Raw genomic sequence first — 112,775 nt, forward strand, 5'->3', positions numbered from 1 at the left:
TCGGCCGAATCGACCAGATGCTCGAAGGCACGCAGATTCTTCAGTGATTCACCGCGGGACACCCGCCACTTCCATTCCTTGCGGATGGATTCGGCGAAACCGAGTTCGAGCAGTGTATTGAAATCCCCGTCCACCGCCTCCAGGATCTGCCCGAAGATCCGGTCCAGTTCCTCGGCGGTGATCGCATGCGTGGCCGCCCGGCCCACCAGGTAGATATCGCCCAGTTTGTCGATGGTGTACGCGACACCGTAGAGCCGCCGGTTGCGCCGCAGCAGGTACTTGTAGACGCCTTCGAAATTCTCGTCCGGTTTGCGGCATACGAACGATTCGAAACGCACCCCGTGCGCCCCGACCGTCAGCATCACATTGGTCTTCAGTTTCCGCTCACCCGGCAGTACGGCGACGAAGACATCGTCATCAGGGTGGGTGTATTCGATCTCGCGGTCCCGCAGTGTTTCCTCGATGACCCGCGCGGTGGCCGACCTCTCGCTCATCTGCGCACTCCCGTCCGGCGCCGCCACAGCGCCCGCGATCTGGCCTGACCCTCGCCGAGGATAGTGGGTCCGTGGCCCGGACCGGTCAGCGCGGCGGTATAGCTGTCCAGCAGCTTCTCGGCCGTATGCGCCCAGGAAAAAGCCGCCGCGTGCGATATGGCCTGCGCGCCCAGCGTCCGTAACCGCCGCGGGTCGTCGAGCAGATACTCCAGCGCACCGGCCCAATCGGGGGTGCGGTGCCCGGTCACCAGCAACCCGCTGTACTCGTGCCGGACCGCGGTGCCGAGCCCGCCGACCGCGGCCGCCAGCACCGGGGTCCCGCTCGCCTGCGCCTCCAGCGCGACGAGCCCGAAAGATTCGTTGTAGCTCGGCACCGCGACCAGGTCGGCGGCCCGATACACCTGCACCAGCCGGTCGGGCGGCTGCGGCGGCAGGAAGGTGACATGGTCGGCGATCCCGAGGTCGGCGGCCAGTTCGATCAGCGCGTCGGGACGCTCCAGACCGGTCCCCGAGGGGCCCCCGACGATCAGGGCGCGCAGCGGCCGCCCCGGCCGCCGTCGCAGAGCCTCGGCGACCGCCCGCACCAGCACATCGGGTGCCTTCAACGGCTGGATCCGGCCCACGAACGCGACGATCTCCTCGTGCCCCGCCAGGCCGAGCTCGGCGCGGGCCGCGGCCCGGTCGCCCGGACGGTACCGAGTCAGATCCGCCCCTGGCGGCACGATATCGATCCGGTCGGGCAGCGCCCCGTACAGCTCGACCAGGTCCCGCGCTTCCCGCCCGGTGTTGGCGGTGAGCCGGTCCGCCTCGGCGATGACCTGCTTCTCCCCGATCTCCCGGGTGGCCGGTTCCGGGCAATCGCCCTCGGCGAGAGCGGCGTTCTTCACCGCCGCCAGCGTATGCGCGGTGTGCACGAGCGGCACCCGCCACCGGTCCCGGGCGAGCCAGCCCACCTGCCCGGACAACCAGTAATGCGAATGCACCAGGTCGTAGTAACCGGGTAGATGCCGTGCCTCCTGACGCAGCACCTCGGCGGTGAACGGGCACAGCTGGGTCGGCAGATCGTGTTTGTCCAGGCCCTCGAACGGCCCGGCGACCACATTGCGTACCAGCACTCCCGGCGCGGCTTCCTGCACCGGCGGCAGATCGGAGGAGGTGGCCCGGGTGAAGATCTCGACCTCGGTCCCCCGCCGGGCCAGCTGGAGAGCGGTCTGGAGGACGTAGACGTTCATTCCGCCCGCGTCACCCGTACCGGGCTGTGCCAGTGGTGAGGTGTGCACCGTCAGTACGGCGATACGGTTCGGCCGTCGGTCCGGGCGTTGACTCACGATATCCATACTGCAGGGTGCAACGCGGCAGCCCGGCCCGCCCTTCCCCGGTCGTGAAAGTGATCACACCTGACGGATTCGGCGCACTTCGCGCGCCTCCGCGTGCCGTCGCCGAAACCGGGAACCGAGCCGGACAGACCAATAAAAGCGCTTGTCACGGACAATCAGGATTTCTCGGCGCAGTCGGCGGCGAACTTCCGGATCTCGGCCGCGAAACGCGCCGGATCCTCGAGGAACAACCCGTGCTGAGCGCCCTCCCAGATCGAGGCCCGGCCCCGCGGCGCGGTCTCGGCGATATAGCGGCCGTCGGCCACCGGCACCACCGGATCGGCCGAACCGTGCAGCACCAGGACGGGAACGTCGAGTGCGCGCAGGGTCTCCGTATTGTCCACCGAGCGGTAGAACAGGGCTTTGCGCACGAACGGCGGTGTCGCCAGGCTCGCGCCGAACAACCGCTGCGCGTCTGGACCCTTGTCCGTGCCCGGTCCGGTGCTGGCGTTCCCGAAGGCGGAGAAACCGCGCATCGCCCGGCCCGGGCTCTCCTCGAACACCGCGGGGATCGCCTGCTGCATCGACTCGCCGACCTCCGCGCCCGGCACCCCGCGGCCGATATTGGCCATCGCCCCGGTATAGACGACGCCGGCGACCGCACCGGTGCCGTACTCGGCGAGATAGTCGCTGATCACGATTCCGCCGTAGGACCACCCCAGCAGCAGCGCGTCGGATTCGATCGATTCGGCGGCCAGCACCGCGGCGATATCGGCGGCCCAGTTCTTCGAGTCGTCGTAACCGGTGGCCGGGGCCTCCGAATAACCGTGGCCCCGCAGATCGACGGCCACCACCCGGAAATCGGCGGCGAGATCGTCGAACATCCGCCCCCAGCAACGCAGATCCGCCGACCAGCCGTGCGCCAGCACCAGCGGCCGTGCGTCCGCGGGCCCGCCCGTCCGATAGACGATGCCGGTCCCGTCCGCACTGTGCGCTTCCCGTATAGCCATGAGCGCATCATAGGATCGCGTTCATGAGCACTCGCACCGCTGTTGTCACCGGGGCCAGCTCGGGTATCGGCGAAGCCACCGCCCGGGAACTCGCGAAACAGGGGTACCACGTGTATGTGGGTGCCCGCCGGGTCGACCGGCTGCGGGCGCTGGCCGACGAGATCGGCGGTACCGCGCTGGAACTCGATGTCACCTCCGACGAATCGGTTCGCGCCTTCGCCGACGCGATCGAGACCGCGAACGTACTGGTCAACAATGCCGGCGGCGCCAAGGGCCTGGCTACGGTCGCCGAGGCCGATCTCGACGACTGGCGCTGGATGTGGGAAACCAACGTCCTCGGCACCCTCCGGATGACCAAGGCGCTGCTGCCGAAACTGATCGCCTCCGGCGACGGCCTGATCGTCACCATCACCTCGGTCGCGGCCTTCCACGCCTACGACAACGGTTCCGGCTACACCTCGGCCAAACACGCCCAGGCCGTCCTGCACCGGACCCTGCGCGGCGAACTCCTCGGGCAGCCGGTCCGGCTCACCGAGATCGCCCCCGGCGCGGTGGAGACCGAATTCTCCCTGGTCCGCTTCGCCGGCGACACCGACCGCGCGGCCGCGGTCTACCAGGGCATAGATCCGCTGGTCGCCCAGGACATCGCCGAGATCGTGGCCTTCGCCGCGAGCCGCCCCCCACGCGTCAACCTGGACCAGATCATCGTCAAACCCCGCGACCAGGCCGACCCGGGCCGCTTCGCCCGCCGTACCTGACGCTCGGCAACCCGCGGCGCCGCTACAGCTCCGCCCCCACTGTGACCGGTTCCGGGACCAGCACGACCCCGAACCGCTCCGCCACCCCGTCGCGGACCGTCCGGGCGAGGGCGACGATATCGGCGGCCGTGGCGTCACCGCGGTTGGTCAAGGCAAGGGTGTGTTTGGTGGACAGGCGCGCAGGCGCGGCCGGACCCGGGAAGCCCTTGGCGAAGCCGGCGCGTTCGATCAGCCAGCCCGCGGAGAGCTTCACTCCGCCGATCCCCGGATAGGTGGGCACCGGCACATCGCCGAGCCGATCGCGGACGGCGGCCAGGACCCGGTCCACCTCGGCGTCGGGCACGACCGGGTTGGTGAAGAACGATCCGGCGCTCCAGGTGTCGTGGTCGGCGGGATCGAGGACCATTCCTTTGCCCGCCCGCAGCCCGAGCACGGTTTCGCGGACGGCGGCGGCGGGCCGGGTCTCCCCTTCCGCGGCGCCCAGTCGCCGTGCGAGTTCCTTGTAGCGCAGGGGCGCGCTCGTACCGTCGGGGCGCAGCGCGAACTCCACCGCCAGCACCACTGCCGCGTCGCTGTGTTTCAACCGGCTGGTCCGGTAGCCGAAGTCGAGCGCGTCGGGAGTCACCCAGTCGATCTCCCCGGTGGCCCGGTCCAGTAACCGCACCCGGCGCAGCAGCCGGTCGACCTCGACGCCGTAGGCGCCCACATTCTGTACGGGAGTGGCCCCGGCCGAGCCCGGAATCCCGGACAGGCACTCCAGCCCGCCGAACCCGGCCCGCACACTCGCGGCCACCACACCGTCCCAGTTCGCACCCGCCTCCACCGTGACGCTGCCGGCCCCGAATTCGACCCCTTCGGTGGCGACACGGACCACCACCGACGCCACATCCTCGTCGGAGACCAGCAGGTTCGAACCGCCGGCGACCAGTAGCACCGGTACCTCGGCGGCGTCCAGCGCGCGCACGGTCGCCACCAGCGACTCGGTGGTGGCACAGTCGGCAACCGTGGCCGGGCCACCGACGCGCAACGTGGTCAGCTCCGCCAGCGGTACCGCGGACCGCACGAGCGCGCCCGTTCCGGCCAGCATCTGCCGCAGTTCGTCCGCAGGGACAGCCCGAGAAGTTCGCACGACCAGACGGTAGCGTGTTCGGTCATGGCTACAGCGCTGGCGTATACGGCTCGCTACTCTCATCCGGTCGCGACGGTGCGCGAGGCATTCCGCACCGAGCAGTACTGGAAGGACCGGATCGCCGCCGTGGGCGGGCCCAGTGCCCAGTTCGTCTCGCTGTCGGTCGAGGGTGAGCGGGTGCGGGTCGAGGTCGTCCAGTCCATCCCCGCCGACCTGCTGCCGCCCGCCATCACCGCCGTACGCCCCGGCGACCTGATCATCCCCCGCACCGAGCTGTGGACCGGTACCACCGGGAGTTTCGAGGCGCGGGTCGAGGGCGCTCCGGCCGAGGTCCGCGGTGCCATCACCGCCACCGACGAGCCCACCGGCGCGGTCGCCGAGATCTCCGGCACGATCGAGGTGAAGGTTCCACTGTTCGGTCGCAAGATCGAGGAGGCCATCGGGGAACGGCTCACCGAGCTGCTCGCCGAAGAGGCCGAGTTCACCAACACCTGGATCGCCGGACAGCCGTAGCGGCCCGCAGTCCGCTTCCGCCGTTCCGTGCGAGCGGAAGCGACCCGGCCTCCCACGGAACCGGAGAATCCGGACGGTAACCTACCGCGCATGGCTCGCCGACTGGACTACTCCGCCCGCTACCCGCTGCACACCACCGAAGAGCTGTACGCGGCGCTGACCGACCGGGACTACTGGGAGGCCCGGATGGTCGAGATGCGGAAGTACTCACCGAACGAGGTCATCAGTCTCGAGGTGGGCGAGGACGGTGTCGAAGTGGTGCTGCACCACATCCTGCCGCGCGAGACGCTGCCGGAGATCGCGCAGTCGGTGATGCGCAAGGATATGGTCATCACCCGCAAGGAGAGCTTCGGACCGCTCGGTCCGGAGGTCGAGGGCAAGTATTCGGCGTCCATCCCGGCCGGGCCCGGCAGCTTGACCGGCACCACCCGTCTGTTCCCCACCGACACCGGGTGCACCATGCGGATGTCCTCGGAGGCGAAGGTGTTCATCCCGATGGTCGGGCCGCGGCTCGAACAGCTCATGCTGGTGAACCTGGTGGATCTGTTCCGCGCCGAGGCCGAAGTGACCCAGAAATGGCTGGACGAGCAAAAAACGGCCGGCTGAGCGTTCCGCTCGGCACCGTCACCCGGGGCACGACCGGGACCAATCGGCTCCGCCGCAGTGACCGTCAGCTGATCGGCGACCCCCGGATCTCCGAGGTATTGCGCGGTGCCGCCGATCCGCTGGTGGTGGATCTCGGTTATGGGGCCCAACCGTGGACGACGCTGGAACTGGCCGCGCGGTTGCGTACGGTGCGTCCCGATGTGCGGGTGGTCGGACTGGAGATCGATCCCGCCCGGGTCGTCCCCGCCCGCGACGGCGTCGTTTTCGCCCGGGGCGGGTTCGAATTGGCCGGACTGCGGCCGGTGCTGGTGCGTGCCTTCAATGTCCTGCGCCAGTATCCGGAGTCCGCGGTCACGCACGCGTGGGAGACCGTGCTGGCCGGTCTGGCGCCGGGTGGTCTCCTGGTCGAGGGGACCTGTGACGAACTCGGCCGCCGCTGCGCCTGGGTGGTGCTGGACCGATCGGGCCCGCGCACCCTGACTCTCGCGTGGGATCCGTTCACCGTCGAACGACCCTCCGACCTCGCCGAACGCCTCCCGAAAGCGCTGATCCACCGTAATGTGCCCGGTGAACGGGTGCACACCCTGCTCGGCGCGGCCGACCGGGCGTGGGCGCACACCGCACCGCTGGCCGTCTTCGGACCACGGGTGCGCTGGCGCGCGGCGGCGGACCGGTTGCGGGCACAGGGTTTCCCGGTGCACGATTTCCGCCGTCGGCTACGCGACAGTGTGCTGAGCGTCCCGTGGCCGGTGGTCGCACCCGCCGGACAGGCGGAACCATTAGTGTGACTCATATCACAAAAATGAGCCGCAACCCACGCTGACGTCGCAACCTTCACCAGCGGCCCATAACCGGTCCACAGAGCCGGCACAGAATCATCGTGAAGAATCTCAGGCATGTCCACCAAGCCCCTGCCTGCACCGAAGGTCGGCCGCCGGACCGTCGTGATCGCCGTACTCACCGTGATCGTGCTCGTGGTGGCGGCGCTCATCGGCGGCGAGGCCTATGCGCGACACCGAATCGCGGGCTGTATCAGTTCGCAGTTCGAAAAAGAGATGGGCTCGCAGATCGATGTCGGCTTCGGCGCGAAACCCCTACTGATCACCTGGCTGGACGGGAAGGTCTCGCGGATGGACGTCGACAGTAAGGGCGACGCATTCGGCCCGGCCGTCGATATGCAGGTCCACGCCCAATTCCACGATATCGAGATGGCCAAGGGGAGCAATAGCGGCAGCTCGGTCGGGAGTTCGGACGCCGATGTCACCTGGAGCAACTCCGGGATCTCCCAGACGCTCGAGGGCCTGGTCAGCGATGTGCAGTCCGACCCCGACACCGGGCAACTGACCATGAAGGTGCTCGGCGGTATCGGGGCCATGCAGCTCACCCCGCGGATCCAGAACGGCAAAGTCGATATCGACGTCTCCCAGGCGCAGTTCCTCGGTATCGGAGTACCCAACGACCTGGCCCAGGGTGTGGTGAACCTGATGACCGAGAGCCTGCAGACCTACCCGATGGGCCTGCAGCCGACCGATCTGCGGGTCACCGCCGACGGTATCCAGGTGGATCTGCAGGGCGGCCCGACCGAACTGCCCGCCGCCGAAGGCAATGCGAGTTGCTGAGTGCCGCGGACCGTCACGCGGGAAACCCGTCGAGTACGGCCCGGGACCGGGAGAGCCCCAGCCGGGTGGCGCCCGCGGCGATCATCGCGGCGGCCGCTTCGGCGGTGCGGATACCCCCGCTCGCCTTGATGCCCAGCCGCCCACCGACGGTCTCGGCCATCAACCGGACCGCCCGGACATCGGCGCCGCCGGCGGGATGGAACCCGGTGGAAGTCTTCACGAAATCGGCACCCGCCCGTTCGGCCGTCCGGCACACCTCGACGATCGCCTCGTCCGACAGCGCTGCGGACTCGATGATCACCTTCAGTACCGCGCGCTCCGAAATCGCCTCGCGCACCACGATGATATCGGCGAGTACCGCGTCGAAATCGCCCGCGACCGCCGCGCCGATATCGATGACCATATCGACCTCGCCCGCCCCCTGATCCACCGCGAGCCGGGCCTCCGCCCCCTTCACCAGCGAATGGTGTTTTCCGGAGGGGAACCCCGCGACGGTCGCCACCACCAGCCCCGCGGCCGGTATCGGCAGCACGGACGGCGAAACGCATACCGCGTATACGCCGAGTTCCCGGGCCTCGGCCACCGCGGCGGTAACATCCGCGCTTGTCGCCTCCGGGGCGAGCAGCGTGTGGTCGATCATTGCGGCCACCTCGGACCTGGTCAGCGACTGGGAATCGGCCATGGGACGAAAGTCTGGCACATCACGGTCGAATTCCGTTGCGCGCCTCGGGCTCCTCGCGCACACTCGTATCGCCTTCTGACGAGAGGACGATGTTGCTGATCCGCCGCGAACGAGCCGTCGACGCCGACGCTGTCGCCGCCGTGCACCGTAGCGCCTTCGCCCCGCACTATGCGGCGGGTGATCCAGCGGCCGGCACCGCCCTGGTCGAGGCGCCGCCGGAGGTCGCGCTACTCGCTCGGCTGCGCACCGATCCGGGGTGGATCCCCACCCTGTCCATGGTCGCTGTCGATCGCGAGACCGTGGTCGGGCACGTCTGCGTCACCCGGGCCACCGTGGGGCCGTTTCCCGTCCTCGCACTGGGCCCCATCGGAGTCCTTCCCGACCTGCAGAGCCGCGGTGTGGGTTCGGCGCTGATGCATGCCGTACTCGGTGCCGCGGACGCCTTGGACGAACCGCTCGTCGGCCTGCTCGGCAGCCTCGACTACTACCCGCGGTTCGGCTTCCAACCGGCCGAACGGCTGGGCCTGGCTCCGGACCGGCCGGAATGGGCGAGTCACTTCCAGATCCGGTCGTTGAGCGCCTATGACTCGCAGATAATCGGCGAATTCCATTACGCCGAACCCTTCTACGAGCTGTGAGCACGCTCGTCCGCCCCGGCCGATCGGGCCGCGCGCACACCGGCGGGCCGCAACCGCGGAGTCGCGCTGTCCGGGCGGCGGGCCTCCTGTCAGGATGACCTCATGGTTTCCGCAGCTGCCACCCCCAACGGCCGGCAATACGTACTCACCCTGGGCTGTCCCGACCGCCCCGGCATCATTGCCACCATCACCTCGTTCATCGCCGAATTCGGGGGCTCCATCGTGGAGGCCGGCTACCACTCCGACCCGGAGACGGGCTGGTTCTTCACCAGACAGTCCATCAGGGCCTCGACCGTGCCGTTCGGGGTGGACGAGCTGCGCGGCCGCTTCGAACGGGTCGCCGCCGATCTCGACCCGGAGACCGAATGGCAGGTCCACGATTCGGGGGTGCGCCGCCGCGCGGTGCTGTTGGTGAGCAAGGAGGGGCACTGCCTGCACGACCTGCTCGGCCGCGCGACCTCCGGCGAACTCCCGGCCACCATCGAGGCCGTTATCGGCAATCACCTCGATCTCGCGGCAATCACCGAGGCGCACGGCATCCCGTTCCACCATGTGCCGTTCCCCAAGGACCCGGCCGAACGCGGGCCGGCGTTCGAGCAGGTCCGTGAACTGGTGGACGCCCATTCCCCCGACGCGGTCGTGCTGGCGCGGTTCATGCAGGTCCTACCCGAGCGGCTGTGCGAACACTGGGCGGGCCGGGCCATCAATATCCATCACAGTTTCCTGCCCTCGTTCGTCGGCGCCCGCCCGTATCACCAGGCCTTCGTCCGCGGCGTGAAACTCATCGGCGCGACCTGCCACTACGTGACCCCCGAGCTGGACGCGGGCCCGATCATCGAACAGGACGTCATTCGCGTCGACCATGCCGACAGCGTGACCGATATGGTGCGCGAGGGCCGCGATATCGAACGGGTCGTGCTGGCCCGCGGCCTACGCTGGCATCTGGAGAGCCGGGTGCTGGTCCATGGACGCCGCACCGTCGTGTTCTCTTGAGACGGCTCAGCCGGCAGCTTCGGCCGGTTCGCGTACCGAGGTCAGTACCTGATCGAGGATCGCGTTGAACCGGTCGATCTCTTCCACATTGCCCAGGTGTCCGGTGGGTAGCAGGACGAACTGTCCGAGACTGCCGGTCTCCCGGAGCCAGGCGGCGATCTGTTCGGCGTGCACCGCCGGGGTCATATCGTCTGCCGTGCCTGCCACCACCGTGGTCGGCACCACCAGGTGGCGTGCCGCGTCCCCGAGGTCCATCTCCGCGAGCAGCAGCCCGAACTCCGAACGAATCCGGGACCGGCACGAGCGCACGATATTCATCCCGAACTCGATCGCTTCCGGGTCCGCGGCCGGGCTCATGATCTGCCGGGTGAAGAGCCACCGCACCACGGCCACCGGCGGGAAGACGATGCGGGCGCCGAGCCCGCGACGGCCGAGCCAGGGCGGCAGCGGCACCACCCGGCGCAGCAGCGGCAGCGGCCGGTTGAAGAACGGCACCACGGTCGTCTCGGCGACCAGCGAATGCGGTCCGGTATTGGCCAGTAGGACCGCCGCGGCCTGGTCGACCACCCGCTGCGGATACTTCCCGGCCCAGGCCTGCACGGTCATCGCGCCGAGGCTGTGCCCGACGAGCACCGCCCGCTGACCCGGCCGCAGCACCGCGTCGAGTACCGCGCAGAGATCGTCGGCGAGCAGATGACAGTCCAGCTGGTCAGGTTCGCCGAATTCACTCTCGCCGTGGCCACGCAGGTCGAAGGCGATCACCCGGTACCGCTCGGCGAACGTGTTGATCTGCGGATTCCAGTATTCGAGACAGCAGGTCCAGCCGTGGATCAGTACCACCGGCTGGGCATCGTCGGGCCCGTACGCGTGCACCCGCAGCCGGGCGCCGTCCTCGGTACGCACATCGATCACCCGGTGCTCGGCGCCGGGCGGATTCAACGCGGGGTTGCGGTATCCACCACGGGTGCGCAGCCCCGCACGGTGCACCTCGAACAGACCCTCGACCTGGTGGGCGAGAGCAGTGAGGGCCTTCGGCATCGTCGCACGCATCAAGACACTCCTTTGTGTTACCGAGTGACACAGTAACGCGTGGAGGGAGCGCGCGCCAGCATTACCAGCGCGGGCCGCGCTGGACCTCATCCACCTTCGGCCGCACATCGGCCAGGTAGATCCCCGTGGCGATGATGGCGATGAATGCCAGCAGTCCCAGGCCGGGCCAGCTCACCAGCATCAGCAGGATCGCCACACCGAGGATGCCCAGCCAGATGGGCTTGGTCAGTTTGTCGACCGCGGTGAACGCGTCGGAGCGCTGGCGCACGGCGTGCACGAGCGCGAAAACAGTCGCGCTTGTCGCCAGCAGCCACAGTGCGACCATGATCAACCCGGTCAAGCCATACACCTTGTCCACCCCACCATGATAAGAGCAGCGCCCCCGCGCACTGCATGTGCACGGGGGCGCTTCATTGGAATTACCAGGTCAGAGCTTCTTCGGCGCGGCCTTCTTGGCGGGGGCGGCCTTCTTCGCGGCCGGACCCTTCTTCGCGGCGGGCGGCGCCTTCTTCACCGGCGGGGCGGGCGTGGGCTCGGGGGCCACCTCGGACACGGACTCGGGCGCGATTTCCGGCGCGACCTCGAACACCTCGGCGTCGAGCACCTCCGGCGCGACCGAGCCAGCGGACTCGGCAGTCGGCGTGGCGGTCGGCCCCGTCTCGGTCTTGGCGCGGCCGATCAGATCGTTCACCCGGCCGAACACCTCCTCGGCCCGGCTGCTGGCGTCCTTGTACAGGGTCTCCACCCGGCCGACCTGCTCCTCGACCAAATGGTTGGCGCGCAGCCGCTCGACGGTCTCCTCACCGCGCACCGCCAGATCCGCGTAGAGGTCGACCACCTGGCGGTAGTACTGGTCGGCGAGCTTGCGCAGCTCCTCGGCGGTGAACTTCTCGCGCAGCTCGGCCAGGTCCTCCGGCAGTTCCGAGGGCAGTTCGGACAACCGGGCACGGATCTGCTCGAACTGGGTCTGCATATCGGCAGGCACCCCGGCGAAGCGCTCACGGGCCTCTTCGACCCGGACCCGGCCGCTGGCATCGGTCGCACGCTCACGCACCTGGGTCACCGCGTCCACGACCGCGGCGTAAACCGCGTCCGTGGCGCCGACGGTGGCGAACAGTGGCTTGGCAGTGGTGTACTTCTCGGTCATTTATCGTTCTCCTGGCGTGGAGCATCGGTTGTCGGTTGTGGAACAACACTGTCCCGGGGAATCGCTTCCTCCGGCCCGTTCTCCCGGCGGAACGATTCGTATATATCCAGGATCACCTGTTTCTGCCGCTCGCTGATCGCGGAATCGGCGAGCACGGCGTCCCGGACGGGACTGTGCGGCCGCTGCTCGAGGTAGCCGGCGCGCACATACAACACCTCCGAAGAAACCCGCAGAGCCTTGGCGATCTGCGTCAGCACTTCGGCGGAGGGGTTACGCAATCCGCGCTCGATCTGGCTGAGATACGGGTTGCTCACCCCCGCCAGCTGGGCGAGCTGACGCAGCGAAACCTGCGCGGCTTCCCGCTGCGCCCTGATGAATCCTCCGATGTCCTGCGCCGCGTTGACCACGCGAGTTGCCTTGTCGCCGGCGCCGGCAGCCGCTGCCGGATCGTCGGTGCGCTGGGCGGAAACCTCGAGACGGTCGGCCATCACTCACCTTCTGGCGTTGTAGTTACAACGATAGATCGGGGTGCTAGCAATTGCAAGCACCATGTTAGCAGTGTTTATTTGCGCGCCTCCGGCGCGCGGGGTCGAGGCCCCCTCGGTCCCGTCGTTCAGGCCTCGAGACTCGCGGCTGCGCCGCATGCACTTCGAGGCCTGAACGACGGGACGGGCCTCGACCCATTCAGGGCCTCGTAAGACTCGGCGCCGAGAGGGTGCGCCAGTTCGCGAAGGCGATCGGGGGCCAGGCCGACCAGTGGTCGAGTCGGCATCCGATCTCCGATCATCGACTGCCGACGCAACCCGCATGAGTCGAGTCTTACGAGACACCTCGAAGGGTTGCGGCCGTCTCGCCCCTTGGCCGAAGGTGCTCAACGGTCGCACTCTATGGACGGCCCACCGCACATCGCATGCGCGAAGCGCGAGTCCCGAGGCCGAAACGGCGAGACCAAGGGGGCCTCGACCCCGTGGCGCCGCAGGCGCCGCCAAAACACAGCACCTTCGCAAGTAAGCCCACATCCCTACCTTCACGAGTAAGCCCACGCCAGTCCTCGCCCAAGCTCGCCATCCCCGGTACGCACTCTCACCCCCCGAACATCAGCTGCGAGACCGCATAGATCGCCAACCCCGCCAAACTGCCGACGACCGTGCCGTTGATCCGGATGAACTGCAGGTCACGCCCCACCTGGACTTCGATCTTCTTGCTGGCTTCCTCCGCGTCCCAGCGGGCGACCGTATCGCTGACGATGGTGGCGATCTCGTCGGCGTAGTTGGCCGCCAGGTAGCGGGCGCCGCGCTCGATCCAGCCGTCTACCTTGGCCCGGGTCTCGGTGTCGTCACGCAGGCGTTCGCCGAGTTGCTGCACGTTTTCGGCGACCTTGCGGCGTAGCGTGCTGTTCGGGTCGTCGGCGGATTCGAGGATCAGGCGTTTGGCAGCCCGCCAGGTGGCCTCGGCGAGGCCGGTGATCTCCTCCCGGCCCATGATCTCGGTTTTGATCCGCTCGGCCTTGGCGATCATCATCTCGTCGTGCTGCAGGTCGCGGGCGAAATCCTCCAGGAAACGGTTGGCGGCCAACCGGACCTCGTGATCGGGGGTGGAGCGCACCTTCCAGGTGAATTCGACCAGCTCCCGGTACACCTTCTCCGACAGCAGGACGTTCACGAATTTCGGCGCCCACTGCGGCGCCTCACCGTTGACGATCCGGTCGATCGTCTCCTGGCTGCCGAGCGCCCACTGGTGGGCGCGTTCGGCGAGCAGATCGAGCAGCGGCAGTTGCCGGTTGTCGGCCAGCAGTTCGGCGAGGACACGACCGATCGGCGGACCCCACAGGGGTTCGGCGATCCGTTTGACGATGGTGTTGTCGATGACCTGTTCGACATCCTCATCGCGCAGCACCCCCACGACCGCGCGCAGAATCGTCGAACTCTCGTCGGCCACCCGGGCCGCGTTACCGGGCGCGGCCATCCAGCGCCCGATCCGCCACGGGATCTGCGCGGTGTTCACCTTGGTGGTGACCACCTCCGGGGACAGGAAGTTGGTGCCCACGAAATTGCCGAGGCTGGCCCCGAGCTGATCCTTCTTCCGGCGGATGATCGCGGTGTGCGGAATCGGCAATCCCAGCGGATGCCGGAACAGCGCCGTCACCGCGAACCAGTCGGCCAGCGCTCCGACCATCCCCGCCTCGGAGGCCGCCCGCACGTAACCGACCCAGTCGCCGGCGCCGCCGCGCGACTCCAGCCACCGGCACACCAGGTAGATCGCCGTGGCCACGGCCAGCAAGCCGGTGGCGACGGCTTTCATCCGCCACAGGTCACGTCGTTTGGCCGCGTCATCGGTGAGGGTCGCGAACACACCCGGCGGTTCCGCCTGCCCGCCGGGGGCGGTCGTCCCGGGAGCGGAATCGAGCACCGCACTGCTACCGGTCGGTTTCTGCATACTCCCCATTCTGCTGTGTTTATCGGCGGCGCCTTCGGCGCCGCGGGGTCGAGGCCCCCTTGGTCCCGCCGTTCAGGCCTCGAGACTCGCGGCTTCGCCGCATGCGATGTGTGGTGGGCCGTCCATAGAGGGCGACCGTTGAGCACCTCCCGCCAAGGGCGGGACGGGCCTCGACCCTTTCAGAGCCTCGTAAGACTCGGCACCGATGGGGTCGGTCGGATAGCCGAGGTCCGGCCGGCCCGGCACGGTAGCCGATACGGCCGCGCCCGAGACCTGGGCCGCGCGATATCCGGCGGGAGTGGAAGTGCGTTCGGGGGGAGCGTGGACAGATGTGGGGCCGTCGGTTCTCGCGGGGAGCCGGCCTCCGGGTGGCTGCCGCGCGCGACCGGTCGATGGGGTGGGAGGTTCTCCGGTCGGGCTGGTTGCGCCGACGGCACTGCGCACACCGCAATGATTCCGTCCGCGAGCGGCCGCCCGCACACGCCCGCTGGACGCGCACGGGGAGAGTGTGGGATCTGCCGCACAGGAGCCAAACGAACCACCCAGGTTGGGATGGGGCCTAGAGTGGAACGCACGTGAACCGTCCGGACCGAGGAGCCCACGCTGTCCACCGAAGACCTGCTCGATATCGGGACATCCGCCGATCGATCGGCGCCGGTGCGTACCCCACGGACCGACGGGCGCAAGCGGCGCTGGCGCCAGCACAAGATCGACCGTCGTGAGGAACTCGTCGACGGCACGCTCGCCGCGGTGCGCACCCGCGGCGGGAATGCCGGTATGGACGAGATCGCTGCCGAGATCGGTGTGTCCAAAACCGTCCTCTACCGCTACTTCTCCGATAAGAACGACCTGGTCAACGCCGCGATGCAGCGGTTCATCGAGATCACCCTGATGCCGCGCGTCTACGGCGCGATCAGCCTCGACGCCGACGAGTACCAGCTGGTGCGGTCGGCGCTGGCCGAATACGTGGGTGCGGTCGACGAGGATCCCGAGGTGTACCGGTTCATCATGGGCACCGGTTCGGGCGATCCGTCGTCACTGGCCGATTTCGAGAGGCTGTTCGCGGAGGTCGTCGCGGCCGCCATCACCGAACGCGGCAGCGCCCGCGGTATCGAGACCGAGGGGGTGATGCTGTGGTCCTATGTGCTGGTCGGCGGTATCCAGCTCGCGACCCACTGGTGGACCACCCATAAGACGCTGCCCCGCGAAGAGGTCATCGACTACCTCACGATGATGGTGTGGAGTGCCATCGAGGGCATGGCGCGGGCCGGTGGCTCGCGGATCAAGTTCGCCGAACAGGAGCATGTGCTGCCCCCGGTCTCCCCCGACGACCAGGCCGTCTGAGCCGGTGGGCTCGCCTGGCTCGACAACCCGGCCGGGTTGGCTAGTCTGATTGCCGTGCGGTGACGAAGAACCGGCTGTGTTCTTCTGTCCTCGTAGGCGCGGCGTCGGCACCAACGGAGGTTCCTCGATGGCGAAACAAGTGCCGACATCCCGGCTGGCCCGCGGTACCAAGCTGGGTGCGGTGGCGGCCGGCTCGATGATGCGCAAACAACGCGCCCGGCTCTCGATGCGCGGCCGGTCCGAGGCCGTACGGGCCCGGATGGCCGAGGAGTCGATCCTCCGCAGTACCGAACAGCTGGTCATGGTGCTGGGCACCATGAAGGGCGTGGCCATGAAACTGGGCCAGATGATGTCGGTACTCGATCTGGACCTGGTGCCACCGGAGCACCGGGAACGGTTCCAGAAACGACTCGCGGTACTGCGCAATGCCGCGCCCTCGGTGTCCTTCGAGGCCATGCGCGCGGTGATCGAAGAGGACTACGGGCAGCAGCTGGACGCGGTGTTCGCCGAATTCGAGCCCGAGGCCATCGCGGCGGCCTCCATCGGGCAGGTTTACCTCGCCCGGTTGCACGACGGCCGCCAGGTCGCGGTGAAGGTGCAGTATCCGGGCATCGATACGGCGGTCCGGGCGGATCTGAAGAACCTGAACATGTTCCGGCGGGTCCTGCAGTCGGCGATGCCGTGGGTCACTCCGGCAGTCCTCGACGAACTGCGACTGAACATGGAGGCCGAGCTCGACTATCACATCGAGGCCGAAACCCAGCGTGATATCGCGGCGCTCTACGCCGACCACCCGTTCGTCGTGATCCCGCGGCCGGTCCTCGAACACAGCACCAGACGGGTCCTGGTCACCGAATATCTGGCAGGTACCGCGTTCGAGGACATCCGCCGGATGCCGCAACCCGAACGCGACCGGGTCGGCGAGATCATCTACCGCTTCTATGTGGGGTCGCTGTTCGATTTCAACGAGTTCTGCGGCGACCCGCACCCGGGTAATGTGCTGCTCGCCGCGGACGGCCGGGTCGGATTCCTCGATTTCGGGCTGTTCAACCGGATGGATCCCGAACATGTCCGCTTCGAGGCCATCTGTCTGTGCGCGGCCGCCGAGGACCGCGGCGCGGATCTGCGTGAACTGATGATCCAGCGCGGGGTCATCGATTCGGCAGACGAGATCGGGGTCGAGGAATGCCTGGAGTATGTGCTCTCGGCGTCGGAATGGTGCCTGGTGGACCAGGAACTCACCATTACCCCGGAACTGGCCAGTGGCGCGTTCCTGCTGGCGGTGGACCCGCGGTCCAGTGAGTTCTCCGGGATGAAACAACAGAATCTGCCGCCGGAGCATCTGTTCTCGCGGCGGGCCGATTTCCTGACCTTCGGCATGCTGGGTCAGCTCGAGGCGACCGCCAATTGGCATCGCATCGCCCGGGAATGGTTGTACGGCGAGGAGCCGGTCACCGAACTCGGGCGCCTCCATCGACAGTGGCTGGCGGGACGCCGGCCGGCCAAACGCGGTAAGCGGCGCACGGGTTAGCCGCGGTACCGGACATATCCAAGGGGTTCTATCCATGACCGACACTCGCGAATTCGACCTGATCGTCTTCGGCGCCACCGGATTCGTCGGCAAGCTCACCGCCGGGTACCTGCTGGGCGCGGCGCCGGCCGGGGCGCGGATCGCGCTGGCCGGACGTTCGGCGGACAAACTCGCCGCGGTCCGCGACGAGATCGGGGCCGCGGACTGGGGTCTGGTGGTGGCCGATACCACCGATCAGGAGTCGATGGATGCCCTCGCCGCCCGCACCACCGCGGTCATCACTACGGTCGGCCCGTATCTGCGCTACGGGATGCCGATGGTCGCGGCCTGCGCGAAGGCCGGAACCCACTACGCGGATCTCACCGGTGAACCGCTGTTCATCCGCGACGCCATCGACACCTACCACGACGAGGCCGCGCGCACGGGCGCCAAGATAGTGAACTCGTGCGGCTACGACTCCGTCCCTTCGGATCTGAGCGTCTACCAGCTCTATCGGCGAACGATCGCGGACAACACCGGTGAGCTCGGTGACACCACCCTGGTCGCGACCCTGCGCGGCGGGGTCAGCGGCGGCACCATCGACTCCGGCCGGGCGATGATGGAGGCCGTCGCGGCGGACAGATCCAAGGGCGCGGTGCTCAGCCACCCCTATTCGCTGAGTCCCGACAGCTCTATGGACCCCGAGGTGGGCCGCCAGTCCGACCTCACCCTGCAGCGGGGACGCGAGATCGATCCGAGTCTGGACGGCTGGGTCGGCACCTTTGTCATGGCCTCGCACAACACCAAGATCGTGCGCCGGAGCAACGGCCTGCTCGGCTGGGTGTACGGCAAGAATTTCCGCTACCGCGAGACCATGGGCGCCGGGAATTCGGCGCTGGCTCCGGTGATCGCGGCCGGTATCTCCGGCGGTGTGGTCGCCGGGATGGCCGTCGGCGGGCTGCTGTCCCGGTTCGGCGCCGGTCGCGCGGTGCTCGACCGGGTGCTGCCCGCACCGGGCACCGGTCCCAGCGAGGCCACCCGGGAAAGCGGCTGGTTCCGCATGCGCACCTACACCCGCACTTCCTCCGGCGCCCGGTATCGCGCCGATTTCGCCGGTCTCGGCGACCCCGGGTACAAGGCGACCGCGGTCATGCTCGGCGAGAGCGGTCTCGCACTGGCCTTCGACGACAAGCCCGAACTCGCCGGTGTACTGACGCCCGCCGCGGCCATGGGCGACGCGCTGACCGCACGGCTGCGCGCGGCCGGGATGACGATCGATGTCGAGCCGCTGGGATGAACCTCGCCCGGCGCACCATGAACGCCCCGGCGCTGGCGGCGGTCTACGAAAAGATCTGGCGGCCCACGGTGTTCTATCTGGCCACCGGCCGCACCACCGCCGCCGATCGCCGGTTCGCGGTGGAGTCGCTGCACCTCGACAGGTCACGGCGGGTCCTGGACATCGCCTGCGGACCGGGTAATTTCACCCGTTTCCTGAGCGAGCACGTACCTGCGGACGGGTACGTCACGGGGATCGACTATTCGCCGCCCATGCTGGCGCGCGCCCGCGCCGACAATGCCGGGCCGCGCGCCGGATACGTACGCGGCGATGCGCGCTATCTGCCGTTCGCCGACGAGACCTTCGACGCGGTCTGCTGTTTCGGCGCGCTGTACCTCATTCCCGATCCGCTGGTCGCGGCCAGGGAGATGGTCCGGGTACTAGCACCCGGCGGCCGGATCGCCGTCACCACCAGCCATCGTCGCGATAACGCGGTCGGCGAATTGACCCGGCTCACGGCGGGAGTGAGCGGACTGCGCATGTTCGGCGGCCGGACCTTCCCGGAGCTGTTCGCGACGGCCGGACTGGTCGATATCGAGCAGTCCGTACACCGCTTCTTCCAGTACGTGACCGCCACCCGGCCGGCCGCGGGTGCGGCGGGGCGCGCGGCCGACCGGTCGGCGACGTCGGTCTGACGGATTCCACGCGAGAAGTGCCCGACCCGTTGCCACCCCGCGATACACTGCTGCCCGCGACCCGCCGCGCGTGCGCCAATTCACAGTCGAATCCCTATGACCGGCGGGTTTTCCACCGCGTACACGGCTACTCGTCGGTAGAGTCGGCTGGCGTACCCACGGGCCGGAAGGGGGATTCCAGATGTCGGTACCGGAGGTGGGGCAGCACACTGCTCGGCAGCTCTACGTCGCGGCCACGGCCGGCGGCGAAGACTCCTTCACCCTCGCCGAAGACGTGGCGCTGCGCCTTGCCCAGGCCTGCGACGCTCTCGTCGCGGATCTCGAAGCGGCGCGGGCCGGCGGCCACCGCATCGCCGAAGCCGGCGGCACCGCCGGTTTCCCCGATCTGCCCACCGGGCACGCCCTCGCCACGGGTTTCCGCGGTAAGGCAGTGCAGTACCTGGACACTCTCACCGCGCTCCAGGAGACGGCGCTCTACTTCAAAGCCGCATACCTTGCCGCCGGCGGCCGGCTCGCCGAGGCCGATCTCGCCAATCGCGCCGCTCTCGCTGTGGTGGCGGCGTATCCCGGCCTCGACCACGACGGGACCGGCCATGGCTGACCCCGCCGGCACCGATCCGCCCTATGCGCCCGAACGCGAATGTTTCGGCAGTTTCACCCATCAGGAGATCTGGGACCGGGTGCACGAGATACTCGATCCCGGTGCGCTCGCCGCCGCCGCCGCGGCGTGGCAGTCGAACGCGGACGCCGTCGCGGATGCCTTCGCCGCATTCACCGACGCCACCCGTCGCGAATTCGAGCGCTGGTCGGGACATTCGGCGCATGCGGCCCGGCGGGCGACACAGGAATTCGTCGCAAGCGGTGACGAAACCCACGAGGTGTGCCGCGTCCTGCAACACCTCATGGAAGGCAATACCGAAGCGGCACAGACATTGCGGTCGGCGCTGGCCCCGCCGCAACCGTATCGGCCGCTCGCCGATCCGGCCGCCGAGGCCGTACACGGCGGCCGCCGCCGGATGGACCACGATATCGCCGCCGCCGCGGCCACCGCCGATGCGCAGGACGCGATGACCACCATCTACAACCCCACCCTCCCGGCTTCCGGTGACCGGATACCTCGGTTCCCCGATACGTCCACCGGTACCGGCGGCGGGAGCCCGGGCCGGTGAAGTGGATCCTGACCCCGGACGAGTTCAGCTACGTCTGGGCCAATGAGACAAGCCTGGACCGCCGGCCCTATCCGGTGAATCTGGCCCCGGCCAGCGTGGTGCGCACCGAATCCGAACTGGACGCGCTGCGATTACCACAGCGGTTCGCCAGACAGGCCGACCCGGATCTGGCAGCCGCGCTCATGCTCTGCGCCCGCCCGGACGCCACCGCAGTCACGATTTCCGGGGAGCGCCCGGCGCTCACCCGCAACGGCGACCAGCCGCATACCGAACAGATCCTCGGCTTCGCCGCCGTTATCGATCATCACGCCGCCGTCCTACACGCCACACCCACCAAGGTCACCGTTCACATGTGCCATGCCCGGGACCTCGGGGGCCGGCTTGTGCAGCTCATCGGTTCGGCCCGTCCCGGTACCCACGGCCCGTTCCACCAGCCCCAGGACGCGGTACTCACCGACGCCCCCCTGTCCACCCGCGACGGAGACGGAGACGCCGCCCGCTTCCGCGCGGCGCTACGCGAACCCGTCGACGCCCGCGGATTCATCACCGTCACGGTGGCCCCGGACGAGCCCATGTCACCGCCCACCCTGCACCGCAGCTGGCTCGATATCCGTGACGACGGCCGCTATCTGCTCACCACCGCCGACGTGCTGACCCTCGCACCGGTCAGCGATGCCGAGTTCGCCGACAACCTACAGAGCCTGGCCCGCATCCGCGGCAGCACTCCCGGACTGTGATACGTCTGTCCGATGTCCGAGCAATGGAAAACCCCCGCGAGCCGTGCGCTACGCGCAGACGGGCTGAGCATCACCGATATCGATACCTCCGCCCGGCCCGGGTTCGACGGTCGCAAGAAGGACGGCGAATCACTGCTGGTCGAACGCGGCAAGGTACTGGCCGGCCTGCAGGAGAAGCTCTACGCCAATGGCCGCTCCGGGGACAACCGCAGTGTGCTGCTGGTCCTACAGGGCATGGACACCGCCGGCAAGGGCGGGATCGTGCGGCACGTCATCGGCTCGGTGGACCCACAGGGCGTCGATCACACCGCCTTCGGCGTCCCGACCGAGGAGGAGAAACGGCACCACTTCCTGTGGCGGATCCGCAAAGCTCTGCCGCGCGGTGGGCAGCTGGGCGTGTTCGATCGCTCACACTACGAGGACGTGCTGGTCGCCCGAGTCCACGAACTCGTGCCGGAAGCGGTCTGGCAGCAGCGCTACACCGAGATCAACGATTTCGAACAGGAACTGGCCGAGGCGGGAACGACACTGGTCAAGGTCGCGATGTTCATTTCGCTCGACGAACAGAAGAAAAGGCTGCGGCAGCGGCTGGAACGGCCGGACAAGTACTGGAAGTTCAGCCCCGGCGATATCGACGAGCGCGCCTATTGGCCCGCCTACCAGCAGGCCTATCAGGACGTTCTGGACCGCACCTCCACCGGCTACGCGCCCTGGTATGTGCTGCCCTCCGACGCGAAATGGTATTCGCGCCTGGCCGTCACCGAACTGCTGATCGAAGCATTGGAGAAACTGGACCTGAGCTGGCCCCCGGCGAGTTTCGATCCCGCCGCCGAACTGCGCCGGCTCGACACAGCCTGACCGGCGCGGATCGGCCGGTTATGGAAACTCTCAGCAAGCCGGACAATGATGGGCGGTGCGCGCCGGGCAGCCCGGCGCCCCCCGGCGAACCTCTGCGTGGCCGGGGCAGGTGAGGCGAGGGAAAGGCGTGGTGAACCCACGGTGAGCAAAAATCCCGGGCGGCCGAATCCGCTGGCGGCGGGCGCACGCGCGGACCGCAACCGCAAGATCGCGATTCAGGTCGGTGTGGCCGCCGTACTGGTCGCGCTGGTCGCGGCGATCGGTATCGGCCTGGCCGTGCGCAACTCCGGTTCCGACGATGTGGGCGCCGTCCCGGCGGTGGCCACCGAGAACGGCGCCATCCGAGTGGGACAACCCGACGCGAAGGCGACGGTGCGGATCGTCGCGGATATGCAGTGCCCGGTCTGCAAGCAGTTCGAGGCCGACCACGCCGAACTGCTGAACAAATCGGTGGCCGACGGCACCGCCGCGATCGAGTACAACATCGTGGGTTACCTGGACAAGATGTCCAGCACCGAATACTCCACCCGGGCCGCGAACGCCTCCTACTGTGTGGCCGATACCGGTACCGACAAATACCAGGATTGGCTGAAGCTGATGTTCCGGCAGCAGCCGCCCGAAGGCGGTGCCGGCCTGACCGACGAGCAACTCGTCGCCATCGCGCAGCAGGCCGGCTATTCCGACCCAGGCGTAGCCGACTGCATCACCGACCGGAAATACGACGGCTTCGTCGGCGCGAAATCTCAGGAATCGCTGGCCGAGGGCATCGACGGCACCCCGACCGTGTTCGTCGACGGTGAAAAGGTCGATCTCGCGCTGAACCAGGATCGGACGGGCTTCGACACCGCGCCGCTGACCGCCGCGATCCAGGCGGCTGCGGGCCGGTGATCCGGACTTCACCGCCTGCCGCCTGGACGATGCTGCTGTGCGGCCTGGCCGGCTGGATCGCCGCGTTCGTGCTGCTGGTCGAGGACTTCAAACTGCTCAGCGAGCCCGGCTACATCCCCTCGTGCAGCCTGAACCCGGTGCTGTCCTGCGGGTCGGTGATGGCCACCGATCAGGCGGCGGTACTGGGCTTCCCGAATCCGATCATCGGACTGGCCGGGTTCTCGGTGGTGGTGACGCTCGGTGTGCTCTCGGTCGCGGGGGTGGTGCTGCCCCGCTGGATCTGGACCGGGCTGTGGCTGGGGACGGTCGCGGGCACACTGTTCATCTGCTGGCTGATCTTCCAGAGCCTCTACCGCATCAATGCGCTGTGCCCCTATTGCATGGTGGTGTGGGCCATCATCACACCGCTGCTCGCCGTCCTCACCGAACAGCTGTGGGGTAGCGACCGGGGCGCGCTGCGGGTGGTCGCGGAATGGCGCTGGACCTTCGTCGCGGTGTTCTACGCCGTGGTGCTGGTACTGGTGTTCCTCCGCTTCCAGGACTACTGGCTGTCGCTGTTCTGAAGGCGTCGCCGGCCCGTCCTAACCCGGCGTGCCGGCGACCAGCCGCACCGCCACCAACCGTTCCTTGCCGTCGGGGGCCCGCACACCGAGGCGCACCGTTTCGGCCGGTTTGCGGGTGTCGATCGCCGCGCGCAGCGCACCCGCACTCGTAATGGCGCGACCATCCACCGAGGTGACGATCTCTCCGGCTGTCAGGCCCGCCACCTGCGCGGGTAGCCCGCTGATCGCCATATCGATGCGGGCGCCGCGCGGTCGCGCGTCGGAGATCAGAACGCCCAGGGTGGCGGTGGGGCCGATGTGCACGGAATCGGTGGGTGTACCGGAGCGGATCTGCCGCACGATCCGCATGGCGGCGTCGATGGGCACCGCGTAACCGTTGGGTGGGTCCTCGGCCGCGCCCGGCGGTGGATCCCGGTTGCCGGAGGCCGCAGCGATCACCCCGATGACCGCACCGGTGGAATCGGTCACCGCCCCACCGGACTGGCCCGCGCTGACCGCCGCCTCGATCTCCAGCATCCCGGTCAGGGGCTGCCGGGACAGATCCTGCTGGTTCAGGGCCATGATCGTGCTGTCCAGATCGCTGATCTCCCCGGTGACCGCGGTGGCCGTGCCGCTGCCCCCGGCGTTGCCGATGGCCAGGACCTCGTCCCGTACGCGCAGCCCGGCCGAACTACCGATCCGCGCGGTGGCCAGCCCGCGCGCGCCCGCCAGGGACAGCAGGGCGATATCGGCATGGGCGTCGTAGCCGAGCACCTCAGCGGTGTACACGGCACCGTCGGAGACGCGGCTGACCCGGACCGTTTTCGCGCCCTTCACGACATGGTGGCTGGTGAGTACCTGTCCTTCTCCGGTGAGGACTATGCCGGAGCCGGCCGCCGCGGCGCCGAACGGACGGGCGGCGGCGGTGATGTTCACCAGTACCGGGGAGATACCCCTGGTCACCTCGCTCGCGTTCAGCGGCGGCCGCGGTGCGGGCCGGACGGGTGCGGCGACGGCACTGCGGCTCGGCTGCGCCAGGCCGGGTAGTTCGCCCCGGTAGCCGAACAGGGCGCCGAGTGCCAGCACCGCGGCGAAGACGGTTACGAGCACGCGGCCCCCGCCGGTGGGCCTACGGGAGCCGGTGCCCTGCCACTGGTTGTCCAAGGAGCCTCCCGCTGCCGCAGCCGATCACGACCATTGTCGCCCGGATCAACGCGCGGCAGTCGAGTTTCTTCCCCATGCCGCAAGTTATCCACAGGTATCCCTAGTTATCCACAGGGCGGCGCGTGCCTGGGGAAACTCCGACCGGATACCTGTGGATTCGTTACCACCGGGCCGCCACGGTCACATCCGTGTCACGTCCCCCCGGAGGTCCTTTACACCGTCCGGTCGAAAACCGGCCCCGATGTCGGCGTCTGTCCGCACCGACCGGCCGCCCGGTGCGATCCGAACAACGGCCCGCTCGTTATCCGGCGGAAACCGAATCAATAGAATTCCGTATCCTGGGCCCGGCCACCCGGAAATCCATCCACAGCCGTTCGGTCTTCATCCACACCGCGTAGCCGGTTTTCCACAGCCTTCTCCACAGTGTGGATAATCGACGCCGCCGAGTCGGAATCCTTTTGTTCGACGGCCACCGATTGTTCGACGCCGACCGATCGAATCGACTTTCAGGGTCCGGAATCCCCCGGGCACACCGGCGGAAAACTCAGATGGTCGCGGTATCGATGACGAACCGGTACCGCACATCACTGGCCACCACCCGCTCGTACGCGCCGTCGATCTCATCCGCGGAAATCAACTCGATTTCCGCCCCGACTCCGTGCTCGGCACAGAAATTCAACATTTCCTGTGTTTGCTCGATACCGCCGATCATCGAACCCGACAGCGAACGCCGGCGGCCGGCCAGTACCCGGGCCTGGACCTGGAGCGGGGCCTCCGGCAACCCCAGCACGACCAGCGTCCCGTCCAGCCGCAGCAGCTTCATGTAGTCGTTGATCGGCAGATCCGCGGATACGGTGTTGATGACGAGATCGAAGCTACTGCGCAACTCCCGGAAAACCTGGGCATCGCTTGTGGCGTAGTAGTGGTGCGCGCCGAATCGCTTTCCGTCGTCCTGTTTGCTCAGCGAATGGCTGAGCACCGTCACCTCGGCACCCAGCGCGGCGGCGATTTTCACACCGATATGGCCGAGGCCGCCCATTCCTATGATCGCGACCTTTTTCCCGGGCCCCGTACCCCATTGCCGTAAAGGCGAATACAGGGTGATTCCGGCGCACAACAGGGGCGCGGCCACCGATAGATCGATTCCCTCCGGGATGGCGACCACGAAGTTTTCGGTCACCACGATCCGGGTGGCATATCCCCCCATGGTGTGCCCGCCCGGCTGCACTTCCTCGGGTACTCGGGAGTTGTAGGTCATCACCGCGCCACGAGTACAGAACTGTTCCTCACCCGCCAGACACGGCTCACACACTCCGCAGGAGTCCACCATGCAGCCGACACCCACCCGGTCACCAACCCGGTGGCGGGTCACCGCCGAACCCACGGCGGCGACGGTCCCCGCGATCTCGTGTCCCGGCACACACGGATACGCCGCGCCGCCCCACTCGTCACGGGCGGTGTGGATATCGGAGTGGCAGATCCCGGCATACGCGATATCGATCAGGACATCGTGGGGTCCGAGTTCCCGGCGCTCGATGGTGACCTTCTCGAATGCGGCGTCGGGCCCGGCCATCGCGTACGCGGCTACAGCAGTCATGCGTCCATGCCTACCGGTGCATACCGGATTTGCCAAGGCAGTGTGCTGTATTTTCGGCGCGCTGGCGCGCGCGGGGTCGAGGCCCCCTTGGTCTCGCCGTTTCGGCCTCGAGCCTTGGCCGAAGGTGCTCAATGGTCGCACTCTATGGGCGGCTCACCGCACATCGCATACACTTCGAGGCCGAAACGGCGAGACGGGCCTCAACCCTTTGAGGTGTCTCGTAACACTCGACGCAGGGGGTTGCGTCAGGATTCTATGGTCGGCCCACATGCGGAGTTCGGTCCGCAGGTGGGCGCGCACGGAGGTCGGCGAGTTCGCCCGTTATCCGCTGCCGGTCGTTTCGAAGACCTGCGCGGATCACCTTCGGTGGCGTCATCACCAGGCCGTGATGGCCCACGCCGCCTGGATCGTCGACCTCGGCCTCGGCGCCGGACACAACGGCTGCCGCATCGTCTTCCAGGGCACCCCCGCCGACCTGGTCGCCGCCCACTCGCCCCTTTGCGCAACACCGTTTCCAGGAGTCGCGCAGAGCTTCACTCTCGGGCGGGATCGAGGTCCTGCTCGGCTTCCAGGCGGCGGCGGACGCGGCGGGCGGCGGCGACCATATTGCGGAGAGCGGGGTCGAGCTGCCAGTGGTGGCGGGTTTTGAGGCCGCCGTCCGGGTTGGCCCAGAGCCGGTCCGGGCCGACCGCCGCGGCGGCCGCGGTGAGCAGTTCGTCCAGTTCGTCGATATCCGGGATCCGGGCCGACCGGCTCTCGTACACGCCCGGTCCGACGCCGTGGCTGAGCCCGTGACCGGAGGCGTAGTCCTCCTCCAGCGCTTTCAGCACCCACTCGATGGACCGGGTGGCGACGATCGCGGTGACGTCGGCGTCGAGCTGTTCGATGGCCTGGACGATCTCGGTGCGGCCCGAGTACGGGATATGGGTGTGGATCTGGGTACTGGGCGCCACACCGGAGGTCGCGAGCCGGAATGCCCCGATCGCCCAGCGCAGGTATTCGGCGCGGCCTTCGGGCCGGGCCGGCCACAGCTCGCGCAGCGCGGGCTCGTCGACCTGGATGATGCCGATACCGGCGCGTTCCAGATCCACGACTTCGTCGCGGATCGCCAGCGCCACCTGGTCGGCCGTCTCGTAGAGCGGCTGGTCCTGCCGGACGAACGACCGCGCCACCATGGTGACGGGCCCGGTGACCATTCCCTTGACCGGTTTGTCGGTCAGCGATTGGGCGTAGGTGATCCACTCCACCGACATCGGGGCCGGGCGCGACACGTCGCCGTAGATGATCGGTGGACGCACACAGCGCGACCCGTACACCTGCACCCAGCCGAAATGCGTGGTGGCGAAACCATCCAATAGTTCGGCGAAATACTGGATCATGTCATTGCGCTCGTGCTCGCCGTGCACCAGCACATCGAGGCCGATATCTTCCTGCAACGCGATGGTGGCGGCGATCTCCGCCTCGATCTTCTTGCGGTATTCGTCGTAGGACAACCGCCCCTCGCCCAGCTGGTGTCGGGCCTGCCGGGCTTCCACGCTCTGCGGATACGACCCCAGTGTGGTGGCGGGCACCGGCGGCAACTGCAATTTCTCGTGTTGCGCGGCCCGGCGCTCGGCATAGGGTGCGCGTTCCCGCATCTGCGGAGTGATCGCGTAGACGCGCTGGCGCACCGCGTGTTTCTGTTTGAAATGCACTTCGCCGGGGCGTTTACGCCATTTGTCCGAGGGCCCCTCGGTGAGCGCTTTGGCCAGTGAGACGACCTCGCCGACTTTCTGCTTCGCGAAAGCGAGCCGATCGGCCACATTTCCGTCGATATCGTATTCGGCGAGCACGTCGTAGGGCACGTGCAGCAGCGTGGTCCCGGTGGAGACCACCAGGTCCGGGCACACCTTGGCGAGTTCGTTCAGGTATTCCAAAGTCACGTAGCGATCGGCCCGCCACACATTCGTACCGCTGATGACCCCCGCGTAGAGCCGTTTGCGGCGGATCCCCGGGATCTGCGCCAGATCTTCGGGCCGGACCCGGTAGGACGCCAGATCGAGGCCGATGGCCTCCACCCCGGTACCGGCGAGAATACGCAGCGCCTCCCCGAAATCGCCGTACTGTCCGGTGACCAGGATGCGCGGCCGCAGCGGTGCCTTGGACAGCCGGTCGTAGACACGTGCGAAGGCGGCCAGTTCGGCGGCCGAGCGTTCGGCGGTGAAACAGGGTTCGTCCAGCTGCACACAGGTGGCGCCGCGGCGTGCCAGGATCTCGAACAACTGCTCGTAGACCGGGAGCAGCCGGTCCAGGAGATCGATGGTGTCGAACCCGGCCGATTCACCGGGCACACTGCCCGCCTTGGACAGCAGCAACAGCGATACCGGCCCCAGCACCACCGGGCGCTGTTCGATGCCCACCGCCATCGCCCGGTCCCATTCGTCCAGCAGCGCCTCGGGATGCAGCGAGAATTCCGTGTCGGCATCGAGTTCCGGCTGCCGATAGTGGTAGTTCGTACCGAAGAAACGCACCAGTTCCAGCGGCGGTAGATCGGGCCGGCCGCGTGCCATCAGGAAATAGAAATCCAGCGGGTCCAGCTCGTCGCGGTATTCGGCGAAACGGGACGGGGACGCGCCGAAGAGTAGCGCGTTGTCCAGCACATGGTCGTAGAAGGAGAAAGTGTTCCCGGGGACCTGGGTGAGCCCGGTCGCGGCGAGCTCGTTGAACTGCTGCTCCTGGATATCGCGTCCGACCGCGCGCAGCTCTTCCCGGGTGATCGCCTGCCGCCAGTACGCCTCGAGCGCGCGCTTGAGTTCCCGGTGCGGACCGATCCGCGGATACCCGAGCACACTCGAGCCGAACCCTTCACCGACGTTGACCATTGCCGACCTCCGTGTTTATTTGCGGCGCCTCCGGCGCCGCGGGTCGGGGCCCTGTGACCCCGGTTCTTCACTCCGCCACTCAGTCGCTGCGCTCCTTCGCTCTGTCGCTCCAGAACCGGGGGCGGGCCCCGACCACTGAGGTCGACCATCCGGACTAGACGGTACGTGTATGACCGGATGAGCGGAGTTACCGTTCGCGGGTTGTTCGGCGCCATTCGAATCGGTTTCGGCGCCGCACATCTCACCCGCGGATGCGAAACGCTGTCCTGGTCGCGCCGCGAGCGACCCCGCACGCGACCATATCCACGATTTACGCTTTGTTGTACTGGTAGAAGCCCGCTCCGGACTTCTTGCCCAGCAGCCCCGCCTCGACCATGCGCATGAGCAGCGGAGGTGCCGAGTACAGCGGCTCCTTGAATTCGCCGTACATCGAGTCGGCGATGGATTTCACCGTGTCGAGGCCGACCAGGTCGGTGAGTGCGAGTGGGCCCATGGGGTGGGCACAACCGAGCACCATCGCCTTGTCGACATCCTCCTTGGTGGCGAAACCGGATTCGACCATGCGGATGGCGGAGAGCAGGTACGGCACCAGCAGTGCGTTGACCACGAAGCCGGAGCGGTCCGAGGAACGCACGATCTCCTTGCCGAGGACCTCGGCCGCGAACTTCTCGGCCCGCTCGGTCACGGCGCCACTGGTTTTGAGCGTCGTCACCAGTTCGACCAGCGGCAGTACCGGCACCGGGTTGAAGAAGTGCATCCCCACGACCCGCTCGGGGTTGTTGGTGGCCACCGCGATCTTCATGATCGGAATGGAGGAGGTATTGGAGGCCAATACCGCACCGGGGTCGGTGACCACTTTGTCGAGTTCGGCGAAGATGGAGGTCTTGACCTTCTCGTCCTCCAGGACGGCCTCCACCACGAGCTGGCGGTCGGCGAAATCGCCGAGATCGGAGGTGAACCGCAGCCGCCAGGCCGCCTGTTCCCGCTCACGCTCGGTGATCTTGCCGCTGCTCACGCCCCGGTCCAGGGACCGCAGGATCCGCGACCGGCCGGCTGCGGCGAGATCCCGGGTCTGCTCGTACACGAGTACATCGACATGCGCACGCGCGCACACCTCCGCGATACCCGCGCCCATCTGGCCGGCACCGATGACACCGACACGCTGAATCTTCTCGTTCACGTCCCACTCCTGTGTTCGTGGCGCCGCCTCGGCGGCGCGGGGCTGTGTTCATCGGCGCCGCCTCCGGCAGCGCGGGCTCGGAACCCTCGTGACCCTGTCCACAATGCTGACCGCTCGGCAAGAGGGTGAGCGCGTGCGGCGGTCGGATTCGGCGCTTCCGTCTCGCCGGAGAGACCGAAGCCCCCTCGCCGGGCTGTTGCGAGGGGGCGGTACACCCCTACCGAGGTAGTGGGTCCGGGATACCCGCCGGAAGACGGGGTACCACGATCGGTCCCGGTGGGCTCGGCCCCGCGGGCCCGAGCCCGGCTCGGCGCAGACACCCCGAGCCGGGGCCGTACTTCCGGCACCATGTCGCGGACGGCAGACAGATCCTTTTCCCACGCCGGTTCCGATACCAACCGGAATCCGGACCGCAGAACACCGATCCTCACCGCAACCACCACCTGGCGCCGAGTCTTACGAGGCCTACAAAGGGTTGAGGCCCGTCCCGCCCCTTGGCCGAAGGTGCTCAAAGGTCGCCCTTCTATGGATGGCCCACCGCACATCGCATGAGCCGAAGGCTCGAGTCTCGAGGCCGAAACGGCGAGACCTAGGGGGCCTCAACCCCGCGGCGCCGAAGGCGCCGCAGACAACTCAGTGGAACTGCCCCTCTTCGGTGGAGCCCTTCAGCGCCGCCGTCGAGGTGTTGGGGTCGACGGTGGTGGCGATGGTGTCGAAGTAGCCGGCACCGACCTCGCGCTGGTGCTTGATGGCAGTGAAGCCTCGCTCGGCGGCGGCCTTGAACTCGCGCTCCTGCAGGTCGACGAAGGCGGTCATACCTTCGCGGGCGTAGCCGTAGGCCAGGTCGAACATGCCGTAGTTGAGCGAGTGGAAGCCGGCCAGGGTGATGAACTGGAACTTGAAGCCCATGGCGCCGAGTTCACGCTGGAACTTGGCGATGGTGGCGTCGTCCAGGTGGGCCTTCCAGTTGAAGGACGGCGAGCAGTTGTAGGCCAGCAGCTGGTCCGGGAATTCGCTGCGGACGGCCTCGGCGAACTTGCGCGCGACCTCGAGGTCCGGCACGCCGGTCTCCATCCAGATGAGGTCGGCGTAGGGAGCGTAGGCCTTGGCCCGCGCGATGCAGGGCTCGATACCGTTCTTCACTCCGAAGAAGCCTTCGGCGGTGCGGGTGCCGTCGAGGAATTCACGGTCGCGCTCGTCCACATCGGAGGTGATGAGGGTGGCGGCTTCGGCGTCGGTGCGGGCGATGATCACCGAGGGCACCTCGGCGACGTCGGCGGCCAGGCGCGCGGAGGTCAGGGTGCGGATGTGCTGCTGGGTGGGGATGAGCACCTTGCCCCCGAGGTGGCCGCACTTCTTCTCCGAGGCCAGCTGGTCTTCCCAGTGCACACCGGCGGCACCGGCGGCGATCATGGCCTTCTGCAGTTCGTAGGCGTTGAGCGCGCCACCGAAGCCGGCTTCGGCGTCGGCGACGATCGGGGCCAGCCAGTTCTCGACGGAGGTATCGCCTTCGACCTTGGCGATCTCGTCGGCGCGCAGCAGCGCGTTGTTGATGCGGCGGACCACGGCGGGCACCGAGTTGGCCGGGTAGAGGCTCTGGTCGGGGTAGGTGTGACCGGACAGGTTCGCGTCACCGGCGACCTGCCAGCCCGACAGGTAGATGGCCTTGAGCCCGGCGCGGACCTGCTGGACCGCCATATTGCCGGTGAGGGCGCCCAGCGAGTTGATGTAGTCCTCGTTGTTCACCAGATCCCAGAGGATCTCCGAGCCACGCCGTGCGAGGGTGTGCTCCTCGACAACGGTGCCCTGCAGCTTGGAGACCTGCTCGGCGGTGTAGTTGCGGGTGACGCCCTTCCAGCGCGGGTTGGTGTCCCAATCCTTCTGGATTTCCTCGGCGGTCTTCGGGGTGCCGGTGGTCGACATCGTGCGACTCCACTTCCTTGTTCGGTCGGTCCGCCGGTCCGCGTCGACGAAGCGTTTCCGCGTCGCACTGCTGGATCGGCGATTTGCAGGCTTGCAATGCCCGGTGGGTGTACTTCCACACCATGGCACACCATCAAAATGCCGTCTACCTGTTGCTTCTGTGAATCCGAGCTAGGATCGGCCACGACTTTGCTAACCCTGTGAAAGTTGCCAGCACGTAACCACCGTCAAGTCTACTCACCAGTAGCTCTGACGTGGGGTTTCAGCGTAACGCTCGTACTGTTAGCGGAGGCAGGTATCGGAGTCGAGCCCGGCGGCGCGGCTCGGCCCTGTGAGGACGTTCATAACTGATGGCATGTGCCTTCAAATATGGCGTGCGCCCGATGGTGGGTTGTTCGCGAAAGCGGACACTGTTCTCTTCCCGCCGCCGGGGAGTACTTCGCCGGGGTGAACCCGCAAGATTTCACAACATGCCCAGAAAGGGACAGTGTTGGCACACAACACTTGGCCAACCATTCATGTTCTCGCCCGACGAGATTTTCGCAGGCGTGCCAAATTCACAGCGAACAACGCTAGGGTGTCCGTCACGTGCGCGGTCATCGGTGACGGGTGCCGATGGTGAGCGCCTGCCCTCCGTCGCACGGTGGGATCGGAGCTGTTGATGCGCGACATCGTCGACAACCTGCTGCAGGTGTGGCGTTCGGGCCGGACGGGCGGGCTGGCCACCATCGTGCGCACGGGTGGTCAGGTGGACATTCCGGTGGGTACGGCGATTCTGGTGGACCCCGACGGCATGATCTACGGATCCATGGCGGCGACCGGGATCGAGGACACCGTCTACGAATCCACCCTGCAGTCGGCTCGGACCGGGCAGCGCGCCCTGCACCGGCTCCCGGTACCCGGCGGCGAGGGTGCGGTGATAGATGTTTTCACCGAACCGTTCTCCCGCGGACATTTTCCGGAATTCCCGACCATCGCCGCCGAAATCGCCGAGCATCGGCGGGTCACGCTTTTCACCGTGGTGTGGAATCCGGAGCCGGGAATGATCGGGCAGCACCTGATCACCGATAAAAGACACGCCACGGAACTGGTCTCGCTACCGCAGTCCGATATTTTCGTTGCCTCGTTCGCCCCGCCACCACTGCTGGTGGTGTTCGGGGCGAATGCCGTCGCCGCGGCGCTTTCGGCGCAGGCCCGGCTGCTCGGCTACCGGGTCGCCATCTGCGATCCGCGGCCCACATTCGCAGTGCCGGAGTCCTTCCCCGGGGCCGAGGTGGTCTGCGATTGGCCGCACCGCTATCTGAACGTGTTGGTTTCCGAAGGCGAGATCGATTCCTCCACCGGTATCGTGCTGGCCTCCCACGATCCGCAGTTCGAGATCCCGCTGCTGACGGTCGCGCTCCGGCTACCCGAGATCGGTTATATCGGCGCGGTCGGCTCGCTGGTCGCCAGCGCGCGCCGCCTCGACGACCTGCGCGCGAGCGGATTCGATGAAACACAACTGGCCCGGCTGCACTCCCCCGCCGGAATGGATATCGGCGCGGCCACCGCCACCGAGACAGCTTTGGCGGTGACCGCGGAGATGGTGGCGGCACGGAACGGACGGCAGGGGCGGATCACCGTGCCGTTCCCGGCGGAGGCGGCCATCTGAGTTCGGCGCGCCCTCGCCCCCGGCCGCGCCGAGGGCGACCGAAATCACCCGCGCAATCCCGCCCCTCGATCTTGTGCTGTGCCGACTCTCGTGGACAGTGGTTCTCGTGATCCTCACCGTGACAATGAATCCCGCCTACGATGTGACCTACCGCGTCGAGAATTTCACCCGCGGACAGGCCCATCGGGTTCGCTCGGTGGAGCAGCGCCTCGGCGGTAAGGGCATCAACGTCACCAGAGTGCTCAACCAATTGGGCCGCTATGCCCGCGCCACCGGGTTCGCCGACCACGCCTTCGCCGCGGCCGCCGAGGCCGAGATGCCGGTGGATTTCGTGCACGCGCTGCCGTGGGTCCGGCGCACGGTGGTGATCAGCGAATCCGATACCGGCACCGCGACCGCGTTGCGCGAGCCGGGGGCGCGGATTTCGAATCCACACGCCTCCGAACAACTCGAGGTCCGCGTAGCCGGCATGCTGACGCATATCTCGGGCCTGGTGATCGCCGGGTCCCTACCCGACGGCATCGATCCCGGCCTACCCGCCCGCATCGCCCGGACCGCCCTGGACGCCGGGGTACCCACGGTCTGCGACCTGCACGGACCGGCATTGCGGATGGTCGCACGGGTGCCCGGGGTGGTCCTGCTGCCGAGCCTCGACGAGTTCGAATCGCTCACCCACTGCCGCCCCGAAACCCCGAAAGCGCTGGTCACCGCGACCCGGCCGCTGGTGGATCGCGGCGTGGGCGCGATGATCATCACCCGGGGGCCGCAGGGCATGGTCGCGGTGACCCCGGACGGGTCCTGGGAGGCCCGGCTGCCGGAGCCGCTGACCGGTAATCCGACCGGCGCGGGCGATACGGTGACCGCCGCCGTGATCGCGGCCCTGGCCACCACGCCGACTCCGGATTGGCCGGCGATTCTGGTCGACGCGGTCGCCACCTCGGCGGCCTCGGTGGTCATCCCGGTGGCCGGTGAGATCGACCGGCGCCTGCGCGGGCATCTGGCCCCGACCGTGCTGCTCTCCGAACTGGAGACGCCGGACCGCGAATCGGCCTGACCGCGAGTTCCCGCGGCATCGCCTATTTCAGGACATACGGGGAAACCGAACTCCGGTGTTCGCTGATATCGAGAGTTTTACCGAGCGGCGGGAAGGCGCGCTGGGGGCAGTTGGCGCGATCGCAGACCCGGCAGCCCGCGCCGATGGGGGTGGCGTTGGCCTCCCGCAGATCGATACCATCGGCGTATACCACCCGCGCCGCGTGCCGGATCTCGCAACCCAGCCCGATCGCGAAGGTTTTACTCGGCTGTCCGTACCGGGTCGCGCGACGTTCCACGGTGCGCGCCACCCACAGGTACTTCCGGCCGTCGGGCATCTGCGCGATCTGCGTCATTATCTTGCCCGGATAGGCGAAGGTCTCGTACACGTTCCACAGCGGACAGGTACCGCCGCTGGAGGAGAAGTGGAAACCGGTGGCGGACTGTCGTTTCGACATGTTCCCGGCCCGATCCACCCGGACGAACGAGAAGGGGACTCCGCGCAGTTCCGGCCGCTGCAGGGTGGACAGGCGGTGGCAGATGGTCTCGTAGCTCTGCGCGAAGAACGCCGATAATCGTTCGATGTCGTAGCGGAAACCTTCGGCGACCTCGTGGAAGTAGGTGTAAGGCAGCACGGTTGCGGCGGCGAAATAGTTCGCCAGACCGAGCATGGCGAGTCTGCGGGCGTCCGGGCCGGAGAAGTTCCCCTCGGCCACCAGCTTCTCCAGCAGTTGCCCGCATTCGAAATAGGCCAGTTCGGCGGCCAGTTTGAAAAGGCGCTGGCCACCGGACAGATGCGGCGCGATCTCGAGCAGCTGGTTGTCCGGGTCGTACCGGTGCAGTACGCCCTCACCGAGGTCGATACGTTCCATGATCCGCACGCCGTAGCTGCGCAGCACCTTGGGGATCTCGCTGTGCGCGTCGCCGTTGTGGAAGCGGATTCGGTTGGCCAGCTCCTCGGCGGCTGTATCGAGCTCGTGTATGTAGTTCTGCCGCTGATAGAAGTAGTCGCGTACTTCCTCGTGCGGTTTGCTTATGGTGGCGCTGCCCGAGCCGTCGGCGAATCTGTCCTCGGTGGCCGCGGCCAGCTGAGCACTGGTGTTGCGGTAGCGGTTGTGCATACTGACCAGGGCCCGGGCCATGCTCGGGTGGGCCGACACCATTTCCGCGATCTCCCGGGCGTCGGCTTCGATACCGAGCTCCTGGTCCATCACCACTTCCTGCAGTTCGGCGATGAGCCGGGTGTCGTCCTGCGGTGAGAAGAAGGTGGCCTCGACGCCGAAGACCTCACTGATGCGCAGCAGCACCGGCACGGTGAGCGGCCGGACATCGTGCTCGATCTGATTGAGATAGCTGGCCGATATCTCCAGCTGCTGGGCCAGCGCCACCTGGCTGAGCCCGCGTTCGGTTCGTAGTTGCCGCAACCGGGCGCCGACATAAGTCTTGGCCATATGTCCAGCTTAGGGGTCGTTCGCACGATGCGATAAGTGGGTTAGCAGGAATTTCGCTTCCGGTACCCGACTCCGGCACAACCCGGACAACCGCGCCACGGCCCGGGCACCGAAGAACCCGGCATGTCCGGGATCCTCACCCGTCCCCGTCCGGCTGCGCGATCTCGGCCAGCGGCGAGGCCAGCGGCCAGCCGCCGGCGGCCAGATGTGAGGCCACCCGCGCGATATCCTCCGGACCCGCCTGCTCCCGGGCGTGCCGGCTGACCGCGTCCTCGATCTCGGCGTGGGTGATCTCCCGGTCTCCCCGGTCGCGCACCAACTCCTCGGCGACCAGCGCCACCTCGTACTCGGTCAGGTCCCGGTGCAGTACCGCGAACAGCGCCACATAATCCGATCGGGGCACCCCCTGCGGGTACCCGGCGCGCAGCCACGCGAGCACCCGCGCCAGCAGTCCCGACCGTTCCGGTGGCAAGTCGTTCCCGGTGGTCATCACGCCTGCCCGAACACATGGATACCGAGCCGGTCGGCCAGGAACGCCTTCGCGACGAACAGCACCGCGGCGACCACCACCGCCAGGACGGTGATCAGGCAGAGGTAGGCACCGGCCAGGGCGACCGGGTTACGCCGCACCGTTGCGCCCGGCCCCGCCGCCGACCACAGCCGCACCCCGAGCGCGAACACCATGGGCAGGCCGGCGCCCAGCACGAGCGCCGCCAGGGTCACCTCCCCCAGCGAACGCAGGTTCGTCAACACGGTTTCCATTACGCCTCCTCGGATGTCGACCCGGCGACCCGCGGCTGCTGCGCGGGCGAGGTGTGCTCCGACCCGAGGTCGGCGTCGGGGGGAGCATTGACATTGCCGCTGGACACCTTGTCCCGCAGCGAGCGCCGATAGATCACGGTAGCCAGCGCGATGAGGAGCGCGAACACCGCGAGTACACCGGCCAGGCCGCCGATATAGTAGGCGAGCGCCCAGCAGATCGCGCCGACGATACCCGCGGCGGGCAGGGTCAGCAGCCAGGCCACGACCATGCGCCCCATCACGCCCCAGCGCACCTCCGCCCCCTTGCCGAGGCCGGTGCCGAGGATCGCGCCGGTGACGGTCTGGGTCGTCGAGAGCGGCAGCCCGAAATGCGCGGAGGTCAGGATGATCGCCGCCGACGACGATTCGGCCGCCAGCCCCTGCGGTGAATCGATATCCACGAGTTTCTTGCCGAGGGTGCGAATGATCCGCCAGCCGCCGAGGTAGGTGCCGGCCGCGATCGCGAACGCGCAGGCGGCCATCACCCACAGCGGCATGGCCGAGTCCGGGGAGAGCTCACCGTAGGCGATCAGGGCCAGGAAGATGACGCCCATCGTCTTCTGCGCGTCGTTGGTGCCGTGTGCCAACGACACCAGCGACGCCGAGCCGACCTGACCCCACCGGAATCCGGTGGTCACCTTGTCCGGGTCGGCGCCGCGGGTGATCCGGTACACCGACCAGGTCCCGATGGTGGAGACCAGACCGGCGACGACGGGCGCGAGCAGCGCCGGGATCACGATCTTGTTGATCACCCCGCCCTCCGCGGAGATCCACACCACTCCGCTCCAGCCCAGTGCCGCCATGGTCGCGCCGATCAATCCGCCGAACAGGGCGTGCGAAGAACTCGACGGCAGCCCGAACAACCAGGTGAGCAGGTTCCAGAGAATGCCGCCGACCAATCCGGCATAGACGATGAGCAGCAGGTCGTGCCCGGATACCTCGCCGAGCCGCACGATCCCCTCGGCCACCGTCGCCGCCACCGCCACCGACAGGAACGCGCCCACCAGGTTCAGAACCGCGGACAAGGTGACCGCGACCCGCGGGCGGAGCGCCCCGGTAGCTATCGAGGTCGCCATGGCGTTGGCGGTGTCGTGGAAACCGTTGGTGAAGTCGAAAGCCAGCGCCGTGACAATGACGACCAAGAGAATGAGCAGCTCAACTGTCACGCCCTGCATTGTGCGTCATGCCCCGGCCGCCATCTTCCGGCGGGATCCGCCGGTCGCCGAAAGATAGCGGCCACCTGCGGGTATCCCACGGCACACCGGATCACGCGTGGGCGGGCTCCGGTTCCGGCCGCACAGGCGCACCCGCCGTATCCCCCACCCGCCGCGCGACGATGCCCAGGCCGGCGCAGACCACGATCGCCACGCCCATCGGCACGCCGGTGGCGGGCCCGCCGAGACCGACCAGCGGGGAGACCACCGCGCCCAGCGCGAACTGCAGCGCGCCCATGAGCGCGGCGGCGGAACCGGCGGCATGCCGCGCCCGGCCGATCGCCAATGCGCTGGCGGTACCCATGACCGTCGGGGTGGCGGCCACCATCACGAAGAGGACAGGCAGCACCAGTGCCGCGGACGCACCGGTGGCCAGCAGTACGAGCAATACCATCGCCGCGGTCAGGATCACCAGCTGCCCGAGCCGCAGGATCGGTGCCGGGCCGAACCGGCCGACGAGCCGGGAGATCGCCACTCCGGCCGCCACCATGCCGGCGGCATTGGTGGCGAACACGATCGTGTAGGCCCGGTTGGACAGACCGAGCACGTTCTCGATCACGAAAGGCGATGCCGATATGTAGGACATCATCCCGGCGAACCCGAGCGCGAAGGCGAAGATGTAGCCGAGATAGCCGCGATCGGATCCGATACCGCGCAGCGTACGGAGGGTTCCGCCGACACCGGCGCGGTGGCGCCGCTCCGGGGGTAGCGATTCCGGCACCACGATCAGCGCACCCAGGAACATCAGCACGAAGATGCCGCTCAGCACCCAGAATTCCGCCCGCCAACCGGCGGACACCAGCGCGCCGCCGAGTAGCGGCGCCACCACCGGTGCGATACCGCCGATGGCGGAGAAGAGGGTGAAGATCCGGGCGGTGGCCGCTCCTTCGGTTCGGTCGGCACCGACCGCGCGGCCGATCACCAGGCCGGCAGAGGCGGTCAGCCCCTGCACGAAACGCATGGCGACGAGCAGCCAGATGGTGGGCGCCAGCGCACAGATCACGGTGACGGCGACGGTGACCGCGGTGGCCACGACCAGTGGCCGGCGCCGGCCGTATCGATCGGAGAGCGGACCGATGAGCAACTGACCCGCGGCGAGCCCGACGAGAAACGCCGTCAGCGTGAGCTGCACACTCGCCGCGCTGGTGTCCAGGTCGGCGGCGAGGTCGGTGAACGCCGGCAGATACATATCCACCGCGAACGGCGCCGCCGCCGAGAGCATTGCCAGCACCACCAGCAGCAGCCCGGATACCCCGGGGCGCGTTCGGATCGGTAGCACGGTACCTCCTGCCAAATGCTTATTTATACATACATAAGCTAACATGGTCGAGTGAGCAACAACCCCTCCGATCTTCGTGCGCTGGACCACGCGCTGCGCGAGGTCGCGCGGGCGGTTCGTAAGGCCACCCCGCGTCTCACCGGCGCCGAACCGCTCACCGACACCCAGTTCGAGGCGCTGCGCATAATCGTGCACAATCCCGGCGCCGCGGCGGGCGAACTGGCCGCGCTGACCGGTACCCGGCCGAGCAATATGAGTGTGACCCTGCGCCAACTGGGCGAGTACGGCCTCATCGACCGCGAGCCCGACCCGGCGGACCGCCGCTGCAGCCGGATCATGCCCACCGAAAAGGCCATCGCGCACGCCCGCGAGATGGAAGCGGTGCGTACCCGGCTCGTCCTCGACGCCCTCGGCGACCTCGCTCCGGAGGATCTGCAGAGTCTGACCGCGGCCATCGGCGGCCTCCGCGCCCTCGCCGACGCGCTCACCGGCGCAGCCCCGGCGCCGACGACCCGCTTGCGTACCGGGGGCTGACGCCGTTACCGCCCGCCCCGGTACGACCCACCTGGAACCGGATGGGTCGTACCGGCCGGATCAGAACGCTTCTTCGGGCAGGCTCATGATGTCGGTGTCGATCGCCGCGATGATCTCCTTGGTCGCGGCGAGGGTGGGCAATACGTTCTTCGCGAAGAAACTCGCCACCCCGACCTTGCCCGTGTAGAACGGCCGATCGCGCTCGTCCGCCGCGGCCAGTGCCGCGGTGGCGACCTCCGCCTGCACCAGTAGCCGCCAGCCGATCAGCAGATCGCCCACCGCCAGCAGGAACCGCACCGAGCCGAGCCCCACCTTGTACAGCTCCGTGGGATCGGACTGGGCGGCCACGGCATAGCCGGTCAACGACCCTGCCATAGCCTGGACATCCGCCAGCGCGGTGCGCAACAGTGCCCGCTCGGTGTCCAGTCGGCCGGTGGGCGCATCGAGGAAAGCGGTGATCTGACCGAAGATCTGCCCCGCCGCGGCGCCCTTGTCCCGAATGATCTTGCGGAAGAAGAAGTCCTGCGCCTGGATGGCGGTGGTGCCCTCGTACAGCGAGTCGATCTTCGCGTCCCGGATGTACTGCTCGATCGGATAGTCCTGGAGGTAGCCGGAACCGCCCAGGGTCTGCAGGGATTCGGTCAGGTACTGATAGGCCCGCTCGGAACCGACGCCCTTGACGATGGGCAGCAGGAAATCGTCGATCCGATGTGCCGTTTCGGCATCCACCCCGGAAACCAGTTGCGCCACATCGGCATCCTGGTGGATCGCGGTGTAGAGGTAGACCGCGCGCATCCCCTCGGCATACGCCTTCTGCATGGCCAGACTGCGCCGCACATCGGGATGCCGGGTGATCGGGACCCGGGGCGCGGTCTTGTCGGTCATCCGGGTGAGGTCGGCGCCCTGTACCCGCTCCTTCGCGTAGGCGAGCGCGTTCAGGTACCCGGTGGACAGGGTCCCACTGGATTTGACGCCGACCGTCATACGCGCGTTCTCGATGACCTTGAACATCTGGGCGATTCCGTCGTGACTGTCGCCGACCAGCCAGCCCACGGCGGGTTTCTCGCCGCCGAAGGTGAGTTCACAGGTGGGCGAGGATTTCAGGCCCATCTTGTGTTCGACATTGGTCACGTACACGCCGTTGCGCTCGCCCAGTTCCAGGGTCTGCGGATCGAACAGGAATTTCGGTACGTAGAACAGGGACAGACCCTTGGTGCCCGGTCCCGCGCCCTCGGGCCGCGCCAGCACGAGGTGGAAGACGTTCTCCGCGGTCTCGCCGACGTCGGCGCCGGAGATAAAACGTTTGACGCCCTCGATATGCCAGGTGCCGTCGGGCTGTTCGATCGCTTTGGCCCGGCCCGCACCCACATCCGAACCCGCGTCGGGTTCGGTGAGCACCATGGTGCCCTGCCAGTGCCGCTCGAAACCGGCTGCCGCCCAGTGCTTCTGCTGCTCGGTACCGATACCGAACAGGACCTGCGCCATCACCGAGCCCATATCGAAGAACACCGCGGCCGGGTTGGCGCAGGTGATCATCTCGCTCACCGCCCAGCACAGCGCGGCAGGCGCGGGCATCCCGCCCATCGCCTCGGGTTTGCCGAGACGGTTCCACCCGGCTTTCCGGACGGCGTACACGGTCTCGGCCAACGGTTCCGGGACGGTGATCGAATGGGTGTCCGGGACGAACTCCACCGGATCTCGGTCGGCGGCCGCGAAGGATTCCGCCACCGGCCCTTCGGCCAGGCGCTTCACCTCCGCCAGGATCTCCCGCGCGGTATCGGTGTCGAGATCCCCGTACGCACCGGTGTCGAGGATTTTGCCCAGTTCGAACACCTCGAAGAGGTTGAACTCGATATCACGCAGATTCGCCCGGTAGTGACCCACGGCTGTCCTCCTGGTCGGTACGGTCGGCGGCCGGCCGACCGCATGGTTACAGGCTTTTTGACATCGTACGAACTGAAGGGTGCCGGACCCGGCGGCGGGTACGCAACCGTAGCCTCGCGCACCTGGGCCCGCGTCCGCCGGCAGTGTCCGGGACGGGTGCGTTACCGCCTCAGCAACCCGGCTGCAACGGCCAGCACTCCACCGGTCCCCCGGGCGCGGGTACGGCCGGCGCGACGGTGGTGCTGGGTGCCGCCGGTTCGGCGGTGGGGCCGTCGGCGAGCAGGGAACCGGCGATCGCGCCCAGCACTATCAACACGCCCAGCACCGCGACCCCCAGCACCGCCCAGCCGATGAGGTCCTGGGTGCGACCGGAATCCGGCCGGCGCCAGCCGGGACGCTCCCGTGGTTTCCGCGGCGGCTCCGGCAGTTTGTCCTCGAAGCCGGCGGCGATCAGTTCGGCGCGATCCGGCGCCCAGCCGGTGAGCGCCCGGGTGGCCGCGCAGACCCGGCCCAGTGTCCAGCGGGGCGGTCCGGGGGCGAAATTCTCCAGGAAGATCCGCAGTTCGGTGTATTCGACCGCGTTCCCGACCACCACATCCAATCCCGGGCGCAGGGTTTCCCGGCCCGGCCGCAGTGTCACGCCCCGCATGGGCACCAGTGCCACCGCACCGCACAGCTGTCCGGGATCGTAGGTGGCGCGTTCGAAGGTCAGCTCGACCTCCCGCACCGCACTCTCCAGGTGCCGTATCGGATTGACCCCGAATGCCAATTCCAGATCCGCGGCGACCGCGCCGACCTGCCACGGCCGGTCCCGCGAAACCGTCAGCACCCCGCTCTGCCGGCTCCGGAACCCGACCACCTCGATCACGAGAACTCCCTGGGGCGTCCAGATCACCGCCCCGACCTGCCGGGTTCCGCGCTGGGTGCCGATCCGCAGGTCGACGATGGCCAAGCCGGTCGTCGGCAACTGCCGCAGGCATTGCACGAATTCCATTTCGGCCGCGGATAGTTCCGCCCGATCGTCGACCTTCACCAGCATCGTGCTCTACCTCTGCCGCGTGTCGTTGCCCCTCATGCCACCACCGACCCCCATGTCGATCATGGCCCGCCAGCCACTTTCGTACCACTCATATGACCTGCGGTTCAGGCGAATCGGGAATCAGCGCCCCGGACCTCGGGGCACTGATTCCCGGTACGGCACCCGTGCGGGCGTCAGACCCATTGCACGAGCTGATAGATGATCCCGTTCCGATCGGTCGTCTGGAAGTAGCGCTCCCCCCATTCCTCGGTCTCGACGGGGGTGACGATCGGGGCCCCGTTCTTCTGCAACCGCGCGTATTCGGTGTCGATATCGGCCACCACGAACACCACGAGCAGCCCGTCCCCGGCGGGGCCGGCGGCACGTTCGGGTTTGAAGGTGGACAGTCCGGTGCGCAGATAGATGAGGTTCGGTCCGGCTTCGGGATGGGCGAGCGAGACGAAACCGTCGGCCGTCATCTGCTCGGTGAACCCGAAGTGGGTGGTGACGAACTCCGCCGACGCGGCCGGGTCGGCGACGTTCAGCGAGATGGCGGATCCGGTGATGCGCATATGACCTCCATATTCCAAAACACCGTATGGCGTACGTAGTATTTGTACCGGACGGAATAGTGCGCCGCATCGTGATCCGCCGCACGCCGGAGACCTGCCGGAACCGACCGCTCGCCTTCTCGGCACCGACCGCCCGCGCCGGGCCGAACCCGGCCCGGGCAGCTAATCTCGTGTCATGCCTGACGCTCGGCCCACCGAAACGCCCACGATCGCGCTGGTACTGGGAGGCGGTGGCCCGGTCGGCATCGCCTGGCTGAGCGGGCTGGCGACAGGTCTGCGCGACGCCGGAATCGACCTGGCCCGGGCCGACCGCATCATCGGCACCTCCGCCGGAGCGGTCGTCGGCTCGGCCCTCGCCGCCGGGATCGATATCGCCACGATCCTGACCCCGCGACCGCAGCCCGCCGAGCCGGTCCGGCACGATTACGCCCCGCTGCTGGAGATAGCCGCACTGCTGCGCGCCGTCGATCAGGATCGCGAACTGGTCCTCCAGCGGGTCGGCGAACTCGCCCTGGGCGCCGACACCGGCGACCCGGCGGTCCACATCGACCGCATCGGCTCACTCGTCGGTTTCGCCGACTGGCCCGAACACGATCTGCGGATCGCCGCCATCGATATCGGGTCGGGGACACTCACCGCCTGGACCCGGGGCGGCGCCGCGACTCTTGTCGAAGCGCTCGCCTCGAGTACCGCGGTGCCCGGCGTCTTCCCCCCGATCGAGATCGCCGGCCGGCACTACATCGACGGCGGGGTCCGCTCCACCGTCAACGCCGACCTCGCCGTGGGTCACGATGTGATCGTGATCCTGGAACCGCTGGCGCATGTGTATCCGCGCACCCGCGCCGACCGGGAACTCGGATCGGTCCGGGAGATCTCGATACGCCCGGACGATATCGCCGTCGCCGCATTCGGCACCGATCTCTTCGCCGATACCGCCCTCTACCCGGCCTACGAATCCGGCGTCCGGCAGGCGGCGGCAGCGGCGGCCGAGCTGAAGGAATTCTGGCCCGCCGGCCGGGCCGCGTCAGATCACGCGCGGACCGCGGGCGGCGCGTAGTCCGCTGCGCGCCGGCCCGGCCCGGCCCGTCACCGGCTGGATGAGTGCCGCGTCCACTCCGATCCGCTGCGCGAAGGCGCCGAGACCGGGGGTGCCCCGATCCATACTGAGCAGGTCCGTGGTCGTCGAACGCACCGACCTGTGCCGGTAGAGCTGTTCCGGGGCGAGTAGTTCGGCCTCCAGCAGAAGGGCCAGTGCGCGTTCGGGACTGCGCCGCTGGGCCCACGCGCGGGCGGTATCGACGAGCAATCGACCCTGATGCCCGGGCGAGAGCCGCCCCCGGTCGATCTTCCCCGCGAGCCTGATCGCGGTGCCGGCGTCGCCCAGTTCCACCGCGACCGCGACCTCGTGCAGGTCCACGGCGGTGGGACCGAAATCCGTATGGTGATCGTCGCGGTCCCCGCCGAGGCCGGCCGCCGCGGCCCGGGCGGCGGCGATCATCTCGTAGGCCTGCTCGGCCTCCTCGGTGCGCGCCGCGATCAGGGCGAGCTGCAGGGTCAACGCGCCGTACACACTCGCGGCACGAGGCCCGCCCCGGCCCATGAGCTCCCCGAGGGCCGCGCGCGCGGTTTCCGCGGTTCGCTTCGCCTGGTCGAGTCGGTGCGCACACTGGAAGACGAGCGCGAGACGAAAAGCGCCCGCCGCCATCAGGATCGGGTCCTCCGCATACCGAGCCGCGGTGATCGCGCGCTCGGCGGCGACCCAGGCGGCATCGAACTGCTGTAGATCGGCGAGCGCGACAGCGTAGGCCTGACAGGTGTGGGCGAGCAGGCCCTCGGCCCGGCGGGAGTCGGCGTGCGCGACCGCGACGGCCAGGTCGGGAAGCAATGATTCGAGCAGCTCCCGCAACTCCGTGTAGTGGCCCAGCCGGGTGAACGTCCACGCGGCGTCGGCCCTCTCGGCGAGGCGGTCGATATCCGGGGCCACGGCCGCGCCGGTCGTCATCGCTCGCAGCGCGTGATTATCGGTGAGCAGTAGCCGCAGCCCCGCCGCGTCGGCCGGGATCTGTTCGGCCTGCGCGGTGGGGGCCGACGGCGCCAGCTCGGCGACGGGCATATCGAGGACATCGGCGATACGTTCGAGTACATCCAGCGCCTTGACCGGCCGCACGCCGCGTTCCACCTGGGAGACCCATGCCTCCGACCGTTTGATCAATGGCGCGAAATCGCGCTGCGACAGACCTTTCCGCGCCCGGTAGTAGGCGATCTTGCGGCCGATCCCGGAATCGTGATCGGTCATCGGCCGAGCGCACCTTCGGCCGCGGCCGGGCCCGGCCGGGTGATGCCCCGGTGGAACGCGCGTCGCCGGTTTCCCGTCACCGGGTCGAATACTGCCGCGCCCGTCGGGTCGTGCATATCGAAGCGGGGCACCAGTTCTTGCATATCTGGCTCCTTCGTTGCGACTCCGGCCTGTGACCGATCGTAGGACGACAAGCTCTCCACAAAATGCTAACCAGTATTTCGATACCACTGGAGTAGCGAATTGATCTATTACTGCCCGAGCCGGGCGCAGTCGCCTCGGGTAGGACCGCGCGGGCCCGGCCGATACCGAATTCCGCTGCGGAATCCCACCCCGCGGTCCGCCCGTCACCTCAACCCGCCGAGCGTCCGGATAAACACGGTCGATCTCTCACCCCGGGTCCGTGTGTTCGTCCCGAACCCACTGCCGCGACAAGCTTTCCGGACCCATCCCCAGCGCCGCGCCATCGGCCTGGTGTAACCGACAGCACTGCGCTATTATAAGTTAAAACTTATAAAGGGAGGAAGACATGGGTTTGCTCACCGATCCCACCGCCATCGCCGGACTGGTCACCCGAGAGGTCCGCACCGCCGAACGACAGGGCGCGGTCACTCGGATCGCCGTAGCGCGGCGCACCTACGCCACCGATCCGGACGATCTGTGGGAGGCACTCACCGATATCCAGCGGATTCCGCGCTGGTTCCTGCCGGTCACCGGCGAGCTGACCGTCGGCGGCAGGTATCAGCTCGAAGGAAATGCCGGGGGCGTGGTCGAAGAATGCGAACGACCGAAACGATTCGCGGTAACCTGGGAGATGGGGCCCATGGTTTCGTGGCTCGAAATCCGGCTCGAACCCGACGCCGGTGGGACCACACTCGAATTGATGCACGAAGCACCGGTCGATCCGGATATGTGGAAACAATTCGGCCCCGGCGCGGTGGGTGTCGGCTGGGATCTGGCGCTCATGGGACTCGGCCTGCATCTGGAAACTCGCGCCGACGTCGACCCGGCGGTGGCGCTGGAGTTCCCGGCCACCACCGAGGGCCTGGAATTCGTCCGGGCCGCGGCGTCCGGTTGGGCGGCGGCGGCGATCACCGACGGTGACGATCCGGCACAGGCCCATGCGGGCGCCGAGGCGACCACCGGCTTCTACACCGTCGGTCCCGAGGAGGAGGAGCGATCCTGATGGACCGGTCCGCCCCGGCGAACGTGTTCGAGGCACTCGGCGATCCGGTGCGCCGCACGATACTGCAAGTGGTGGCCGGCGGTGAACGATCCGCGGGCGCCCTGGTCGAGGAGATCCGCGAGCACAGTGCAATCTCGCAACCCGCGGTATCCCAGCACCTCAAGGTATTACGGGAAGCCGGGCTGGTTCGCGTGCGGTCGGAGGCCAACCGCAGGTACTACACCCTGGAACCGGAGGGTTTCGCCGACGCCCGGGAATGGCTCGCCGCGCTGGTCGATCCGCTGGCCCGGTTCGCCCAACCCCTCGACGCCCTCGCGACCGAGGTCGCCCGCGGCAAACGCGAACGGCATGGGAAGACTCCCGGGACAGAAGCGGACCGTACAGACAAGTCCGCCTGACGTTTTCGTTGCGGTCGCCGCCCGGCCCAGCGCCTGCTATACACCTGGGATGCGTAGGTGGATGGCAGGGGCGGCGATCGCTCTGGCGGCGGTACTGGTCGTCGGGGCCGGCGGCTATTTCCTGATGAACTCACGGACCTACCAACTGGCCGGGCGGCTGGTGGACCGCGTGGAGACCAGCGAGAAGGTGGTGGCCCTGACGCTGGACGACGGGCCGTCCGAGCGCGCTCCCGAGGTGCTCGATCTGCTCGCCACCGCCGGTATCCCCGCCACCTTCTATCTCAACGGCCGCGATCTCGCCGCCCGCCCGGAGCTGGGCCGGGCGATCGTGGCGGCCGGTCACGAACTGGGCAACCACACCTACAACCACCGGCGGATGGTGCTGGTCTCGTCCGGTACGGTCGCCGACGAGGTGGAAGGTACAGATACCGAGATCCGCGCCGCCGGTTACCGGGGCGACATCACCTTCCGCCCGCCCTACGGCAAGAAATTGTGGAATCTGCCGAACTATCTCGCCGACCACGACCGCACCACGATCACCTGGGATGTCGAACCCGAAAAAGGCAACACCGCCACCGAGGACATCGTCGACGCCACCGTCGACCAGGTGCGCCCGGGGTCGATCATCCTGCTGCACACTATGTACGCCACCGGCGCGGCCTCCCGGGCCGCCGTCGTCCCGATCGCCGCGAAACTGCACGCGCAGGGCTACCGGTTCGTCACGGTTTCCGAACTGCTCGACCTCGGTGACTCCGCGCGCTCGTGATATACCGAAGCCGCCTGTTCGAGCGGCACGGCGGCGGGTAGGTTCGGGAGCGGTGCATGCCACAGGCGACCGGCGGGCGCCGTGGGTCGTACGACAATTCCACCGGAGAGGACGATGCCATGGTGTCGCAGGAGCGACCACGGATCACCCCCGGCCGCCTCCGCGAGCTGGGTCCCGTCAACTGGGCGGCCTGGCAGGTGCTCTCGCGGGCCTCGGGTACGGCCGACGCGCAGCTGTTCAGCACGCTGGGCCGGGCCGGTCGGCTGTTCCGCGGCTGGCTGCACTTCTCCGGCACGCTGATGCCGGGTGGGCGGCTGCGCCGGCACGACACCGAACTGGTCATCCTGCGGGTGGCCCATCTGCGTGACTGCGCCTACGAGACCGACCACCACATCCGCCTGGGCCGGCGGGCCGGGGTGACACCGGAGATCCTGGAGCGGATCCGGGCCGGAGCGGACGCGGCGGGCTGGGCCGACAAACACCGGGCGCTGCTCACCGCGGTCGATCAGCTGGTCCGCACCCGCGATATCGACGATGCCGCCTGGACACACCTGTCCACCTACTACGACGATCGCCGCCTCATCGAAATCGTGCTGCTGGTCAACCAATATGAGGGCCTCGCTGCCACCATCGCCACCCTCCGCATCCGCCGCGACGAATTCTGACCGCCCGCGTGGCTAGCGGCCCCCGGTGAAAGCCGCTGCGGGAACGAATATCTCGTGCCCGGAGTCGAGGCGGACCACGACTCCCGCCGGGCTCCACCGCGCCGACTCGAGGACGGGGTCGCGGTTGCCCAGGATCTCGAAGTACACCGGGTGGCCGTACCCCATATCCGGATAGCGGCCGACCGTGATCACATCCGGCAGCCGCCGGTGCAGCAGCCGGCTCTCCTGCCGTAGGAGACCGACATGGTAGGTCGCACCGTCGTATTCGACGGTCGGCGGCTGGGTTTCGGTGCGCAACACCTCCGTACGCACCGTCCGGGTATCGACAACGACCGCCCCCGCCACGAGCACGAATACGAGAAACGCCACTGCCACGCCGAGGATCGGTCGCAACCCGGATATCCCGGAGCGAGCGGAGGGCGACGGTTCCACGGTCACCCCGGGAATGTATCCCGGATGCCCGGACCGGGGAACCCGCCGGGCGCCGGACCGGCCGGTCCCTCAGACTGCGGCCCCGGGCGGCAGGATCCGGATCGAGCCCTGCCATCGATCCCCTGCTCTCCCCCATTCCGTGACCTCGAAATCCAGGTCCCGTCCAAGGAGCAACTCGACCTCCCGCGGAAAAGCCGATTTGTCGCCGATGAAGATGCCGGGTGTCCCGGGCGGGACCTCCACGCGGAGATCCGTATCCCGGTTACGAGTTTTCTTGAGCGTGTCGAGGCCCTCCGGGGCCAGCGCGGTACTGAAAAAATCGGAGACGTGCCCGCGATCGCCGGGACGGATATCGGCCGGATTCCGGCCGGGAAACAGACGGCCCGCCGATATGGATTTCCATGCCTGGATCCAGTCCGGCACCGGCTTGCGCCGCAGAATATCGTCCAGCCGTTCGACCCGTTCCATATCCGGCGGGTACCTGGCGTCGCCCCGCAGGGGCGCGTTGATGCCTTCGGAGCCCATAGTGAAATCGCGCAGCGCTTGTATACGGTTCTTGCCCAGCCGACTGTACGTCGCACCCCACACAGATCGACCGTACCGCCGCGCACTGTCTGCGGAGTCGAAGATCCGTAGCGCCCCCGGGGCCGGCGTCCGATCGGGTATCCGAGCGGGTGACGGGCTTTCCACAAGCCGATCACCTGCCACGACGGCAGCCCCCCGGCCGTCGGCACCCGGAACCTTCCGTAGCACCTCGCCGATCGGCACCGTGGTGATATCGCGATATTGCCGGCTCCCACCGGCGCCGATCAATGCGATGTTCTGCTCGACCTTCTTCGCCAGCTCCCGCATCGCCGCCACGGCCTGGTTGTACACCGGCACCTCTTCGCTTATCCGGCACCGGCAACTCGGCCGTCGGCCCCGATCGAGCAGGCGACGTTACGCAAGGACAGCCGAGAGTTGTCCGATACGTCGGGCTGCGGAAACAGGAAGCCGCCCCGGGGCCCGCGCACGGGCTCCGGGGCGGTCGAGTCCGCGAACGGGTCAGAAGTTGATCATGTGTCCGGCCAGGCCGTGGATGGCCTCCTGCAGCGCCTCGCTCAGCGTCGGGTGCGTGTGCACATTACGGGCCAGTTCGTTGACCGTGAGATCCCACTTCTGGGCCAGAGTCAGTTCGGGCAGCAGTTCGGAGACATCGGGGCCGATCAGGTGGCCGCCGATCAGTTCACCGTACTTGTTGTCCGAGATCAGCTTGACGAAACCGGTGGCATCGCCGAGTCCGTGCGCCTTGCCGTTGGCGGTGAACGGGAAGGTCGCGACCTTCACGTCGTAGCCCTCGTCGCGCGCCTGCTGCTCGGTGAGACCGAAGCTGGCGACCTGCGGCTGACAGAAGGTGGCGCGCGGCATCATCCGGTAATCACCCAACGTCAGCGTCTCCGCGCCGCCGATGGTCTCGGCCGCGACCACGCCCTGAGCCTCCGCGACATGCGCGAGCTGCAGTTTCGCGGTGACATCGCCGATGGCGTAGATATGCGGCACATTGGTGCGCATATTGTCGTCGATGGCGATCGCGCCGCGCTCGGTGAGCGCCACGCCGGTGTTCTCCAGGCCGTAGCCCTCGACCCGGGGCGCGAAGCCGACGGCCTGCAGCACCTTGTCGACGGTGACGGTCTCGACCGAACCCGACTTGTTGTCCTTGATCGCGACGGTGACCTTGGACCCGTCGTCGTCGATGGACTGCACGGCCGCACCGGTGGTGATGGTGATACCGAGCTTCTTGTACGCCTTGGTGATCTCCTTGGAGACATCGGCGTCCTCGTTGGGCAGTGCGCGGTCCAGGAATTCCACGATGCGTACGTCCACGCCGTAGTTGCGCAGGACGTAGCCGAACTCCATACCGATGGCGCCGGCGCCGACGATCAGGATCGAACCCGGCAGGTCGCGGGTGAGGATCTGCTCCTCGTAGGTGACGACGTTCTTGCTCAGGGAGGTGCCCGGCAGCAGTTTGGTGTTGGTGCCGGTGGCGATGATGACGTTGTCGAAGGTGATCGACTCCGTGCCGCCCTTGCCGAGCTCGACCGAGAGAGCGTTGGGGCCGGTGAACGAGCCCTTGCCGTCGTACTCGGTGATCTTGTTCTTCTTCATCAGGAAGTGGACGCCCTTGACCCGGCCGTCCGCGACCTTACGGCTGCGATCGAAGGCCGCCCCGAAATCGAAGGTCGCCTCCCCGCTGATACCGAAGGTTTTCGCTTCTTTGGTGAAGATATGAGCCAGCTCCGCATTGCGCAGCAGCGCCTTGGACGGGATGCAGCCCACGTTCAGGCACACGCCACCCCAGTATTTCTGCTCGACGATCGCTGTTCGCAGGCCGAGTTGAGCGGCGCGGATCGCGGCGACGTAACCGCCGGGACCAGCACCGAGAACGACGACATCGTAGTGGGAAGTCACAGTGTCGAGCCTAACTCTCCCGGCTACGGCCGGGGCCACCCGCCCGCCTCCCGCCACTGAGCACACCGGTGCCGCCCCGGCGGGGCCACCGGGCCCTGACGGGCCGCGACGGCGCTACGACGCCTCGATCGGGTCGACCGCGGGCCCCCCGGCCGGGCGGGTGCGGGTGTGCGCATGGTCACCCGGACGGCGACGGCACAGCCGAGCAGCACCACCGCGACCTCTATCGCCACATATTCGACGCCGGTGAGCGCCCACCCGCCCTCGATCATCCCCGCCGGGATACCCGCGGCACCCGGGCAGCCTTCCGTCATCCCAGCAGGAAGGCGACCAGGAAACCGATCGATGTCGCCATGCCGACCCACCAGCCGCCCTGCCGGTATGCCTCCGCCATGAGCGAGTCGGCGAGGACCGCGATGGTCGCGCCGCCCGCGAAGGCCTGGATCGCGCTGATATGCGTCGGCTCGAGGTGGGCGGAGAGCAGGTTTCCGGCGAGGGTGACCACGACGAGTACCTGCTCGCAGGAAGGCGGGTTCGAACAGTTCGTTGGTCACGAGGGCGATCATGGTGCCCGCGCCGAACGCCATCAGCGAGGCGAGCAATGACTCGGGCAATGTGGTTCGCAAACCGACGGCCGCGCCTATCAGCAATGGAATTGCCGTACCCAGCCCATACAGCAGCGCGATTCCCATAAGGTGAACACTATGTGTTGCCGGGTAATTGCAATGGTCATGCCGAGCCCAAGGAAATAATTCTAGAATTTCCCTCTAAAATCCGCTGTACCAGCGAGATCCGGGCATTGTCCGGTTTGGCAGTTTTACCGGCGACCCGAGTTGCGGGCAGCCAACTTTCGGCAAACCCTTACTGTGCTGGCGGCATGCTACGAAAGACCCGATCGATGACGAGAGGATCGGGCTTTTCGGTATTGTTCTGCGCGATGTCACAGGAAGCGAATTCGGGACGACGGTATGCCGGGCAGCCCGTAGAAGATCGGCAACGCGAGCGACGCGCTCGTTTTCTCGAATCCGGCCTGACGGTTTTTGCGAGAGACGGGTATGCCAATAGCTCGGTAGGGGCCATTTGCAAAGACGCGGGGTTGTCCTCGCGCCAGTTCTACGAAGAGTTCACCGGCCGCGAATCGCTCCTTGTGGAACTCTTCGCTCTCATCGACCGGGAATCGCGGACCGCGGTGCTCGCCTCCCTCGACCAGAGCACCGACCAGAGCGCGCTGGAGCGGATAGACGGCGCCATCCGCGCCTATGTGCAGTCCATCGGCACCGATACGCGACGAGCTCGGGTCGTGCTCGTCGAAGTGGTCGGCGCCGGGGCCAAAGTCGAGAAGATGCGCGGGGAATCACGCCGGGCCTGGAGTTCGGTGCTCGCCAAGGCCGCCGAGGACGCCGCGCTGCACGGTGAGATCCCGACCGGCGACTACGACCTGCGCATGCTCGCCATCATCGGTGCGGTCAACTACGTGGTGGACGAATGGAGCGGGGCCGAACCGCGGCAGCCGCTCGACGAGGTGATCCGAGTGCTGAGCCGGATCATCGTAGGCGCGATCCGGGCCTGACCACACCGCCGGGCGAGCGCCTCCGGCGGCTAGCCTTGACCCGGTGGAGACCGTTGCGATCCAGATGCCCGACGGCAGCACCGTCCCGGTGCGGCTGGTCCCGGCCGCGGGATCGGACGGCCGTCCGGTCACTCCGGATACACCCCGGCCGGTGGTGGTACTGATACCCGGGCTCGGCGTTCCCGGCGAGTACTACCTCTATTTCGCTCGTGCGCTCGCCCGGCGCGGCATCGATGTCGCGGTGGGCGAACTGCGCGGCAACGGCGCCGGCTCACCGAAACCGAGCGCGGCCAGCACCTACGGGTACCACGAGCTCGCCGCGGTGGATTTTCCGGCGATCTTCGAGGTGGTACGCACCCGCTTCCCCGACCGCACCCCGTACGTGCTGGGTCACAGCATGGGTGGGCAACTGTCGGCGCTGTACGCGGCGCGGGTCCGCGGGCGCCTCGCGGGACTGATCCTCGTCGCCTCTGGTACCCCCTACTACCGAAGTTTTCGCGGCCTGCTCGGGCCGGGCATGCTGGTCGGCACCGCCGCGGTCTCGCTGACCGCCACGCTGGCCGGAGTGTGGCCGGGCGACAAACTGGGCCCCAACGGTTTCGGCCGCCAGTCGAAAGTACTCGTCTCCGACTGGGCCCGGCTGGCCCGCACCGGCCGGTTCGACCCGGCCGGTGCCGATATCGACTACGAGGAACGTCTCTCCCGGCTGAGACTGCCCGTCCTCTCGATCACCCTGACCGGCGACGAACTGACCCCGCGGGCATCGGCCGGGCATCTACTGGACAAACTGCCGAACGCCGACAAGACGACCTGGCACGCACCTCGGCCGCTGGGCCACAACGGCTGGATCTCCGAACCCGCCGAGGTGGTCGACCGTATCGAGAAGTGGTTACACGATCGGTGACCGGCGCCGGATCACTTCGCGGTCCGGCCCTCGATGAGCATCTGGGTGAAGAACTCGTAGATCAGGGCCGCCTGGAACGCCGACTGTTTGTTGTCGGCGGCGCCGCCGTGCCCGCCCTCGATGTTCTCGTGGTACCAGACCCGGTGTCCCTGCTCCTCCAGCAACGCCGCCATCTTGCGGGCATGCCCCGGATGCACGCGATCGTCACGGGTGGAAGTGGTCAGCAGGATCGGTGGATACGTAGCGCCCGCACCGGTTTCCGCGGCCCGCTGGTAGGGGGAGTACCGGCTGATGTAGGCCCATTCCTCCGGCACATCCGGATCACCGTATTCCGCCATCCAGGACGCACCCGCCAGCAACCGGTGGTACCGGCGCATATCCAGTAGCGGCACCTGGCAGACGATCGCTCCGAACAATTCCGGATAGCGGGTGAGCATCACACCCATCAGCAGACCACCGTTGCTGCCGCCGACGGCGCCGAGCCGCTCGGCGGTGGTTATCCCCCGAGCCACCAGATCACGGGCGATCGAGGAGAAATCCTCGTACACCTTGTACCGGTTCTCCTTCTGCACCGAGGTATGCCACTGCGGCCCGTATTCCCCACCGCCGCGAATATTGGTCATCACATAGGTGCCGCCCTGTTCCAGCCATCCGATACCGGACGAACCGCCGTAGCCGGGGGTACGGGACACCTCGAACCCGCCGTAGCCCGACATCACCGTGGGCGCCGGCGCGTCCCGGGTATCGCGGTGCCGGATCACGAAGTACGGGATCGGCGTTCCGTCATCCGAGCGCGCGAAGAACTGTTCGGTCTCGATACCGGTCGCGTCGAAGAACGCGGGCTCCTGTTTCCATTCGGTCACCGGCGCGCCGACCGATCCCGCGAGCAGTGTGGTGGGTGTGGTGAACCCACTGGTCATGAGCATGTAGTCGTCCCCGCCCTCGAGCGGGTCGAGATTCATGATGCCGGTGGTGGCCATCGTGGGGGTATCGGCGAGCGGTTCCGTGCGCCAACCCTCGGCGCCCGGGGTGAGGACGTACAGCTTGGTCTGCACGTCCTGCAGGGTCACCAGTAGCAGATGGTTCTCGGTCCAGCCGTAACCGTGCAGCGAGGTGTGCGCGTCCGGTTCGAACAGCACCTCGAAATCTCGCCCGCCGGAGCGGAACTCGGCGAAATTCGTCGCGATCAGGGCTCCGGCGGAATAGGTGCGGCCCCCGATCTCCCACGGCGATTTCAACCGGACCAACAGCCATTCCTTGTACCACGACTCGTCGGCGTCCGAAGGTGTCTCCAGCGGGGTCCGGGAGCCGTCGTCCTCGAGCAGAAAGACATCTTCGTGGAAGAAATCGGTGGCTTGTGCGATGTAGTGCCGCTCGTAGCCGGGAGTCCGGTCGTAACCCGCCGAGACGGAGACGTCGGTTACCGCGCCCTCGAAAACCGTTTCGGCGGTATCGAGCGCGGTGCCCCGGCGCCAGCGTTTCGCGATCCGCGGATATCCGGATCCGGTGAGCGAGCCGGGACCGAAATCCGTTCCCACGTATACGGAATCGATATCGATCCAACTGATCCGCGACTTCGCTTCCGGCAGGAAGTAGCCGCCGTCCTCCGGGGCGATGAATTCGCGTGTTTCCATATCGAATTCACGAACGACCTTGGCGTCCGCGCCACCGCGCGACAGGCTGATCAGCGCCCGGCTCTGGGCCGGGCGCAACACTCCGGCACCGCCCCAGACCCAGTTCTCGTCCTCTGCGGCGGCGACCGCGTCGAGATCGATCAGGACATCCCATTCGGGGTCCGCTTTCACGTATTCGGCGAAAGTGGTGCGCCGCCACAGGCCGCGCGGATGCGCCGCGTCGCGCCAGAAGTTGTACAGCCACTGTCCGCGCCGCCCGGGGAAGGCGATCTTGGCGTCGGTATCCAGCATGTCCAGGATCCGGCCCTGCAACACATCGAACCGGTCCCCGACGGCGAACCGCTCCATGACGACCTCGTTGCGCGCCCGGGCGAAATCGAGTGCCCGCTCGCCGGTGACCTCTTCGAGCCAGAGGTAGGGATCGGTTCCACTGTCCTGTACGCCACTCATCCGACCATTGTCACCCAAACCGGACGCGCGGGAATCGGCCGCCAGCGACATTAGGTAAGGCATTGCTAACCTGATACACATGGCGACGCGCACCAAATACGTCAAACCGGTACAGCGGCGGATCTGCACCGCCGAAACCCTGGCCGCCGAACGGATCGGCCACAGCTTCATCCGGGTCACGGTGGGCGGACCCGACCTCGCCGATTTCGCGCCGATGGGTTACGACCAGTGGCTGCGCCTCTTCCTGCCGCGGGCCCGGCAAACCGGCCTGCGCCTGCCCACCGCGACGGAGAACACCCTCTGGTATGCGCAATGTCTGGCGATGAGCAGCGATACCCGGCCCCTGATCCGCAACTACACCGTGCGCGGGTTCCGCCCCGCCGGCGCCGGATTCTTCGGTGAGCACGCCGAGATCGATGTGGACTTCGTCGCCCACGGGGATACCGGCCCGGCGTCCGCGTGGGCCGGCCGGGTGCGCCCGGGTATGCCCGTCGGGCTGCTCGACGAAGGCATCATGTATCAGGCACCGCCGCATACCAACTGGTCATTGCTGGTCGGTGACGAAAGCGCGCTGCCCGCGATCGCGGGTGTACTGCGGTCGGCGCCCCGGGATCTGTGCGGCGCGGCATACCTCGAAATCCCCGACCGCACCGATATCCAGGATCTGGGCGAGCCGGCGGGGGTGCGGGTGCACTGGCTGCCCCGCGCCGACCCCCGCGTCCGGATCGGCGCGCAGGCCACCGAAGCCGTGCGCGGGGCAGGCCTCCCGCCCGGACCCGGCTACGCATTCGTCGCGGGCGAGCAGCAACTCGTGTCCGGAGTGCGCCGCCATCTGGTACGCGACCGGGGAATGGCCAAATCCGACATCATGTTCAGCGGCTTCTGGCGCCTCGGCAAGGCCGCCGCGAGTTGATCCACCGGTGAGCTCGAATCCGCCGGTGGGAGCGGATCGCCTACCGCGGTCCTTCGCCGATCCGAGCCCCGGCCCGCCGGCGGAGTCGTAGAGCCGGGGCTACCTACGACTCCCCGCGGCCGAAGATCGGCGCTCGATCGGTCAAGGGATCAGATCTGTGCGCGGATCGACGCCGAAATGTTCGGCGAGCGTGGTGATCGAGGCGTGCGCACCCTGCACGCTCACCGAGAGGACGAACGGCTCATCGTCGACCCGGACGATATCGCCGGTGAGTCGCCGCCAGAGCGGATTGGCTTCGAAGGCGGCCTGTTGATCCCGGCTGGAGTCCCCTTCGGCTCCCGGTGGGGTGTAGGCCGAAACCATGACGATTCCCGCGTCGGCCGCGAGGATCTGTTCCACCGACAGCGGGGTGAAGATGCTGTCCTCGGAATCGGGTGCGCCGGCGGGACGGGGGATGCCCATATCCGTCATGATCTCCCCGATGAACGAACTGCCGGAGTAGAGCCGGGCGGTGTTCTCACCGGCGAACCGGACCAGCGAATAGGTGACGCCGGGACGCGCGGCCCGGATCTCTTCTCCCACCGCGGCGGCACGCTCCGCGTAGCCGGTCACCAACTCTTCGGCTCGGTCCTTTCTGCCCAGCGCCTCGCCGAGAAGGACGATGTTCTGCTTCCATGTGGGGCCGGTGGTCTCGGAGAACACCGTCGGCGCGATCTTGGACAGCTGATCGTAGAGCGGCTCGTGGCGCACTTTCGCCGAGATGATCAGATCGGGTTCGAGCTCCAGGATCTTCTCCAGGTCCGGCTCGGCGATCGTCCCGACGTTCACCGAATCGGCCACCACATCGTCGATATCGCCCAGGTAGTCCGGGAAGGGGTTGTCCCGGTCCTCGCGATACTGGACGTACCCGACGAGCGGGGCGTCGAGCAGCAGCGCGGCGTCGGAGAAGCTGGGATCCAGGGCGACAACACGTTCCGGTGGCGCGTCGATGGTCGTAGTACCCATGGCGTGCTCGACCGAGATCGGGGCCCCCGCGCCCGCCGGAGCGCCCGAACTCGAATCGCTCGAACCACCACACGCTCCGACGAACAGCAGTCCGCCCACCAACAGGGGAGCCAGTGATCGCTGGGCTATCGACCGGGGGGACATCACTCGCATGAGGTCACCTTTCCTTCGGGTGGGCTACCACGCGGCATCCGAATAAGGATAGGCTGCCCAATGCATTGCTGAACCTTAGCAAGGAGAACCGAGATGGCGACAGTGCCGGTGCGAGTGAACCGGTGACCGGCGAACCCACCTCGGATGTATCGGAATCGTCGGTCGGGTCCGCGGTCCCGCCGCGCGGCGGTGCCATGCCTCGTCCCGGCCGCTCACCGCTGGTCATGGTGGGCGTGCCGGCCGCCGCGGTGGTGGCGGCCGTGCTGGTGAGCGTCTGCGTCGGGAGCAGCCCGTCGACCTTGCCGGAGGTATGGCATGCGATCTTCACTCCCACCGGTACCGATATGGATGTGACGATCCGCGAACTCCGCTGGCCACGAACCCTCGTCGGCATCGCCGCGGGCGCATGTCTGGGTGTCGCCGGAATCCTGACCCAGGGGCATACCCGCAACGCCGTCGCAGAGCCGGGCCTGCTCGGTATCAACCAGGGCGCGGCGCTCGCGATCGTCTCCGCCACATTCCTGTTCGGCTCCCTGCCGGTGCCCGCCCAGGCCGGTCTGGCCTTCGTGGGTGCCCTGCTCGCCGGCGTGGTGGTGTTCGCGGTGGGTACCGCCGCCCGTAACGGGGCGACGCCGATCACGCTGGTGTTGTCCGGCGCGGCGGTCACCGCGCTGTGCGGCGGCCTGGTCACCGGACTGGTACTGCTCGACAGCGCGTCCTTGGACACGCTGCGGTTCTGGCAGGTGGGCTCCTTGGCGGCGCGTCCGGACTCGCTCGAAGCGATCTGGCCCTTCGCGATCGCGGGGCTGCTGCTCGCCGTGCTGAATATCGGCGCGCTCAACACACTGGCTCTCGGCGAGGACGCGGCACGGTCGCTCGGAACCTCCGTCCCCGTCGCGCGGTCCGCCGGCATCGTGGCGATCACACTGCTGGCCGGGTCCGCGGTAACCATGGCCGGGCCGATCGCCTTCGCGGGGTTGCTGGTGCCGCATATCGCGCGGGCACTCGTCGGTGCCGACTACCGTCGTTCGGTGCCCGCGGCGGCCGCGTTCGGCATATTCCTGGTCCTCGTCGCCGATACCGCCGGCCGGGTGATCGCCCGGCCGGGTGAGTTGTCGGTCGGGGTCGTGCTCGCAGTCCTCGGGGCACCGTTCTTCGTATTTCTCGCTCGTCGCCGCCGGCTGGTGACCGTATGAGCGGCCCGGCCCCGAACCTGCTCGCGCCCACCCGCGTCGTGCGGTGGGGTCCGGTCTCGGTGCGCCTCACACCCCGAGCGCTGTGGGTCGGGGTGGTGTTGTCCCTGCTGGCCTTGGCGGCCACCGCGTTCCATATCGCCAACGGCGGTTCCGCGCTACCACTCGACGCCGTCGTCCGGGCAATCCTGGGCGACGATTCGAACTCCCGGCTCCACCTCGCCGTGACGGAATTCCGGGCGCCGCGTGCCGTAGGGGCCGTCATCGCGGGCGCCTGTCTGGCCATGGCGGGGGCGATCACCCAGACCGTGGCACGCAACCCGCTCGCCAGCCCCGACGTCCTGGGCGTGACGGCCGGCGCTTCGCTCGGCGCGGTCTCCGTGCTGGTGCTGGCCGGCGGTGGTGCCGCCGGGCTCAGCGGATTCGCCGCCGGGGTCGGTCTGCCGGCCGCCGCGTTCGGCGGCGGAATTCTGGCCGGAGTCCTGCTCTTCCTGCTGGCCTTCTCCGCGACCCTGGACAGCTATCGCCTGGTGCTCGTCGGGCTCGGTATCAACGGGCTCGCGGTGAGCCTGACGACCTGGATGCTGACCCTCGGTGATGTCGGCAATGCCGCCCAGGCGCTGACCTGGATGTCCGGTTCACTCAATGGCAGGGACTGGCCGCTGATCCGGCCGATGGGACTACTGGCCCTTGCCCTGCTGGTGGCGGCGCTGCTGCTGGGACGGCGGCTGATGCTGCTCACCATGGACGACGATATCGCGCTCGGGCTGGGCATCCGGATCGGCCGCCTTCGCCTGTACGCGCTGGTCCTCGCGACACTGCTGGCCTCCACCGGTGTCGTGGTCGCGGGTCCGCTGGTCTTCGTCGCGCTGGCGAGCCCCCAGATCGCGCGGCTGCTCACCCGGTCGACCGTGCCCCCGATTCTGACTTCCGGATTGGTGGGCATCGTTTTCGTCTCGGTCGCCGACACCCTCGCCGCGCACACGCTGTCGGTATCGCTGCCTGTCGGTGTGGCCACCGCGGTGCTGGGCGGGCCCTATCTCCTCTTTCTGGTCCTGCGGAACCAAAGGAAGCTCACGTGAGTCACCCGGAAACGACTTCCGTACTACGCGCCGAGAATCTCGCCCTCGGCTACGACGGCGCCGCTGTCGTCACCGATCTGACCTTCGATGTTCCGACCGGATCGGTCACGTCGATCATCGGCCCCAACGGCTGCGGCAAGTCGACCTTGTTGCGCGGTCTCGGCCGGCTGATAGCTCCCCGAGCCGGTCGAGTCCTGCTCGACGGCAAGCCGATCGACACCCTGCCCACCCGGCAGGTCGCCCGCCGCGTCGGTATCCTGCCCCAGTCCCCCGCCGCGCCACCCGGTCTCACGGTCGCCGATCTCGTCTCGCGCGGGCGCCACCCCAGGCAGCGCTGGTACGAACAGTTCTCGATTCTCGACGAGAAAACGCTGCGGGAGGTCTTGAACAGCACCGGCATGCTCGACCTCGCCGGCGCCCGACTCGAAGAACTCTCCGGCGGCCAACGGCAACGGGCATGGATCTCCATGACACTCGCGCAGGAAACCGGCATCATGCTGCTGGACGAGCCGACAACGTATCTCGACCTGGCACATCAGGTGGAACTACTGGAATTGATCGTGCGGATGAACCGCGAGCACAACCGGACCGTTCTCATGGTCCTGCACGACATCTCGCTGGCCGCTCGCTACAGCGACCATCTCGTCGCGATGAAGAACGGCGCCATCGTCACGCAGGGCACTCCCGAGCAGGTCGTCCGCCCGGACGTGCTGCGGGATGTCTTCGGTCTCGCCGCGCAGGTGGTCACCGAGCCGACCGCGGGCCGTCCGCACGTGATCCCCCTCTGATCAATGCGGCGCCGCCGCCACCTCGTATCACCGCTCGACCACCAACGCCGTGCGATTGAGAATCACCCAGGCAGGCGTGCCATTGATCCAGTACCCGTCGTAACCGCGAGCGGCCGCGAATCGTCCCACATCCGACAGGACATATGCGCGCGCTTCCAGTTCCGTTCGTCTTGCCGACTCTGCGGGTTCCTTGCGCAGCGCTGCGTCGATCGACGACAGTTCGTCGCGTTGTTTCACCGTCAGAGAAGACAAATCGGTCGTCAGCGCATCGGGATGCATCGCCATATGGATTACACTGCCCGGGGTGGAGCCACCGGTTGTGTAGTCCTCGGCCCACTCCCGGAGTTCCCCCGGACTCTCCTGGAACTCGGATGATCCGTACTCGCTCGAGCTGGGTGCGCGCCCCCAGGCCCAGATACCGTTGCCTCTTCCTGTCTCATCCTTTCCTGGGTAAAGTCCGCCGGTCTTGAACTCCTGTGCGTATCGCGTTTCTTTCACACCCCGGAACATTTCCGTCCAGCCCGCGTCGATGGCCCTACGCATACCCTCTGAACTCACCAGAAGGGGCGCGCCGTCGAATCCTTGGCGAGCGAGTATCTGCCGCAGCGCCGGGTCGCCCTCGGTGACCGATCCACCGCGCTCGACTTCCTCCGCCGCCGTGGGATCACTGCGGTCGTGGCGCCGAGTCTCCGGAGAGAGTGCACGGTAGTCGAAGTCGTCGATCCGGTTACGCTCTATTTCCCGGACATCGATGCCCCGCAGCCACTGTGCGATCTCTCCATCGGTTTGCCCTACGCCGGAGGCGCGGCGAAGTCCATGACCGAATTGCCGCAGCGGCTCACCGACCTTGGCTATGCCCTCGGTCGCACCGAGAAGTCTTTCGACGAGCTCGGGAATCACTCTTTCCCGCAGTGCGATCCTCCGCTTCCGACAGACCGGCCACCACCGCAGCGCAGGTGCGGCAAAGATTCCACGAGCATAGCGCGCGACCCGCAGCCGATCGGCAGGGAACGGAAAAGACCGAGGGCCGGTCCACCGTGATGGTGGACCGGCCCTCGGTTCGAAAAAGGTTGCCGGGTAGCAGGACTCAGAAGTCCATGCCGCCCATGCCACCGGTCGGATCGGCCGGCGCGGCGGCCGCCTTCTCCGGCTTGTCGGCGACAACGGCCTCGGTGGTCAGGAACAGGGCCGCGATGGAGGCCGCGTTCTGCAGGGCCGAGCGGGTGACCTTGACCGGGTCGGCGACACCGGCGGCGAGCAGGTCCTCGTACTCGTTGGTCGCGGCGTTGAGGCCCTGGCCGGCGGGCAGGTTGGAAACCTTCTCCGCGACCACGCCGGGCTCGAGGCCGGCGTTGAAGGCGATCTGCTTCAGCGGCGCCGACAGCGCCACCTTCACGATGTTCGCACCGGTGGCCTCGTCACCTTCGAGCTTCAGGTCCTCGAGAGCCGGAGCCGACTGCAGCAGGGCCACGCCACCACCGGCGACGATGCCCTCTTCGACGGCGGCCTTGGCGTTGCGCACGGCATCTTCGATGCGGTGCTTGCGCTCCTTGAGCTCGACCTCGGTGGCGGCACCGGCCTTGATGACCGCAACACCACCGGCCAGCTTGGCCAGGCGCTCCTGCAGCTTCTCGCGGTCGTAGTCCGAATCCGAGTTCTCGATCTCGGTGCGGATCTGCGCCACGCGGCCCTGGATGGCCTCCGCGTCGCCCGCGCCCTCGACGATGGTGGTCTCGTCCTTGGTGACGACGACCTTGCGCGCCTGGCCGAGCAGCTCGATGCCGGCGGTCTCCAGGGAGAGGCCGACCTCTTCGCTGATGACCTCGCCACCGGTGAGGATGGCGATATCGGCGAGCTGGGCCTTGCGGCGGTCACCGAAGCCCGGGGCCTTGACGGCGACGGACTTGAAGGTGCCGCGGATCTTGTTCACGACCAGGGTCGACAGGGCCTCGCCCTCGACGTCCTCGGCGATGATCAGCAGCGGCTTGCCGGCCTGGATGACCTTCTCCAGCAGCGGCAGCAGGTCCTTGACGGTGGAGACCTTCGAGCCGACCAGCAGCAGGTAGGGGTCCTCGAGGACCGCTTCCTGACGCTCGGGATCGGTGACGAAGTAGCCCGAGATGTAGCCCTTGTCGAAGCGCATACCCTCGGTGAGCTCCAGCGACAGACCGAAGGTCTGCGCCTCTTCGACGGTGATGACGCCTTCTTTGCCGACCTTGTCCATGGCCTCGGCGATCAGCTCACCGATGGACGGGTCGCCCGCGGAGATACCGGCGGTGGCGGCGATCTGCTCCTTGGTCTCGACCTCCTTGGCGGAGTCGAGCAGCTTGGCGGTGACGGCCTCGACGGCCTTCTCGATGCCACGCTTCAGGCCCAGCGGGTTCGCGCCGGCCGCGACATTGCGCAGACCCTCGCGCACCAGCGCCTGGGCGAGCACGGTGGCGGTGGTGGTGCCGTCGCCCGCGACATCGTCGGTCTTCTTGGCGACTTCCTTGACCAGCTCGGCGCCGATCTTCTCGTACGGGTCCTCCAGCTCGATCTCCTTGGCGATGGACACACCATCGTTGGTGATCGTGGGGGCGCCCCACTTCTTCTCGAGCACGACGTTGCGGCCCTTCGGCCCCAGCGTCACCTTGACCGCGTCGGCGAGGCTGTTGAGGCCCCGCTCGAGGCCGCGACGGGCCTCTTCGTCGTACGCAATTGTCTTGGCCATTGCGGTGAGATCCTCCAAGTAATGAGGCTGACACACAGGATGACCGCATTGTCGGGTCACCCTTTAGCTACGCTTGTGGCCAGGTTCGGTGCCCGCGACGGACGACCAGGGGTGTCGTGGTACCCGATCTCACCGTCCCGACCTTGGCACTCTCCGATGGGGAGTGCCAAAGCCATTTTTAGCACTCGCGGGTGCCGAGTGCAAGGTCGCGCTCATTCGCCCTGCCCGCGGCGGGGCGGGTCGAGGCCCTCGCGACCCCGGTTCTTCCCTCCGCCGCTCAGTCGCTGCGCTCCTTCGCTCCGCAGCTCCAGAACCGGGGCGGACCTCGACCATTGCGAGAGAACGATCCAGCGAGGTGGGTGTGAGAATCACGCGACTTCTCCGCCACGTCGAAATGTAACCCCGCCTACAGTCAAAGACTGTCGGTGACCCGCAGGGCAAGGGCGAGAAATGCGTCCGCGCGCCGTTCCTCCGGGGTGCGCGGTTCACCCTCATCGATGGTGACGAATTCGGCATCGTGCAGTAGCAGTTCGGCCTCGACCCGCATTATGGCGCGAATGAACGGCGGCGCGACCTCCGGCGGTAGATCGCCGTTGACCACATAGCTCCCATCCGACAACGATTCGGTGGAGACATAGGTCAAAGCGCGCAGCAGCTCGTCCCGGTGCTCACCTGCCACCAGGTCGGAGTCCGTTTCATCCGCCATTGCTATAGATTACCGGGACACCGCCCCGGATCGGGCGCATCAGAGCCCCCGCCTGCGGTAACACCGGCACGGGGGCGGCCGTCCCCCACACACCACTCACTACGGACCGGTCCGAATCGCGATGATCGCCGGGCGCGCGGAGCCCCGGGCGCCGGTGCGGCCGGGCGTTCGCTATTGCTTCTCGGTCACGATCTGGCGGAGCAGTTCGAGCAACCGGGTCTCGATCGGCTCCTTGCGCAATCCGGTATCGCTCAGGATTCCCGAGCCGTTCTCCAGTTCGAGGACGGCGAGCAGGATGTGCTCGGTGCCGATGTAGTTGTGCCCGAGCCGCAGGGCCTCGCGGAAGGTCAGCTCCAGCGCTTTCTTCGCGTCCGCGCCGAAGGGGATGAGGCCGCTCATCTTGCCGGCGGTGGTCGCGGCCTTGAGCGCCTCCGGCCCGGCGGTCGCATCGCCGCCCACCGCGGCCAGTGCCGCGGTCGTGACATCCGCGAGGGCGACCCCCTGCTCCACGATCAACTGGCCGGCCAGGCCGTCCGCCTCACTGAGCAGGCCCAGTACCAGGTGGCCGAGGGAGATCTCGGCACTGCCGGTGATACTCGCGGCCTCCTGGGCCGCGACCACGACCGTGCGGGCGCGCGGGGTGAATTTCCCGAATCCGGCATTGGGATCCATCTCGGCGGATGGATCTCCCGGCGGTTTGGGCACGAAGCGCTTCTGGGCAGCCTGTTTGCTCACACCCATACTCGCGCCGATCTCGGTCCACGAGGCGCCCGACCGACGGGCCTGATCGACGAAATGACCGATCAGGTGATCGGCCAACTCACCGAGATGGCCGGCGGTGACCACCGCGTCGGCGAGTTGTTCCAGGGCGTTGTCGGGCCGGGCCTTTTTGATGACCTCGATGAGATCGTCCAGACGTACTGTTGTCATGCGTCAACTATAGGTTGACGCATGACAATCGTCAACCATGGGTTGACGGCGAATATCCCTCAGTTCCGCCCGCCGGGACGGCGCAACCGCAACCGCGAATCGCCGCGCAGTGCCGGCCGCCGGATATCGGGACGGCGCAGCACCGGCCGCCGGATCTCCGGGCGGCGCAGGACGGTCAACCGGCGGTCCGCCCGGCGCTGCGCGCGGCGTTCGGCCGGTTTGTACTGCCAGGTCTCGGGCCGGGCCGCCACCCAGCGCCGCGAGTACCAGGCAAACGGGATATGACCGAGGTACAGCACGATCAGGACCAGCAACAGCACGATGGGATAGGTGATCAGCGCCGCACCGGCCAGCGCGACGAGCACCAGTAGACCGGCGGCGGCCTGCGGGGCGACCGATACCGATTTGAGGGCCAGCGTGGGGATGGTGCTCACGCATAGCGCCGCGGTGAAGACCGTCCAGGCCGCGACCAACGGGAAACTCGTCCACCAGCCGTCACCGAACTGCACGTACACCGCGATCGGAGCCATCGCGATGAGCGCACCGGCCGGAGCCGGGACCCCGACGAAGTACTCCCGCGCCCAATCGGGCCGGGTGTCGTCGTCGAGCAGGGTGTTGAACCGGGCCAGCCGCAGCACGATACTCACCGCGAACAGCAGCGCGATGATCCAGCCCGAACCGCTGCTCGCACCGTCGAACAGCACCACATAGAGCACCAGCGCCGGCGCCACCCCGAAGGAGATGGCATCGGAGAGCGAGTCCAGTTCGGCGCCGATCTTGGTGGTCGCCGACAGCAACCGCGCCAGCCGGCCGTCGAGGGTGTCCAGGACCGCTGCCGCGCCGATCATGGCCAGCGCGATCTTCAGTTCCCCCTCCAGACCGAACCGCACCGCGGACAGTCCCGAGCACAGCGCCAGGATGGTGACGATACTGGGCAGCAGCCGGACCGATCGGCGCCGCCTGCCTTCGATGACCTGCTCCATCACGCGCCCGCCGACGGCAGGACCGCCAGCACCGTCTCCCCTCCGATCGTCCGCTGGCGGACGTTCACCAGCAGTTCCGTCCCGGCCGGGAAGTAGGTGTCCACGCGGGAACCGAACCGGATCAGGCCGTAGGTGTCGCCGATGGTGATCCGGTCACCGGCGGCGGCGTCGCAGACGATGCGCCGGGCCAGCAGCCCGGCGATCTGGACCACCACCACCTGCTGCCCGTCGGCGGTATCGATCAGCATGCTGCTGCGTTCATTGACCTCGCTGGCATCGGCGAGGTCGGCGGATTTGAACTGCCCGCGCCGGTAGCGCACATCGCGCACCACACCCGAGACCGGCGTGCGCTGGACGTGCACATCCAGGACCGACAGGAAGATACTCACCCGGGGCAGCGGCTGGTCGCCGAGACCCAGCTCGGGCGGCGGCGCGGCCATATCGACCAGGGCGACCTCACCGTCGGCGGGGGCGACCACCACTCCCGGCCGATTCGGCGGGACGCGGTGCGGATGCCGGAAGAAGGCGGCGCTCGCCGCGGCCGCCGCGAGCGCGGTCCGGCGGAGCCAGCGTCGCCTACGGCCCAGGACCGCGACCCCCAGCGGAACGGCCACGAAGGGCAATCCGGCCGGATGCATCGGCGGGATCGCACTGCGCACCAGATCGGCCAGATGGGCCGGACCGGTGGTTTCCGGGGTGCCGGGCGGCGTGGGACGGCGTGCCACTGATTCCTCTTTCATACTCGGTTCGATCGGCGCGGACTCTCAGGTGGCGACCGGTCACCGCGCACGGGCCGGCCGACCCTGTCGGCGCAAGCGTTCACACCTTACGCCGAACAGGCCGGTGGCACCGGGTGTCGAACCGAGGTCTACCTCCGTACGACCAACTTCACCAGGAACAAGAGAATGACGGCGCCGGCCAGGCAGGTGAAGAAACTGAACCACCAGCCGCCACTGTTCACATCGACACCGAATGCCGCGAGCAGGAAGCCACCGATCAGGCCGCCCACGACACCCACCACGATATTGAGAAGAATGCCCTGCTGGGCGTCGGTTTTCATGATCTTACTGGCGATCCAGCCAGCGATACCGCCGATGATGATCCAGCCGATGATGCCGAGTCCGAGCATGAGTTGTTCCTCGCTTGTTCTCCGGGTACACGGCCGCGGCCGCGGGCGTGTACCGCCGCAATACCCGGAGTCGATCTCGCTAACCCCGGCGAATATCGAATTAGCGATGCCATCACCCGAACTTGGAGATAATATGAGGGTGCCTCATGTCTCCGGATTGCCCGGTGACCGCGACCACGCGGCCGGCGGGTGAGGAATCCACATCGAAATCGGGTCCACCCTCGCGGCGACCCAGCCGCAGGTACATAGGAGAAGCACCATGGCTACTCAGATCGCCCAGACGACCGGGGCCCAGCACACCGCGATCCTGGGGCTGGGCGTGTACCGCCCGGCGCGAGTCGTGACCAACGACGAGGTAGCCGGACCGATCGATTCCAGCGACGAGTGGATCCGGACCCGTTCGGGAATCCGCACCCGCCGCTTCGCCGACGACACCGAGACAATTCACTCGATGAGCGTGGCCGCCTGTCGCGGCGCCCTGGACTCGGCCGGTATCGCCGGCGACCAGGTCGACTGCGTTATCGTCGCCACCTCGACCCATCTGCTGCTGACGCCCGCCGCCGCGCCCCGGATCGCCACCGAACTCGGCACCGGCGGCGCCGCCGCCTTCGATATCTCGGCCGGCTGCGCCGGGTTCTGCCACGGCCTGGCCATGGCCTCGGATCTGGTCCGCGCGGGTACCGCCTCGCACGTACTCGTCATCGGGGTGGAGAAGCTCAGCGACACCGTCAACCCGGCCGACCGCGGTACCGCGTTCCTGTTCGCCGACGGCGCGGGCGCGGTGGTGGTGGGCCCGGCCGAGGAACAGGGCATCGGGCCGACCGTCTGGGGTTCCGACGGCACCCAGCACCGGGTCATCCGCCAGGACAAGGACTGGGTCGAGTTCTTCGCCGAGATCGAGGAGAAGGGCACCGACGCCGTCCGTCCCTACCTGGCCATGGAGGGCACCGCGGTGTTCCGGTGGGCGGCGCACTCCCTGGAAAAGGTCTGCCGCGACGCCATCGACCGCGCCGGCCTGTCCACCGACGACCTGGACGCCATGATCCCGCACCAGGCCAACGGCCGGATCATCGAGATCATGGCGCGGGTGCTGAAACTTCCGGAGGACTGCGCGCTGGCCAACGATATCGAGGAGACCGGCAACACTTCGGCAGCCTCGATTCCGCTGGCGATGGAGACCCTGCTGCGCACCGGGCAGTCCCGGCCCGGCGATACCGCGCTGCTCATCGCCTTCGGCGCCGGACTCTCCTACGCGGCCCAGGTCGTGAACCTGCCGAAGTTCAGTTCGCCTCGACCGCTGACCTGATCTTCGCCAGCGATTCGTTCATCCCGGCCACCAGGCTCTCCTCGAACGCCGCCTCTCCACCGAGCACCGCGTCGATCAGGGTCCGCGATACCCAGGTGGTGCCGTTGGGGACGTCCCGGCGTTCGACGAGGCGGGTGCCGTCCTCGGTGGGCTCGAGCGTGTAGGTCCACACGGTCCGGTTCTGGCTCACCCGAAAGGCCAGTGCGCTGTTCTTTTCGTAGCGCAGGATGCGCGAGGTGGTCGGCCAGAACTTCCAACCGTCCCGGTTGAGATTGATCGTCAGCGTGCCGGCCCTCGGCTTGCCGATCGGGACCATCCGGACACATTGGGGGCTGAATTCCGGCATCCGGCTCGGGTCGGCGAGCACCGCCCAGACCCGCTCCGGTGGTGCGGCGATATCGATGCTGGCTTCCAGGTTTTTCGGCAACATTGCCTCCGGGTAGATGAAACTCCAAGTATCAGAAAGGGTAGCGATCGGCGACGGCTCGGTCACGTTTTCCGCTGCCGAGTATCGATATCGCCGATCCGGAAGCAGAATCGATTGCGGGACTCCATGCCATAGCGCCACCGCCAGCAAGCACGTCAGCAAACACACAGCTACCGTGAGGTGATGGGCCGTGAACCTTCGCTCGCTACTGCGCCGCCAGACCACCGAGGGACTGCCGCAACTCCCGGCACCAGATCCCGATGACCCCTCCGGAAACGCCAGGATCGACGAACGGCTGGAACGCCTGCTCACCCCCACCGAACTGGATATGGTCCGGCACCACCGGGTCTGAACCCCGGCAGCCGGGGCCCCGGCTGCGGCCGGGGCCACCGCACAACCACCCGGTACGCTGCTGGTCGCGCCGGAGGCTCCGGCGTGGCCGACCACCGGGGAATGCGTTATGAAGCGAATCTCAACTGTTGTGCTCGCCGCGGCCGCCGCCGCGGCGCTGGCGCTTTCGGGTTGCTCCTCCGAAGAAGAGCCGGCCGAAGCATCGGGCCTGCGTAAGAACACCGCGACCACGCAGACGGCACCACAGCCGGAAGCCGGCGACGGCACCACCGCCGGAACCACCACCCCCGACGCGGAACCGATCCCCGCCGAGCCGCCGGAAGCCACCGCGACCGAGGACGATCCCGCCGGGGACGCCCCGGCCTCGGTGCGTCCCTCCGATACCACCTGCGGCCGGTTCGCCGAGCTCGACGAACCGGAGCAGCAGCAACTCATCGGCCAGATCCTCGCCGAGAACCCCGACAGCGCGTTCGTGGGCAACCCCAATGCCGCGCTCGGTACCGCCAAACTGGTCTGCAACTCCCAGAAACTGGCCGATCAGAAGGTCGCCGTGGTCGCGGGGATCGTCGCCAACGGGTGACAGCGGGTGCGGCCGGCGACGGGCCGCACACTTTCAGCTACCCGTCACCGGGAACTCGGCGCTGCCGTGGGCGAGAGCCGTATCTCCGCCGGTAACGATCGTGATGTCTCCCGGGATGTCGGCGGAACCGAGGTCGACGGCGGCGACCTCGCGTCGACGCAGATAAACGATCGGGAAGACCGAACCGCCGGGCCGGTGCGGGCGCCCGGATCCCGCAGGCGGCAGGCGACTTCGGCACGCACACCGCGCCCTACCCGACACCGGCCACCATGCCCGCGTCACCTGATCCGCCGAAGCAGCGCAGAATGGCACGGTGGCTGAGTTGGCGTTGACCGTCCGTCTGAATCCCTCCGCTGCCGACGCCCGCCGCGGGGTGGTCCGGCTGCATCCCGAGGCACTCACCGCCCTCGGGTTACGCGAATGGGACGGTGTCTCGCTCATCGGCGCACGCCGTACCGCGGCCGTGGTGGGCCGGGCGCCCGCGGGGACTCCGGCCGGTACCGCGCTCCTCGACGATGTGACCCTGTCCAATGCCGGCCTGCGGGAGAACTCGGGCGTGGTGGTGTCGCCGGTCGTGGTGTACGGCGCCCGCCGCATCACGGTGAGCGGGTCGCGGCAGGCCACACAGTCGATTCCGGCGGCCACACTGCGCCAGGCGCTGCTCGGCAAGGTGGTGACCGTGGGCGATACGGTGTCCCTGCTGCCCAGGGAGCTGGGACCCGATATTCCGTCGTCGGTGGCGAGTCAGGCGTTGTCGCGGGCGTTCGGAATCGCCTGGACCTCCGAATTGCTCACCGTGGTCACCACCGATCCACCTGGTGCGCCGGTGAGCGTGCAACCGAATACCGCGGTCGAGTGGACGGCGGGAGTAGCCATCGGTGACGAGCCGGCACCCCTGCGGGTGAACGAGCATCCCGGTCCGTACCAGCCGCTGGCGCCGAGTCACCTCGATACGGTGACAGGCCGCGAACTGCCCGGATCCGTTCCGGTCGCGACAGCGCCGCCTCCCGAACTGCAGGTGGAGGATCTGGCCGGGGTGCAACCGCAGGCGGCGAAGCTGACGGAATGGCTGAGCCTGGCCCTGGACGAACCCGCATTGCTGAAGGCGCTGGGCGCGACCCCGCGGTTGGGGGTGCTCGTCACCGGCCCGGCCGGGGTGGGTAAGACCACACTGGCCAGAGCAGTCGTCGCGCCACGCCGGATCGTGGAACTGGACGGGCCGACGGTGGGCGCGGCGGAGAGCGGGGCCCGGTTGCGCGCGGTCGCCGCCGCCGCCGCGGCGGTGGGTTCGGGCCGGGGCGGCATTCTGCTGATCACCGATATCGACGCGCTGCTACCGGAACCACCCGAACCGGTCGCGACGCTGATCCTGGATCAATTACGGGCGGCGCTGGCCGAACCGTCCGTGGCGCTCCTGGCCACCACCGCGCATCCGGCGGCGATCGACCGGCGGTTACGGGCGCCCGATCTGTGCGACCGGGAACTCGCGCTGACGCTGCCCACTGCCGGGATGCGCCGGGCGCTGCTGGAACAGTTGCTGCGCAAGGTGCCCACCGGTGAGCTGCGACTGGACGAGATCGCCTCGTCGGCGCCCGGGTTCGTGGTCGCCGATCTCGCCGCGCTGTGCCGGGAGGCGGCTCTGCGGGCGGCCGCACGGTCGAGCCGGGACGGCACCGAGCCACTGCTCCGGCAGGAGGACCTCAGCGGGGCCCTGGAGGTCATCCGGCCACTGTCGCTGTCGGGTACCGAGGAATTGGCGATCGGCAGTCTCGGTCTGGACGATGTGGGCGATATGGCCGAGACCAAACAGGCGTTGACCGAGTCGGTCCTCTGGCCGCTGCGGCATCCCGATTCGTTCGCGCGGCTCGGTATCGAGCCGCCCCGCGGGGTACTGCTGTACGGCCCGCCGGGATGCGGGAAGACCTTTCTGGTGCGGGCATTGGCGGGTAGCGGCCAGCTGAGCGTCCACGCCGTCAAGGGCGCGGAGCTGATGGACAAATGGGTGGGCTCCTCCGAACGCGCGGTACGCGAGCTGTTCCAGCGGGCTCGGGACTCGGCGCCCTCGCTGATCTTTCTCGACGAGGTGGACGCGCTGGCGCCCCGCCGCGGCCAGAGCTCCGATTCCGGAGTCGCCGACCGGGTGGTGGCGGCGCTGCTCACCGAGTTGGACGGTGTGGAACCGCTGCGCGATGTCGTGGTTCTGGGCGCCACCAACCGGCCGGAACTGATAGATCCGGCCCTGCTGCGTCCCGGCCGGCTCGAACGGCTGGTGTTCGTGCCGCCACCGGACGCCGAGGCCCGAGCCGCCATTCTGCGGACGACCGGCCGCGCGGTGCCACTGGCGGCGTCGGTGGACCTGGACCGGCTCGCGGCCGAGTTGGACGGTTTCTCCGCCGCGGACTGCGCGGCACTGCTGCGCGAGGCGGCATTGGCGGCCATGCGCCGCGATGTGGACACCGCGGATGTGACCGCCGCGGATATCGATGCCGCCCGCCGGGCGGTGCGGCCCTCACTGAACGCCGATCAGGTGGAGTCGCTGCGCCGGTACGCGGAATCGCGCCGCTGACCCGTTCCCGTTCTGTCCGGTATGCCTGACCTGGCGAAACCGTTGCCCGAGGGTAGCCGGATGCAGGTGCGCATCTCTTAATCTGTACGATTGTCCCAGTTCGTGCTCGCATATGATGAGCGCGCAATACCCCGCCGCCCCTATCTCGACGGAGGTAACGCTTGCTCGCCATTCTGCTCGCACACACCTTGGCCGCGCTGATCGCGCCCTCCGCCGTGCGAGTACTGGGCCGCAACGCGTTCTATCCGCTGGCACTGGTACCGCTCGGTTGCCTCGGCTGGGTGATCGCCCACTGGAACGACGAGATCGAAGTCCGGATGCAGTGGGCTCCGACCGTCGATCTAAGCCTGGACCTGCGCTTCGACTCCCTGGCCACCGTGATGAGCGCGCTCGTCCTGGGGATCGGCGCCCTGGTCCTGGCCTACTGCGCCCGCTACTTCACCGACGACGAACCGAAGCTCGGCTCCTTCGCCGCCTGGCTGGTCGCCTTCTCCGGCGCCATGTTCGGCCTGGTCACCAGCGACAACATGCTGTTGCTGTTCACCTTCTGGGAGATCACCACCGTCCTGTCGTTCCTGCTGGTCGGCCACAACTCCGACAGCGTGCCGGGCCGGCGCGCCGCCCTGCAGGCCCTGCTGGTCACCGGTGCGGGCGGCCTGGCAATGCTCGCCGGCATCATCATCCTCGGTGAGGCATACGGCAGCTACCTGCTGTCGGATCTACTCGCCGCTACCGACCGTCCCGGCGGGGTAGCCGTACAGATCGCGGTGGTGCTCGTCCTGGTGGGCGCACTGAGCAAATCCGCCATCGTACCGCTGCACTTCTGGTTGCCCGGCGCCATGGCCGCACCCACCCCGGTCAGCGCCTACCTGCACGCCGCCGCCATGGTGAAAGCCGGTGTCTACCTGATCGCGCGTCTGGCACCCGCGTTCGCCGACGCCCCGGTCTGGCGCCCGCTCGTCCTCACCCTCGGCCTGGCATCCATGCTGCTGGCCGGCCTACGCGCCATGCAGGTCACCGACCTGAAACTGGTGTTGGCCTTCGGGACGGTGAGTCAGCTGGGCTTCCTGGTGACGATGGTGGGTCTGGGCACGCCGGATGCGGCGCTCGCCGGGATCGGCCTGGTGGTGGCGCACGCGCTGTTCAAGGCCGCGCTCTTCCTGGTAGTCGGCATCATCGACCACGGGACAGGCACCCGTGACCTGCGCGAACTCTCCGGGTTGGGCCGGCGCTCACCGGTACTCTTCGGCGCCGCGTCGCTGGCCGCGCTGAGTATGGCGGGTATCCCGCCGCTCTGGGGATTCGTGGCGAAGGAATCGGCGCTGGCCGCCGCACTCGACGCCGCGCCGCTCTCGGACAACGTGCGACTGCTGCTGGCCGCCGGCTTGGTGCTGGGGTCCATGCTCACCGTCGCCTACAGCGCGCGCTTCATCTGGGGCGCCTTCGCCGACAAACCCGGGGTGCCGGTCCCCCGGTGGCACGCGCCGGGCATCGCGCTGAGCGCGGCGCCGGTGCTGCTCGCGGTGGGCTCGCTGGGCGCCGGACTCGCCGCCCCCTGGATGGACGGTCTGCTGGCGCCCTACGCCGAAACCCTGCCGGGCACGCTGACCGGTCATCTCCAGCTCTGGCACGGCCTCACCCTGCCGTTGCTGCTCACCGTCGTGATCATCGCCGGGGGCTTCGCGCTGTTCGCGGCGCGGGACCGGTTCGGTGAGTCGGCGACGCTGCTGGGTAACGCCGACCGCGGCTACGATGCCGCGCTGCGGGCGGCCGACCGGCTCTCACTGCGCATGACCGGTGCCGTCCAGCGCGGTTCGCTGCCGCTCACCCAGGCGGTCATCCTCGGCACCCTGGTGATCGTGCCCTCGGTGGTATTGGCGGTCGGCACCCGGGCCGGGGTCGAACTGCGTCTGTGGGACTCCCCGCTGCAAATGGTGATCGGCGCCATCATGATCGCCATGGCGCTGAGTGCGACCGTGCTACGCAACCGGCTGGCCAGCGTGCTGGTGGTCGGGCTCACCGGCTACGGCTGCGGTGTCGTCTTCGCCCTGCACGGCGCGCCCGACCTGGCATTGACACAGTTCCTGGTGGAAACGCTGACGCTGGTGGTATTCGTCCTGGTCCTGCGGGCCTTCCCGGCCGAGATCGGACCGGAACAGCAGGCCGGTTTCCAGGTCGGCCGGGCGGCGATCGCCATCGCGGCCGGTATCGCGGTGCCCGTGCTGGCGGCGTTCGCCGCGACCGCACGCAATGCCCGGCCCATCTGGGAGCGCATCCCGGACGCGGCCTACGAATTCGGCGGCGGCAAGAACGCGGTCAATGTGCTACTGGTCGATATCCGTGCCTGGGATACCCTCGGCGAGATATCGGTGCTGGTGGTGGCCGCCACGGGCGTAGCCTCGCTGGTGTTCCGCAGTCGGCGGTTCGGTCTGCCGCCCCGTGCCGCCGACGCACCCAACTACCGGCCCGGCGGCAAGGTGGGCTGGCTACCCGCGGGCAGGCTGGTCGACCGCCGTAACCGCTCGATGGTTCTGCAGATCACGACCCGCCTGGTGTTCCCCACCATCATGGTGCTGTCGGTCTACTTCTTCTTCTCCGGCCACAATGCGCCCGGTGGCGGATTCGCCGGTGGTCTCATCGCGGGGCTGGCACTGGTACTGCGCTATCTCGCGGGCGGCCAGTACGAACTGGGTGAGGCACTACCGGTGGAGGCCGGCCATCTACTCGGCGCCGGACTGATCCTCGCTGCCGGTACCGCCAGCGCCTCGCTGCTGCTGGGAGCGCCGCCACTGAGTTCGGCCATCCTGGAGATGACGGTTCCACTGCTCGGCCATGTCAAACTGGTGACCTCGCTGTTCTTCGACCTCGGTGTCTACCTGATCGTGGTGGGTCTCGTACTGGACGTATTGCGCAGCCTCGGCGCGCGCCTCGACGACGAGTTGGTGCAGTCATGAGCGCGAATCTGACCCTGCTGATCGTGGTCGGTGTCCTGGTGGCCTGCGGGGTGTACCTGCTGCTCGAACGCACCGTGACGAAGATGCTGCTCGGCATCCTGCTGTTCAGCAATGCGGTCAACCTGCTCATTCTCACCATGGGCGGACCCGACGGGGCAGCGCCGATCCGGGGCACGGACGATATCGAACACAGCATCATGGCCGATCCGCTGGCCCAGGCGCTGGTGCTGACCGCCATTGTCATCACCATGGGTGTTTCGGCGTTCGTGCTGGCGCTGGCCTATCGCTCCTACATCCTGACCACGAGCGAAAAAGTCGAGAACGATCCGGAGGATGTCGGGATCGCCGCGCGCCAGCCGGAGGAACCCGAAGAATGAGCTTATCGCCCGATCTGGTCCCCGCCTTCGCTCCGCTGCCGGTGCTCATCCCGCTGCTGGCCGCCGCCGCGACACTGGTGGCCGGGCGTCGCGCCCGGGTCCAGCGAGTCCTGGCCACGGTCGCGCTGAGCGCCGCGGTCGCCGTCTGCGCGGTGCTGCTGTATCTCGCCGACCGCGACGGGACGGTGGCCGTGCAGGTCGGCGGCTGGGAGACCCCGATAGGTATCACCATCGTCGTGGACCGGCTCTCCGCGTCCATGCTGCTGGTCTCGGCGATCGTGCTGCTCGCGGTCGCCCTGTACGGCGCCGGCCAGAACATCAACGACGCCCAGGTCCGTCAGCCGACCTCCATCTTCTGGCCCACCTACCTGGTGCTCAGCGCCGGTGTGGCGATGGCGTTCCTGGCCGGCGACCTGTTCAACCTGTTCGTCGGCTTCGAGATCCTGCTGGTCGCCTCGTTCGTCCTGCTCACCCTGGGCGCGACGGCGGAACGTATCCGCGCCGGGGTGTCGTATGTGATGGTCTCCATGGTGTCGTCGCTGATCTTCTTGATCGGCACCGCCGTCACCTACGGCGCCACCGGGACCCTCAACTTCGCGCACCTGGCCCAGCGGATGGACGCCATCCCGGACGGTATCCGGCAGGCGGTGTACGCCGTACTGCTGGTCGCCTTCGGCATCAAAGCCGCGGTGTTCCCCCTGTCGAACTGGCTGCCCGACTCCTACCCCACCGCGCCGGCGCCGGTCACCGCGGTGTTCGCCGGTCTGCTCACCAAAGTCGGTGTGTACGCGATCGTGCGCACCCAGACCCTGCTGTTCCCGGACGGCGGCTTCGACAACCTGCTGATGATCAGCGGCCTGCTCACCATGCTGATCGGCATATTCGGTGCCATCGCGCAGAGCGATATCCGGCGACTGCTCTCGTTCACGCTGGTCAGCCATATCGGCTACATGATGTTCGGGGTGGGTATCGCCAGCTCCATCGGGCTGGCGGGCACGGTGTACTACATCGCGCACCACATTCTGGTGCAGACGGCGCTGTTCCTGGTGGCCGGACTGATCGAACGCCAGGCGGGCTCGACCTCGCTGCGGCGGGTGGGTGGGCTGGCCGCGGCCAGCCCACTGCTCGCGGGACTGTTCCTGATACCGGCGCTGAACCTCGGCGGGATACCGCCCTTCTCCGGTTTCATCGGCAAAGTGGCGCTGCTCCAGGCCGGCGCGCAGGACGGCAGCGTGCTCGCCTGGGTGCTGGTCGCCGGATCGATCGTGACCAGCCTGCTGACCCTGTACGTCATGGCTCGGACCTGGAGCAAGGCGTTCTGGCGGCCTCGCGAACAGGCCCCCGAGGGCCATCTGGTGGCCGCCACCCTGCCGTCGCTGGTGGAGGACAACACCGACATGCTCTACGACGAACGCACCGACCCGGGCCGGCTGCCGGCAATGATGGTGCTGCCGACCGCGGCGCTGGTCGCGGTCGGATTGGCGCTGACGGTGTGGGCGGGCCCGGTCCTGGGCATCGCCGACCGGGCCGCGACCGAACTGCAGGACCGCGGCGTCTATATCGGCGCGGTCCTGGGCGGGGGGCCGCGATGAGCAGACTGCTGAACCGCGACAATGTGCTCCGCATCGGTGTTCTGCTCTGGCTGACCGCGGTATGGGTGGCACTCTGGGGCCAGGTCAGCGTCGCCAATGTGCTGGCGGGACTCGCGGTCGGCGTGGTGATCATGGTGGCCCTCCCGCTGCCCCGGATTCCGCTGCGCGGGCAGTTGCGACTGCTACCGCTGATGAAATTGGCCGCGGTCAGCGTGTACTACGGGCTGGAGTCCAGTTTCCAGCTGGCCTGGTTCGCCGTGCGGCCCGGGCCGCCGCCGCCCTCCGGTGTGCTCGAGGTGCAATTCGCGTTCCGCTCGGATCTGGTCATGGTGCTGTGCGTCAACCTGATCAATCTGATCCCGGGCACCATGGTGCTGGAGATCGACCGCGAACAATGTAAGGCCTATGTACATGTCATCGATGTGAGCAGTGCGGAGGCGGTGGATAAGTTCTATCGCACCATCCGGGTGCTGGAACGGTTGCTGATCGATGGGCTGGAACGTCGCGCCACCCCGCTCCCGCCACCGACCGGTCAGGAGGTGACCAAGTGATCGTCGTGGCCGTGGTGGCCGCGGTCCTGCTCAGTGCGGCCGCGTTGATCACCGCATACCGCATACTCGCGGGCCCGGATACCCTCGACCGGGTGATCGGGATCGACTCGATCATCGCGATGGCGATCTGCGGCCTCGCGGTGTGGGCGGCCTACAGCCGCGACACCAGCGTGGTGCCCGCCATCGTCGCGCTGTCGTTGGTGGGTTTCCTCGGTTCGGCCGCCGTCACCCGCTTCCGGGTCCGGGACGACCGATGAACACCGTATTCGACTGGATCTCCGGCATCCTGATCATTTTCGGCGCGGTACTGGCGCTGACCGCCGCCATCGGTATCGTCCGGTTCCCGGACACCCTGCTGCGTATGCACGCGGCGACGAAACCTCAGGTGATCGGTCTTATCTCGGTCCTGGCGGGCACCTGCATCCGGGTGTACGACGACCCCAATGTCTGGATGCTGGTGCTGGTCGGGTTGTTCACATTGCTCACCGCACCGGTGATCGCCCACCTGATCGGCCGCACCGCCTACCGGGAGCAACTGCACCGCAAGGATCTGCTGGTGGTCAACGAACTCGAGGACAAACTGGATCGGCCGCAGCCGTGATCCCGGCGGCCTCGTCGGCCACGGCCGCTGCCGTTTCGAGTGGATCGGCCGTGGCGACGACCGCTTCCGCGGCGCGGTCCGGCAGTGTCGCGACCTCGGCCGTCACCGGCCGCTCGCGGCGGCGCCGGGCGAACCAGGTGGCGTGGAAGCCCGCCGCCATCGCCGCGAGCAGTGCCGAGACGATCGAACCAGCGACCACCGGGTAGTCGGCCATCTGCACCGCCAGATACCGGTAGCCGACGAGCAGCGTCACCAGTATCACCGCACCACCGGCGACCAGCCGGATCCGGAACCAGCCCCAGCCGCGTTCGGGTTCCCGCAGCGCCGATTCCACGGTGAGGCACAGCACCGCCCCGGCGACCAGGTCCACGCCGTAGTGGTAGCCGAACCCGAGTGTCGCGGCCAGCGTGCACAGCAGCCAGAACATACCGCCCCAGCGCAGCCAGGTCGGCGCGAGTGACCCGTCGGGGTTGCGCCGGGTGTGCAGGAAGAGCGCCAGCGCCCACGCGGTGTGCATCGAGGGCATGCAGTTGCGCGGGGAGAACGAGTCGAAGGCCATCGCATCCGGCGCGCGATCGAGCGGCGGCAGCACATCGGGCCAGAAATTGCCGAGCTGGAAGCCGTTCCCGTCGACCCCGTAGGCGAACATCGGCCCGACCACCGGGAACAGTATGTACACGAGGGGCCCCACCAGGCCCAGCACCAGGAATGTGCGTACCAGATAGTGATTCGGCCACTGGCCGCCCGCCGCCACCGCCCGCAACTGCCATACCGCCACCACGATGGCCGCCGCCGGCAGTTCGATGTACACCCAGTGCAGGACCGCGTCGGGTACCGGTCCCAGAGTTTCCAGTACCCGGCCCACCACCCAGGCCGGGTCTCCGAGCGCGTGATCGGCCAGCATCACGTACTGGTCCAGCACTCGCGGCCGCAGTTCCACGGTGATGTGCAGCCAGACGTCACCGACCTTGGTCGCCAGGATCAGCAGCGCACCCAGCGCGGCGGCGTGCAACGCGTTGCGTCGTTCGACGCCCGTCCAGTGCAACCAGGCCACCAGCGCCACCGCGGTGAGCACGAGGACAGGACCGTTGCCGACGGTGAACGGCCCCCCCAGCAGCAGCCGCACCCCCGCGTATCCCAGATCGATCAGCACCGCCGCCCCCGCGGCGATCCACCGGCGCCGGCCCGGGATACCGACCAGTGCGAGAACCAGACCCGCCCAGGGCACCGTCATGGATTTGGGCGTACCGATGTAGTCCCGGGCCAGGCTCGTCAGCGGGCCCTCGAAATCCCGCCACAACGCCACGCCCTGCAGCACCAGCAGCAGTACCGGAACGGCGGCGACGGCGGCGACCCGAACCTCCCGGCGCGGCACGGTACTGCGCGCCGCTGCTCCAGTTCCCATATTCGGGTTTTCGACTAGCACCCGACCATCGTAAACGGCACGTGAACGGCAGGTCATCGGGCTGCTGAACAGCAGCGTACCGGCCGGGTCAGCTATCGAGTTCGCGGACCAGCGCGTCCACCACCGCGACCAGATCCCCCTGCGCGGCCGCCGCCACCTGCCGCTGCCGCTGATAGTTGGCCCCGCGCCGCGGAATATCGGCCACCGCCGCGAGTTCGGCCACGCAGTCCAGGCGCCGCGCGGTGGGCTCCAACCGGGTCAGCAGCTCATCGAGATCCTCGGTGACCAGACGTTCGCGGTTGTCGTCGCCCACGATCACGATGGCGTCCAACCCGTAACGCGCGGCCCGCCATTTGTTCTCCTGCACATGCCAGGGTGGCAGGGTGGGCAGCGATTCACCGCGTTCCACCCGCTCGTCCAGATGCACGATCAAACAGTGGATGAACGCCGCCAGCGCGGCCAGTTCCGCCCGGTTGGAGATACCGTCGCAGATACGTACCTCGATGGTTCCCCATTTCGGTGCGGGCCGGATATCCCAGTGCATACCGCCGAGCTGTTCGAACACACCGGTTTTCATCTGGTCGTGCACATAGCGTTCGAACTCACTCCAGTTCTCGAACTGGAACGGCAGCCCCGCCGTCGGCAACTGCTGGAACATCAGCGCGCGATTGCTCGCGTAACCGGTATCCGAACCCGACCACATCGGCGAGGAGGCCGACAGCGCCAGCAGATGCGGGTAGGACAGCAACAGCGAGTTCAGGATGGGAAAGACCTTGTCCCGGTGCGACACCCCGACGTGGACGTGCACCCCCCAGATCAGCATCTGCCGACCCCACCACTGGGTGCGTTCGATCAGTTCGTCGTAGTGCTCGGACCGGGTGAGCTGCTGGGTGGACCACTGCGCGAACGGATGTGTCCCCGCGCAGAACAGGTCCACCCCGAGCTCGTCGGCGGCGCGGCGCACCGTGTGCATGGTGCCGGACAGATCCGCTACGGCGGCCCCGACGGTTTCGTGCACACCGGTGACCAGTTCCACGGTGTTGCGGAGCAACTCCTTGGTCACCTGCGGGGTGCCGTCGTGCGCCCGCAGCTCACCCACCGCGTCGAAAACGGCTGCGGCCGTATTGGACAGATCGCGGCTCGTCTTGTCGACGAGCGCGATCTCCCATTCGATCCCCACGGTCGGCCGAGGCGATCCGCGGAACGGTACCGGCTCGATCCGCGCCCCACCCATATCGGCCCCTCTGTCTTGCGTCTAACCGATGACGCCGCAGGCGACCCGGCCGCCCGCGTCACCGGTGCTCATCGTCTGCTGATCCGGGCCGGCGCCACCCTCGCGGTTGTAACGGTCCGGGATATTGGCGAAGTTGTCCGAATTGGCGTGCACGATGATCGCCTTACCCCGGATATCGCTCAAACTGACGGTATCCGTGGTGGTCACCAGATAGCCGTGGCCGTCCTTGCGGACCTGCAGCGAGGTCAGGTCGCCGCTGGCGGGATGTCCGGTGGCACCGCCGACCTGCAGATGCCCACCCGCGGACAGGAAGTCACCGGGCGCCCCGCCGGCCGGCGGGGCCGAATTCGCCTCGCATTTGCCTTCCTGGTGGATGTGCAGGCCGTGGAAACCGGGGGTCAAACCGGTTGTGTCCACGGTGATCCGCAGATGGTTCCCCTCGTCGGCGATATTCGCCGTCCCGATCTTCGCGCCGCTCGGCGACTTCAGTTCGACTTCGGTCCCCGATCCGGCCGGTGAGCCCGGCTGTTCTCCGTGCTCACCGGACTCGCCCGCGCCCGCCGGGGCCGGGGACGAGGTCCACACCGGCGGAGTCGTCCCCGTCACGTCGCTGGATTCCTGACTGTTCGTGCAGGCAACGAGGCCGAAAGCCGCGACAGCCAGCACCGGGGTCACGCTCCGCCAAGACCGGCGACGAGAAGTGGACTGTGCCATCAGGGAACTCCTTTACGAGTACCGAGTTTAGGGGTAGAGCGTTTCGACAACGATCTTTCGACGCACACGATGATGCCACGCCGTCCCGGCCCGGCCGGGACAGCCCCGACCTCCGGAGACACGTGTCACCGCCCGGTCACCACCACGACGACTCCCGAACCGTCGCCCAGACCCGGGATCATCGGCGCGGTGGTGGCATTGATATCCGCGGCGACCGCGGCGGCGGTGGCCTCGTCGGCCGGCGCCGGACCGTAGTACACGGTCGTGTTCTCGAGTGTGGTGGCGGCGTAGTTGCCCGTGGAGGTGTTGGTCCAGCCACGCGCCGTGAGTTCGTTCGCGGTCGTGGACGCCAGACCCGCGACCATGCTGTTGTTGAGCACCCGGACCGGAGCCGATCGATCGACCCCACCGGCTGCCGCCGTGGTGGTCGGTGTGGCGGCCGCGGTGGTGGTACCGGTTTCGGTGGCCGTGGTGGTGGGTGCGGCCGCGGTGGTGGTACCGGCGCGCGGCGCGGCCAGTGCGGTCGTCGACGAGGCCACCGTGCTCTCGGCGTTGTCCGAACTCGCCGAGTCCGCACTCGACAGCGACATCGCGCCCAGACCGGCGAAAACGATCGACAGGGCGATCAGAACCATTGCCGTCGCACGCAGCGGCGGTCCACCGGAGCCAGGGTTCGAATTGCTCACCCGCCCGAGCCTAGCGCCTGCTGTGTTGATTTGCCCCGCCTCCGGCGGGGCGGGTCGGGGCTGTGGCTATCGGCGCGCCTTCGGCGCGCGGGTCGGGGCCCTGTGACCCCGATTCTTCCCTCCTCCGCTCAGTCGCTGCGCTCCCTCGCTCCGTCAGTCCAGAATCGGGGGCGGGCCCCGACCACTGAGGTAGACCATCCGGAGGAGACAGAAGGTGCATGCTGTCGTGCGCCTCGACCGGCCTGGGGAGGCTCACATCACTGTAAGTGCTCGATGGCCACCGGTCTCTGGATGGCCAACCGCACACGCTCGGTCGCTGCGCTCCTTCGCTCCAGAATCGGGGCGGCCCCTACCACTCGACCGTCCGAGGAGCCGTGAAAATGCGAACGGGAGCGATGTGGAACCGGCTCCACCGCGGCAACAGTCCGGAGCTCGGCGTCAGACCTGGAAACCGAGCTTTCGCGCCGCTCGCGACTTCTGCCGGCTCGCGCGTAGCCTGCGCAGGCGCTTCACCAGCATCGGATCGGCGGCCAACGCTTCGGGCCGGTCGACGAGGGTGTTGAGCACCTGGTAGTAACGGGTCGGTGACAGCGCGAACAGTTCGCGGATCGCCTCTTCTTTGGCGCCCGCGTACTTCCACCACTGTCGTTCGAAGGCCAGGATCTCGTGTTCGCGGCGACTCAGGCCGCTCTCGGGATCGTGGGGCCCTTCGGGATTCGTATTCGCTGTGTTGTTCGGAGGACCGCCCTGGATTGCGGAAAGATCCCGCGCTGCTGCGCCGTCCATCTTGCTCCTCGCCGAGTTACCACCGGACGCGATCGCCGTATCAGGGCACGATCGGGTCACCGTGTTACTGCCCTGCGATATTCAACCACGCCGCCGGGGCGCGCGCTGCCGTCGACGTCCGGCGTGTCCGGTACGGCGGTACCATATATTTCGCGAGAACCCGTTCCACCTGCCCGGACCGGCCACGGCGGCCACGCAGAGCAGGCCCTTTTCACCGGCCGCCGGCGCCCACAATAAGCTCGTGTCATGTCAATCCTGCCCATCGTGATCGTCGGCGATCCTGTGCTGCACGGCCCTACCGCGCCGGTGACCGAATCGCCGGCGGAACTGGCCGGGCTGATCACGGATATGTACGAGACCCTGGACGCCGCCAACGGCGTCGGCCTGGCTGCCAACCAGGTCGGAGTATCCAAGCGCCTCTTCGTCTACGACTGCCCCGACCCGGCGGAGGACGGCACGGTGGTGCGGCGCCGGGGAGCCGTGATCAACCCCGTACTGGAGACCTCGGCGATCCCGGAGACAATGCCGGATCCCGATGACGACGAAGAGGGCTGTCTGTCGGTGCCCGGCGAGCAGTACCCCACCGGCCGAGCCGACTGGGCCAGGGTCACCGGAACCGACGAGCACGGTGAGCCCGTGACCGTCGAGGGCACCGGCTTCTTCGCCCGCATGCTGCAGCACGAGGTCGGCCATCTCGACGGCTATCTCTACATCGATGTCCTGATCGGACGCCACGCGCGAGCGGCGAAGAAGGCCGTCAAACGCAACGGCTGGGGCGTCCCCGGCCGCACCTGGCTACCCGGCAGCGACCCGGACCCCTTCGGACATGACGACTGATCCGCACGACCACGACGGCGATATCCCGATCTCGCAGATTCCGCTCGGCGAACGGGTCGTGGTGCGCTACCGGCGCCCCGAGGGCAGCAGCCCGCCGCTCACCGATGTGATCGGCGAGGTGGTGGAGACGAATCCGCTGACCGTCCTGGCCGCCGACGGCCATCCGGTGATGATCCCGGCGGCCAGCGTGGTGGCGTTGAAATCACTGGCGGCCCGGCCGATTCGCACCTCGGAGATCCGCGCGCTGGAGACCGCGGCGGCGTTCGGCTGGCCCGGCACCGAATCCGCCTGGATGGACGGCTGGCTGCTGCGCGCCGGACACGGTTACACCCGGCGCGCCAATTCCGCGGTGCCCATCGGTGATTCGAACGGTCCCGCCCGGGTCACGCCGGACAGCCTGCACCGGATCGGCGCCTGGTACGCCGCCCAGGGACTGCCGCTGCAACTGGCACTTCCCGACCGGCTGGCGACCGTGCCGCCGGGCTGGAACAGCTGGGGTGAAACCCGCGTCCTCGGTATCGATCTGGAGAACTTCGTCCTTCCGCAGGGCCCGTCCATGGTGCGTATCGCGCCCGAACCCGATATCGCGTGGCTGGAGATCCACCGCTACCGCGGTGACGAACCGACCGGGCACTCCGCGACGGTCCCGCTGCCCGAAGTACTCTCCGCCGTGCACGACGGGCAACTGGGTTTCGCCTCGCTGGGCCTGCCCAATCCCATCGCCATCGCCCGCGGCGCACTCACCTCCGCCTTCGACGGCCGCCGCTGGGTCGGCCTGACCTGTGTGGCGGTGGTGGCCGCCCATCGCCGGCACGGCCTGGCCGCACTCGTCTGCGGCGAACTGCTGCGCTGGGGTCGCGATCGGGGCGCGACACACGCGTACGTCCAGGTCGAGGCCGGTAATGTGGACGCCCTGGAGTTGTTCGGCGAACTCGGGTTCGTCGATCATCACAGCTACCGCTACGCCGTCCCCGGCAGTTCCGGGGTGATCGGACAGTGACGCCGGTACACCCCGAACTACGGTTCGCCCGATTCGCGAAAAGGTAATTCGTTGCGCCTGGCCACCTGGAATGTCAATTCGATCCGCTCCCGGCAGGACCGGGTGCTGGCCTGGCTGGATCGCCAGGATATCGATGTGCTGGCGATCCAGGAGACCAAATGCCGCGACGATCAGTTCCCCTTCGAGCGTTTCGCCGAGGCCGGGTACGAGGTCGCGCATGTGGGGTTGAACCAGTGGAACGGCGTGGCGATCGCATCGCGGGTGGGACTCGACGACGTGGAGATCGGGTTCCCGGGCCAGCCCGGATTCGATCGCGACGCCGCCGATACGCTCATCCCCTCACCGACCGTCGAGGCGCGGGCGCTGGGCGCCACCTGCGACGGAGTCCGGGTGTGGAGTCTCTACGTACCCAACGGGCGCGCACTGGCCGACCCGCACTACGAGTACAAACTGGCCTGGTTGGCCGCGCTCCGCGACAACGCCGCCCGCTGGCTGGCCACCGACCCGCAGGCGAAGACGGCCCTGGTCGGGGACTGGAATATCGCGCCCACCGACGACGATGTCTGGTCACCGGAACTGTTCGCCGGCAGAACCCATGTCTCCCAACCGGAACGGGACGCCTTCACCGCGATCACCGAGACAGGTTTCACCGATGTGATGCGGCCCTTCGCTCCCGGTCCCGGTGTGTACACCTACTGGGACTACACCCAGCTGCGCTTTCCGCGCAAGGAAGGAATGCGTATCGACTTCGTGCTGGCCTCGCCGGCCCTGGCCGCGACGGTGGTCGATGCCGGGGTGGACCGGGAGGAACGCAAGGGCAAGGGTGCCAGCGACCACGCTCCGGTGATCGCCGAATTCACCGCCTGACGCCGCTACAACCAGTCCGGGAGCGGATCGGTGGCGAGGAAGACACCGAGCGGTTCGGGAAATTCGATATCGGTACCGAACGGCACGGTCACCTTGGTGCTGTAGCGGCCGTCCTCGGGCTCGCTGTACACGCTCACCTCCGCGGCACCGCGGTCGATCAGGAAGTAGAGCGGGATACCCGTGGCCGCGTACAGGAACGGCTTGTCGAGCCGATCCCGCAGTTCGGTGTGCTGGGCCCGAGAACTGATCTCGATGGTCATGATCACCGGTTGCGGGTCCGACCATTCACCTTCACCGGCGAAGGCGGACGCGGGCGCAAGGATGGCGTCGGGACGCACACGACTGCCGCCGGTGCGCCCGGCCCGCAGGCCACGATCGGCGAAAAGCCACAGTTCGGACCGGCGCGGCACCAGGAAGCGCGCCAGCCACTGCACGACCCGGGTGTGGTTGGAATCCGGTCGCGCCTTCGCGGCCAGCAGGCCGTTCAGATATTCGAGCCGCAGCCCTTCGGAAATCCGCTGAGCCGCCGCGTCGAGTTCCTCGAACTCGTCGACGGTCATCAGCGATCCATGCGAGAGGGTCACAGATAGACCCTATCTCTCGCAGTCCACGACAGTCGCACCGAACACTCTGCGCCTCTCCGTCCCGCCGCCGGCGGGACGCGGTCGGGCCCGGCTCGGTGAGCAGGCGGAGTTCGCCGTCCGAGGCCTGGACGGCCCGTGAGCGAGTATGGTCGGCGGCGGAAAACTTCACACATGCCAACGGGGGCTCGCACCAGCGGGCTGAGAGGACGGCTAGCTCTCCGGAGCGCTCAGGGCTGTCGACCGTATGAACCTGACCGGGTAATGCCGGCGTAGGGAGGAAATATGACGAGTACACCTGTCGATTCGGTAACCACCGGTCCGATCGAGGGCAGCGTCAAGCACTATCGGCAAATCGACGGTCTACGCATTCCGGTACGCCGGATCGAGCTGACCAACGGCGACCGTTTCGACGTCTACGACACGTCCGGCCCGTACACCGACACCACCGCGACCATCGATCTGGAGGCGGGCCTGCCCGCGCTCCGGAACGAGTGGGAAAAGCCGGATGTGCCCGGCCCGCGCACCCAGCTCGCCTGGGCCCGGGCCGGGATCGTGACCCCGGAGATGCGCTTCGTCGCCGCCCGGGAGAGCGTGCCGGCGGAGCTGGTGCGCGCGGAGGTCGCCGCCGGCCGCGCGGTGATCCCGGCCAACCATCGGCACCCGGAGCTGGAGCCGACCGTCATCGGCAAGAAGTTCCTGGTGAAGATCAACGCCAATATCGGCAATTCGGCCGTCTCGTCCTCGATCGCCGAGGAGGTCGAGAAGATGGTGTGGGCCACCCGCTGGGGCGCGGACACCATCATGGATCTGTCCACCGGTAAGAACATCCACGAGACGCGCGAGTGGATCCTGCGCAACTCGCCGGTCCCGGTGGGCACGGTGCCGATCTATCAGGCCCTGGAGAAGGTCGGCGGTGATCCGACCGCGCTCACCTGGGAGATCTACCGCGACACGGTGGTCGAGCAGTGCGAGCAGGGTGTGGACTATATGACCGTGCACGCCGGTGTGCTGCTGCGCTACGTACCGCTGACCGCGAAGCGGGTCACCGGAATCGTCTCGCGCGGCGGTTCGATCATGGCCGCGTGGTGTCTGGCCCACCATCGGGAATCATTCCTGTACACCCATTTCGAGGAGTTGTGCGAGATCCTGGCGCACTACGATGTCACCTTCTCTCTGGGTGACGGGCTGCGGCCCGGTTCGATCGCAGACGCGAACGACGAGGCCCAGTTCGCCGAACTCCGTACGCTCGGCGAATTGACCAAGATCGCGAAATCGCACGGTGTCCAGGTGATGATCGAGGGCCCCGGCCACGTGCCGATGCACAAGATCGTGGAGAACGTACGGCTCGAAGAAGAACTGTGCGAAGAAGCCCCCTTCTACACGCTCGGTCCGCTGGCCACCGATATCGCGCCCGCCTACGACCACATCACCTCGGCCATCGGCGCCGCGATCATCGCACAGGCCGGGACCGCGATGCTGTGCTACGTCACGCCGAAGGAACATCTCGGCCTGCCCGACCGTGACGATGTGAAGACCGGGGTGATCACCTACAAGATCGCCGCGCACGCTGCCGATCTGGCCAAGGGCCATCCACACGCCCGGCTCCGGGACGACGAGTTGTCCAAGGCCCGGTTCGAATTCCGCTGGCGCGACCAGTTCGCGCTGTCACTGGACCCCGATACCGCGCGCGAATATCACGACGAGACGATGCCGGCGGAACCGGCGAAGACGGCGCATTTCTGTTCGATGTGTGGTCCGAAATTCTGCTCCATGCGCATCTCCGCGGATGTACGCGAATACGCGGAGCAGCACAATCTGACCGATATCGCCGCGATCGAGGCCGGGATGGCGGAGAAGTCGGCGGAGTTCACCGAGGCCGGTAAACGGGTGTACCTGCCGGTGGTGCCCTGACCGAAGCGGGCGCACCCCCGGTGTCGGTGCGCCCGCACTCGGTATATAAGCAGGTCGACAACCACTTTCAGCGAGACGGCGACCGCTGCGCATAATGCGCGGAAGGCGGCTCGAGTACTGGGCCGCATAGGCCCGAGGCGCCCTGCGCTGTCTCGCTCGTCGCGAGATTCCCCGCCAGGCACCAGAGGCATCCCCGCCGGCCCCGCGGACACTCCCGCAGCTGTTCAGTTGGAGATCCCGGCCGCCCGGTGCAGATAGGTGCGGTCGGTGATCTGGTCGAGCAGGAACTCCGCGATATCGGCGCGGGCGATCTTCAGGCTCAGACCTTTCTCTCCGGTACCGAAACCACGCCGGTAGGTGCCGGTGCGGGGGCCGTCGGTGAAAGCGCTGGGCCGCACGATGGTCCACTCCAGGTCGCCGGCCCGGACATAGGACTCCTGCTGCTGGTGGTCGGCGTAGGCCGGGCGCAGCAGCAGGCCGAACATAATGTATTTCCAGAGAAAGTTCAGATTGGCGCGACTGTCACCGGCTCCCAGCGTGGACTGGCAGATGAGCCGTTTCACGCCGGTGCGGTTCATCGCCTCGATGATCGTGCGGGTGCCCTCCGCCCGCACCACGCCCTTGCGGCCGTTGCCCAGTGCCACCAGTACCGCGTCCTGGCCGTAGACGGTCCGTTCGACCACACCCGGGTCGAGTACATCACCTTCCACGATGCGCAGGTTCTCGTGGGTGCGGGTGATCCGGCCGGCGTCGCGGGTGAGCGCGGTGACCTCGTACCCGCGCGCCAGCGCCTGCTCGACGATGTGCTGTCCGACCGTACCGGTCGCTCCGAAAACCGCGATTCGCATGATTGCTCCTGACTCGAAACCATTGCCTGGATCCAGTACAGCAATCAGGGGCGAGACGAACCATGGCTCTGAAGCTCGTTCGCATAAGCGAGCGTCTACAGCTCCGGGTGACGGCTTATCCGCGGAACAGTCGGGCCGTCGCTTCGTCGGCCGGGTAGAAGGCTTCGATATGGAGTTCGTCGATGGTGACGTCGGTGGCCGAGAGGGCCGAGGCGGTGATGCTGAAGAAGGAGAGCTCCGCGTCGCCCACCCGCAACTGCAGCGGCACCACCACATCGGTGCGGGCCCGGGTGCCGCCGTCGGGGCACGGGTAGGCGGATACCTCGTCGAGCAGTGCTTTCAGCCGGCTGTCGCCGGTGGCTTCCAATCGCCCGCGCACCTGGCCGAGCAGATGGTTGCGCCACTGTCCGAGATTGCGGATCCGGGGCGCCAGGCCGCCGGGGTGCAGGGAGATACGGATGGCATTGACGGGCGGTTCCAGTAGTTCGGGAGCACAACCGTCGAGTAGCGCGTCGGTGGCGGTATTGCGGTCGACCACATCCCAGCACCGGTCCAGTACCAGAGCCGGATGCGGGAGATGCGCGTCGAGCAGGACCCGGAAGGCGTCCATCACCGACCGCAGTTCCGGTGCGTCCACCTCCCGCTGGCCGTAGCTCGGCGCGTACCCGGCCGCGAGGAGCAGTTCGTTGCGCTCGCGCAGTGGGACGTCCAGGTGCCCGGCCAGCCGTTCGACCATTTCGCGCGTGGGCCGGGAACGGCCGGTCTCGACAAAACTGAGGTGCCGGGTGGACACCTCCGCCTGCGACGCGAGCTGCAACTGACTCAACCGGCGCCGCTCCCGCCAGGACCGCAGCAGGCCGCCGACCGAGGGGTCGGTATCCATGATCACCACATCCGGAATCGTAGCCGGATCAGTAAGCGATCCCATTACCTCCGACGTAATCGCCGGGGCGGCCGGTCCCCGCGATGCTGATGGCACCTAATTCACACAACCCCGGAAGGAACTCCGATGAAAGACACCGTCACCGCCTACCTGCAGACCTGGAACACCACCGACGCGGCCGCCCGGAAAGAACTGCTGAACACGCACTGGGCCCCGGAAGCCTCCTACATCGATCCGCTGGCCGAGGCGGCCGGCCTCGACGCGATCGGCGCGACCATCGGCGCGGTGCACGAGCAGTTCCCCGGGTTCGTCTTCACCCCGGTCGGGGAACCGGATGCCCACCACCGTCAGGTCCGGTTCCAGTGGGGCCTGGGCCCCGCGGGCGCCGAGCCCGTGATCATCGGTTTCGACGTCCTGGTCACCGATGAGCAGGGCCGGATCCACACGGTGCTGGGCTTCCTGGACAAGGTTCCGGGCTGATCCCAGGACGGCCGTCCCCGCATCCGGTGGCGGCCGGTGCCGGTTCGGCCGTCACCCGCCTCCGGGCCGGCCTGCCGCGGTGACGAGTCCGGGCCGGACGCAGCGGAACGCGTCCGGCCCCGGACGCTGTGGCGCTCGGACTGTTCCGCGCTTCCGCGGTCGTCACTCAGGCGCGTCCCAGTGCCAGCGTCACATTGTGGCCGCCGAAGCCGAACGAATTCGTCAGCGCGTACTCGATCCGCTGCGGCCGGGCGCGGCCGTGCACGATATCCAGGTCCGCATCCGGATTCTCCAGGTTGAGGGTGGGTGGTACGACCTGTTCCCGCAGGGTGAGCGTGGTGAGGACGGTTTCCAGGGCGCCGACCGCGCCGATGGAATGCCCGAGCGCGGATTTGGGCGCATACACCGAGGCGTCGGGGGTGACCGCTTCGATCGCGGCCGCCTCCGAGGCGTCACCGATGGAGGTCGAAGTGGCGTGGGCGTTGACATGCCCGATATCGGCGGGCGCCAGTCCCGCGGCGGCGATCGCCTTGCGCATGGCACGGGCCGCGCCCTCACCCGCCGGATCCGAAGCGACGATGTGATAGGCGTCGGAGGTTATTCCGGCGCCGAGCACCCGGGCGTGGATGCGGGCACCGCGGGCGCGGGCGTGCCGCTCCGATTCCAGGACCAGTAGCGCACCCGCTTCGCCGAAGACGAACCCGTCCCGATCCCGGTCGAACGGCCGTGAGGCGGCGGCGGGATCGTCGTTGCGGGTGCTCATCGCCCGCATCATGGCGAAACTCGCGATCGGCACAGCGTGGATATGCCCCTCCACGCCACCGGCCACCACCACATCCGCTTCGCCGGTGGCGATCAGCCGCCAGGCCTGCGCGACGGCCTCGGTGCCGGACGAGCACGCCGAAACCGGCGCGAAAACCCCTGCTTTCGCGCCGATTTCCAGGCTGACGGCCGCCGCCGGACCATTGGGCATGACCATGGGCACCGACATGGGTGAGACCTTGCGGTAGCCGCCGGCGCGCATCGCGTCGACCGCGTCGATGAGCGCGTCGCCGCCGCCCAGGCCGGTGCCGATACTCACCGCGAGCCGCTCTCCCTCCACCTCCGGACGGCCCGCCGCGCCCCAGACCTGCCGTCCGAGGACCAGGGCGAGCTGTTCGACGTAGGAGTGCCTGCGCTGTTCGACCCGGGTGAGCTGCGCACCCGGATGCGTGGCGAGCTTGCCGCCGATGCGTACGGGCAGGTCGTATTCGGCGACGAAGTCGTCGTCGAGGGTGGTGATACCGGTCCGGCCGCCCAGCAGCCCCGACCAGGTCTCGTCCATATCGCCGGCGATAGAGGTGGCGCCCGCGTACCCGGTGACGACCACCTGCGCCGCCGCCGAAGTTTCTGAAGCGATCGGTACAGTCACGGGGTCATGAATACCTGTAGCGTTCGCTACAGTCAACCCATGGCCCGCCCACTCGACCATGCCAAACGCGCCGAGATGCTCGACTCCGTGGTGCACTACATCGCCGAACGCGGCCTCGCGGACCTCTCGCTGCGCCCCCTGGCCGCCGCCCTGGGCACCAGTTCCCGGATGCTGATCTACTACTTCGGCACCAAAGAAGAACTGCTGGTCCAGGCCCTGGCGACCCATCGCCCGGATCTCACCGCGGTCTTCGCCGAAGTACACGACGCCGCCGCGCTGCGAGAACGGCTGTGGGATTTCTGGCGTTCGAACACCACCGGCTCGGGATCGATCAGCGTGCGGGTGATGCTCCAGGTCCTCGGCGCGGCCTGCGCACCCCACGGCCCCTACGCGGGCTACGCGGACCAGGCCACCGCGGCGTTCGTCACCGCCCTCACCGCGAGCCTGCGCGCACTGAACCCGGACGACGAACCCGAAGTAGTGGCCACCGTACTGGTCTCCGGGTTGCGCGGCATCCTGCAGGACCGGCTCATCACCGGCGATATCGAACGCACCGACCGGGCGGCCCGCCGGCTCATCGACCACACCATCCGCTGACCTGCCGGGTCCACACCGGCGCATGGACGACAGCGTCATCGGAATGTTCGATACCGGTATCCCGAGGCAGGTATCGTTTTCTCATGACCGCCGTTCATGAGGAGATCATGACGACCGAGGAGTTCGAGGAACTCGCCCGGCTGGCCGGTCGGGTGTCCGAAGGTATACGGCTGGAGTTCATCGAGGGGCGGTTGGGGGCGAAGGGTGTGGCCGACGGGGACCACGGGCGGATTCTGCAGTGGCTGATCCGCATGTTCATCCTGGCCCGACCGGAACTGTTCCTGAGCGTCGAACAGGGGCTGAAGGTCGACGCCTATCGCAAGGGGCGGGCACGTCCCGACGGCACGCTGGCGGATGCCGACGCATTCGTCGGGCAGGGGGAATGGGCCGACCCGGACCCCGTCCTCATGGTGGTGGAAGTGACTTCCCGCGACAGCGACACCGAACAGCGGGACCGCCGTGAGAAGCCGATCGCCTACGCGGCCACCGGGATTCCGGTCTACCTTCTGATCGACCGCGAATTCGGCGAGATCACGGTATTCAGCCAGCCCTCGGGCGCGCGCTACCAGCGCCGGGTGACCGTCTCGATCGGTGACAGCGTCGAACTGCCCGACCCCGTCGGCCTGTCCCTGGACACCGAACCGATCAAAGCCTGGGTCTGACGCTCGCCGACTCGAGACACCCACTCGGCCGCGAACCCCGCCCACGTAGGGTGACCGGGTGAGATTGTTGCCGTTGACGCCCCCGGGACAGACCCCGGTCCGGGTGCTCACCATCGCCGGTACCGATTCGGGCGGCGGGGCCGGAATCCAGGCCGATACCAGGACCATGGCCCTGTGCGGGGTGCACGCACTGGTGGCGGTGGCCGCGGTGACCGTGCAGAACACGGTGGGCGTGAGCGGATTCCACGAGATTCCCCCGCAGGTGGTCGCGGACCAGGTGCGCTCGGTAGCCGGAGATATCGGTATCGGCGCCGCGAAGACCGGCATGCTCGCCTCCGGCGACATCATCGAGGCCGTGGCCGCCGTCTGCCGGGAGGTCGGCATCGGGCACGATGCCGCGGTGCCGCTGGTGGTCGACCCCGTCGCGGCCTCTATGCACGGCGACCCGCTGCTGCACACCGAAGCACTCGACGCCGTGCGGTACACGCTGTTCCCGCTGGCCACCATTGTCACCCCGAACCTGGACGAGGTGCGGTTGCTGACCGGGGTCGAGGTCACCGACGCGGCGTCCGCGCGCATCGCGGCCGAGGCACTGCACGGACTCGGACCACGCTGGGTCGTGGTGAAGGGCGGCCACCTGCGGACCTCGGCGCTGAGCACCGATCTGCTGTTCGACGGCAACCGGTTCCTGGAGTTCTCCGCCCCGCGTATCGAGACCGGCAACGATCACGGCGGCGGCGACACCCTGGCTGCGGCCCTGGCCTGCGCGCTGGCCCACGGCTATTCAGTTCCCGATGCCTTCGAATTCGCCAAGGAATGGACTAGGCGCAGTCTGGAAGCCGCCTACGACCTGGGCAAAGGCCACGGCCCGGTCTCCCCGCTGTGGCGGCTGAGCTGACTTCGGCCGGGTCGGCGACCTGTCGGTGGGCGGGTCCATACTCGAAGCGTCACGAACATTTCCACAACGGAGTGGAGACCGGAACAACGACGTTCCAGCAGTGACACCGGACTGGTGGGCCCGGCGGGGCAAGGTACACAGCTACCTCCCAGGTCGGCTGGAGCCACGCCCCGGCCCACCGACGCATATGGATGTCGACCTCTCCACCGCCCTGAACGCGCTGCTGCCGCTGGTCGCACCGCCGGTCTCCGGTCATTCGGATCTGGCGATCGGCACCCGGCCGGGCTCCGGGGCCCAGGTGGTGCGCGGGCACAAGCGCGAATCCATCTCCCGCTGCTACAACCTGCTGCTGAAAGCAATGCTCTTGCTCTACCTGCTGCACCCGATGCCGGTGCGCAGGTCGCCGATTTCGCGGGCCTGTTCCGGGCCATCGGCATTCCGACCCGCCGTGCCACTGGGGCCGGGACGGACCACTCGGCGCACGCGCGGTAACGCCCCGGCACGGTTGTCCGAGTCGGCCCCCGCTCGCCCGGCCGGGCAGGGCACATTCGGTACCTCCGGCCGGAACCGGACTGCGACGCAGCGGCCTTCCCGACCCAACGCCTAGTCGGGCGAATATCCAGCGACCCGATCGAAGTAATTCTTTTCCGCTATTATGCGAGGTTCACCGTCCGCCATCGGAGCGTCAACCCAACGCGCGGCGCCGACCGGCCTCGCACCGGCGGCGCACGAGACCATGCCGCCGGGACCGAAAAGAAGGACCGCATTTCGAAAACCGACCGGAATGCACTATCCGGCAGGCCGTCCGAGACAGCGAAGAATTCCGGGTGCGGCACGCGCCCGCGCATCGACACCAATTCACCGAGTTCTGAAATTTCGACGTTCCTGACAACCCGATTCCCCTGGATGCCGCGCGCCGGAACGTTAGGATCGACCGAGCGCCTGGCACGACCAGGCAATTCTTCATATCGGTACCGCTCGGCAGGGAACATGGTGATGTACGGGAACAGTGAAGTTCTCGCCACGAGAAAGGCCAAAGGCATTGTGGCGAAAGAGCAGTTGGCGGCCCGCGACGCGGTGTTCGTCTACGACGAAAGCGAGCGGCATCCGTCCAATATCGTCGCGGTCTATATTTTCGACGCCACCGGAACCGAACCGATAGATGCCGCCGCGCTGCGGGATTGGGCACGGGCGCGGCTGGGTTTCGCACCCCTGTTCCAACGGCGATTGCAGCGTGTCCCGATGGACCTGGACCTGCCGTACTGGGTGCCCGAGCCGGCGCTCGATATCGACGAACACGTGGGGGTCGGACCGTCAGGCGCCGACTGGGACACCGTGCGGGCCCGGCTCGCGGAAATGACCACGGCGCGTTTGGATCTCACGCGGCCGCCGTGGCAGATCCAGGTGTTCGACCGAGTCCGCGCCGTACCGGAGATCCCGGGGGAGGCCACGGTCGTCGTACTGAGATTTCACCACAGCGCCTGCGACGGTGTGGCGACCAGGGAACTCGAACTGGAACTCTTCGGCGGTCGGGAGGCACCGGCCGCACCTACGACGAACCGGTGGTCGAAACCGGCGGCGACCTTACGTGCCGCCGCGCTGTTTCCCTACCGTATGGGCCGTTTCGCGATGGGACTGTCGCGTACCCGGGCGGCGAATACCGCGGCGCGGGCCCGGATCGAGGCCGGGTTGCTGCACGAACCGGCGCCCGTACGCCCCGCGACCCGCTTCAACCGCGCGATCGGCCCGACCGTACTCATCGAGCAGGTGTTCCTGCCGTTGACCGAGGTGACGGCATTGCGCGACCGGTCCGCCGAACGCGTCACGGTCAACGATGTCATGCTGACCGTGGTGTCCGGTGCGCTCGCCGCCTACCTCGACGAGAAGGGTGAGACGCCGCCGGAGGGACTCGCCGCGATGGTTCCGATGTCTATGCGCGGTATCGCGCACTGGGATTCGGCAAACCAGCTGTGCCAGATGACGGTCGATCTACACACCGGCCGACGCGAGCCACGTGCACGTTTGGCGGCGATCCGGGAGTCGGTACGCCGGGAACGGCGCCGGCACAGCGATCCGGCGGTACTCCGGCACGCGGCGCGGGTCGAGACCGCCCCGGCGTGGTTGTTGCGGGCGGCGGGCCGGGCCCGGGCACATCGCTCGTTCGCCGATCTGTCCTCGGTTCCGCTGCACAACACCACGATCAGCAATGTTCCGCCGCCGGGTGCCGGGCTGACCTTCCGCGGCGCGCCGATGCTGCGGGCGTTCGGTGTCCTGCCACCGATGGACGGTGACGGTCTGCGGCACCTGATCTCGGCCCAGGGCGAGGAGATCGTGCTCACCATCAGCGTCGACAAGGCGATGATGCCGGACCCCGGCCGCTACCGGGAGCTGCTGCGGGAATCGTTCCGCGAGCTGGTGGAAGCCCTCGACTGACGCGCCGCGGGCCCCCGCCGGATACGGCGGGGGCCCGGTGCGACCGCAGGTGGGTTCAGGAGGTCAGCGCACCGGCCAGTAGTGGCCAGGAGCGGTGCAGATCGTCCTGCCAGTACCCCCACGAATGGGTGCCGGAAGGACGGAGGTCGTAGACGATATCGGTTCGGCCGAGCTCCTGGGTGCGACGCTGGAGCGCCCGGGTGCAGTAGTCGGCCGCGGCCTCGATGCCGCCGCCGACGAGCAGCTGGTTCCACAGCATCCGCTGATTACCGTCGAGCCGTGGATCATCGGCGCTGTCGTATCGTCCGGCCAGCCCGGTACCGCTGGTGATGTACATCGGGATATCGGGAAGCCGGTGGGCCTGCAGGTAGGGGTCGTGTTCCCGCCACCCCGGACCGTCGGTCGGGCCCCACATGTTCTCGGCATCGCCGCCGCCCAGGCTCACCACGAGTGTGACGAACGCCTGCCCCAGAAGATCGCTGGTCATCGCACATCCGCTGTACGCCGCCGCCGCACTGTAGAGGTGGGGCGCGCGGATGGTGAGGTCGAGTACCGAGGTCGCGGCCATCGAGATCCCCGCGATCGCGTTGCGGCCCGTGGTGCCGAAGGCGGAATCGAGTACGGGCGGTAGTTCTTCGGTGAGGAAGGTCGCCCACATGTTCCGGCCGTTGTTGCCCAGTTTCGCGGCCAGGCCGGAGTCCGCCTGCTGCCAGTCGGTGTAGTAACTGAAGGCCCCCTCCTTGGGGATCACCACATTGACGTGTTCGCCGGCGAAGAATTCGGACACGTCGGTCTGCGCGGACCAGGTCGCGGCGTCTTCGCCGCCGCCCGCACCGTTGAGCAGGTAAAGGGTCGGCGCGGGGGTTCCGGTATCGGCCGGGCGCAGGACCTGCAGCGGGATATCGCGCTGCATGGCCGGTGAGTACACCGTGACCTCGACCCATCGTCCGGCGCCGGGCGCGAGCGAGACGATATCCGCTCCCGGGGCGGCGGCGGCGCGCGGTGCCACGCCGAGGGCGAGAACGAACAGTATCGCCAGCAGATATACCGGCGACGTCCTGCTTCGTGGAATCATCAATTCGTATACATGGCTTTCGAGCACGGGGTCCACCCGTGGTGACCGGGTGGACCCCCTATTCCGACCGGCGATCTATTTGCCGGGGGCGGGCGTGCCCCCGCTCAGGGTGATCAGCGCGTTGACGATACTCGTGCCGATACCTCCGGCGCTGGCAGTGCCCATGCCCAGAATTTCGAAGAGAGACCCCATGTCGTGCTCCTTGCAGTGCTGAATTAACGGAATTCCGATCGGAATTTCGGTGAAATTGGGTGTATCGTTCGCCGAATCAGGCGGCGACACTTCCCTGTAGGGAACCGATGAAAACATCGAGGAGGCCGTCACCTGCGACAGCCGAACCGAGTGCCGGAATCAACGCCATGAGCAGATCGCTCAACGAACCCATAGTGAACTCCTCGAGAAGGTGAGACGTCCTCGCGGATACGGGCTTGCAGCCCGGAAGGACGATCACGGCCGCGGTGTCTGGCAGTGACCCAGGCAACATAGCAAGCGACCAGTTTTCCCGCAACGAATTCCTCTAAATTTGATTTACAGAAAGTCTGCAATTCTTCGGCAACCGATAGAGACACGCTGCGACCGCCACCGGGGCCCCGACGAGTGATCCGCGACGGGCCCTGCCGCCCGGTGTCGAAACCGCCGAACGCACGGGGCCGACGCGAGAAGCCGGCATCGCCGGGCTCAGGAAGCCGCGGGTGTCTGGGTCGGATATCACGCCGGAACCCGCACCGGGAGATATCGGTGCCACCCCACCCCACCGCGACTACCCGACCCGGTTGACCCAGCGGCTGCGCACTCCTCTTGCGGCACGCGGCCCGGGCCGATCACGAGCCCCGGCCGCGGTCTCGACGGCAACCACCCGGGTCGGGCGGACGCCCCGGCGCACCGGCGGGCAATGGGCTGCCCGGCGCGAGGGGGCCCATCCACTACGTGGCAGCCCACCGAGCCGGAAAGACGGAGTCCGGAAACGAATCTGCGCTGATATGGCGATGGCTCGGACCGGCCGGGTCCGAGCCATCGACGTATCAGCGCACCGTATGCGGCGGGCTCAGACGAACACCTGGGTGAGGTCGCCGTAGAGCCGCTGCTCGGTGCACTGGGTGTCCGCGTCGAAACTCGCGTACACCGCACCGGGGATATCGAGCTCCGTACCGTTCTTCAGCCAGTAGTGGATCCGGATCTCGAAGGTGACCTCGGCCGTACCGTCCGCCGCGGTCTGCGGCTCCATCCAGTGGAAAATGGTATGCCTGATCTTGGTGGTCTGGTCGAGTACGTATTGGACGGAGGCGGCTGCCGCCTCCCGGCCGGTCACGGGTTCGGCATTGGCGAAGGTCAGTTTCACATCGTCGGTCATCAACGCCACGGCGTCGGCCAACCGACCGGCATCGATGTGCTCGTAGTAGTCCTCCATAGCCTTCCGGACGGACGTCATCAACCCACTCCTTGCTGAGTTTCCCGAAAAGGGAACGGTTTTCGATTGCTGCGAGCACACAGTAGTGGAAGTTCACATCACCCGCCGAGGATCGCGAGGCACGGTAGTTCACGGTCCGGCAACGGTTTTCGGGCCGGCGGCACGAAGTCCGCCGGCCCCCGATCACCGGGCCTCGGCCGGGGGTCGGAACGAGCCGGGTACGGCCGCCCGGATCGCCGCGGCCTCGTGCTCCAGCAGCACGTCTCCACCCTGGGTGGAGACGATCGGGCTGTACGGGTCCGGCTCGTAGGGGTCGCCGAGCAGTTCGCGCAGCACCGCCAGCCCGCAGAACGGCACATAGTGTGGGCTGTAACCACCCTCCTGGATGAATGCGATCCGGCCCTCGCAGAGTTCGGCCGCCACATCGAGCACACGCCGGGTGAGCCGGGCGAATCCGGCACTGGTGACCATCTGGCGGGCCAGCGGATCCATGATGCTCGCGTCGAAACCGGAGGCCACCAGGATCAGCTCGGGACGGAACTCGCGGAGCGCCGGCAGCACGACCTCGTCCATGGCGTGCACATAGGCGGCATCACCACTGGCCGGCGGCAGCGGGATATTGATCGAGAAGCCCTCGCCCGCACCCGCGCCCCGCTCCTCCAGATAGCCGGAGTTCGGCGGGAAACACAGATGCTGGTGCAGCGAAACGGTGAGTACCGACGGGTCGCTGTACCAGATCTCCTGGGTGCCGTTGCCGTGGTGGACATCCCAGTCCACCACCGCCACCCGCGCCAACCCGAGGACATCCTTGGCGTAAGCGGCGGCTACGGAAACATTGTTGAAAATGCAGAACCCCATCCCACCGGCCCGGTACGCGTGATGCCCCGGCGGATTGACCAGCGCGTAACCGGTATCGATGGTCCGGGAGACCACCTGATCCACGAGCTGGATCGCACCGCCGGCGGACAGCGCCGCGATCTCGTAACCCCCGCGCCCGAACGGCGAGCAACCGTCACCGGCGTCACCGCCCTTCGGCTGGAGACTCTCCGCTTTGATCCGGGCCAGATGCTCGGCGGTATGGACGCGGAGGATATCCGCCTCGGTGGCCGGGACCGCCCGCACCGGTTGCAGCCGGTCGAGCACCCCGGAAACCGCGACCAGTTCGTGGAACCGGCGTTTGGTATCGGGGTGGGCGACATGGTGACCTATCGGCTGGAGCCCGGTGGTCGCATCGGCGGGAAACAGACTCCCCGAACCGGTGTCGGCCCATCCGTAGACCGTGTTCCAGACATATCCGATTGTCATGGTCGAACTCCTTGGTGTCCGGCTACCCGCTCGAACGGGCGCCGGACGGCAAACCGCGCGCAATCGATCGACAGCGCCAGCTCATCGAGCCACAACCGCTCCGGCCGCGCAACCGGAACGCGGCTGCGGAGGAGTGCGTGCCGGTCCTCACATCGAGAACCGTCCTCGAACCCGCACCGGCTACGCAGCCGTATCGAACGAGGACAGGATCCGAGTGAGCCATTCGGTCCGTGCCTGCCGGGCGGCAGCCGACAAGCATGCCTGCGGGAAAAGCGCATCGAAGCCGTGGAACCCGCCTGCCCACAGGTGGAGTTCGGCGTGGCCTCCGGCTGCCCAGATACGGGTGGCGTAATCGACGTCCTCGTCTCGGAAGACTTCCGCGGAGCCGGCGTCGATGTAGGCGGGTGGGAGGCCGGACAGGTCGTCGGCACGGCTCGGCGAGATATAGGCAGGAATGCGGTCGTCGGGCAGGCCCGCCAGTACGGCGTTCCAGGCGAATTCGTTGGTTTCACCGGTCCAGACAGTGGGCTGGTTCGAGTATTGACGGCTGGAGATGCTGGTGTTGCGGTGGTCGAGCATCGGACAGCTCAATATTTGCGCGGCGATCGCGGGACCACCGAGGTCACGGGCCATCAGGGCGACTCCGGCGGCGAGACCGCCTCCCGCGCTGGTGCCCGCGACCACGATCCGGTCGCTATCGATGCCGAGTTCGTCGGCGTGATCGGCGATCCAGCAGAGGCCGCGGTAGCAGTCCTGGACCGGGGTGGTGCCGCCGTTTTCGGGGGCGAGGCGGTAGTCGACGGTGACCACGACCGCGCCTGTCGCGTCGAGCCATTCCAGCGGAATATCCAACTGGGAGAATCGGTCGCCCATGATCATGCCGCCCCCGTGCATCCAATAGACACAGGGTGCCGCGGCGGCAGTTCCGGTCCGCCGCAAGATTGTCATCGGGATGCCGGTGTCGTCGGCGGGCACGGTGACTTCCCGCTGCTCGACCGAGAGTCCCACGAGCACTTCCGCCAACGGTGGCGCCGAGACCCGGCGGAGCTGCGGGAGTAGCTCCGGCGTGATCCGCGAGACGAGCGGAAAATCGGCGAGCAGCGCGCCGAGTTCGGGATCGAGGGCGGGACGGGCGAGGGGCGACATGGCTGTTTCTCCTGTGTGTAGCGGGATTCAGATATCAGAAGGCGGCTTTGCCACCGACCGGGACATAGTCGGTGTAAGGGCTTACAGCGACCACGAGCTGTTCGATTTCCGCGATGATCGCTTGCGCGGCAGCACCGGCGAACAGCTGGTGATGATCTGTCTCGGTTGTCCACCCTTCGGTGACGTGGACGACCTCGGGATCCGACGCGGATCGGCAGACCAGATAGACCAGGCAATGCTCACTCGACGCGGGGTTGCCGTCGTCCATGCCGCTCAGCAGCAAATCGACCAGTTGGTCGGCCTTGCCCGGTTCGGCGGTCAGGACGGTGTTGAATCCGTAGCCCACAGTCATGTTCGACTCCTCGACAACTATCGTGATACTCCCGATCGATTACTCGATCAGCTCTTTTGATGTATTCATCATTGCTGTTCTAGCTGCACAAATAGTAGAAAAAAGCTCTCTGGTACTTGCCTGATACTCCTAATCCGAGCACTTTCGGTTGCACAGCGTGTTGTACTCGGCATATGAGCCTCGACGAACTCCGCACCTTGCTCACCAGGCATGCGGGCCCGGAGCAGCGGACCGCTATCGACGGCCTCCACATAGCGAGGGTCGAAGCGTCGGGGCCACCCGATATGGAGATGTCGGGCACCGTGCTGGCGGTTCTGGCACAAGGCGCCAAACGTCTCGCCGCAGGCGACCGGGTGCACGAATACCGGCCGGGCGACTACCTGCTAACCTCGATCGATCTGCCGGTCACCGGCTCTTTTCTCGGCGCGAGCGCGGCGGCGCCCGCGCTCGGGTTCGCGCTAGTGCTCGATCCGTCGGCCATCGCCGAGCTGCTCATCGACGCCGCCGGCGACCTCCCCCGACCGCAACACAAACCCGCGCCCGCCATCACGGTCGCAGCTCTGACAGACGAACTGCTCGATGCCGCCGTCCGCCTGCTCCGACTACTCGACCACCCCCGCGACCAGGCGATCCTGGCACCGATGATCAAACGTGAGATCCTGTGGCGACTGCTCACCGGCCCCCAGGGCGAGCCAGTCCGCCAACTCGGGCTCGCCGACAGCGGTCTGCACCACATCGCCCGCGCGGTCCGCTGGATTCGCGAGCACTACACCGATCCCTTCCGCGTCACCGACCTCGCCCGCATGTCCGGCATGAGCCCCTCGGCCTTCTACCGCAACTTCCAGATCGTGACCGGGCAGAGCCCGATCCGGTTCCAGAAGAACCTACGCCTGCAACAAGCCCGGCTATTGCTGCTCTCGAACCCGCACGACATCACCGCCGTCGCACACCGCGTGGGCTATGAAAGCCCTTCCCAATTCAGCCGCGAATACCGCCGCATGTACGGCTCCGCACCGCGCGCCACCGCCGCCCGAGGTCAGCACTCAGGCAGCAGCCGGCTGCGGTCCGGTATCTCGGTGTACGGACCGCCGCCCGTGTGACTACCGACGGGGCCTCGAATGCTCATCGGTGTCGCGAAAGTTCTCCCGAAAGGACAGGCGGGAGCGGAGTCACCGCTTCGTCGCCCGATACTCGCCCGGGGGGGTGCCAGGCTCGGGGTGGTATGAGTGTTTTGCGCCAGGAAACCGTCTTCGCCACTGCCGAGCCGAGTCTCATCCTGCTCGCCGCGTGCGCCGGGCCCGGGGAGCCCCGCACCCGTCACCGCCGGGCGTGCCGCTGGTCTCCACCGATGACCTGCCCACCGCCGCACCCGGCGAGGTGCACCTGTTCGGGTTAAACGCTCTGCACGGCCATCCCGCTACGGCGGTCGGGACCATCGATCTCGAAGTCTTGGGAAACCTACCTATGCGAGGAGGGGTCGGTGGGCGACCAAGCAAACGTATCGAGCGCCGTTGAGAAATGGCATACGCGCCGTTCGCGAACGGGCAATCCACTACTGCTCGGGCGACCTCCGGTACGTATGCAGGATATGCCGGGACAACTCGGTGACCAGGGCGATCACGGCCGCGACCGCGAGCAGTATCACGAATGTGTTCTTCGTGCTCCGCGATACCTCGACGATGCCGATGGTCAGAGCGATGATGCCCACCAAGGGAGGTAGCGCTCGCCAATGCTCGGTCATACCACTTCCAAGTTGCTGTCCACTGCGCCCGGGTCACAGTCTATCCGGTACTCGTACCGGTCTGCGGCGATCTCGTGCGGGCCGGGCCCGGCATGTGGTGGTCGTCCGGCACCGCAGCGGACGTATCGGAGGGTTACGCAGTACCGGCCGATCAGCTGCCTGCCGAACGCACTCGCCGACCCGACCGGCCTGCTTGGACCCCTTCGCGGCTGCCCGTAGGGTCCGGAGTGCTCGATCCGCACGCGTACCACTTCCCACCCGTTCACCGAGAGAGAAGGGGTTACACATGTCGATCCGCACCACCACCGCCGCCACGCTGGCCGCATTGGCTGTTCCCGCCGCGGTCGCACTCGCGGCTCCGGCGGCCATCGCTCAACCGGCCGAGGGCGCCGTGGACCAGCAGGACACCAGAGGCGACATACTGGGCATTCCGGGTCTCGTCGACCTCCTGGCCGGCCTCGGCCTGCAACTCCCGGAAGGCGAGGAGGGCGAGCAGCAACCCGGCGACGATCAACAGCAGCCGGGCACCACCGACCAGCAGGCACCCGGCGAGACCGACCAGCAGTTCCCGGGCGAGACGGACCAAGAGGCACCCGGCGGCGTCGATCAACAGGCACCCAGTGGCGTCGATCAACAGGCACCCAGTGGCGTCGACCAGCAGGCACCCAGTGGCGTCGACCAGCAGGCACCCAGTGGCGTCGACCAGCAGGCACCCAGTGGCGTCGACCAGCAGGCACCCAGTGGCGTCGACCAGCAGGCACCCAGTGGCGTCGACCAGCAGGCACCCAGTGGCGTCGACCAGCAGGCACCCAGCGGTATCGACCAGCAGGGCGCCGCGCAGTCCTACGGCCACACGGCGTAGAGCCGAAATCTCGATCGGTCCAGCCACTGCCGCCGGGTAGGGTCGCGGCCGCCCGGCGGCAGTACCCGCCGTAGCACTGGGTGACGAAACAGAACCCCCGGCCGAGCCCGGACGATCGACGGGAAAGGCTCCGGCGGCGTGCGTCCCTCCCCCCCTGCGTACCGAATCGGCCGGGCTGTCCGTGCGGCCGCCGCATCGGCTACTCGACTGTGACCACCGACGGGCCGCGCCGGATCAGCTCACCAGCGCCGCCCTGCCGCGATCACGTCGGTGAACCCGCCGCCGCGCCGGTTGCCAGGTCCGCGCCCCAGCGTTCGACCGCGCCGTCGAGATCCAGCGGGTGGGGCCGCAGATCCTCGGTATCGGGCCAGTCGGCGCGGGGTACCCGCCACATCACCTCGAACTCGTTTCCGTCCGGGTCCTTCGCGTAGAAGGATTTGGACATCAGATGGTCGGTCGCGCCGACCAGCGCATCCCGGGATCGCAGCCGGCGCCCGACTTCGGCGAGTTCACCGAGCGTGCCGACCTCCCAGGCGAGGTGGTAGAGGCCGACACTGCCGCGATGCGGGCCCGGGGCGCGGTCACCGAGCGCGAACAGCCCCAGATCGTGGTCGTTCTCGGTATCCGGCGCCCCCTGTCTCTTGCCACGGCCGCCGAGGCACTTCATCGGCTGCTTCACCCCGATGAGATGCGCTTCGAACCTGACGAGATAGAATCCGCCAAGACAGCGGTCTCCGCGACCGAGATGCCATCCCGCATCAGAGACTCGCTCATCTCTGCCCTTGACACCTACTGGGCGGAAAAATCCTACCCCCAGAGGATCCAGCAACTCGCCGAGCCGGTGGCAGAGGCGGTGCCTGCGTGCATAGGCAAGCTGAACAGATGGAAATCGGCGATAGTCGACCAGCGAGTCTCTCTTGCCCACGGAATTTCAGGGGACGAGCCACGCACGCCTGACGATCTTGTGAAGATGTCCAGCTTGACGACGTCTCTGCGCTGGATGCTGACCCTGCGACTTTTCCTGGCTGCGGGCGTAGGCGCCGATCAGTTACATTCCGCTGTTCAGGGCTCTGAGCGGTTCGCAAGCGACGCGAGGCGGTGGAAGCGTGACTGGCCGAGAATCTACTCAGCCGAGCAGACTGGCTAGGCCCGACCGAGCTTCCTTCAGGTGCGGAGTGACTCGAGCGGGATGTGGGTGCGGTCCTTACCGGCCGGGGTCCTTGCGCATGTGGTCGGGGATGCCGGGGGCGTCGGGGTCGTATTCGGTGCCGGCGAGGTCGTCGGAGAACTTGCCGCCGAAGCCGGGGACCGGTCCGGGGGCGTGGGGGTCGCGGGTGCGTTCCCACGCATCGAACTGGGCGTTTGCCGCTCATCCGGCCGGGTAAGCAGCGCGCGGGCCTGCCGGATCTGCTCCTCGCTCATGGCCGGTGGCCTGCCGAGGCGTTGTCCACGGATACTACGGCGATCCCTGTGCCAGAGTTCCACAATGTGGGAGGCATGGCCGATATTTCGGGAAACCGGTTCAGACGGCTGTCAGGTCGTGGTGAACCGGTGCCGGTAGGCGGCGGGAGAGGTGCTGAAATGCTGTTTGAACACGCGGTGCAGGGTCGATACCGAGCCGAGACCGACACTGCGGGCGATAGATCCGAGGCCGTCGTTCGTGTGTACCAGCAGCCGTGCCGCGGCATCGGCCCGCGCTGATTCCACATATCGTGCGGGCGGTATCCCTACCTGTCGGCGGAAGACTCGGGAGAAGTGGCGCGGGCTCAATCCTGCCCGGGCCGCAAGCGCCTCGTTGGCGAGGTTCTCCGATAGATTGGCTGCGATCCATTCCTGGAGGCGTGCGATATGCGCGTCGGTACTCGTCGGTCGCGCCAGCAGTTCGCTGAACTGGTGCTGGCCCCCCGGTCTACGCAGATACATGACCAGCCATCGGGCCGTGCGACGCGCCAGTTCCGCAGTGTGATCCGCGGCGATCAGAGCCAATGCGAGATCTATTCCGGCCGAAACCCCCGCCGACGTCCAGATATGTGCGTCCTGGATGAAGATCGCCTCGGGCTCGACCCGCAGATCGGGAAATGCACCCGCCAACTGCGCGGCGGTCGCCCAGTGTGTCGTCGCGCGCCGGCCGGTGAGCAATCCGGCCGCGGCGAGGGAATGGGCGCCGGTACAGACCGACGCGATCCGCGAGGGCCGATCGGCGAGAGTGGAAATCCAGTCGACCAGCGCGGGGTCGACCAAGGCCGCGGGGCCGGTGTCGCCCATAAGGAGCCCACCGGGCACGACAACCGTATCGATCTGCCCATCCAACTCGTCCCAGGACACCTCGGCGACCAGAGACGTGCCGCCAGCGCAGCGGATCGGGCCCCGGCGCGCGCCCGCTATCACGGTCCGATAGCCGCGAGACGATGGGCCGAGGAGGCGATCGGCCGTCGCGAAGACTTCGACGGGGCCGGCGATGTCAAGTAACTCGACACCGTCGAAAGCGGTGATCACAACACGATGCCGGGACATATCGGTAATCGTGCCCGCCCAGGGTGTGTGTCCGCAATGACGTGACCATCGCAGATCAGGACATGGCCGAAATCCGGACAACCCTGTCCTTGTTGCCGCTCGCCTATCGCACCGAGGATCGAGATCGACAGCCGACCACCTACCGCCGAAGGACCTCTCGATGCTCACCGCACTTCCTGATTCGCCCACCGCCCGAGCCGCGGCCGACCTCGCCGCCGAAGCCGCGCCGGCCGATCTGCTCAACCACAGTTATCGCACCTACCTGTTCGGCCGCTGCCTGGTCACCTCGAACGATATCGACCACGAGGCCGCCTTCGTCGCGGCGATGATCCACGACCTCGGTCTGACCGAGCGCCACCGTGGACCGGCCCAGTTCGCCGATGTGGGCGCCGAACTGGCCTGTCGCTTCCTGGTGGGCAGAGGGTGGGATCTGAACCGGATACATCTCGTGGAACAGGCGATTCTCCGGCACACGAACCTGCCCGCCGAACACGAACCCGTCTACCGGCTGATCCAGGCCGGTGCCGCTGTCGATGTCGCGGGCCTGGGCCACGGCGAAATCGAAGCCGAGGATCTATCCGAGATCCTCACCGCGTTCCCGCGCCTCGATTTCGCCGCTCGCATGCGCCACCGATTCCTGCACGAAGTCGACTCCCACCCCGGGGGTGCTTTCGCCGATCTCGAACGCACCGTCGCCCTCTCCGAACGCTTCGCCACCAACCCGATCGATCGCCTCACCGGAGCGGCATGATCGCGGTTGGCTCCGCGCACTTCACCCTACGCAGGGCAGACCCGATAACCTGGCACGTCAACGAACCCTTTGCCCCTCTCTTGTCTGTGGGAGTGGCAATGGGTTCGGGGACGTCGCCTGTGACGCCTTTGAGTTGTCTTGGGGTTCCCAAGGGAGCCTTGGCTGGAGGGTTCGACCATGGTGTGCGCCGCCGTGGCTGCGGGGGCTCCGGCGGTTGTTGCGGAGGTACGGTCGCTGCCACGTGTTTGCCGCGGTGGTGACGCTGCCGCGATTCGATCTTTGCCATTTGGGATCGGAGGATCTGGTTTTGGATCGCTTTCGATTCGGCGTGCGCCAGTTCCTCGACCGTTTCTTCCAGGATTTCGGCCAGCCATACGGTCCTGGGTGAGAGCTTCGCGTTGGGGTTTATCCGGCGGCGGTAGCTCTTCTGTCGACATGCAGACCCGCAGTGTTCGGGAGGCCGGCCCCGCTTGGCCGGTTTGAGTTCTCTGCCGCATGCGCGGCAGTGTCCGGAGAGCGATGAGGGGTTTTCTGCGAGAAGAGAGAGCAGCTCACTGTCGTGCAGTTCGTAGAGGAATCGCCTGAGGACGGTGCGGACGGTTCTGTCGATGGACTCTCCGTCGGGGTCGTCGTCGATCCGTTCCAGTAACCAGAGCAGGTTTTTCCTCACCGCTTCCCTGCGGGTTGTCGTGGTGAGCCGCTCGTCGACGCGACGGCGCGAATCGCGATTGACGACGTCTCGGGCAACGCGGTCGTCGTTGATCAGTGGACGGCGGGTCACGCGGACTCCTTGGTGTGGCTGGAAGGGCTGGCGGGAACAGTGTTGGAGCGTCGGTGTCGTGGCAGGAGCCGACGAGGCTTCGACGTTGGTCGCTTTCCGAACGCGGTGGCAAATGCTTGGAAGACGGCGGGCACATCCTCGGGCCGGGCCCTCAGTATCGCTGCCAGCCCTACGACTACCGCCGCGATCACCACGATGGTTGCGGGCAGCTGGAGCCAGAAAGCTGCCCAGCCACCAGCGGTAGCGGCGGACCCGAAATCGAATGGCACTCTAGAACCTCCTGAAACGACAAAGGCCTCCGGCGGGGAACGCCGGAGGCCGTGGATACGAAAAAAGCCCCAACCTGCTGGTTTGGGGCTGAGCTGAGGGCACACGTGTGCGGCTCGTGCCTGAAGGCTAACTGAACGGGGAGGCTCGCGTCAACCGATCATATCCCCAGGGAGACAACGGTTTCGGTTAACCCGGAGGTAGAGCGCCTCACCTGGAATTTCGTAACGTTGGACCACTTTCCCACAGTTCCACGGTCGTACGACGAGAAATGGATACAAGTCGTAAAGTGCGATCTGTCGACTTACCGAGTTATTGAGAAGTCTCGATTTCGTCAGATCCGCCGCGATGATGAGTCCTGGAGTACCGGCGGATCTGACGTCTGGCCTGCCTGTGCTCGCGACCTGTCATGGCCGAAGATCACTCCTTGGCCGTAAGTTCCGGCATGTACTTGTACAGCGTGGTCCGCGAGACCCCCAGCAGCCGCGCGATCGAGGACACCGACTCATCCGGCCGGGTCAGCAGCGCGCGGGCCTGCCGGATCTGCTCCTCGCTCATGGCCGGTGGCCTGCCGAGGCGTTGTCCACGGGCCCGGGCCGCGGCCAGGCCCTCGTGGGTGCCGTCGACAATGAGCTCGCGGATGAATTCGGCCAGCGCGGCAAAGACGTGGAACACCAGGCGCCCGCCGGGGGTGGTGGTGTCGAGGGCTTCATGCAGCGATCGGAACCCGATACCGCGGCGCCGTAGATCGGCCACGATCGAGATCAGGTCCTGCAAGGAGCGGCCGAGCCGGTCGAGGGAGGCGACGACGAGGGTGTCGCCGGCGCGCATGTAGTCCAGGCACGCCGCCAGCTGTTCACGTTCGGCATCCTTGCCGGACTTCTTGTCGGCGAACACCTTCTTGCACCCGGCCGCCTCGAGGGCCCGGGGCTGGCGATCCAGATTCTGGTCCCGGGTCGATACCCGGGCGTACCCGATCAGCGCCCCTCCCCCGCCGATCGGATCCAGGGCATTGCCGTCGAGGGAAAGCGGTTCAAGCGCATCGGTATCCGTCACCCCGAATCGTACGCAAAAGGGTGACCGGCCGTTCTTGAACAGCCGGACTTTACGACGCGTTTTTTGAACAGTCACCGTTTTCGGCCGACCTGGGCGTTCGTCCGCCGGGGCCTGTTTCGGCCCGACTGTTCAAGAAACGATCGATTAATGGACAGTCGGGCACTATCTGCCGGAGGATGTCAGCGCTCGCCTCAACCTGCATTCATGAACACGCATGTGTCCGTTGTTCGCTCCTCGGACCCGACCCAACGGCTAGGCCATCAGCTCGGTGTGGGCGTGCTCCGGCGCCGTCTGACAGACGTAGAGATGCTGGTCGTAGCCGCTACCTATTTCGACTGCAGTGGGCCTGAAGCCGATGGATGGTTCATGCGCCGATTCCTCGCGTGGGAGCCAGCTGCTGTCTCTGCTGCCGGCTTCGGACGTGGCGATGGTCAGCAGGGCACGCATATCGCTGTTGCAGGTACGGCAGAGTAGGGGGCTGGGGTCGGCGGCTCCCCAGCCAGGCCAGCCGCCGACTCTCCAGCCGGGTGCGACGGACAACTCGTTGGCGTAGAACTCCGGCGGGTACGACGCGTAGGCGCTGTCCACGCCCATCTCGGCTGCCTGCCACACGCTCCAGTCTCCGATCTGCTCCCGGAGTTCCTTGCTCAGCTCCCTGTGGTCGGGGTATTCGGTGACCTGCTCCGGGTTGAGCAGGCACGGCTCGGGCAGGTAGCCGTCGAACTGCACTGCGGGCGGTTCGGGGGGCGTAGTGAGGATGTCGGTGACGGTGGCGGCCGACCGCCAGAACAGCGCGGTCTTGGGCATGCCCGTCGAGTGGTCGAAGGGGCACCACAAGACCTGGAGCAGGTCTGCGCCTTCAGGCGTGTGCAGATCGGGCACGTCGCGCGCGTAGAGCTGCGCGACCGGCAGCATCGCTATGGAACCCTCATAGGGGGCGACCGCCAACGTGACCGGATACTCCTGCGGCGGGCGGATTCGCTCGAGGGTCTCTCGTTCCCGCGGGGTCAGGCTCCTGCCGCGCGAGGCGGCACGGATCCGTCGTTCCAGCCTCACCTCCGCTGGGGTCAGGGTCGGGTTGATTCCGTCCACTACATGAGGTTCGTCGCAGTGCGGCCATGGCTCGTCGGCGGGCCAGAGCAACGGTCCGCCGATGGAACTGTCCTGCGGTGACGGCGCCCCGGGGCGCGGGTGCAACCGGGTCGCCGTGCGTGCCAGCGGAGCCAGCAGAGGAAAGACGGTGGTGACGTCGAACGGCCGCGGCGGAGTGGTCGGAGTGCTGGTCATGGCCGCGATAGTGCCAAATGACTCTGACAACGGCGGGTAGCCGTGGGATCAGCCGAATTTCGGGCGCGGACGCTCTGCACGCACTGGACAATCGGCCTAACGCTCGGTGTCCACTGAAAGGTGCTTGTTGGACAAATTTCCTGCGTAAATCATCGCTGACCAGCGATGATTTCCCAATCATCTGTCCAGAAGTGCATCAATTATTGAACACTCTGCGTAACTGTCAGGGTGGCGAGGCTACGGGGCCGTCTTGTGAGAAGGTGAGCTTTCACTCGCGCATACGGTACTGCCGGTGTCGGTTCCGAGTGTCGAAGGAATTTGGATGAAGGAGGGGCTTTGGTGGAAGCGTCGTTGGATGTGGCTGGGCTGGTAGGGCATCGCTATCGCGCGGATGACTACTACGAGGTGGGGCGGGAGAAGATCCGCGAGTACGCGCGAGCGGTGCAGGACTTCCATCCGGCGCACTGGAGCGAAGACGCTGCCGGTGAGTTCGGATACGCCGGTCTGATCGCGCCGACCACGTTCATCTCCACTGCCGCGATGTTGGCCAACCGCAGGCTGTTGGAAACCGTCCTCACCGGCTATGACGTAGTCGTACAGACCGATCAGGTCTTCGAGATGTACAAGCCGGTGCTCACCGGCGACCGGCTTGTCAGCGACGTCGAACTGTCCGCGGTGCGCCGTATCGCGGGCAGGGACCTGCTCACCATCACCAACACGTTCACCGACCGGACCGGCGACATCGTGCAGATCATGCACACCACCGTCGTCGGC

Annotated in this window: 113 protein-coding genes and 2 pseudogenes (2 of these 115 cut by a window edge); 56 read left to right on the forward strand and 59 right to left on the reverse strand. The window is 67.6% G+C overall.

Features of this window, described 5'->3' with window-relative positions; genetic code table 11:
* From NGR01S_RS17810 to NGR01S_RS17820, 3 genes are all read right to left on the reverse strand, one after another.
* A protein-coding gene (locus tag NGR01S_RS17810) for a type III secretion system chaperone family protein (RefSeq protein ID WP_063038532.1) crosses the window boundary here: on the reverse strand, positions 1-494 show its 5' portion. It extends 10 nt beyond the left edge of the window; 494 of the gene's 504 nt are visible here — the first part of the coding sequence; it begins with the start codon at positions 492-494; the stop codon falls past the left edge of the window.
* Positions 491-1,831: a D-inositol-3-phosphate glycosyltransferase gene (mshA, locus tag NGR01S_RS17815; RefSeq protein ID WP_063038212.1), complete on the reverse strand. Its 1,341-nt coding sequence runs from the start codon at positions 1,829-1,831 to the stop codon at positions 491-493. The genes NGR01S_RS17810 and mshA overlap by 4 nt, the downstream gene beginning before the upstream one ends.
* 155 nt (positions 1,832-1,986) lie before the next feature.
* Complete coding sequence (locus NGR01S_RS17820) at positions 1,987-2,820, reverse strand: alpha/beta fold hydrolase (protein WP_063038214.1); 834 nt, start codon at positions 2,818-2,820, stop codon at positions 1,987-1,989.
* Between the two features lie 23 nt (positions 2,821-2,843).
* Here NGR01S_RS17820 and NGR01S_RS17825 point away from each other — a divergent pair, with 23 nt between their 5' ends.
* Positions 2,844-3,578, forward strand: a complete 735-nt coding sequence (locus NGR01S_RS17825; protein WP_063038216.1) for an SDR family NAD(P)-dependent oxidoreductase — start codon at positions 2,844-2,846, stop codon at positions 3,576-3,578.
* Positions 3,579-3,600: 22 nt separating this feature from the next.
* On the opposite strand, the gene NGR01S_RS17830 is transcribed toward NGR01S_RS17825, so the two are convergent.
* Positions 3,601-4,665: a UDP-N-acetylmuramate dehydrogenase gene (locus NGR01S_RS17830; protein WP_063038218.1), complete on the reverse strand. Its 1,065-nt coding sequence runs from the start codon at positions 4,663-4,665 to the stop codon at positions 3,601-3,603.
* A gap of 66 nt (positions 4,666-4,731) precedes the next feature.
* On the opposite strand from NGR01S_RS17830, the gene NGR01S_RS17835 reads away from it, so the two are divergent.
* From NGR01S_RS17835 to NGR01S_RS17850, 4 genes are all read left to right on the forward strand, one after another.
* Positions 4,732-5,220 carry a DUF2505 domain-containing protein gene (locus NGR01S_RS17835; RefSeq protein WP_063038220.1) on the forward strand — a complete coding sequence of 163 codons (489 nt, stop codon included), beginning with the start codon at positions 4,732-4,734 and terminating at the stop codon, positions 5,218-5,220.
* Positions 5,221-5,310: 90 nt separating this feature from the next.
* Entirely contained in the window at positions 5,311-5,826 is a 516-nt protein-coding gene (locus NGR01S_RS17840; protein WP_063038222.1) for a DUF2505 domain-containing protein, read from the forward strand.
* On the forward strand, positions 5,796-6,614 hold the full coding sequence (locus tag NGR01S_RS17845) for a hypothetical protein (protein WP_063038224.1): 819 nt from the start codon (positions 5,796-5,798) through the stop codon (positions 6,612-6,614). The genes NGR01S_RS17840 and NGR01S_RS17845 overlap by 31 nt, the downstream gene beginning before the upstream one ends.
* Positions 6,615-6,722: 108 nt before the next feature.
* Positions 6,723-7,445, forward strand: coding sequence for an LmeA family phospholipid-binding protein (locus tag NGR01S_RS17850; RefSeq protein WP_063038226.1), 723 nt, complete (start codon positions 6,723-6,725; stop codon positions 7,443-7,445).
* Between the two features lie 13 nt (positions 7,446-7,458).
* On the opposite strand, the gene deoC is transcribed toward NGR01S_RS17850, so the two are convergent.
* Positions 7,459-8,127 carry a deoxyribose-phosphate aldolase gene (gene deoC / locus NGR01S_RS17855; protein WP_063038228.1) on the reverse strand — a complete coding sequence of 223 codons (669 nt, stop codon included), beginning with the start codon at positions 8,125-8,127 and terminating at the stop codon, positions 7,459-7,461.
* Positions 8,128-8,219: 92 nt separating this feature from the next.
* On the opposite strand from deoC, the gene NGR01S_RS17860 reads away from it, so the two are divergent.
* Positions 8,220-8,765 (forward strand): GNAT family N-acetyltransferase, encoded by a 546-nt coding sequence (locus NGR01S_RS17860; protein WP_063038535.1) that lies wholly within the window; start codon positions 8,220-8,222, stop codon positions 8,763-8,765.
* Between the two features lie 102 nt (positions 8,766-8,867).
* The gene (purU, locus tag NGR01S_RS17865; RefSeq protein ID WP_063038231.1) at positions 8,868-9,758 is read left to right on the forward strand and encodes a formyltetrahydrofolate deformylase; all 891 of its coding nucleotides are present in this window, start codon (positions 8,868-8,870) and stop codon (positions 9,756-9,758) included.
* A gap of 6 nt (positions 9,759-9,764) precedes the next feature.
* On the opposite strand, the gene NGR01S_RS17870 is transcribed toward purU, so the two are convergent.
* The 5 genes from NGR01S_RS17870 to NGR01S_RS17890 form a co-directional block, all read right to left on the reverse strand.
* Positions 9,765-10,808, reverse strand: a complete 1,044-nt coding sequence (locus NGR01S_RS17870) for an alpha/beta fold hydrolase (RefSeq protein WP_063038233.1) — start codon at positions 10,806-10,808, stop codon at positions 9,765-9,767.
* 61 nt (positions 10,809-10,869) lie between these two features.
* Complete coding sequence (locus NGR01S_RS17875) at positions 10,870-11,166, reverse strand: DUF2516 family protein (protein ID WP_039826991.1); 297 nt, start codon at positions 11,164-11,166, stop codon at positions 10,870-10,872.
* A 69-nt stretch (positions 11,167-11,235) separates the two neighbouring features.
* The gene (locus NGR01S_RS17880; protein ID WP_063038237.1) at positions 11,236-11,955 is read right to left on the reverse strand and encodes a hypothetical protein; all 720 of its coding nucleotides are present in this window, start codon (positions 11,953-11,955) and stop codon (positions 11,236-11,238) included.
* Complete coding sequence (locus NGR01S_RS17885; protein ID WP_063038239.1) at positions 11,952-12,443, reverse strand: helix-turn-helix domain-containing protein; 492 nt, start codon at positions 12,441-12,443, stop codon at positions 11,952-11,954. Before NGR01S_RS17885 ends, NGR01S_RS17880 begins: the two co-directional genes overlap by 4 nt.
* Before the next feature lie 595 nt (positions 12,444-13,038).
* Positions 13,039-14,256, reverse strand: coding sequence for a DUF445 domain-containing protein (locus NGR01S_RS17890; RefSeq protein ID WP_245664664.1), 1,218 nt, complete (start codon positions 14,254-14,256; stop codon positions 13,039-13,041).
* Positions 14,257-15,048: 792 nt separating this feature from the next.
* Here NGR01S_RS17890 and NGR01S_RS17895 point away from each other — a divergent pair.
* From NGR01S_RS17895 to NGR01S_RS17940, 10 genes are all read left to right on the forward strand, one after another.
* Positions 15,049-15,735, forward strand: coding sequence for a TetR/AcrR family transcriptional regulator (locus tag NGR01S_RS17895; protein WP_084481297.1), 687 nt, complete (start codon positions 15,049-15,051; stop codon positions 15,733-15,735).
* Between the two features lie 127 nt (positions 15,736-15,862).
* Positions 15,863-17,266: an ABC1 kinase family protein gene (locus NGR01S_RS17900; protein ID WP_063038243.1), complete on the forward strand. Its 1,404-nt coding sequence runs from the start codon at positions 15,863-15,865 to the stop codon at positions 17,264-17,266.
* Positions 17,267-17,300: 34 nt separating this feature from the next.
* Positions 17,301-18,542, forward strand: coding sequence for a saccharopine dehydrogenase family protein (locus tag NGR01S_RS17905; protein ID WP_063038244.1), 1,242 nt, complete (start codon positions 17,301-17,303; stop codon positions 18,540-18,542).
* Complete coding sequence (locus NGR01S_RS17910) at positions 18,539-19,216, forward strand: class I SAM-dependent methyltransferase (protein ID WP_063038246.1); 678 nt, start codon at positions 18,539-18,541, stop codon at positions 19,214-19,216. Before NGR01S_RS17905 ends, NGR01S_RS17910 begins: the two co-directional genes overlap by 4 nt.
* Positions 19,217-19,397: 181 nt before the next feature.
* Positions 19,398-19,817 (forward strand): hypothetical protein, encoded by a 420-nt coding sequence (locus tag NGR01S_RS17915; RefSeq protein ID WP_063038247.1) that lies wholly within the window; start codon positions 19,398-19,400, stop codon positions 19,815-19,817.
* On the forward strand, positions 19,810-20,385 hold the full coding sequence (locus tag NGR01S_RS17920) for a hypothetical protein (protein ID WP_063038249.1): 576 nt from the start codon (positions 19,810-19,812) through the stop codon (positions 20,383-20,385). The genes NGR01S_RS17915 and NGR01S_RS17920 overlap by 8 nt, the downstream gene beginning before the upstream one ends.
* Positions 20,382-21,122 carry an ESX secretion-associated protein EspG gene (locus tag NGR01S_RS17925; RefSeq protein ID WP_063038251.1) on the forward strand — a complete coding sequence of 247 codons (741 nt, stop codon included), beginning with the start codon at positions 20,382-20,384 and terminating at the stop codon, positions 21,120-21,122. The genes NGR01S_RS17920 and NGR01S_RS17925 overlap by 4 nt, the downstream gene beginning before the upstream one ends.
* A 12-nt stretch (positions 21,123-21,134) precedes the next feature.
* Positions 21,135-21,980 carry a polyphosphate kinase 2 family protein gene (locus tag NGR01S_RS17930; protein ID WP_063038253.1) on the forward strand — a complete coding sequence of 282 codons (846 nt, stop codon included), beginning with the start codon at positions 21,135-21,137 and terminating at the stop codon, positions 21,978-21,980.
* Positions 21,981-22,121: 141 nt separating this feature from the next.
* The gene (locus tag NGR01S_RS17935; RefSeq protein ID WP_063038255.1) at positions 22,122-22,868 is read left to right on the forward strand and encodes a DsbA family protein; all 747 of its coding nucleotides are present in this window, start codon (positions 22,122-22,124) and stop codon (positions 22,866-22,868) included.
* 29 nt (positions 22,869-22,897) lie between these two features.
* The gene (locus tag NGR01S_RS17940) at positions 22,898-23,431 is read left to right on the forward strand and encodes a vitamin K epoxide reductase family protein (RefSeq protein WP_157107327.1); all 534 of its coding nucleotides are present in this window, start codon (positions 22,898-22,900) and stop codon (positions 23,429-23,431) included.
* Between the two features lie 18 nt (positions 23,432-23,449).
* Here the strand turns inward: NGR01S_RS17940 and NGR01S_RS17945 are convergent, their stop codons facing one another.
* The 5 genes from NGR01S_RS17945 to aceA form a co-directional block, all read right to left on the reverse strand.
* Positions 23,450-24,574 (reverse strand): S1C family serine protease, encoded by a 1,125-nt coding sequence (locus NGR01S_RS17945; protein ID WP_063038257.1) that lies wholly within the window; start codon positions 24,572-24,574, stop codon positions 23,450-23,452.
* A gap of 544 nt (positions 24,575-25,118) precedes the next feature.
* A complete protein-coding gene (locus NGR01S_RS17950) occupies positions 25,119-26,171 on the reverse strand; it encodes an NAD(P)-dependent alcohol dehydrogenase (protein WP_063038259.1) in 1,053 nt (350 codons plus the stop codon).
* 533 nt (positions 26,172-26,704) lie between these two features.
* A complete protein-coding gene (gene metE / locus NGR01S_RS17955) occupies positions 26,705-29,032 on the reverse strand; it encodes a 5-methyltetrahydropteroyltriglutamate--homocysteine S-methyltransferase (RefSeq protein ID WP_063038261.1) in 2,328 nt (775 codons plus the stop codon).
* Positions 29,033-29,342: 310 nt separating this feature from the next.
* A complete protein-coding gene (locus tag NGR01S_RS17960; protein WP_084481302.1) occupies positions 29,343-30,212 on the reverse strand; it encodes a 3-hydroxybutyryl-CoA dehydrogenase in 870 nt (289 codons plus the stop codon).
* Positions 30,213-30,845: 633 nt separating this feature from the next.
* Positions 30,846-32,135: an isocitrate lyase gene (gene aceA / locus NGR01S_RS17965; RefSeq protein ID WP_063038263.1), complete on the reverse strand. Its 1,290-nt coding sequence runs from the start codon at positions 32,133-32,135 to the stop codon at positions 30,846-30,848.
* A 661-nt stretch (positions 32,136-32,796) separates the two neighbouring features.
* Between aceA and NGR01S_RS17970 the strand changes: the two genes are divergently transcribed.
* Together NGR01S_RS17970 and NGR01S_RS17975 are read left to right on the forward strand one after the other, a co-directional pair.
* A complete protein-coding gene (locus tag NGR01S_RS17970) occupies positions 32,797-33,786 on the forward strand; it encodes an XdhC family protein (protein WP_063038543.1) in 990 nt (329 codons plus the stop codon).
* 97 nt (positions 33,787-33,883) lie between these two features.
* Positions 33,884-34,840, forward strand: coding sequence for a hexose kinase (locus NGR01S_RS17975; protein WP_245664649.1), 957 nt, complete (start codon positions 33,884-33,886; stop codon positions 34,838-34,840).
* A gap of 22 nt (positions 34,841-34,862) precedes the next feature.
* Here NGR01S_RS17975 and ramB read toward each other — a convergent pair whose 3' ends face one another.
* The 5 genes from ramB to NGR01S_RS18000 form a co-directional block, all read right to left on the reverse strand.
* Positions 34,863-36,269, reverse strand: a complete 1,407-nt coding sequence (gene ramB / locus NGR01S_RS17980; RefSeq protein WP_063038265.1) for an acetate metabolism transcriptional regulator RamB — start codon at positions 36,267-36,269, stop codon at positions 34,863-34,865.
* A gap of 136 nt (positions 36,270-36,405) precedes the next feature.
* Positions 36,406-36,759, reverse strand: a complete 354-nt coding sequence (locus tag NGR01S_RS17985; RefSeq protein WP_063038267.1) for a DUF3349 domain-containing protein — start codon at positions 36,757-36,759, stop codon at positions 36,406-36,408.
* On the reverse strand, positions 36,759-37,031 hold the full coding sequence (locus NGR01S_RS17990) for a hypothetical protein (RefSeq protein WP_063038269.1): 273 nt from the start codon (positions 37,029-37,031) through the stop codon (positions 36,759-36,761). The genes NGR01S_RS17985 and NGR01S_RS17990 overlap by 1 nt, the downstream gene beginning before the upstream one ends.
* Positions 37,031-38,236 (reverse strand): inorganic phosphate transporter, encoded by a 1,206-nt coding sequence (locus tag NGR01S_RS17995; RefSeq protein ID WP_063038547.1) that lies wholly within the window; start codon positions 38,234-38,236, stop codon positions 37,031-37,033. The genes NGR01S_RS17990 and NGR01S_RS17995 overlap by 1 nt, the downstream gene beginning before the upstream one ends.
* Positions 38,237-38,336: 100 nt before the next feature.
* Entirely contained in the window at positions 38,337-39,563 is a 1,227-nt protein-coding gene (locus tag NGR01S_RS18000) for a multidrug effflux MFS transporter (RefSeq protein ID WP_245664650.1), read from the reverse strand.
* Between the two features lie 51 nt (positions 39,564-39,614).
* Between NGR01S_RS18000 and NGR01S_RS18005 the strand changes: the two genes are divergently transcribed.
* On the forward strand, positions 39,615-40,097 hold the full coding sequence (locus tag NGR01S_RS18005) for a MarR family winged helix-turn-helix transcriptional regulator (protein ID WP_063038271.1): 483 nt from the start codon (positions 39,615-39,617) through the stop codon (positions 40,095-40,097).
* 60 nt (positions 40,098-40,157) lie between these two features.
* Here NGR01S_RS18005 and NGR01S_RS18010 read toward each other — a convergent pair whose 3' ends face one another.
* The 3 genes from NGR01S_RS18010 to NGR01S_RS18020 form a co-directional block, all read right to left on the reverse strand.
* Positions 40,158-41,981, reverse strand: a complete 1,824-nt coding sequence (locus tag NGR01S_RS18010; RefSeq protein ID WP_063038273.1) for an acyl-CoA dehydrogenase — start codon at positions 41,979-41,981, stop codon at positions 40,158-40,160.
* A gap of 169 nt (positions 41,982-42,150) precedes the next feature.
* On the reverse strand, positions 42,151-43,020 hold the full coding sequence (locus NGR01S_RS18015) for a nuclease-related domain-containing protein (RefSeq protein ID WP_063038275.1): 870 nt from the start codon (positions 43,018-43,020) through the stop codon (positions 42,151-42,153).
* A gap of 173 nt (positions 43,021-43,193) precedes the next feature.
* On the reverse strand, positions 43,194-43,571 hold the full coding sequence (locus tag NGR01S_RS18020) for a VOC family protein (RefSeq protein ID WP_063038277.1): 378 nt from the start codon (positions 43,569-43,571) through the stop codon (positions 43,194-43,196).
* 175 nt (positions 43,572-43,746) lie between these two features.
* Here NGR01S_RS18020 and NGR01S_RS18025 point away from each other — a divergent pair, with 175 nt between their 5' ends.
* Complete coding sequence (locus tag NGR01S_RS18025) at positions 43,747-44,628, forward strand: patatin-like phospholipase family protein (protein WP_063038279.1); 882 nt, start codon at positions 43,747-43,749, stop codon at positions 44,626-44,628.
* On the opposite strand, the gene NGR01S_RS18030 is transcribed toward NGR01S_RS18025, so the two are convergent.
* Entirely contained in the window at positions 44,596-45,867 is a 1,272-nt protein-coding gene (locus NGR01S_RS18030; protein ID WP_084481305.1) for a helix-turn-helix domain-containing protein, read from the reverse strand. The two genes, NGR01S_RS18025 and NGR01S_RS18030, sit on opposite strands and share 33 nt — an antisense overlap.
* Positions 45,864-46,010 (reverse strand): hypothetical protein, encoded by a 147-nt coding sequence (locus NGR01S_RS31005; RefSeq protein WP_157107307.1) that lies wholly within the window; start codon positions 46,008-46,010, stop codon positions 45,864-45,866. The genes NGR01S_RS18030 and NGR01S_RS31005 overlap by 4 nt, the downstream gene beginning before the upstream one ends.
* A 386-nt stretch (positions 46,011-46,396) precedes the next feature.
* Between NGR01S_RS31005 and NGR01S_RS31570 the strand changes: the two genes are divergently transcribed.
* The 4 genes from NGR01S_RS31570 to NGR01S_RS18050 all read left to right on the forward strand — a co-directional run bounded on the left by NGR01S_RS31570 (position 46,397) and on the right by NGR01S_RS18050 (position 48,882).
* On the forward strand, positions 46,397-47,053 hold the full coding sequence (locus NGR01S_RS31570) for an SRPBCC family protein (RefSeq protein ID WP_063038281.1): 657 nt from the start codon (positions 46,397-46,399) through the stop codon (positions 47,051-47,053).
* Complete coding sequence (locus NGR01S_RS31575; RefSeq protein ID WP_063038283.1) at positions 47,053-47,451, forward strand: ArsR/SmtB family transcription factor; 399 nt, start codon at positions 47,053-47,055, stop codon at positions 47,449-47,451. Before NGR01S_RS31570 ends, NGR01S_RS31575 begins: the two co-directional genes overlap by 1 nt.
* A 49-nt stretch (positions 47,452-47,500) precedes the next feature.
* Positions 47,501-48,217: a polysaccharide deacetylase family protein gene (locus NGR01S_RS18045; protein ID WP_063038285.1), complete on the forward strand. Its 717-nt coding sequence runs from the start codon at positions 47,501-47,503 to the stop codon at positions 48,215-48,217.
* A gap of 119 nt (positions 48,218-48,336) precedes the next feature.
* Positions 48,337-48,882, forward strand: a complete 546-nt coding sequence (locus tag NGR01S_RS18050; protein ID WP_063038551.1) for a carboxymuconolactone decarboxylase family protein — start codon at positions 48,337-48,339, stop codon at positions 48,880-48,882.
* 12 nt (positions 48,883-48,894) lie between these two features.
* Here the strand turns inward: NGR01S_RS18050 and NGR01S_RS18055 are convergent, their stop codons facing one another.
* From NGR01S_RS18055 to NGR01S_RS30315, 4 genes and pseudogenes are all read right to left on the reverse strand, one after another.
* The gene (locus NGR01S_RS18055) at positions 48,895-49,320 is read right to left on the reverse strand and encodes a hypothetical protein (protein WP_157107308.1); all 426 of its coding nucleotides are present in this window, start codon (positions 49,318-49,320) and stop codon (positions 48,895-48,897) included.
* A 63-nt stretch (positions 49,321-49,383) separates the two neighbouring features.
* Positions 49,384-50,196 carry an ADP-ribosyltransferase gene (locus tag NGR01S_RS18060; protein WP_063038288.1) on the reverse strand — a complete coding sequence of 271 codons (813 nt, stop codon included), beginning with the start codon at positions 50,194-50,196 and terminating at the stop codon, positions 49,384-49,386.
* A 162-nt stretch (positions 50,197-50,358) separates the two neighbouring features.
* On the reverse strand, positions 50,359-51,762 hold the full coding sequence (gene lpdA / locus NGR01S_RS18065) for a dihydrolipoyl dehydrogenase (protein WP_063038290.1): 1,404 nt from the start codon (positions 51,760-51,762) through the stop codon (positions 50,359-50,361).
* A 310-nt stretch (positions 51,763-52,072) separates the two neighbouring features.
* Positions 52,073-52,454 (reverse strand): annotated as a pseudogene (locus tag NGR01S_RS30315) (hypothetical protein).
* Between the two features lie 245 nt (positions 52,455-52,699).
* Here NGR01S_RS30315 and NGR01S_RS18080 point away from each other — a divergent pair.
* Both NGR01S_RS18080 and NGR01S_RS18085 read left to right on the forward strand, forming a co-directional pair.
* Positions 52,700-53,332 carry a TetR/AcrR family transcriptional regulator gene (locus NGR01S_RS18080; protein ID WP_063038296.1) on the forward strand — a complete coding sequence of 211 codons (633 nt, stop codon included), beginning with the start codon at positions 52,700-52,702 and terminating at the stop codon, positions 53,330-53,332.
* Between the two features lie 43 nt (positions 53,333-53,375).
* Positions 53,376-54,236 carry an alpha/beta hydrolase family protein gene (locus NGR01S_RS18085; RefSeq protein ID WP_063038298.1) on the forward strand — a complete coding sequence of 287 codons (861 nt, stop codon included), beginning with the start codon at positions 53,376-53,378 and terminating at the stop codon, positions 54,234-54,236.
* Positions 54,237-54,247: 11 nt separating this feature from the next.
* Here NGR01S_RS18085 and NGR01S_RS18090 read toward each other — a convergent pair whose 3' ends face one another.
* Positions 54,248-56,320 (reverse strand): prolyl oligopeptidase family serine peptidase, encoded by a 2,073-nt coding sequence (locus NGR01S_RS18090; protein ID WP_063038553.1) that lies wholly within the window; start codon positions 56,318-56,320, stop codon positions 54,248-54,250.
* 79 nt (positions 56,321-56,399) lie between these two features.
* Between NGR01S_RS18090 and NGR01S_RS18095 the strand changes: the two genes are divergently transcribed.
* A complete protein-coding gene (locus NGR01S_RS18095) occupies positions 56,400-57,233 on the forward strand; it encodes a siderophore-interacting protein (RefSeq protein ID WP_063038300.1) in 834 nt (277 codons plus the stop codon).
* A 141-nt stretch (positions 57,234-57,374) separates the two neighbouring features.
* Here NGR01S_RS18095 and NGR01S_RS18100 read toward each other — a convergent pair whose 3' ends face one another.
* Complete coding sequence (locus tag NGR01S_RS18100) at positions 57,375-58,391, reverse strand: ABC transporter substrate-binding protein (RefSeq protein ID WP_063038303.1); 1,017 nt, start codon at positions 58,389-58,391, stop codon at positions 57,375-57,377.
* Positions 58,392-58,513: 122 nt separating this feature from the next.
* Between NGR01S_RS18100 and NGR01S_RS18105 the strand changes: the two genes are divergently transcribed.
* Genes NGR01S_RS18105 through NGR01S_RS18115 form a run of 3 tightly spaced genes read left to right on the forward strand, consistent with a single transcriptional unit; the run spans position 58,514 to position 61,454 of the window.
* The gene (locus NGR01S_RS18105) at positions 58,514-59,587 is read left to right on the forward strand and encodes a FecCD family ABC transporter permease (RefSeq protein WP_218020788.1); all 1,074 of its coding nucleotides are present in this window, start codon (positions 58,514-58,516) and stop codon (positions 59,585-59,587) included.
* Positions 59,584-60,666, forward strand: coding sequence for a FecCD family ABC transporter permease (locus NGR01S_RS18110; protein WP_084481308.1), 1,083 nt, complete (start codon positions 59,584-59,586; stop codon positions 60,664-60,666). Before NGR01S_RS18105 ends, NGR01S_RS18110 begins: the two co-directional genes overlap by 4 nt.
* Positions 60,663-61,454 (forward strand): ABC transporter ATP-binding protein, encoded by a 792-nt coding sequence (locus NGR01S_RS18115; RefSeq protein WP_063038305.1) that lies wholly within the window; start codon positions 60,663-60,665, stop codon positions 61,452-61,454. The genes NGR01S_RS18110 and NGR01S_RS18115 overlap by 4 nt, the downstream gene beginning before the upstream one ends.
* 27 nt (positions 61,455-61,481) lie before the next feature.
* On the opposite strand, the gene NGR01S_RS18120 is transcribed toward NGR01S_RS18115, so the two are convergent.
* The 7 genes from NGR01S_RS18120 to NGR01S_RS18150 all read right to left on the reverse strand — a co-directional run bounded on the left by NGR01S_RS18120 (position 61,482) and on the right by NGR01S_RS18150 (position 67,915).
* A complete protein-coding gene (locus NGR01S_RS18120; protein ID WP_063038307.1) occupies positions 61,482-62,354 on the reverse strand; it encodes a hypothetical protein in 873 nt (290 codons plus the stop codon).
* A gap of 187 nt (positions 62,355-62,541) precedes the next feature.
* On the reverse strand, positions 62,542-64,167 hold the full coding sequence (groL, locus tag NGR01S_RS18125; RefSeq protein WP_063038309.1) for a chaperonin GroEL: 1,626 nt from the start codon (positions 64,165-64,167) through the stop codon (positions 62,542-62,544).
* 412 nt (positions 64,168-64,579) lie between these two features.
* A complete protein-coding gene (locus NGR01S_RS18130) occupies positions 64,580-64,873 on the reverse strand; it encodes a DUF222 domain-containing protein (RefSeq protein WP_063038311.1) in 294 nt (97 codons plus the stop codon).
* Positions 64,874-65,044: 171 nt separating this feature from the next.
* Positions 65,045-65,803 (reverse strand): Clp protease N-terminal domain-containing protein, encoded by a 759-nt coding sequence (locus NGR01S_RS18135; RefSeq protein ID WP_063038313.1) that lies wholly within the window; start codon positions 65,801-65,803, stop codon positions 65,045-65,047.
* 59 nt (positions 65,804-65,862) lie between these two features.
* Positions 65,863-66,786, reverse strand: a complete 924-nt coding sequence (locus NGR01S_RS18140; RefSeq protein ID WP_063038315.1) for a CDP-alcohol phosphatidyltransferase family protein — start codon at positions 66,784-66,786, stop codon at positions 65,863-65,865.
* Positions 66,786-67,511, reverse strand: coding sequence for a phosphatidylserine decarboxylase (locus tag NGR01S_RS18145; RefSeq protein ID WP_063038559.1), 726 nt, complete (start codon positions 67,509-67,511; stop codon positions 66,786-66,788). The genes NGR01S_RS18140 and NGR01S_RS18145 overlap by 1 nt, the downstream gene beginning before the upstream one ends.
* A 143-nt stretch (positions 67,512-67,654) precedes the next feature.
* Positions 67,655-67,915 carry a GlsB/YeaQ/YmgE family stress response membrane protein gene (locus NGR01S_RS18150; RefSeq protein WP_063038317.1) on the reverse strand — a complete coding sequence of 87 codons (261 nt, stop codon included), beginning with the start codon at positions 67,913-67,915 and terminating at the stop codon, positions 67,655-67,657.
* Between the two features lie 259 nt (positions 67,916-68,174).
* On the opposite strand from NGR01S_RS18150, the gene NGR01S_RS18155 reads away from it, so the two are divergent.
* Positions 68,175-69,221: a beta-ketoacyl-ACP synthase III gene (locus tag NGR01S_RS18155; protein WP_063038319.1), complete on the forward strand. Its 1,047-nt coding sequence runs from the start codon at positions 68,175-68,177 to the stop codon at positions 69,219-69,221.
* Here the strand turns inward: NGR01S_RS18155 and NGR01S_RS18160 are convergent.
* The gene (locus NGR01S_RS18160) at positions 69,196-69,648 is read right to left on the reverse strand and encodes an SRPBCC family protein (protein ID WP_157107328.1); all 453 of its coding nucleotides are present in this window, start codon (positions 69,646-69,648) and stop codon (positions 69,196-69,198) included. The genes NGR01S_RS18155 and NGR01S_RS18160 overlap by 26 nt on opposite strands.
* Before the next feature lie 190 nt (positions 69,649-69,838).
* Between NGR01S_RS18160 and NGR01S_RS31015 the strand changes: the two genes are divergently transcribed.
* From NGR01S_RS31015 to mnhG, 9 genes are all read left to right on the forward strand, one after another.
* Positions 69,839-70,000: a hypothetical protein gene (locus NGR01S_RS31015; protein WP_157107309.1), complete on the forward strand. Its 162-nt coding sequence runs from the start codon at positions 69,839-69,841 to the stop codon at positions 69,998-70,000.
* Positions 70,001-70,108: 108 nt separating this feature from the next.
* Positions 70,109-70,579, forward strand: a complete 471-nt coding sequence (locus NGR01S_RS18165; RefSeq protein ID WP_084481311.1) for a hypothetical protein — start codon at positions 70,109-70,111, stop codon at positions 70,577-70,579.
* Between the two features lie 313 nt (positions 70,580-70,892).
* Positions 70,893-73,145 (forward strand): AAA family ATPase, encoded by a 2,253-nt coding sequence (locus NGR01S_RS18170; RefSeq protein ID WP_063038325.1) that lies wholly within the window; start codon positions 70,893-70,895, stop codon positions 73,143-73,145.
* Positions 73,146-73,306: 161 nt separating this feature from the next.
* A complete protein-coding gene (locus tag NGR01S_RS18175) occupies positions 73,307-76,099 on the forward strand; it encodes a Na+/H+ antiporter subunit A (protein WP_063038327.1) in 2,793 nt (930 codons plus the stop codon).
* Positions 76,096-76,476, forward strand: a complete 381-nt coding sequence (locus NGR01S_RS18180; RefSeq protein WP_063038329.1) for a Na(+)/H(+) antiporter subunit C — start codon at positions 76,096-76,098, stop codon at positions 76,474-76,476. Before NGR01S_RS18175 ends, NGR01S_RS18180 begins: the two co-directional genes overlap by 4 nt.
* Positions 76,473-78,068: a Na+/H+ antiporter subunit D gene (locus NGR01S_RS18185; RefSeq protein WP_063038331.1), complete on the forward strand. Its 1,596-nt coding sequence runs from the start codon at positions 76,473-76,475 to the stop codon at positions 78,066-78,068. The genes NGR01S_RS18180 and NGR01S_RS18185 overlap by 4 nt, the downstream gene beginning before the upstream one ends.
* A gap of 8 nt (positions 78,069-78,076) precedes the next feature.
* Entirely contained in the window at positions 78,077-78,619 is a 543-nt protein-coding gene (locus NGR01S_RS18190; RefSeq protein WP_063038561.1) for a Na+/H+ antiporter subunit E, read from the forward strand.
* A complete protein-coding gene (locus tag NGR01S_RS18195; RefSeq protein WP_063038333.1) occupies positions 78,616-78,876 on the forward strand; it encodes a monovalent cation/H+ antiporter complex subunit F in 261 nt (86 codons plus the stop codon). Before NGR01S_RS18190 ends, NGR01S_RS18195 begins: the two co-directional genes overlap by 4 nt.
* Positions 78,873-79,220 (forward strand): monovalent cation/H(+) antiporter subunit G, encoded by a 348-nt coding sequence (gene mnhG / locus NGR01S_RS18200; RefSeq protein WP_063038335.1) that lies wholly within the window; start codon positions 78,873-78,875, stop codon positions 79,218-79,220. The genes NGR01S_RS18195 and mnhG overlap by 4 nt, the downstream gene beginning before the upstream one ends.
* Here the strand turns inward: mnhG and NGR01S_RS18205 are convergent.
* The 5 genes from NGR01S_RS18205 to napA all read right to left on the reverse strand — a co-directional run bounded on the left by NGR01S_RS18205 (position 79,180) and on the right by napA (position 84,045).
* Positions 79,180-80,625 (reverse strand): phosphatase PAP2 family protein, encoded by a 1,446-nt coding sequence (locus NGR01S_RS18205; protein ID WP_084481313.1) that lies wholly within the window; start codon positions 80,623-80,625, stop codon positions 79,180-79,182. The genes mnhG and NGR01S_RS18205 overlap by 41 nt on opposite strands.
* Before the next feature lie 88 nt (positions 80,626-80,713).
* Complete coding sequence (locus NGR01S_RS18210) at positions 80,714-81,859, reverse strand: glutamate--cysteine ligase (RefSeq protein WP_063038337.1); 1,146 nt, start codon at positions 81,857-81,859, stop codon at positions 80,714-80,716.
* A 21-nt stretch (positions 81,860-81,880) separates the two neighbouring features.
* The gene (gene sodC, locus NGR01S_RS18215; protein WP_063038340.1) at positions 81,881-82,573 is read right to left on the reverse strand and encodes a superoxide dismutase[Cu-Zn]; all 693 of its coding nucleotides are present in this window, start codon (positions 82,571-82,573) and stop codon (positions 81,881-81,883) included.
* Positions 82,574-82,698: 125 nt separating this feature from the next.
* Entirely contained in the window at positions 82,699-83,259 is a 561-nt protein-coding gene (locus NGR01S_RS18220; protein WP_084481316.1) for a LytR C-terminal domain-containing protein, read from the reverse strand.
* 438 nt (positions 83,260-83,697) lie between these two features.
* Positions 83,698-84,045: a nucleoid-associated protein NapA gene (napA, locus tag NGR01S_RS18225; RefSeq protein WP_063038344.1), complete on the reverse strand. Its 348-nt coding sequence runs from the start codon at positions 84,043-84,045 to the stop codon at positions 83,698-83,700.
* Positions 84,046-84,291: 246 nt separating this feature from the next.
* Between napA and NGR01S_RS18230 the strand changes: the two genes are divergently transcribed.
* From NGR01S_RS18230 to NGR01S_RS18240, 3 genes are read left to right on the forward strand one after another with little or no spacing between them, the layout of a single operon-like run.
* Positions 84,292-84,882 (forward strand): peptide deformylase, encoded by a 591-nt coding sequence (locus NGR01S_RS18230; protein ID WP_063038346.1) that lies wholly within the window; start codon positions 84,292-84,294, stop codon positions 84,880-84,882.
* On the forward strand, positions 84,872-85,882 hold the full coding sequence (locus NGR01S_RS18235; protein ID WP_063038348.1) for an N-acetylglutamate synthase, CG3035 family: 1,011 nt from the start codon (positions 84,872-84,874) through the stop codon (positions 85,880-85,882). The genes NGR01S_RS18230 and NGR01S_RS18235 overlap by 11 nt, the downstream gene beginning before the upstream one ends.
* A gap of 51 nt (positions 85,883-85,933) precedes the next feature.
* Complete coding sequence (locus NGR01S_RS18240; protein ID WP_063038350.1) at positions 85,934-86,749, forward strand: exodeoxyribonuclease III; 816 nt, start codon at positions 85,934-85,936, stop codon at positions 86,747-86,749.
* Positions 86,750-86,754: 5 nt separating this feature from the next.
* On the opposite strand, the gene NGR01S_RS18245 is transcribed toward NGR01S_RS18240, so the two are convergent.
* Positions 86,755-87,333 carry a Uma2 family endonuclease gene (locus tag NGR01S_RS18245; protein WP_245664652.1) on the reverse strand — a complete coding sequence of 193 codons (579 nt, stop codon included), beginning with the start codon at positions 87,331-87,333 and terminating at the stop codon, positions 86,755-86,757.
* 282 nt (positions 87,334-87,615) lie between these two features.
* Here NGR01S_RS18245 and thiC point away from each other — a divergent pair, with 282 nt between their 5' ends.
* Positions 87,616-89,244 carry a phosphomethylpyrimidine synthase ThiC gene (gene thiC / locus NGR01S_RS18250; RefSeq protein ID WP_063038354.1) on the forward strand — a complete coding sequence of 543 codons (1,629 nt, stop codon included), beginning with the start codon at positions 87,616-87,618 and terminating at the stop codon, positions 89,242-89,244.
* A gap of 224 nt (positions 89,245-89,468) precedes the next feature.
* Here the strand turns inward: thiC and NGR01S_RS18255 are convergent, their stop codons facing one another.
* Together NGR01S_RS18255 and NGR01S_RS18260 are read right to left on the reverse strand one after the other, a co-directional pair.
* The gene (locus NGR01S_RS18255) at positions 89,469-90,092 is read right to left on the reverse strand and encodes an NAD(P)-dependent oxidoreductase (RefSeq protein ID WP_063038356.1); all 624 of its coding nucleotides are present in this window, start codon (positions 90,090-90,092) and stop codon (positions 89,469-89,471) included.
* 115 nt (positions 90,093-90,207) lie between these two features.
* A complete protein-coding gene (locus NGR01S_RS18260) occupies positions 90,208-90,975 on the reverse strand; it encodes a helix-turn-helix domain-containing protein (protein WP_063038563.1) in 768 nt (255 codons plus the stop codon).
* A gap of 126 nt (positions 90,976-91,101) precedes the next feature.
* On the opposite strand from NGR01S_RS18260, the gene NGR01S_RS18265 reads away from it, so the two are divergent.
* On the forward strand, positions 91,102-91,455 hold the full coding sequence (locus NGR01S_RS18265) for a nuclear transport factor 2 family protein (RefSeq protein WP_063038358.1): 354 nt from the start codon (positions 91,102-91,104) through the stop codon (positions 91,453-91,455).
* Positions 91,456-91,621: 166 nt separating this feature from the next.
* Here NGR01S_RS18265 and NGR01S_RS18270 read toward each other — a convergent pair whose 3' ends face one another.
* Positions 91,622-92,866: a KasA/KasB family beta-ketoacyl-ACP synthase gene (locus NGR01S_RS18270; RefSeq protein ID WP_063038360.1), complete on the reverse strand. Its 1,245-nt coding sequence runs from the start codon at positions 92,864-92,866 to the stop codon at positions 91,622-91,624.
* Positions 92,867-92,905: 39 nt separating this feature from the next.
* Between NGR01S_RS18270 and NGR01S_RS18275 the strand changes: the two genes are divergently transcribed.
* The 5 genes and pseudogenes from NGR01S_RS18275 (at position 92,906) to NGR01S_RS18295 (ending at position 97,456) form a co-directional block, all read left to right on the forward strand.
* The gene (locus NGR01S_RS18275) at positions 92,906-93,463 is read left to right on the forward strand and encodes a TetR/AcrR family transcriptional regulator (RefSeq protein ID WP_063038362.1); all 558 of its coding nucleotides are present in this window, start codon (positions 92,906-92,908) and stop codon (positions 93,461-93,463) included.
* An 83-nt stretch (positions 93,464-93,546) separates the two neighbouring features.
* Entirely contained in the window at positions 93,547-94,125 is a 579-nt protein-coding gene (locus NGR01S_RS18280) for a Uma2 family endonuclease (RefSeq protein WP_063038364.1), read from the forward strand.
* A 58-nt stretch (positions 94,126-94,183) separates the two neighbouring features.
* Complete coding sequence (thiD, locus tag NGR01S_RS18285; protein ID WP_063038366.1) at positions 94,184-95,023, forward strand: bifunctional hydroxymethylpyrimidine kinase/phosphomethylpyrimidine kinase; 840 nt, start codon at positions 94,184-94,186, stop codon at positions 95,021-95,023.
* Positions 95,024-95,207: 184 nt separating this feature from the next.
* Positions 95,208-95,387: pseudogene (locus NGR01S_RS31020) on the forward strand (glycosyltransferase family 2 protein); the annotation flags it as partial.
* 632 nt (positions 95,388-96,019) lie between these two features.
* Entirely contained in the window at positions 96,020-97,456 is a 1,437-nt protein-coding gene (locus NGR01S_RS18295; protein ID WP_063038565.1) for a wax ester/triacylglycerol synthase family O-acyltransferase, read from the forward strand.
* A 55-nt stretch (positions 97,457-97,511) separates the two neighbouring features.
* Here NGR01S_RS18295 and NGR01S_RS18300 read toward each other — a convergent pair whose 3' ends face one another.
* The 5 genes from NGR01S_RS18300 to NGR01S_RS18325 form a co-directional block, all read right to left on the reverse strand.
* Positions 97,512-98,531 (reverse strand): alpha/beta hydrolase, encoded by a 1,020-nt coding sequence (locus NGR01S_RS18300; RefSeq protein ID WP_063038567.1) that lies wholly within the window; start codon positions 98,529-98,531, stop codon positions 97,512-97,514.
* 1,045 nt (positions 98,532-99,576) lie between these two features.
* Positions 99,577-99,960 carry a nuclear transport factor 2 family protein gene (locus NGR01S_RS18310; RefSeq protein ID WP_084481322.1) on the reverse strand — a complete coding sequence of 128 codons (384 nt, stop codon included), beginning with the start codon at positions 99,958-99,960 and terminating at the stop codon, positions 99,577-99,579.
* A gap of 162 nt (positions 99,961-100,122) precedes the next feature.
* Entirely contained in the window at positions 100,123-101,244 is a 1,122-nt protein-coding gene (locus tag NGR01S_RS18315; protein WP_063038375.1) for a histone deacetylase-like amidohydrolase, read from the reverse strand.
* A gap of 180 nt (positions 101,245-101,424) precedes the next feature.
* Positions 101,425-102,390 (reverse strand): alpha/beta hydrolase, encoded by a 966-nt coding sequence (locus tag NGR01S_RS18320; RefSeq protein ID WP_063038377.1) that lies wholly within the window; start codon positions 102,388-102,390, stop codon positions 101,425-101,427.
* Positions 102,391-102,424: 34 nt separating this feature from the next.
* Positions 102,425-102,742, reverse strand: a complete 318-nt coding sequence (locus tag NGR01S_RS18325) for a putative quinol monooxygenase (RefSeq protein WP_063038379.1) — start codon at positions 102,740-102,742, stop codon at positions 102,425-102,427.
* Positions 102,743-102,915: 173 nt separating this feature from the next.
* On the opposite strand from NGR01S_RS18325, the gene NGR01S_RS18330 reads away from it, so the two are divergent.
* Entirely contained in the window at positions 102,916-103,842 is a 927-nt protein-coding gene (locus tag NGR01S_RS18330; RefSeq protein ID WP_063038381.1) for an AraC family transcriptional regulator, read from the forward strand.
* A gap of 452 nt (positions 103,843-104,294) precedes the next feature.
* On the opposite strand, the gene NGR01S_RS31025 is transcribed toward NGR01S_RS18330, so the two are convergent.
* Positions 104,295-104,483, reverse strand: coding sequence for a hypothetical protein (locus NGR01S_RS31025; RefSeq protein WP_157107310.1), 189 nt, complete (start codon positions 104,481-104,483; stop codon positions 104,295-104,297).
* Positions 104,484-104,769: 286 nt separating this feature from the next.
* Here NGR01S_RS31025 and NGR01S_RS31030 point away from each other — a divergent pair, with 286 nt between their 5' ends.
* Positions 104,770-105,345, forward strand: a complete 576-nt coding sequence (locus NGR01S_RS31030) for a hypothetical protein (protein WP_157107311.1) — start codon at positions 104,770-104,772, stop codon at positions 105,343-105,345.
* Between the two features lie 262 nt (positions 105,346-105,607).
* On the opposite strand, the gene NGR01S_RS18340 is transcribed toward NGR01S_RS31030, so the two are convergent.
* On the reverse strand, positions 105,608-106,012 hold the full coding sequence (locus NGR01S_RS18340; protein WP_157107312.1) for a VOC family protein: 405 nt from the start codon (positions 106,010-106,012) through the stop codon (positions 105,608-105,610).
* Between the two features lie 21 nt (positions 106,013-106,033).
* Between NGR01S_RS18340 and NGR01S_RS33215 the strand changes: the two genes are divergently transcribed.
* Positions 106,034-106,492, forward strand: coding sequence for a HEPN domain-containing protein (locus NGR01S_RS33215; protein WP_063038385.1), 459 nt, complete (start codon positions 106,034-106,036; stop codon positions 106,490-106,492).
* A gap of 386 nt (positions 106,493-106,878) precedes the next feature.
* Here the strand turns inward: NGR01S_RS33215 and NGR01S_RS18350 are convergent, their stop codons facing one another.
* Positions 106,879-107,859 carry a GlxA family transcriptional regulator gene (locus tag NGR01S_RS18350; protein ID WP_063038386.1) on the reverse strand — a complete coding sequence of 327 codons (981 nt, stop codon included), beginning with the start codon at positions 107,857-107,859 and terminating at the stop codon, positions 106,879-106,881.
* A gap of 160 nt (positions 107,860-108,019) precedes the next feature.
* On the opposite strand from NGR01S_RS18350, the gene NGR01S_RS18355 reads away from it, so the two are divergent.
* Entirely contained in the window at positions 108,020-108,610 is a 591-nt protein-coding gene (locus tag NGR01S_RS18355) for an HD domain-containing protein (RefSeq protein WP_063038388.1), read from the forward strand.
* Here the strand turns inward: NGR01S_RS18355 and NGR01S_RS31035 are convergent.
* The 3 genes from NGR01S_RS31035 to NGR01S_RS18365 all read right to left on the reverse strand — a co-directional run bounded on the left by NGR01S_RS31035 (position 108,594) and on the right by NGR01S_RS18365 (position 112,001).
* A complete protein-coding gene (locus tag NGR01S_RS31035) occupies positions 108,594-109,391 on the reverse strand; it encodes a hypothetical protein (RefSeq protein WP_157107313.1) in 798 nt (265 codons plus the stop codon). The genes NGR01S_RS18355 and NGR01S_RS31035 overlap by 17 nt on opposite strands.
* 687 nt (positions 109,392-110,078) lie before the next feature.
* Complete coding sequence (locus NGR01S_RS18360; RefSeq protein WP_373861434.1) at positions 110,079-110,714, reverse strand: recombinase family protein; 636 nt, start codon at positions 110,712-110,714, stop codon at positions 110,079-110,081.
* Positions 110,715-110,966: 252 nt separating this feature from the next.
* Positions 110,967-112,001, reverse strand: a complete 1,035-nt coding sequence (locus NGR01S_RS18365) for a hypothetical protein (RefSeq protein WP_063038390.1) — start codon at positions 111,999-112,001, stop codon at positions 110,967-110,969.
* Positions 112,002-112,337: 336 nt separating this feature from the next.
* On the opposite strand from NGR01S_RS18365, the gene NGR01S_RS18370 reads away from it, so the two are divergent.
* Positions 112,338-112,775 carry the beginning of a fused (3R)-hydroxyacyl-ACP dehydratase subunits HadA/HadB gene (locus NGR01S_RS18370; RefSeq protein WP_063038391.1) on the forward strand. The gene runs 606 nt beyond the window's last position, so only the first 438 of its 1,044 coding nucleotides appear in the window; it begins with the start codon at positions 112,338-112,340; its stop codon lies off the right edge, out of view.

This window comes from Nocardia grenadensis NBRC 108939 (assembly GCF_001613445.1).
GTDB lineage: Bacteria > Actinomycetota > Actinomycetes > Mycobacteriales > Mycobacteriaceae > Nocardia > Nocardia grenadensis.

Excerpts from the sequence above, each read along its gene's own strand:
- NGR01S_RS18280 (WP_063038364.1), top strand. The coding sequence starts at position 93,547 with ATGACCGCCGTTCATGAGGAGATCATGACGACCGAGGAGTTCGAGGAA.
- NGR01S_RS18315 (WP_063038375.1), bottom strand. The coding sequence starts at position 101,244 with ATGACAATCGGATATGTCTGGAACACGGTCTACGGATGGGCCGACACC.
- NGR01S_RS17970 (WP_063038543.1), top strand. The coding sequence starts at position 32,797 with ATGCGCGACATCGTCGACAACCTGCTGCAGGTGTGGCGTTCGGGCCGG.
- NGR01S_RS18090 (WP_063038553.1), bottom strand. The coding sequence starts at position 56,320 with ATGAGTGGCGTACAGGACAGTGGAACCGATCCCTACCTCTGGCTCGAA.
- NGR01S_RS17915 (WP_063038247.1), top strand. The coding sequence starts at position 19,398 with ATGTCGGTACCGGAGGTGGGGCAGCACACTGCTCGGCAGCTCTACGTC.
- NGR01S_RS18295 (WP_063038565.1), top strand. The coding sequence starts at position 96,020 with ATGTACGGGAACAGTGAAGTTCTCGCCACGAGAAAGGCCAAAGGCATT.
- NGR01S_RS18355 (WP_063038388.1), top strand. The coding sequence starts at position 108,020 with ATGCTCACCGCACTTCCTGATTCGCCCACCGCCCGAGCCGCGGCCGAC.
- NGR01S_RS17870 (WP_063038233.1), bottom strand. The coding sequence starts at position 10,808 with ATGCGTGCGACGATGCCGAAGGCCCTCACTGCTCTCGCCCACCAGGTC.
- NGR01S_RS17940 (WP_157107327.1), top strand. The coding sequence starts at position 22,898 with ATGCTGCTGTGCGGCCTGGCCGGCTGGATCGCCGCGTTCGTGCTGCTG.
- napA (WP_063038344.1), bottom strand. The coding sequence starts at position 84,045 with ATGGACGGCGCAGCAGCGCGGGATCTTTCCGCAATCCAGGGCGGTCCT.
- mshA (WP_063038212.1), bottom strand. The coding sequence starts at position 1,831 with ATGGATATCGTGAGTCAACGCCCGGACCGACGGCCGAACCGTATCGCC.
- NGR01S_RS18210 (WP_063038337.1), bottom strand. The coding sequence starts at position 81,859 with ATGGGTGGGGCGCGGATCGAGCCGGTACCGTTCCGCGGATCGCCTCGG.
- NGR01S_RS18265 (WP_063038358.1), top strand. The coding sequence starts at position 91,102 with ATGAAAGACACCGTCACCGCCTACCTGCAGACCTGGAACACCACCGAC.
- NGR01S_RS18015 (WP_063038275.1), bottom strand. The coding sequence starts at position 43,020 with ATGCTGGTGAAGGTCGACGATCGGGCGGAACTATCCGCGGCCGAAATG.
- NGR01S_RS18185 (WP_063038331.1), top strand. The coding sequence starts at position 76,473 with ATGAGCTTATCGCCCGATCTGGTCCCCGCCTTCGCTCCGCTGCCGGTG.
- thiC (WP_063038354.1), top strand. The coding sequence starts at position 87,616 with ATGACGAGTACACCTGTCGATTCGGTAACCACCGGTCCGATCGAGGGC.
- NGR01S_RS18300 (WP_063038567.1), bottom strand. The coding sequence starts at position 98,531 with ATGATTCCACGAAGCAGGACGTCGCCGGTATATCTGCTGGCGATACTG.
- NGR01S_RS17880 (WP_063038237.1), bottom strand. The coding sequence starts at position 11,955 with ATGACCGAGAAGTACACCACTGCCAAGCCACTGTTCGCCACCGTCGGC.
- NGR01S_RS17950 (WP_063038259.1), bottom strand. The coding sequence starts at position 26,171 with ATGACTGCTGTAGCCGCGTACGCGATGGCCGGGCCCGACGCCGCATTC.
- NGR01S_RS17905 (WP_063038244.1), top strand. The coding sequence starts at position 17,301 with ATGACCGACACTCGCGAATTCGACCTGATCGTCTTCGGCGCCACCGGA.
- aceA (WP_063038263.1), bottom strand. The coding sequence starts at position 32,135 with ATGTCGACCACCGGCACCCCGAAGACCGCCGAGGAAATCCAGAAGGAT.
- NGR01S_RS17835 (WP_063038220.1), top strand. The coding sequence starts at position 4,732 with ATGGCTACAGCGCTGGCGTATACGGCTCGCTACTCTCATCCGGTCGCG.
- metE (WP_063038261.1), bottom strand. The coding sequence starts at position 29,032 with ATGGTCAACGTCGGTGAAGGGTTCGGCTCGAGTGTGCTCGGGTATCCG.
- NGR01S_RS17910 (WP_063038246.1), top strand. The coding sequence starts at position 18,539 with ATGAACCTCGCCCGGCGCACCATGAACGCCCCGGCGCTGGCGGCGGTC.
- NGR01S_RS18330 (WP_063038381.1), top strand. The coding sequence starts at position 102,916 with ATGAGCCTCGACGAACTCCGCACCTTGCTCACCAGGCATGCGGGCCCG.
- NGR01S_RS17900 (WP_063038243.1), top strand. The coding sequence starts at position 15,863 with ATGGCGAAACAAGTGCCGACATCCCGGCTGGCCCGCGGTACCAAGCTG.
- NGR01S_RS17830 (WP_063038218.1), bottom strand. The coding sequence starts at position 4,665 with ATGCTGGCCGGAACGGGCGCGCTCGTGCGGTCCGCGGTACCGCTGGCG.
- NGR01S_RS17990 (WP_063038269.1), bottom strand. The coding sequence starts at position 37,031 with ATGGAAACCGTGTTGACGAACCTGCGTTCGCTGGGGGAGGTGACCCTG.
- NGR01S_RS18350 (WP_063038386.1), bottom strand. The coding sequence starts at position 107,859 with ATGTCCCGGCATCGTGTTGTGATCACCGCTTTCGACGGTGTCGAGTTA.
- NGR01S_RS18095 (WP_063038300.1), top strand. The coding sequence starts at position 56,400 with ATGGCGACGCGCACCAAATACGTCAAACCGGTACAGCGGCGGATCTGC.
- NGR01S_RS18080 (WP_063038296.1), top strand. The coding sequence starts at position 52,700 with ATGTCACAGGAAGCGAATTCGGGACGACGGTATGCCGGGCAGCCCGTA.
- NGR01S_RS31025 (WP_157107310.1), bottom strand. The coding sequence starts at position 104,483 with ATGACCGAGCATTGGCGAGCGCTACCTCCCTTGGTGGGCATCATCGCT.
- NGR01S_RS31575 (WP_063038283.1), top strand. The coding sequence starts at position 47,053 with ATGGACCGGTCCGCCCCGGCGAACGTGTTCGAGGCACTCGGCGATCCG.
- NGR01S_RS18325 (WP_063038379.1), bottom strand. The coding sequence starts at position 102,742 with ATGACTGTGGGCTACGGATTCAACACCGTCCTGACCGCCGAACCGGGC.
- NGR01S_RS18130 (WP_063038311.1), bottom strand. The coding sequence starts at position 64,873 with ATGGCGGATGAAACGGACTCCGACCTGGTGGCAGGTGAGCACCGGGAC.
- sodC (WP_063038340.1), bottom strand. The coding sequence starts at position 82,573 with ATGGCACAGTCCACTTCTCGTCGCCGGTCTTGGCGGAGCGTGACCCCG.
- NGR01S_RS17890 (WP_245664664.1), bottom strand. The coding sequence starts at position 14,256 with ATGAAAGCCGTCGCCACCGGCTTGCTGGCCGTGGCCACGGCGATCTAC.
- NGR01S_RS31570 (WP_063038281.1), top strand. The coding sequence starts at position 46,397 with ATGGGTTTGCTCACCGATCCCACCGCCATCGCCGGACTGGTCACCCGA.
- NGR01S_RS18020 (WP_063038277.1), bottom strand. The coding sequence starts at position 43,571 with ATGCGCATCACCGGATCCGCCATCTCGCTGAACGTCGCCGACCCGGCC.
- NGR01S_RS17930 (WP_063038253.1), top strand. The coding sequence starts at position 21,135 with ATGTCCGAGCAATGGAAAACCCCCGCGAGCCGTGCGCTACGCGCAGAC.
- NGR01S_RS18100 (WP_063038303.1), bottom strand. The coding sequence starts at position 58,391 with ATGCGAGTGATGTCCCCCCGGTCGATAGCCCAGCGATCACTGGCTCCC.
- NGR01S_RS31030 (WP_157107311.1), top strand. The coding sequence starts at position 104,770 with ATGTCGATCCGCACCACCACCGCCGCCACGCTGGCCGCATTGGCTGTT.
- NGR01S_RS18030 (WP_084481305.1), bottom strand. The coding sequence starts at position 45,867 with ATGACCGATCACGATTCCGGGATCGGCCGCAAGATCGCCTACTACCGG.
- NGR01S_RS18135 (WP_063038313.1), bottom strand. The coding sequence starts at position 65,803 with ATGACAACAGTACGTCTGGACGATCTCATCGAGGTCATCAAAAAGGCC.
- mnhG (WP_063038335.1), top strand. The coding sequence starts at position 78,873 with ATGAACACCGTATTCGACTGGATCTCCGGCATCCTGATCATTTTCGGC.
- NGR01S_RS18260 (WP_063038563.1), bottom strand. The coding sequence starts at position 90,975 with ATGGATACCGACCCCTCGGTCGGCGGCCTGCTGCGGTCCTGGCGGGAG.
- groL (WP_063038309.1), bottom strand. The coding sequence starts at position 64,167 with ATGGCCAAGACAATTGCGTACGACGAAGAGGCCCGTCGCGGCCTCGAG.
- NGR01S_RS17820 (WP_063038214.1), bottom strand. The coding sequence starts at position 2,820 with ATGGCTATACGGGAAGCGCACAGTGCGGACGGGACCGGCATCGTCTAT.
- purU (WP_063038231.1), top strand. The coding sequence starts at position 8,868 with ATGGTTTCCGCAGCTGCCACCCCCAACGGCCGGCAATACGTACTCACC.
- NGR01S_RS17850 (WP_063038226.1), top strand. The coding sequence starts at position 6,723 with ATGTCCACCAAGCCCCTGCCTGCACCGAAGGTCGGCCGCCGGACCGTC.
- NGR01S_RS18150 (WP_063038317.1), bottom strand. The coding sequence starts at position 67,915 with ATGCTCGGACTCGGCATCATCGGCTGGATCATCATCGGCGGTATCGCT.
- NGR01S_RS18180 (WP_063038329.1), top strand. The coding sequence starts at position 76,096 with ATGAGCGCGAATCTGACCCTGCTGATCGTGGTCGGTGTCCTGGTGGCC.
- NGR01S_RS18045 (WP_063038285.1), top strand. The coding sequence starts at position 47,501 with ATGCGTAGGTGGATGGCAGGGGCGGCGATCGCTCTGGCGGCGGTACTG.
- NGR01S_RS18025 (WP_063038279.1), top strand. The coding sequence starts at position 43,747 with ATGCCTGACGCTCGGCCCACCGAAACGCCCACGATCGCGCTGGTACTG.
- NGR01S_RS18165 (WP_084481311.1), top strand. The coding sequence starts at position 70,109 with ATGAAGCGAATCTCAACTGTTGTGCTCGCCGCGGCCGCCGCCGCGGCG.
- NGR01S_RS18235 (WP_063038348.1), top strand. The coding sequence starts at position 84,872 with ATGACGACTGATCCGCACGACCACGACGGCGATATCCCGATCTCGCAG.
- NGR01S_RS17885 (WP_063038239.1), bottom strand. The coding sequence starts at position 12,443 with ATGGCCGACCGTCTCGAGGTTTCCGCCCAGCGCACCGACGATCCGGCA.
- NGR01S_RS18365 (WP_063038390.1), bottom strand. The coding sequence starts at position 112,001 with ATGACCAGCACTCCGACCACTCCGCCGCGGCCGTTCGACGTCACCACC.
- NGR01S_RS18050 (WP_063038551.1), top strand. The coding sequence starts at position 48,337 with ATGGTGTCGCAGGAGCGACCACGGATCACCCCCGGCCGCCTCCGCGAG.
- NGR01S_RS33215 (WP_063038385.1), top strand. The coding sequence starts at position 106,034 with ATGCGCTTCGAACCTGACGAGATAGAATCCGCCAAGACAGCGGTCTCC.
- NGR01S_RS18230 (WP_063038346.1), top strand. The coding sequence starts at position 84,292 with ATGTCAATCCTGCCCATCGTGATCGTCGGCGATCCTGTGCTGCACGGC.
- NGR01S_RS17920 (WP_063038249.1), top strand. The coding sequence starts at position 19,810 with ATGGCTGACCCCGCCGGCACCGATCCGCCCTATGCGCCCGAACGCGAA.
- NGR01S_RS31005 (WP_157107307.1), bottom strand. The coding sequence starts at position 46,010 with ATGCAAGAACTGGTGCCCCGCTTCGATATGCACGACCCGACGGGCGCG.
- NGR01S_RS17825 (WP_063038216.1), top strand. The coding sequence starts at position 2,844 with ATGAGCACTCGCACCGCTGTTGTCACCGGGGCCAGCTCGGGTATCGGC.
- deoC (WP_063038228.1), bottom strand. The coding sequence starts at position 8,127 with ATGGCCGATTCCCAGTCGCTGACCAGGTCCGAGGTGGCCGCAATGATC.
- NGR01S_RS18140 (WP_063038315.1), bottom strand. The coding sequence starts at position 66,786 with ATGGAGCAGGTCATCGAAGGCAGGCGGCGCCGATCGGTCCGGCTGCTG.
- ramB (WP_063038265.1), bottom strand. The coding sequence starts at position 36,269 with ATGGCCAAGACTTATGTCGGCGCCCGGTTGCGGCAACTACGAACCGAA.
- NGR01S_RS17985 (WP_063038267.1), bottom strand. The coding sequence starts at position 36,759 with ATGACCACCGGGAACGACTTGCCACCGGAACGGTCGGGACTGCTGGCG.
- NGR01S_RS18340 (WP_157107312.1), bottom strand. The coding sequence starts at position 106,012 with ATGAAGTGCCTCGGCGGCCGTGGCAAGAGACAGGGGGCGCCGGATACC.
- NGR01S_RS18110 (WP_084481308.1), top strand. The coding sequence starts at position 59,584 with ATGAGCGGCCCGGCCCCGAACCTGCTCGCGCCCACCCGCGTCGTGCGG.
- NGR01S_RS18205 (WP_084481313.1), bottom strand. The coding sequence starts at position 80,625 with ATGGGAACTGGAGCAGCGGCGCGCAGTACCGTGCCGCGCCGGGAGGTT.
- NGR01S_RS17845 (WP_063038224.1), top strand. The coding sequence starts at position 5,796 with ATGGCTGGACGAGCAAAAAACGGCCGGCTGAGCGTTCCGCTCGGCACC.
- NGR01S_RS18275 (WP_063038362.1), top strand. The coding sequence starts at position 92,906 with ATGGCCCGCCCACTCGACCATGCCAAACGCGCCGAGATGCTCGACTCC.
- NGR01S_RS17840 (WP_063038222.1), top strand. The coding sequence starts at position 5,311 with ATGGCTCGCCGACTGGACTACTCCGCCCGCTACCCGCTGCACACCACC.
- NGR01S_RS18255 (WP_063038356.1), bottom strand. The coding sequence starts at position 90,092 with ATGCGAATCGCGGTTTTCGGAGCGACCGGTACGGTCGGACAGCACATC.
- NGR01S_RS18155 (WP_063038319.1), top strand. The coding sequence starts at position 68,175 with ATGGCTACTCAGATCGCCCAGACGACCGGGGCCCAGCACACCGCGATC.
- NGR01S_RS18320 (WP_063038377.1), bottom strand. The coding sequence starts at position 102,390 with ATGTCGCCCCTCGCCCGTCCCGCCCTCGATCCCGAACTCGGCGCGCTG.
- NGR01S_RS18310 (WP_084481322.1), bottom strand. The coding sequence starts at position 99,960 with ATGACGTCCGTCCGGAAGGCTATGGAGGACTACTACGAGCACATCGAT.